Origin of the sequence: Pseudomonas sp. SJZ074 (assembly GCF_007828215.1) — a bacterium.
Lineage (GTDB): Bacteria > Pseudomonadota > Gammaproteobacteria > Pseudomonadales > Pseudomonadaceae > Aquipseudomonas.
The window spans coordinates 1-112431 of sequence record NZ_VIUE01000010.1 but is presented as its reverse complement, the minus strand read 5'-3'; the positions used below and the strand labels follow the sequence as shown (position 1 = coordinate 112431).

Annotated in this window: 114 protein-coding genes, 5 tRNA genes and 3 pseudogenes; 24 read left to right on the top strand and 98 right to left on the bottom strand. The window is 60.3% G+C overall.

Annotation, left to right across the window (positions count from 1 at the left end; genetic code table 11):
• Window positions 1-317 precede the first annotated feature (317 nt).
• On the top strand, window positions 318-596 hold the full coding sequence (locus tag FBX99_RS13545) for a short-chain dehydrogenase (RefSeq protein WP_145131785.1): 279 nt from the start codon (window positions 318-320) through the stop codon (window positions 594-596).
• Between the two features lie 57 nt (window positions 597-653).
• Here FBX99_RS13545 and FBX99_RS28885 read toward each other — a convergent pair whose 3' ends face one another.
• Together FBX99_RS28885 and FBX99_RS13540 are read right to left on the bottom strand one after the other, a co-directional pair.
• Complete coding sequence (locus tag FBX99_RS28885) at window positions 654-827, bottom strand: hypothetical protein (protein ID WP_178111924.1); 174 nt, start codon at window positions 825-827, stop codon at window positions 654-656.
• 159 nt (window positions 828-986) lie between these two features.
• A complete protein-coding gene (locus FBX99_RS13540) occupies window positions 987-2015 on the bottom strand; it encodes a sterol desaturase family protein (RefSeq protein ID WP_144929473.1) in 1029 nt (342 codons plus the stop codon).
• 257 nt (window positions 2016-2272) lie between these two features.
• Here FBX99_RS13540 and FBX99_RS13535 point away from each other — a divergent pair, with 257 nt between their 5' ends.
• Window positions 2273-3091, top strand: a complete 819-nt coding sequence (locus tag FBX99_RS13535; RefSeq protein WP_144929474.1) for a DUF1206 domain-containing protein — start codon at window positions 2273-2275, stop codon at window positions 3089-3091.
• 291 nt (window positions 3092-3382) lie between these two features.
• On the opposite strand, the gene FBX99_RS13530 is transcribed toward FBX99_RS13535, so the two are convergent.
• From FBX99_RS13530 to FBX99_RS13515, 4 genes are all read right to left on the bottom strand, one after another.
• Window positions 3383-4339, bottom strand: coding sequence for a 2-hydroxyacid dehydrogenase (locus FBX99_RS13530; protein ID WP_145131783.1), 957 nt, complete (start codon window positions 4337-4339; stop codon window positions 3383-3385).
• Between the two features lie 31 nt (window positions 4340-4370).
• Window positions 4371-5129: an SDR family oxidoreductase gene (locus FBX99_RS13525; RefSeq protein ID WP_144929476.1), complete on the bottom strand. Its 759-nt coding sequence runs from the start codon at window positions 5127-5129 to the stop codon at window positions 4371-4373.
• A 42-nt stretch (window positions 5130-5171) separates the two neighbouring features.
• On the bottom strand, window positions 5172-5864 hold the full coding sequence (locus FBX99_RS13520) for a fumarylacetoacetate hydrolase family protein (RefSeq protein WP_144929477.1): 693 nt from the start codon (window positions 5862-5864) through the stop codon (window positions 5172-5174).
• Between the two features lie 92 nt (window positions 5865-5956).
• Window positions 5957-7309: an MFS transporter gene (locus tag FBX99_RS13515; RefSeq protein WP_144929478.1), complete on the bottom strand. Its 1353-nt coding sequence runs from the start codon at window positions 7307-7309 to the stop codon at window positions 5957-5959.
• 404 nt (window positions 7310-7713) lie between these two features.
• On the opposite strand from FBX99_RS13515, the gene FBX99_RS13510 reads away from it, so the two are divergent.
• Window positions 7714-8646 (top strand): AraC family transcriptional regulator, encoded by a 933-nt coding sequence (locus tag FBX99_RS13510; protein WP_144929479.1) that lies wholly within the window; start codon window positions 7714-7716, stop codon window positions 8644-8646.
• A gap of 19 nt (window positions 8647-8665) precedes the next feature.
• Here FBX99_RS13510 and FBX99_RS13505 read toward each other — a convergent pair.
• A pseudogene (locus FBX99_RS13505) lies at window positions 8666-8989 on the bottom strand (alpha/beta hydrolase); the annotation flags it as partial.
• A gap of 26 nt (window positions 8990-9015) precedes the next feature.
• On the opposite strand from FBX99_RS13505, the gene FBX99_RS29585 reads away from it, so the two are divergent.
• Window positions 9016-9171: a cupin domain-containing protein gene (locus FBX99_RS29585; protein WP_144929480.1), complete on the top strand. Its 156-nt coding sequence runs from the start codon at window positions 9016-9018 to the stop codon at window positions 9169-9171.
• Between the two features lie 99 nt (window positions 9172-9270).
• Here the strand turns inward: FBX99_RS29585 and FBX99_RS13495 are convergent, their stop codons facing one another.
• The 4 genes from FBX99_RS13495 to FBX99_RS13480 all read right to left on the bottom strand — a co-directional run bounded on the left by FBX99_RS13495 (window position 9271) and on the right by FBX99_RS13480 (window position 11088).
• Window positions 9271-9498 (bottom strand): hypothetical protein, encoded by a 228-nt coding sequence (locus FBX99_RS13495; RefSeq protein ID WP_047699184.1) that lies wholly within the window; start codon window positions 9496-9498, stop codon window positions 9271-9273.
• Between the two features lie 92 nt (window positions 9499-9590).
• Window positions 9591-10091, bottom strand: coding sequence for a nuclear transport factor 2 family protein (locus FBX99_RS13490; RefSeq protein WP_256664055.1), 501 nt, complete (start codon window positions 10089-10091; stop codon window positions 9591-9593).
• A 149-nt stretch (window positions 10092-10240) separates the two neighbouring features.
• Window positions 10241-10717, bottom strand: coding sequence for a hypothetical protein (locus tag FBX99_RS13485; protein WP_145131781.1), 477 nt, complete (start codon window positions 10715-10717; stop codon window positions 10241-10243).
• 281 nt (window positions 10718-10998) lie between these two features.
• A tRNA-Ser gene (locus FBX99_RS13480) sits at window positions 10999-11088 on the bottom strand.
• Between the two features lie 305 nt (window positions 11089-11393).
• On the opposite strand from FBX99_RS13480, the gene FBX99_RS13475 reads away from it, so the two are divergent.
• The 3 genes from FBX99_RS13475 (at window position 11394) to FBX99_RS13465 (ending at window position 14104) form a co-directional block, all read left to right on the top strand.
• Window positions 11394-12083 carry a crotonase/enoyl-CoA hydratase family protein gene (locus FBX99_RS13475; RefSeq protein ID WP_144929482.1) on the top strand — a complete coding sequence of 230 codons (690 nt, stop codon included), beginning with the start codon at window positions 11394-11396 and terminating at the stop codon, window positions 12081-12083.
• Between the two features lie 194 nt (window positions 12084-12277).
• Window positions 12278-13000 carry a 1-acylglycerol-3-phosphate O-acyltransferase gene (locus tag FBX99_RS13470; protein WP_144929483.1) on the top strand — a complete coding sequence of 241 codons (723 nt, stop codon included), beginning with the start codon at window positions 12278-12280 and terminating at the stop codon, window positions 12998-13000.
• A 132-nt stretch (window positions 13001-13132) separates the two neighbouring features.
• Window positions 13133-14104: a magnesium and cobalt transport protein CorA gene (locus FBX99_RS13465; protein ID WP_144929484.1), complete on the top strand. Its 972-nt coding sequence runs from the start codon at window positions 13133-13135 to the stop codon at window positions 14102-14104.
• 55 nt (window positions 14105-14159) lie between these two features.
• Here FBX99_RS13465 and FBX99_RS13460 read toward each other — a convergent pair whose 3' ends face one another.
• The 3 genes from FBX99_RS13460 to FBX99_RS13450 form a co-directional block, all read right to left on the bottom strand.
• Window positions 14160-14876, bottom strand: coding sequence for an amidotransferase (locus FBX99_RS13460; RefSeq protein WP_144929485.1), 717 nt, complete (start codon window positions 14874-14876; stop codon window positions 14160-14162).
• Window positions 14877-14959: 83 nt separating this feature from the next.
• Window positions 14960-17104 (bottom strand): 3-hydroxyacyl-CoA dehydrogenase NAD-binding domain-containing protein, encoded by a 2145-nt coding sequence (locus FBX99_RS13455; RefSeq protein ID WP_144929486.1) that lies wholly within the window; start codon window positions 17102-17104, stop codon window positions 14960-14962.
• A 12-nt stretch (window positions 17105-17116) separates the two neighbouring features.
• A complete protein-coding gene (locus tag FBX99_RS13450; RefSeq protein WP_145131779.1) occupies window positions 17117-18322 on the bottom strand; it encodes an acetyl-CoA C-acetyltransferase in 1206 nt (401 codons plus the stop codon).
• 609 nt (window positions 18323-18931) lie between these two features.
• Between FBX99_RS13450 and FBX99_RS13445 the strand changes: the two genes are divergently transcribed.
• Entirely contained in the window at window positions 18932-19759 is an 828-nt protein-coding gene (locus tag FBX99_RS13445) for a cytochrome c (protein ID WP_178111930.1), read from the top strand.
• A gap of 6 nt (window positions 19760-19765) precedes the next feature.
• On the opposite strand, the pseudogene FBX99_RS29170 reads toward FBX99_RS13445, so the two are convergent.
• From FBX99_RS29170 to FBX99_RS13385, 12 genes and pseudogenes are all read right to left on the bottom strand, one after another.
• Window positions 19766-19867 (bottom strand): annotated as a pseudogene (locus FBX99_RS29170) (transglutaminase domain-containing protein); the annotation flags it as partial.
• A gap of 84 nt (window positions 19868-19951) precedes the next feature.
• Window positions 19952-20293, bottom strand: coding sequence for a ribonuclease E inhibitor RraB (locus FBX99_RS13435; protein ID WP_053150289.1), 342 nt, complete (start codon window positions 20291-20293; stop codon window positions 19952-19954).
• A gap of 202 nt (window positions 20294-20495) precedes the next feature.
• Window positions 20496-20732: a hypothetical protein gene (locus FBX99_RS13430; protein WP_144929489.1), complete on the bottom strand. Its 237-nt coding sequence runs from the start codon at window positions 20730-20732 to the stop codon at window positions 20496-20498.
• Window positions 20733-20879: 147 nt separating this feature from the next.
• Window positions 20880-21488: an START domain-containing protein gene (locus tag FBX99_RS13425; RefSeq protein ID WP_144929490.1), complete on the bottom strand. Its 609-nt coding sequence runs from the start codon at window positions 21486-21488 to the stop codon at window positions 20880-20882.
• Between the two features lie 79 nt (window positions 21489-21567).
• Complete coding sequence (locus FBX99_RS13420; RefSeq protein ID WP_047699159.1) at window positions 21568-21822, bottom strand: YkgJ family cysteine cluster protein; 255 nt, start codon at window positions 21820-21822, stop codon at window positions 21568-21570.
• Window positions 21823-21969: 147 nt separating this feature from the next.
• The gene (locus FBX99_RS13415; RefSeq protein ID WP_145131795.1) at window positions 21970-22455 is read right to left on the bottom strand and encodes a translation initiation factor 2; all 486 of its coding nucleotides are present in this window, start codon (window positions 22453-22455) and stop codon (window positions 21970-21972) included.
• Between the two features lie 72 nt (window positions 22456-22527).
• Complete coding sequence (locus FBX99_RS13410) at window positions 22528-23970, bottom strand: PLP-dependent aminotransferase family protein (protein ID WP_024776873.1); 1443 nt, start codon at window positions 23968-23970, stop codon at window positions 22528-22530.
• A gap of 197 nt (window positions 23971-24167) precedes the next feature.
• Complete coding sequence (locus FBX99_RS13405) at window positions 24168-24977, bottom strand: OmpA family protein (protein ID WP_144929491.1); 810 nt, start codon at window positions 24975-24977, stop codon at window positions 24168-24170.
• On the bottom strand, window positions 24974-25333 hold the full coding sequence (locus tag FBX99_RS13400) for a DUF4398 domain-containing protein (protein ID WP_144929492.1): 360 nt from the start codon (window positions 25331-25333) through the stop codon (window positions 24974-24976). Before FBX99_RS13400 ends, FBX99_RS13405 begins: the two co-directional genes overlap by 4 nt.
• 9 nt (window positions 25334-25342) lie before the next feature.
• A complete protein-coding gene (locus FBX99_RS13395; protein ID WP_144929493.1) occupies window positions 25343-26167 on the bottom strand; it encodes an ABC transporter substrate-binding protein in 825 nt (274 codons plus the stop codon).
• A gap of 138 nt (window positions 26168-26305) precedes the next feature.
• Entirely contained in the window at window positions 26306-27235 is a 930-nt protein-coding gene (locus FBX99_RS13390; protein WP_144929494.1) for an electron transfer flavoprotein subunit alpha/FixB family protein, read from the bottom strand.
• Window positions 27236-27237: 2 nt separating this feature from the next.
• On the bottom strand, window positions 27238-27987 hold the full coding sequence (locus FBX99_RS13385; protein WP_024776877.1) for an electron transfer flavoprotein subunit beta/FixA family protein: 750 nt from the start codon (window positions 27985-27987) through the stop codon (window positions 27238-27240).
• 544 nt (window positions 27988-28531) lie between these two features.
• Here FBX99_RS13385 and FBX99_RS13375 point away from each other — a divergent pair.
• A complete protein-coding gene (locus FBX99_RS13375) occupies window positions 28532-30196 on the top strand; it encodes an electron transfer flavoprotein-ubiquinone oxidoreductase (protein ID WP_144929496.1) in 1665 nt (554 codons plus the stop codon).
• A 179-nt stretch (window positions 30197-30375) separates the two neighbouring features.
• Here the strand turns inward: FBX99_RS13375 and FBX99_RS13370 are convergent, their stop codons facing one another.
• Window positions 30376-31266, bottom strand: a complete 891-nt coding sequence (locus FBX99_RS13370) for an AraC family transcriptional regulator (protein WP_144929497.1) — start codon at window positions 31264-31266, stop codon at window positions 30376-30378.
• Window positions 31267-31445: 179 nt separating this feature from the next.
• On the opposite strand from FBX99_RS13370, the gene FBX99_RS13365 reads away from it, so the two are divergent.
• Window positions 31446-32498 (top strand): NAD(P)-dependent alcohol dehydrogenase, encoded by a 1053-nt coding sequence (locus FBX99_RS13365; protein ID WP_145131776.1) that lies wholly within the window; start codon window positions 31446-31448, stop codon window positions 32496-32498.
• A 22-nt stretch (window positions 32499-32520) separates the two neighbouring features.
• Here FBX99_RS13365 and FBX99_RS13360 read toward each other — a convergent pair whose 3' ends face one another.
• From FBX99_RS13360 to FBX99_RS13340, 5 genes are all read right to left on the bottom strand, one after another.
• Window positions 32521-33324, bottom strand: a complete 804-nt coding sequence (locus FBX99_RS13360) for an IclR family transcriptional regulator (RefSeq protein WP_144929499.1) — start codon at window positions 33322-33324, stop codon at window positions 32521-32523.
• 59 nt (window positions 33325-33383) lie between these two features.
• On the bottom strand, window positions 33384-34694 hold the full coding sequence (locus FBX99_RS13355) for an MFS transporter (RefSeq protein ID WP_144929500.1): 1311 nt from the start codon (window positions 34692-34694) through the stop codon (window positions 33384-33386).
• A gap of 186 nt (window positions 34695-34880) precedes the next feature.
• Window positions 34881-36029, bottom strand: a complete 1149-nt coding sequence (gene dgoD / locus FBX99_RS13350) for a galactonate dehydratase (RefSeq protein ID WP_041020447.1) — start codon at window positions 36027-36029, stop codon at window positions 34881-34883.
• A 48-nt stretch (window positions 36030-36077) separates the two neighbouring features.
• Window positions 36078-36698, bottom strand: a complete 621-nt coding sequence (locus FBX99_RS13345) for a 2-dehydro-3-deoxy-6-phosphogalactonate aldolase (protein WP_144929501.1) — start codon at window positions 36696-36698, stop codon at window positions 36078-36080.
• Between the two features lie 19 nt (window positions 36699-36717).
• Window positions 36718-37701, bottom strand: a complete 984-nt coding sequence (locus tag FBX99_RS13340) for a 2-dehydro-3-deoxygalactonokinase (RefSeq protein ID WP_145131774.1) — start codon at window positions 37699-37701, stop codon at window positions 36718-36720.
• Between the two features lie 188 nt (window positions 37702-37889).
• On the opposite strand from FBX99_RS13340, the gene FBX99_RS13335 reads away from it, so the two are divergent.
• On the top strand, window positions 37890-38522 hold the full coding sequence (locus FBX99_RS13335; RefSeq protein ID WP_144929503.1) for a glutathione S-transferase family protein: 633 nt from the start codon (window positions 37890-37892) through the stop codon (window positions 38520-38522).
• Window positions 38523-38526: 4 nt separating this feature from the next.
• On the opposite strand, the gene FBX99_RS13330 is transcribed toward FBX99_RS13335, so the two are convergent.
• A complete protein-coding gene (locus FBX99_RS13330) occupies window positions 38527-39009 on the bottom strand; it encodes a GNAT family N-acetyltransferase (RefSeq protein ID WP_003179435.1) in 483 nt (160 codons plus the stop codon).
• A gap of 176 nt (window positions 39010-39185) precedes the next feature.
• Here FBX99_RS13330 and FBX99_RS13325 point away from each other — a divergent pair, with 176 nt between their 5' ends.
• Together FBX99_RS13325 and FBX99_RS13320 are read left to right on the top strand one after the other, a co-directional pair.
• The gene (locus FBX99_RS13325) at window positions 39186-39530 is read left to right on the top strand and encodes a hypothetical protein (RefSeq protein WP_144929504.1); all 345 of its coding nucleotides are present in this window, start codon (window positions 39186-39188) and stop codon (window positions 39528-39530) included.
• Between the two features lie 32 nt (window positions 39531-39562).
• Complete coding sequence (locus FBX99_RS13320) at window positions 39563-39943, top strand: Rho termination factor N-terminal domain-containing protein (protein ID WP_144929505.1); 381 nt, start codon at window positions 39563-39565, stop codon at window positions 39941-39943.
• 102 nt (window positions 39944-40045) lie between these two features.
• Here FBX99_RS13320 and araH read toward each other — a convergent pair whose 3' ends face one another.
• The 23 genes from araH to FBX99_RS13205 all read right to left on the bottom strand — a co-directional run bounded on the left by araH (window position 40046) and on the right by FBX99_RS13205 (window position 60409).
• Entirely contained in the window at window positions 40046-41014 is a 969-nt protein-coding gene (gene araH, locus FBX99_RS13315; protein ID WP_144929506.1) for an L-arabinose ABC transporter permease AraH, read from the bottom strand.
• A 10-nt stretch (window positions 41015-41024) separates the two neighbouring features.
• A complete protein-coding gene (gene araG, locus FBX99_RS13310) occupies window positions 41025-42569 on the bottom strand; it encodes an L-arabinose ABC transporter ATP-binding protein AraG (RefSeq protein ID WP_144929507.1) in 1545 nt (514 codons plus the stop codon).
• 68 nt (window positions 42570-42637) lie between these two features.
• Window positions 42638-43642: a substrate-binding domain-containing protein gene (locus FBX99_RS13305; protein ID WP_144929508.1), complete on the bottom strand. Its 1005-nt coding sequence runs from the start codon at window positions 43640-43642 to the stop codon at window positions 42638-42640.
• A 172-nt stretch (window positions 43643-43814) separates the two neighbouring features.
• Entirely contained in the window at window positions 43815-44633 is an 819-nt protein-coding gene (locus tag FBX99_RS13300; RefSeq protein ID WP_144929509.1) for an SDR family oxidoreductase, read from the bottom strand.
• Between the two features lie 236 nt (window positions 44634-44869).
• The gene (locus FBX99_RS13295) at window positions 44870-45745 is read right to left on the bottom strand and encodes an SMP-30/gluconolactonase/LRE family protein (RefSeq protein ID WP_145131772.1); all 876 of its coding nucleotides are present in this window, start codon (window positions 45743-45745) and stop codon (window positions 44870-44872) included.
• Window positions 45742-46488 carry a FadR/GntR family transcriptional regulator gene (locus FBX99_RS13290; RefSeq protein WP_144929511.1) on the bottom strand — a complete coding sequence of 249 codons (747 nt, stop codon included), beginning with the start codon at window positions 46486-46488 and terminating at the stop codon, window positions 45742-45744. Before FBX99_RS13290 ends, FBX99_RS13295 begins: the two co-directional genes overlap by 4 nt.
• Before the next feature lie 175 nt (window positions 46489-46663).
• Window positions 46664-47224 (bottom strand): DUF1285 domain-containing protein, encoded by a 561-nt coding sequence (locus FBX99_RS13285; RefSeq protein WP_144929512.1) that lies wholly within the window; start codon window positions 47222-47224, stop codon window positions 46664-46666.
• Window positions 47225-47239: 15 nt separating this feature from the next.
• On the bottom strand, window positions 47240-47845 hold the full coding sequence (locus FBX99_RS13280; RefSeq protein ID WP_041020461.1) for a DUF4823 domain-containing protein: 606 nt from the start codon (window positions 47843-47845) through the stop codon (window positions 47240-47242).
• Between the two features lie 229 nt (window positions 47846-48074).
• Window positions 48075-49043 carry a GTP 3',8-cyclase MoaA gene (locus FBX99_RS13275; RefSeq protein ID WP_144929513.1) on the bottom strand — a complete coding sequence of 323 codons (969 nt, stop codon included), beginning with the start codon at window positions 49041-49043 and terminating at the stop codon, window positions 48075-48077.
• Window positions 49044-49178: 135 nt separating this feature from the next.
• Window positions 49179-49817, bottom strand: a complete 639-nt coding sequence (locus FBX99_RS13270) for a TetR/AcrR family transcriptional regulator (protein ID WP_144929514.1) — start codon at window positions 49815-49817, stop codon at window positions 49179-49181.
• 383 nt (window positions 49818-50200) lie between these two features.
• Window positions 50201-50995, bottom strand: coding sequence for a TatD family hydrolase (locus tag FBX99_RS13265; RefSeq protein ID WP_145131770.1), 795 nt, complete (start codon window positions 50993-50995; stop codon window positions 50201-50203).
• A gap of 11 nt (window positions 50996-51006) precedes the next feature.
• Complete coding sequence (locus FBX99_RS13260; RefSeq protein WP_144929516.1) at window positions 51007-51363, bottom strand: PilZ domain-containing protein; 357 nt, start codon at window positions 51361-51363, stop codon at window positions 51007-51009.
• Between the two features lie 51 nt (window positions 51364-51414).
• Entirely contained in the window at window positions 51415-52401 is a 987-nt protein-coding gene (locus FBX99_RS13255; protein WP_144929517.1) for a DNA polymerase III subunit delta', read from the bottom strand.
• The gene (gene tmk, locus FBX99_RS13250; protein WP_144929518.1) at window positions 52394-53026 is read right to left on the bottom strand and encodes a dTMP kinase; all 633 of its coding nucleotides are present in this window, start codon (window positions 53024-53026) and stop codon (window positions 52394-52396) included. Before tmk ends, FBX99_RS13255 begins: the two co-directional genes overlap by 8 nt.
• A gap of 19 nt (window positions 53027-53045) precedes the next feature.
• On the bottom strand, window positions 53046-54206 hold the full coding sequence (mltG, locus tag FBX99_RS13245) for an endolytic transglycosylase MltG (protein ID WP_144929519.1): 1161 nt from the start codon (window positions 54204-54206) through the stop codon (window positions 53046-53048).
• Window positions 54207-54209: 3 nt separating this feature from the next.
• Window positions 54210-55025: an aminodeoxychorismate lyase gene (gene pabC, locus FBX99_RS13240; protein ID WP_145131768.1), complete on the bottom strand. Its 816-nt coding sequence runs from the start codon at window positions 55023-55025 to the stop codon at window positions 54210-54212.
• Window positions 55025-56269: a beta-ketoacyl-ACP synthase II gene (gene fabF, locus FBX99_RS13235; RefSeq protein ID WP_047699099.1), complete on the bottom strand. Its 1245-nt coding sequence runs from the start codon at window positions 56267-56269 to the stop codon at window positions 55025-55027. The genes pabC and fabF overlap by 1 nt, the downstream gene beginning before the upstream one ends.
• Before the next feature lie 108 nt (window positions 56270-56377).
• Window positions 56378-56614 carry an acyl carrier protein gene (gene acpP, locus FBX99_RS13230; protein ID WP_047699097.1) on the bottom strand — a complete coding sequence of 79 codons (237 nt, stop codon included), beginning with the start codon at window positions 56612-56614 and terminating at the stop codon, window positions 56378-56380.
• A 190-nt stretch (window positions 56615-56804) separates the two neighbouring features.
• On the bottom strand, window positions 56805-57548 hold the full coding sequence (gene fabG, locus FBX99_RS13225) for a 3-oxoacyl-ACP reductase FabG (RefSeq protein WP_047699095.1): 744 nt from the start codon (window positions 57546-57548) through the stop codon (window positions 56805-56807).
• A gap of 15 nt (window positions 57549-57563) precedes the next feature.
• On the bottom strand, window positions 57564-58502 hold the full coding sequence (fabD, locus tag FBX99_RS13220; protein ID WP_144929521.1) for an ACP S-malonyltransferase: 939 nt from the start codon (window positions 58500-58502) through the stop codon (window positions 57564-57566).
• Between the two features lie 169 nt (window positions 58503-58671).
• Window positions 58672-59682, bottom strand: a complete 1011-nt coding sequence (gene plsX / locus FBX99_RS13215; RefSeq protein ID WP_144929522.1) for a phosphate acyltransferase PlsX — start codon at window positions 59680-59682, stop codon at window positions 58672-58674.
• A 3-nt stretch (window positions 59683-59685) separates the two neighbouring features.
• A complete protein-coding gene (rpmF, locus tag FBX99_RS13210) occupies window positions 59686-59868 on the bottom strand; it encodes a 50S ribosomal protein L32 (RefSeq protein WP_003179396.1) in 183 nt (60 codons plus the stop codon).
• A 13-nt stretch (window positions 59869-59881) separates the two neighbouring features.
• The gene (locus FBX99_RS13205) at window positions 59882-60409 is read right to left on the bottom strand and encodes a YceD family protein (RefSeq protein ID WP_003204262.1); all 528 of its coding nucleotides are present in this window, start codon (window positions 60407-60409) and stop codon (window positions 59882-59884) included.
• 266 nt (window positions 60410-60675) lie between these two features.
• Here FBX99_RS13205 and FBX99_RS13200 point away from each other — a divergent pair, with 266 nt between their 5' ends.
• A complete protein-coding gene (locus FBX99_RS13200) occupies window positions 60676-61254 on the top strand; it encodes a nucleoside triphosphate pyrophosphatase (RefSeq protein WP_144929523.1) in 579 nt (192 codons plus the stop codon).
• A gap of 5 nt (window positions 61255-61259) precedes the next feature.
• On the opposite strand, the gene FBX99_RS13195 is transcribed toward FBX99_RS13200, so the two are convergent.
• The 3 genes from FBX99_RS13195 to rluC are packed head-to-tail and all read right to left on the bottom strand — an operon-like array spanning window position 61260 to window position 63878.
• A complete protein-coding gene (locus FBX99_RS13195) occupies window positions 61260-62249 on the bottom strand; it encodes a S49 family peptidase (RefSeq protein ID WP_145131767.1) in 990 nt (329 codons plus the stop codon).
• Window positions 62250-62269: 20 nt separating this feature from the next.
• Entirely contained in the window at window positions 62270-62932 is a 663-nt protein-coding gene (locus FBX99_RS13190; RefSeq protein ID WP_144929525.1) for an HAD-IA family hydrolase, read from the bottom strand.
• On the bottom strand, window positions 62922-63878 hold the full coding sequence (gene rluC / locus FBX99_RS13185; RefSeq protein ID WP_144929526.1) for a 23S rRNA pseudouridine(955/2504/2580) synthase RluC: 957 nt from the start codon (window positions 63876-63878) through the stop codon (window positions 62922-62924). Before rluC ends, FBX99_RS13190 begins: the two co-directional genes overlap by 11 nt.
• A gap of 698 nt (window positions 63879-64576) precedes the next feature.
• Here rluC and rne point away from each other — a divergent pair.
• Entirely contained in the window at window positions 64577-67765 is a 3189-nt protein-coding gene (gene rne / locus FBX99_RS13180) for a ribonuclease E (protein WP_178111926.1), read from the top strand.
• A gap of 322 nt (window positions 67766-68087) precedes the next feature.
• On the opposite strand, the gene FBX99_RS13175 is transcribed toward rne, so the two are convergent.
• From FBX99_RS13175 to FBX99_RS13120, 12 genes are all read right to left on the bottom strand, one after another.
• Entirely contained in the window at window positions 68088-68687 is a 600-nt protein-coding gene (locus FBX99_RS13175; RefSeq protein WP_145131762.1) for an NTP transferase domain-containing protein, read from the bottom strand.
• Between the two features lie 20 nt (window positions 68688-68707).
• The gene (locus tag FBX99_RS13170) at window positions 68708-69679 is read right to left on the bottom strand and encodes an XdhC family protein (protein ID WP_145131760.1); all 972 of its coding nucleotides are present in this window, start codon (window positions 69677-69679) and stop codon (window positions 68708-68710) included.
• Window positions 69679-71994 carry a xanthine dehydrogenase family protein molybdopterin-binding subunit gene (locus tag FBX99_RS13165; RefSeq protein ID WP_145131758.1) on the bottom strand — a complete coding sequence of 772 codons (2316 nt, stop codon included), beginning with the start codon at window positions 71992-71994 and terminating at the stop codon, window positions 69679-69681. Before FBX99_RS13165 ends, FBX99_RS13170 begins: the two co-directional genes overlap by 1 nt.
• Complete coding sequence (locus FBX99_RS13160; RefSeq protein WP_145131756.1) at window positions 71991-72461, bottom strand: (2Fe-2S)-binding protein; 471 nt, start codon at window positions 72459-72461, stop codon at window positions 71991-71993. The genes FBX99_RS13165 and FBX99_RS13160 overlap by 4 nt, the downstream gene beginning before the upstream one ends.
• Window positions 72462-72723: 262 nt before the next feature.
• Window positions 72724-73743 carry a UDP-N-acetylmuramate dehydrogenase gene (gene murB / locus FBX99_RS13155; RefSeq protein ID WP_144929532.1) on the bottom strand — a complete coding sequence of 340 codons (1020 nt, stop codon included), beginning with the start codon at window positions 73741-73743 and terminating at the stop codon, window positions 72724-72726.
• A complete protein-coding gene (locus FBX99_RS13150) occupies window positions 73740-74204 on the bottom strand; it encodes a low molecular weight protein-tyrosine-phosphatase (protein WP_144929533.1) in 465 nt (154 codons plus the stop codon). The genes murB and FBX99_RS13150 overlap by 4 nt, the downstream gene beginning before the upstream one ends.
• Window positions 74204-74968, bottom strand: coding sequence for a 3-deoxy-manno-octulosonate cytidylyltransferase (gene kdsB / locus FBX99_RS13145; protein ID WP_047699069.1), 765 nt, complete (start codon window positions 74966-74968; stop codon window positions 74204-74206). The genes FBX99_RS13150 and kdsB overlap by 1 nt, the downstream gene beginning before the upstream one ends.
• Window positions 74965-75150, bottom strand: a complete 186-nt coding sequence (locus tag FBX99_RS13140) for a Trm112 family protein (RefSeq protein WP_003179363.1) — start codon at window positions 75148-75150, stop codon at window positions 74965-74967. The genes kdsB and FBX99_RS13140 overlap by 4 nt, the downstream gene beginning before the upstream one ends.
• 23 nt (window positions 75151-75173) lie before the next feature.
• On the bottom strand, window positions 75174-76184 hold the full coding sequence (gene lpxK, locus FBX99_RS13135) for a tetraacyldisaccharide 4'-kinase (protein ID WP_144929534.1): 1011 nt from the start codon (window positions 76182-76184) through the stop codon (window positions 75174-75176).
• Entirely contained in the window at window positions 76184-76612 is a 429-nt protein-coding gene (locus tag FBX99_RS13130; RefSeq protein ID WP_144929535.1) for a biopolymer transporter ExbD, read from the bottom strand. The genes lpxK and FBX99_RS13130 overlap by 1 nt, the downstream gene beginning before the upstream one ends.
• Window positions 76609-77244 carry a MotA/TolQ/ExbB proton channel family protein gene (locus FBX99_RS13125; RefSeq protein WP_053150108.1) on the bottom strand — a complete coding sequence of 212 codons (636 nt, stop codon included), beginning with the start codon at window positions 77242-77244 and terminating at the stop codon, window positions 76609-76611. Before FBX99_RS13125 ends, FBX99_RS13130 begins: the two co-directional genes overlap by 4 nt.
• Before the next feature lie 107 nt (window positions 77245-77351).
• Window positions 77352-79586 (bottom strand): DNA internalization-related competence protein ComEC/Rec2, encoded by a 2235-nt coding sequence (locus FBX99_RS13120; protein WP_144929536.1) that lies wholly within the window; start codon window positions 79584-79586, stop codon window positions 77352-77354.
• 144 nt (window positions 79587-79730) lie between these two features.
• Here FBX99_RS13120 and FBX99_RS13115 point away from each other — a divergent pair, with 144 nt between their 5' ends.
• On the top strand, window positions 79731-80246 hold the full coding sequence (locus FBX99_RS13115) for a DUF2062 domain-containing protein (protein ID WP_144929537.1): 516 nt from the start codon (window positions 79731-79733) through the stop codon (window positions 80244-80246).
• A gap of 148 nt (window positions 80247-80394) precedes the next feature.
• Here FBX99_RS13115 and FBX99_RS13110 read toward each other — a convergent pair whose 3' ends face one another.
• The 3 genes from FBX99_RS13110 to FBX99_RS13100 all read right to left on the bottom strand — a co-directional run bounded on the left by FBX99_RS13110 (window position 80395) and on the right by FBX99_RS13100 (window position 82860).
• Window positions 80395-81174, bottom strand: a complete 780-nt coding sequence (locus FBX99_RS13110; protein WP_047699055.1) for an ABC transporter permease — start codon at window positions 81172-81174, stop codon at window positions 80395-80397.
• Window positions 81171-82103, bottom strand: coding sequence for an ABC transporter ATP-binding protein (locus tag FBX99_RS13105; RefSeq protein WP_144929538.1), 933 nt, complete (start codon window positions 82101-82103; stop codon window positions 81171-81173). Before FBX99_RS13105 ends, FBX99_RS13110 begins: the two co-directional genes overlap by 4 nt.
• Before the next feature lie 133 nt (window positions 82104-82236).
• On the bottom strand, window positions 82237-82860 hold the full coding sequence (locus FBX99_RS13100; protein ID WP_144929539.1) for a glutathione S-transferase family protein: 624 nt from the start codon (window positions 82858-82860) through the stop codon (window positions 82237-82239).
• Window positions 82861-83226: 366 nt separating this feature from the next.
• Between FBX99_RS13100 and FBX99_RS13095 the strand changes: the two genes are divergently transcribed.
• A complete protein-coding gene (locus tag FBX99_RS13095) occupies window positions 83227-85674 on the top strand; it encodes an acyl-CoA dehydrogenase (RefSeq protein ID WP_144929540.1) in 2448 nt (815 codons plus the stop codon).
• A gap of 124 nt (window positions 85675-85798) precedes the next feature.
• Entirely contained in the window at window positions 85799-86206 is a 408-nt protein-coding gene (locus FBX99_RS13090) for a PA2817 family protein (RefSeq protein WP_024776930.1), read from the top strand.
• A 241-nt stretch (window positions 86207-86447) separates the two neighbouring features.
• On the opposite strand, the gene FBX99_RS13085 is transcribed toward FBX99_RS13090, so the two are convergent.
• The 15 genes from FBX99_RS13085 to FBX99_RS13015 all read right to left on the bottom strand — a co-directional run bounded on the left by FBX99_RS13085 (window position 86448) and on the right by FBX99_RS13015 (window position 99448).
• The gene (locus FBX99_RS13085; protein WP_144929541.1) at window positions 86448-86717 is read right to left on the bottom strand and encodes a DUF3613 domain-containing protein; all 270 of its coding nucleotides are present in this window, start codon (window positions 86715-86717) and stop codon (window positions 86448-86450) included.
• A gap of 22 nt (window positions 86718-86739) precedes the next feature.
• Entirely contained in the window at window positions 86740-87453 is a 714-nt protein-coding gene (locus FBX99_RS13080) for a lipopolysaccharide assembly protein LapB (protein WP_145131754.1), read from the bottom strand.
• Window positions 87454-87509: 56 nt separating this feature from the next.
• Complete coding sequence (locus tag FBX99_RS13075; protein ID WP_047699044.1) at window positions 87510-88733, bottom strand: type II and III secretion system protein family protein; 1224 nt, start codon at window positions 88731-88733, stop codon at window positions 87510-87512.
• A 444-nt stretch (window positions 88734-89177) separates the two neighbouring features.
• Window positions 89178-90143, bottom strand: coding sequence for a type II secretion system F family protein (locus tag FBX99_RS13070; protein WP_144929543.1), 966 nt, complete (start codon window positions 90141-90143; stop codon window positions 89178-89180).
• Between the two features lie 27 nt (window positions 90144-90170).
• Window positions 90171-91157: a type II secretion system F family protein gene (locus tag FBX99_RS13065; RefSeq protein ID WP_145131752.1), complete on the bottom strand. Its 987-nt coding sequence runs from the start codon at window positions 91155-91157 to the stop codon at window positions 90171-90173.
• A complete protein-coding gene (locus FBX99_RS13060) occupies window positions 91154-92596 on the bottom strand; it encodes a CpaF family protein (RefSeq protein ID WP_144929545.1) in 1443 nt (480 codons plus the stop codon). Before FBX99_RS13060 ends, FBX99_RS13065 begins: the two co-directional genes overlap by 4 nt.
• A 3-nt stretch (window positions 92597-92599) precedes the next feature.
• Window positions 92600-93820, bottom strand: a complete 1221-nt coding sequence (locus FBX99_RS13055; RefSeq protein ID WP_144929546.1) for an AAA family ATPase — start codon at window positions 93818-93820, stop codon at window positions 92600-92602.
• On the bottom strand, window positions 93814-94308 hold the full coding sequence (locus tag FBX99_RS13050) for a TadE family protein (protein WP_144929565.1): 495 nt from the start codon (window positions 94306-94308) through the stop codon (window positions 93814-93816). The genes FBX99_RS13055 and FBX99_RS13050 overlap by 7 nt, the downstream gene beginning before the upstream one ends.
• Before the next feature lie 8 nt (window positions 94309-94316).
• Entirely contained in the window at window positions 94317-94796 is a 480-nt protein-coding gene (locus FBX99_RS13045) for a TadE/TadG family type IV pilus assembly protein (protein ID WP_144929547.1), read from the bottom strand.
• 8 nt (window positions 94797-94804) lie between these two features.
• Complete coding sequence (locus FBX99_RS13040) at window positions 94805-96124, bottom strand: Tad domain-containing protein (RefSeq protein ID WP_144929566.1); 1320 nt, start codon at window positions 96122-96124, stop codon at window positions 94805-94807.
• Between the two features lie 62 nt (window positions 96125-96186).
• On the bottom strand, window positions 96187-97002 hold the full coding sequence (gene cpaB / locus FBX99_RS13035) for a Flp pilus assembly protein CpaB (protein WP_144929548.1): 816 nt from the start codon (window positions 97000-97002) through the stop codon (window positions 96187-96189).
• A 15-nt stretch (window positions 97003-97017) separates the two neighbouring features.
• Complete coding sequence (locus FBX99_RS13030) at window positions 97018-98346, bottom strand: AAA family ATPase (protein WP_145131749.1); 1329 nt, start codon at window positions 98344-98346, stop codon at window positions 97018-97020.
• 2 nt (window positions 98347-98348) lie between these two features.
• Window positions 98349-98879 (bottom strand): prepilin peptidase, encoded by a 531-nt coding sequence (locus FBX99_RS13025; protein ID WP_144929550.1) that lies wholly within the window; start codon window positions 98877-98879, stop codon window positions 98349-98351.
• 26 nt (window positions 98880-98905) lie between these two features.
• Window positions 98906-99100 (bottom strand): Flp family type IVb pilin, encoded by a 195-nt coding sequence (locus FBX99_RS13020; protein ID WP_144929551.1) that lies wholly within the window; start codon window positions 99098-99100, stop codon window positions 98906-98908.
• A gap of 153 nt (window positions 99101-99253) precedes the next feature.
• Complete coding sequence (locus tag FBX99_RS13015) at window positions 99254-99448, bottom strand: Flp family type IVb pilin (protein ID WP_144929552.1); 195 nt, start codon at window positions 99446-99448, stop codon at window positions 99254-99256.
• A 266-nt stretch (window positions 99449-99714) separates the two neighbouring features.
• On the opposite strand from FBX99_RS13015, the gene FBX99_RS13010 reads away from it, so the two are divergent.
• The gene (locus FBX99_RS13010) at window positions 99715-100584 is read left to right on the top strand and encodes a DNA-binding response regulator (protein ID WP_145131747.1); all 870 of its coding nucleotides are present in this window, start codon (window positions 99715-99717) and stop codon (window positions 100582-100584) included.
• Between the two features lie 35 nt (window positions 100585-100619).
• Here FBX99_RS13010 and FBX99_RS13005 read toward each other — a convergent pair whose 3' ends face one another.
• Window positions 100620-101051 carry an Lrp/AsnC family transcriptional regulator gene (locus FBX99_RS13005; protein WP_144929554.1) on the bottom strand — a complete coding sequence of 144 codons (432 nt, stop codon included), beginning with the start codon at window positions 101049-101051 and terminating at the stop codon, window positions 100620-100622.
• 198 nt (window positions 101052-101249) lie between these two features.
• Between FBX99_RS13005 and FBX99_RS13000 the strand changes: the two genes are divergently transcribed.
• From FBX99_RS13000 to FBX99_RS12985, 4 genes are all read left to right on the top strand, one after another.
• Window positions 101250-101963 (top strand): YitT family protein, encoded by a 714-nt coding sequence (locus tag FBX99_RS13000; RefSeq protein ID WP_144929555.1) that lies wholly within the window; start codon window positions 101250-101252, stop codon window positions 101961-101963.
• 99 nt (window positions 101964-102062) lie between these two features.
• The gene (amrS, locus tag FBX99_RS12995; protein ID WP_144929556.1) at window positions 102063-103547 is read left to right on the top strand and encodes an AmmeMemoRadiSam system radical SAM enzyme; all 1485 of its coding nucleotides are present in this window, start codon (window positions 102063-102065) and stop codon (window positions 103545-103547) included.
• On the top strand, window positions 103544-104689 hold the full coding sequence (locus tag FBX99_RS12990) for a PLP-dependent aspartate aminotransferase family protein (RefSeq protein ID WP_145131745.1): 1146 nt from the start codon (window positions 103544-103546) through the stop codon (window positions 104687-104689). The genes amrS and FBX99_RS12990 overlap by 4 nt, the downstream gene beginning before the upstream one ends.
• Before the next feature lie 59 nt (window positions 104690-104748).
• Complete coding sequence (locus tag FBX99_RS12985) at window positions 104749-106017, top strand: PLP-dependent aminotransferase family protein (protein ID WP_144929558.1); 1269 nt, start codon at window positions 104749-104751, stop codon at window positions 106015-106017.
• A gap of 36 nt (window positions 106018-106053) precedes the next feature.
• Here the strand turns inward: FBX99_RS12985 and FBX99_RS12980 are convergent, their stop codons facing one another.
• From FBX99_RS12980 to FBX99_RS12960, 5 genes are all read right to left on the bottom strand, one after another.
• Window positions 106054-106686 (bottom strand): LysE family translocator, encoded by a 633-nt coding sequence (locus tag FBX99_RS12980; RefSeq protein ID WP_144929559.1) that lies wholly within the window; start codon window positions 106684-106686, stop codon window positions 106054-106056.
• A 263-nt stretch (window positions 106687-106949) separates the two neighbouring features.
• Window positions 106950-107025: transfer RNA gene (locus tag FBX99_RS12975), tRNA-Gly, on the bottom strand.
• Between the two features lie 3 nt (window positions 107026-107028).
• Window positions 107029-107104 (bottom strand) — tRNA-Glu (locus FBX99_RS12970).
• A gap of 105 nt (window positions 107105-107209) precedes the next feature.
• Window positions 107210-107285, bottom strand: a tRNA-Gly gene (locus tag FBX99_RS12965).
• Between the two features lie 2 nt (window positions 107286-107287).
• A tRNA-Glu gene (locus FBX99_RS12960) sits at window positions 107288-107363 on the bottom strand.
• A 356-nt stretch (window positions 107364-107719) separates the two neighbouring features.
• On the opposite strand from FBX99_RS12960, the gene FBX99_RS12955 reads away from it, so the two are divergent.
• Complete coding sequence (locus tag FBX99_RS12955) at window positions 107720-108490, top strand: hypothetical protein (protein WP_144929560.1); 771 nt, start codon at window positions 107720-107722, stop codon at window positions 108488-108490.
• A gap of 184 nt (window positions 108491-108674) precedes the next feature.
• Here FBX99_RS12955 and FBX99_RS29580 read toward each other — a convergent pair whose 3' ends face one another.
• The 3 genes and pseudogenes from FBX99_RS29580 to FBX99_RS12945 form a co-directional block, all read right to left on the bottom strand.
• Window positions 108675-109379, bottom strand: coding sequence for a methyl-accepting chemotaxis protein (locus FBX99_RS29580; protein ID WP_371928346.1), 705 nt, complete (start codon window positions 109377-109379; stop codon window positions 108675-108677).
• A 204-nt stretch (window positions 109380-109583) separates the two neighbouring features.
• Window positions 109584-109760, bottom strand: a pseudogene (locus FBX99_RS29575) (HAMP domain-containing protein); the annotation flags it as partial.
• Between the two features lie 988 nt (window positions 109761-110748).
• Window positions 110749-112146: a PLP-dependent aminotransferase family protein gene (locus FBX99_RS12945; protein WP_144929562.1), complete on the bottom strand. Its 1398-nt coding sequence runs from the start codon at window positions 112144-112146 to the stop codon at window positions 110749-110751.
• Window positions 112147-112431: the final 285 nt, after the last annotated feature.

Below are 112431 nucleotides of genomic sequence, written 5' to 3'. Positions count from 1 at the left end.
TATTGGCAACTTCCTACATAACATTGGGAATCGTCTGCCTAATCAAACCCTTGTGTCATTTTTGCCGCGGCGACTATAGTTTTGGCGTCGTCCAGATGGCGACCGGGTTTGGCGACCCGATTGACACAAGTGCAACGGTGCTTTCTGCTATGGCAGCAGCACCCTTGTGCTCACAGAACTGTCTTTATGGCAGCTGTGCGCGGGAGGCCTTAGGGTCTGCCGGCTCCTTGTGTCTCCGGTTCGCCAACCTGCGTACAGCTGTCACCCTTCGTTTGGCGACGAAGCGTGACAGTTCATTCATGACACAAGGAATTGATATGAACCGCTACATGAGCCTTACCAGCAACGCCGACGACCAACCCTTATACGTCGACACCACCGCCCCGCTCCACGTACTCCTTGACGCAGCAGGCTACCGAATCCGCGCCGTCACCCAGTTCCTGGAAAATATCGCGATGCGTGACGAACGCCCTATCGATCCCTCGACACTTCAGGACCTGGCGCAGCTTTGCTGCATCTCCCTGCGCGATGGCTGTGATGTGATGGACGTGATTGCACGACGCCTGGATGCAGCACCCGCCGGCTCCGCTCTGTAAGGCGTGGACATGCTGGAAACCGAAGCCCCCGACTCGGCTCGAATCAGGGGCTTTCACTTATAACCAGCCAAACCCCTTGGCCATCATCCCGGCCAGTCCCAGTGAGGCCACGATCAAGGCCGCGAACAGAACCCTGAAGTCCAGCCTGGTTTCAGTGCGATGTTCCCGCAGGTCCACGCCCATCCCGTTCAGTTCATGCCGGATATATTCGACATGGGTCTCAAGCTTCACGACACGCGACTCCATTCCCAACCTCCCAAGGATGCGACCTCATTTCAAGGCCTTAAACGTTGAGATTGCACGATAACTCTTCTTGGCTTTGGACGTTTCTGTATGGGAAGTAGGAGGTTTCTTGTTTTCTTGTATCCGCTGAGGCTGCAACGACAGGCGCTATGAATATGGCGTCTGCGTCTTGATGCCTCGCAAGCGTTTCCCCGGCAACTTGCCGGCAATGTCGACAAAGGGCGTGACGATCAGGCTGTACACCGTCAGGTATCGCTGGTGATCCTGTTCCCCAGTGCCAAAGCGCAGAGGTTCGGGCCGGGCGCTGGTGACATAGAGCGTGCCGAACATCCAGTCCCAGAGCGACAGGTTCGTGCCGAAGTTACGGTTGAAGTGACGTGGCGCATCGCTGTGGTGGATCTGGTGCTGGGCGGGGCTGTTCAGCACGTGTTCGAGCACCGGGCCGAATGACAGCCAGACGTGGGTATGGCGCAGATTGGCCGCCAGGCTATTGAAGATGAACACCACGTAGGTCACACCGAACAGCCTATAGTGGCTGATCTCACCGCCGCTCAGGTACCAGAAAGTACCGACGTAGAGGCCAAGGCAGGCGGTAATGCTCAGGGTTCCGACAATCCTCTCCACAAAATGAATCCGGCTCGCCGTCACCGGTACCAGCACCGGTGCTGAATGATGGACTTTGTGAAAAGCCCACAACCAGCGCGAGTGAAACGCCCGGTGCACCCAGTAGTGGGCGAAGTCTTTCACCAGGAACACCCCCAGCCCATAGAGCAAGGCCAGCGATAACCCGTCCCCCAGACGCGGCCGCGCGCCCCAGAGGTTGTTGAAGAATGCCAGGTAGTCTCCGGATCGCAGGATGTACGGATCGACCAGATGAACGATGGGCAATACCAGTGCGAGCTTGAGGATCTTGCGCAGTAGGTAGTACCGGCAATCCAGCCACGCAGAGCGATGAAAATACACCTGACTGCCACCGATGAACTGCCAGAACGAATGAGCGACGGTCAGCCCGTGGTGCTTCCTGAAGCGGAACAAGCCATAAGCCACGCCATAGGAGGCGCAGAGGAACAAAACCCCGAGACGGCCATTGAAGCTGAAAATGCTGTAGAACTGTTCGGTAATGGGTGTGATGACCCACTCGATCAGCCGTTTGTAGATCAGGGAAAACACATCCACGAGAGACCGGCCTCTGCTGAAGAGAGGCCATTGTAGATCAGTCGATTGGGGGATGGCGTTCCAGAACCGACAAGGCTGTTCGGGCCTCGAAGCGTCGACACACCGACTGATGAGGCGAAACGAACCCGCAAGCCACAAAACTCTGTAACGGGCTCCCGCAGCCATCCTCCCATGCCACCGCTACGCAGCCTTTCACTTCGATCGAACGCCTCCCACCTCGACGGGTCTTCTCCTTATCACATCTCCGGAATCAGACCATGTCCGCACAAAAGGGCCTTGTTGTACTCGCTCGGGGCGGTTACGCCGCCCGAGGCATTATCTACTTGATCATCGGCATTTTCGCTTTGCTGGCGGCTCAGGATTCGAGCAAACCCAAGGACAGCCACAAAAGCCTGGAGGCATTGCTGAGCCAGCCATTCGGGCACGTATTGGTCGGGCTGGTGGTGGCAGGCCTGCTCGCCTTCGCCGGCTGGCGCATCCTGCAAGCGACACGAGACGTGGACCATCATGGCAAAGACCTGAAAGGCCTGGTGATACGTGCAGGTCTGCTGGCGGGAGGTGCAGTCAACGGTGCGCTGGCCTTTTTTGCGTTGGGCCTGCTTATCAGCGGCCTTAGAAGCTCCAGCGGCTCAGGCGGTGGACAAACCCGGGACTTGCTGGCCCATCTGCTGTCCTGGGAACACTCCAATGTATTGATCTATCTGGTTGCACTGGTCCCGCTGGGCACCGGCCTCGCTCATATCATCAAGGGCTGGAAGGCTTCGTTCGAGAAGTACTTCGAAGCGGACGAAGACGTGATGCGCTACGTCCGTCCAGTGTCGCGATTCGGTCTCATCGCCCGTGGCGTGGTCTTCATAGAAATCGCCTTCCTGCTGATGATCAGTGGTTCGAGTTACCAGGCCATGGATCCACCGGGAATGAGGGAAGCGCTCGATGCCCTCCAGGACCTGCCCGCCGGCGGTATCGTTCTGATGCTGATGGCCCTGGGACTGATCGCCTTCTCGGTCTACAGCTTTGCCGAAGCGTTCTGGCGCCGGATAAACATGGAGGTGCCTGGCGTTGTCACTGTCCAGTAGATCTGTGCAGTCAAGAGCCGATGAACCTCATCCCCACAACGCCACCTTCCCGGCACTCTGCTGGACCTGACCAGCAGGATTGCGCGGTGTCGCAGAAACACCGTGGGAGCCGGGCTTGCCCGCGATGGCGTCGGCACGGCCAACATCACCGCAAGCTGACCCACCGCTATCGCGAGCAGGCTAGCTCCCACATTGGATTCGAGGTGTACGAGGCATTTGCGTACGCCACCGGGCCTGTGGGAGCGGGCTTGCCCGCGAAGGCGGTGGCACGTTCAAATCTGCGTGACAGCCTTACCCCGTCACACATCCGTGTGGCACTTTCCCGGCAAAACTGTCCACCAGGCTCGCCACCACCATTTCCCCCATTCGTGTGCGGGTCTGCAGGGTTGCGCTGGCGCGATGGGGTTGCAGTACCACCTGCTCGTTGCCAAACAAGGCCTCGGGAACATTCGGCTCATCGACGAACACATCCAGTCCCGCCCCTGCAATGTCGCCGGCGGCCAGCGCCGCCACCAGGTCGGCTTCGTTGACCAGTTTGCCCCGGGCCACGTTGATCAGGTAACCACCCTTGCCCAGGGCGTTCAGTACCTGGGCATCGATGATGGCTTCGGCCTGGTCGGCGGCGGCCGCCAGGATCAAGGCATCACTGGCGCTGGCCAGTTGCTTGAGATCGGCAATGAAAGTGTGAGCCACATCGCTCATGGGTTGCAGGTCTGTGTAGCTGATCGTGCAGCCGAACGCGGCGAGTCGCATTGCCACGGCCCGACCGACGCGCCCCATGCCGACGATGCCGACACGCATGGCGGACACCTGGCGTGCCAGCGGCAACGGCGCCAACGGTGTCGCGCTATGAGGCCATTGGCCCGAGCGCACGTAGCGATCGCCGGTGCACAGGCCACGGCACACCGCAATCAATAGGCCGACGGCCAGATCGGCAACGTCTTCGGTCAGCGCACCGATGGTGGCGGTCACGCGGATCCCGCGATCCCGCGCATAGGCCAGGTCCACCGCATCGGTGCCCACACCGTTGACCGCCACCACTTCGAGGTTGGGTAACTGAGCCATGAGCGCTTGGCTGATGCCGGTATGCCCGCCGGTGATCACACCACGAATATGGGCGCCGTGCTCTTGCAGAAAAGCCGGTTTGTCCGTCTGTTCAAAATAGCGCCTGACTGTAAACAACTCATTGAGCCGGGTGTTGATTTCAGGAATCAGGATCGGACTGAGTTGCAAGACTTCTGGTTTCATGAGGACCTCGTCAAACGAATAGAAAACCGGCTCAACCGCGACCGGCAAAAGGCATGGCCGTGGCCATGACCGTCATATTCAGGACATTGGCCGACAGCGGCAGGCCGGCCATGTAGCGCACGGCGTCGGCCACATGCTTGACGTCCACCATCGGCTCTACCGCGATGGTGCCATTGGCTTGACGCACGCCCTGGGTCATGCGCACCGACATTTCGGTCAGGGCATTGCCGATGTCAAGCTGGCTGCAGGCGATGTTGAATGCCCGACCGTCCAGGGCCAGGGATTTGGTTAGCCCCAACACCGCATGCTTGCTGGCGGTGTAGGCGCTGCTGAACGGCCGCGGGGTATGGGCGGAGATCGAACCGTTATTGATGATGCGCCCGCCCTGCGGCTGTTGCCGGCGCATCAATCCGAAAGCTCCGCGGGCACAAAGAAAAACCCCGTTGAGGTTGGTGTCGATCACGTTGCGCCATTGCTCGAACGTCAACTCATCCAACGGTACGGCCGCAGTGTTGACCCCGGCGTTGTTGAACACCACGTCCAGGCGTCCGAACGTCACGGTGATGGTTGCAAATAGCGCGTCGACACTCGCCTGATCGCGCACATCGGTAGGCACCGCCAGCGCTTCCCGCCCCTCGCTGGCGGCCAGCTCGACCAATGCCTGCAAAGGCTCGGGACGGCGTCCGGCCAAGACCAACGTGTACCCGTCTGCCATCAGGCCCAGGGCCACGGCGCGGCCGATGCCGCTGCCAGCGCCGGTGACCAGAGCCACTTTCAATGGGTTGGACATGCTGTCATTTCCTTTCTCGAATCAGTAGGACAAGTGTCGCGCTCAAGGCCGTTGGCCGACCCGCATTTCCAGTTGGCCGACACCGTCGATGCCGGCGTTGATGATGTCGCCGGGCCGCAGTTCGTCGACGCCTGCCGGGCTGCCAGTCATGATCAGGTCCCCCGCCCTGAGCGCCACCGATTGCGAGATCCGGCTGACCACTTCACTGACCGACCAGATCTGGCTGTCGAGGCTGTCGCGCTGGCGCTCCTGGCCGTTCACGTTCAACCACAAGTCACCTTCGGGATGACCCGCCTTGGAGACCGGTACGATGGCGGTCATCGGCGCGGCGCCGTCGAACACCTTGGCGCCCTCCCACGGCAAACCGTTGCGCTTGGCCAGGCGCTGGACATCACGGCGCGTCAGGTCAAGCCCCACGGCATAGCCCCATACATAAGCCAGCGCCTGCTCTTCGGGAATATTCGCGCCGCCCTCACCGATGGCCACGACCAATTCGATTTCATGGACGAACTCTTCAGTCACCGACGGGAACGGCACTTCACCGACCGCATCCATCACACAGCTGGCCGGTTTCATGAAGAACACCGGCGGCAGGCGGTTCTGCCCCTGGGCATCAGGCCATGGATAATTGCGGCCGACACAAAACACCCGGCCGACGGGAAAACGCTGTGGCATACCGACGACCGGCAGAGTCACTGGCAGGTCTGGAGTAAAGACATACTCGGTCATGTTCATCCTGATAAAAGTCCTGGTAGAGGCGTCAGCGTACGGCGGCAATCCTTGGCAAAGTTGGATAAAAGCCGCCTCGTCTTGGAGAAAAACAGGTTTCAGGCCCGGGTCTTGAGTTCTATGCGATACAGCCGCCCCAGCAGAAACGAATAGGACAACGTACCCACCAGCGCCACGCCGCCAATAAACCAGAAGGCCAAGGCAAACGAGCCGGTCTTGTGGACAATCGCGCCGATCACGATAGGGGTGACGATGCCACCGATGTTGGCGGCCAGGCTGGTAATCCCACCGGTGAGCCCGATGAGTTCCTTGGGTGCTACTTCCGACACCGCGGCCCAGGAGGACGAAGCAATGCCCTGGGCGAAGAAGGCGATGGTCAGGATGGCGATGCAGATGGCATTCGAGTCGGTAAAGTTCACCAGGACGATGGACATGCCCAGCATCGAGCCCACCACCAGCGGCAACTTGCGGGCGAAGGACAAGGAATAGCCACGGCGGATCAGCAGGTCGGAAATGATCCCGGCAAGCAGAATACCCACCGTCGCGCCCACGAACGGCAGCACGGCAAAGATCCCGGCCTTGATCATGGTCAGTTGACGCTCTTCGATCAGGTAGGTCGGGAACCAGGTGAGAAAGAAGTACAGCGCCGAGGTGCTGGCGAACTTGCCGATGCAGATCGCCCAGACCTGCCGATAGCTGAACAGCTCGGCGATCTGCCGCCAGTTGAAGCGGGTGCGCTCCTGACTGCTCTTGACCAGCCCTCCCCCGGCCTCGATGTATTTCAGCTCTTCCTTGCTGACTTTCTTGCAGTTCATCGGGTCGCGGTACAGGTACAGCCAGAGCACACCGAATACGATGCCCAATGCACCGGTACTGTAGAACACATGCCGCCAGTCGTAGGTGGTTGCCAGCCATAGCAGCGCACCGGTAAACAACGCCGTCCCCAGGTATTGGCCGCAGACGTAGATGCTGCTCGCCAGCCCCCGCTCCCGCGCCGGAAACCACACCGTGACCGCCCGGCTGTTGGCCGGAAATGCCGGCGCTTCCATCGCACCGACGGCAAGGCGCAGGCCAAACAGCGAAGCGAATCCCGTGGCAAGCCCCTGGCAGACGGTGACTGTCGACCAGCTGATCAACGACACCCCGTAAGTGAACCGCGAACCGAAGCGGTCGGCGATGAAGCCGGCGGGCACCAATGCGATGGCATAGGTCCAGGCAAAGGCGGAAAAGATCAGGCCCATTTCGATCTTGTCCAGGCCCAGGTCCTTGGCCAGGAAAGGCGCCGCAATCGAGATGTTCACCCGATCGATGTAGTTGATGATCGTCGCAATCAACAGCAACGACAGCATGAACCAACGCCGGCGGGACGGCAGCCGGGCAGACGCGGCGGCATCCACGACGCTGGGTGCCAGCGGCGGCGCGGTGGTCTGGGAGGTGTGGGAATTCGACATGGATGACCCTTCATTATTGTTAGACGAATCGAAATACGTGCCAGCAGCACGCCTTGATCGGCCTTGATAGGCAGCGGCTGCATGGCCGCCAATGTGGTCGTACAACCATGCAAAATCAATTGAGGCGTTAGATCATTTTTTTCCTGATGAGCAGCGGCCGATGAGGCTGTCCAAAAAAAACAGCGCTGTAATTTTTGCGAATGCTTTCTTTAAACTTAAATAACTACATGTTTTAAAAGAAAAATATCCATAACCCGTAGATAACGCTTTTTGGACAAGTCCCCCCTCCCTTTGCTCAGATAAAACTCAGCTCCAAGCAGACGTCATCGTATGACATGTTGAAATTCAGCTGGGTACACCCTCACAATCACGTCGCCCAAGCCGCTGTCGAGGATCCCCAGGCGATGTCATCACCGAGCCAAGTCCCCACCTACTTCATGCAGCAACGCAGCGAACTGACGGACTTCTACATCCGCGACAAGAAGGGTCGGCGCGCCGAAACCAGCCCCCATCGCCACGAGTACTTCCAGATCCAGATCAACCTGGGCGGCGACACCGTGCAGCACATCGGCCATGTCGAACGCCCGTTCCCACGCAACACCCTGGCGTTCATCCTGCCCCATCGCGTGCACGTCATTCCGCACCCGGCGGAGAGCAATTTCATAGTGATCAACTTCTCCCAGACGTTCCTGCTGCCCCATCTGCAGTGCGACCCGATGGACCTGGAAGAAGTCTCGATCCTGCTGGCACCCGAGTTATCGCCGTTCCGTTTCCAGGAGCACCTGGATTTCATTCTGGGACAGGAGGATTTCGCCAAAGTCTGTGGACTGATCGAGCAGATGCGTGTCCTGGACAGGAACCGCCAGTTCGGCACCCGGGAGATCCTCAAGGGGTTGTTGCTGCAACTGATCGGCAGCGTCTGTGCTTTGTATGCCGAGCCGCTCAAGCAGTTGGCCGAAGAGAACGCGGCCGAGATCAGCCGACGCGATGCATTGGGCAGAATGTCCGAATACCTGCGCAGGAACATTGCCGACCCCGACCTCAACCTGATCAAGGTCGCCGCCGCAACCTACCTGTCGCCGACCTACCTGACCCACTGGCTGCGCAAGGAAATCGGCAAGACGTTCACCGAGCTGGTGCTCGAGCGCAGAATGCACGCGGCGCGCAACTACCTGCTCAATGGCACCCGCCCCGTGGGTGAAGTGGCGCGGTTGTGCGGATTCGCCGACGAGGCTTATTTTTCACGGCGCTTCCGCCAGATCCATGGGCTGCCGCCGGGGCAGTTCAGGCGGATGCAGCTGGATCCGGACAGACCGCAGTTGGCGTTGAATACGTGACCTTGCCGAGGGCATCGATTCAGCCCACGGCCCGCTGCTTCTGGGTCACGAGCCACTTGAGCATTTCATCCCAGAGAGGTTCTGCCGACGGCCGGAAATACCCCATGTGGCCGATTGGCTGCTTTTTCGTCTCGGGATGGAGGTCCCGTACCCGAAACGGAACGTTGCGATAACCCTTGATAAACGCGTCCCGCGAGACAGGCGGCGCCCAAGGATCATCCACCGCATTGGCGAATACGCAGGGCGTGCGTACCTGTGCGTAAAGCACGGCGACATCCGTCATGGAAGGATCATCGAAGAAGTAATGGGGATAGACACACCAGCGCCGCCAGTCCTTGTAGACCCGGTCCAACTGGCGCTTCGACAACGATGAAAGCCTTCGTGCTGATCGAAGGCCGCATCGCCATTACCCTAGACACCGGCGAACGCTTCGAGATGAAGGCCGGTGATGCCGTGTCTGTTCCAGCAGGTCACACCGGTGTGTGTGTGAAGTGTTGGAGTTCAGCCGCAAGTTTACGGTGGTGACCAGCGGCAGCGTTGAGTGATAACCCCATTTGGTCTTGCAACGGCTCGTTATTCAACGAGCCGTTTTCATGAGTGTCCCCAGACTGCATTCCACCTGCATCAGCGCAGAATCAACACCGCCGCCACTGCTATCACCAGCACCACACCGAACACCATGCGTGCTATCCACGGCGCAGTCAGCCAGACCCCAGTCACCCCGGCAATCTGCCCGACGTTTTTTTCCGTCAGGCGAAAACTCGGCTCACGAAAGGGGTTCCCGCATTGAGGGCAAGCGTATGCCTTGTCGGAAATACGGGAAGAGCATTCAGGACAATCGATCAGGCTCATTGCGCTACCTCAGGTGAGTTGGACTTCGGCCACTCAACAGACCATTCAGCAGTTACTTTGTTCTGAATCGAGCTTAGCCGATTGGAGCAATGCTAATGGGCAGGCTGCACACGCAACATGAGATCGTTCAGCGTATAGGTATCCAGGAACGCTTTGACCTCAATAACCTCCCCCTCCTTGAACGTCATGTGCCATAGGTAAGTATTGTTATAGGGTTTGCGATCTCGAGCGGTGGCCTCCCCTTTCCAGAGAACAACCACCACATCGCCCTCGGCAATAATGTTCTGGACACGGGGAGAAATGGGTGTCGCCAACCGAGCACTGATAGGGCGTACGGCCTGCTCCATCAACTCCGTCTTGCTGTTGTACACCGCTGAAACCGGACTGGATCCGGCGACGATCCATCTGGCATCAGGCGCCAGCAGATCGAACACCGTGCCTTTACCTTGCTGCCAGTTCGTGAATGCCTCGCGTACCAAATGCGTATTGGTGCGTTGGGTCGATGTTTGCGCAGCCGAAACTGTACCTATCGAAAGCAGCAGGCACAGTGCAACAGCCTGAAGACGCAGCGTCAAACTCATCCATGGGCCCATGATGTTCTCCTGCAGTGGACGGATCTCAGGAGAACCTTAACGGTACGCGCCCGGAAGCTTTTGCTCGAAGCTGCTGCTAACTTGCCTGATGCTGTCTGGCAAACTCGCAGAGATGGGCATGTCCGGGCCGAGTTTCGTTTCGCGACCTATTACTGAACATATTTGGACAAAGTTGCCTTGAGCGCATCAGAGACGAACGCAACCAGAATCGGCTGAGCATTGGCCTGCATGTAGCGACCTATTCCGGCTTGCCGTTTTTTCACTTCCGGCGCGTACTGTGAAGCGCGACCTTGCGAAACGAGCGATGCCAACTCTTCCTCGGAGAAAGATTTCTCATAGGCTCTGGCAAGGCTCTCATCCCACTTGGGCTGGTATCGCGGCAGCAGCGCATTGATTTCGTCGGATAACGCACTGTTCGCACTGGCATTACCGAGCTTATCGGCGATCGTCGCGTAGGTTGTCGTGCTCTTTGCTGTCAACAGTGCAAGGGAGGGGAGTTTCTTGCCCAGCCCAGTTTGGGCAACGAGTGTACGCGCCTCGTCAAGCGAAGCTGCATTAGCGTGCACAGTGGTCGAACACGCGAAGAGTAGTATCAATGCGACAACTGTCGGCGAAATCCTTTTCATGTTGCCATCTCCAATCGGCGAGCAATGGGTTTCAGAGTAGTTTCATCCCTCACGCCATGCCACCGCGGAATCGCCGTACGGTCGGTTTTCTTATCCCAGTAGATAGCAAAAGGCCCCTGATTTTATTGAAAAATCAGGGGCCTTGCCTGCATCGAATGAGGGCGTGGATGGGCACGTCTGGGTTCTGGCTCGCCGACTTGGAAGCGTTCGAACGGGAGGGATTTTTCCTGAAACGCAGATACGAAAAAGCCCTGAATAATCAGGGCTTTTTCGTATGAATGTGGCGGTGAAGGAGAGATTCGAACTCTCGATACAGTTTCCTGTATACACACTTTCCAGGCGTGCTCCTTAAGCCACTCGGACACTTCACCGTGTCTCGGCAAACTGTTCAGTCTGTCGAGGCGCGCTAATGTAGTCGAAAGCCTTTCCGATGGCAAAGCTTTTTTTCAGAATTTTCATGCGGTTAAGGTGTTTCGGGATTTCAAACGCGACGGAACAGGGCAAACCGGCCAATCTCCGGTCGACATCTATGCCGCCTGAAGGATGCAGACACGGCCGCCCGGGCAGGACAGACTGTTTATACGGCCCGGAGCTGACCGGTGAGTCAGTCACGGCGCTTTACCTGATCCGCAACGGTGGGTAACGTTTGCGGCAATTCTTCTACAAGGAATGCGTCATGAGCGACCTGATTGCCTACCATCTCGAAGACGGTATCGCGACCCTGACCTTGAACAACGGCAAGGTCAATGCCATCTCACCGGACGTCATTGCCGCGTTCAACGCTGCATTGGATCAGGCGACGGAGGATCGGGCGATCGTGATCATCACCGGGCAACCGGGGATCTTGTCGGGTGGTTATGATTTGAAAGTGATGACGGCCGGGCCCAAAGAGGCGGTAGGCCTGGTCACTGCCGGTTCGACCCTCGCCCGTCGCCTGTTGTCACACCCCTTCCCCGTCGTTGTCGCTTGCCCAGGCCACGCCGTGGCGAAAGGCGCATTCCTGCTGCTCTCGGCAGACTACCGAATCGGCGTGGACGGGCCATTCAGCATTGGCCTGAATGAAGTGCAGATCGGCATGACCATGCATCACGCCGGCATCGAGCTGGCCCGTGATCGCTTGCGCAAATCCGCGTTTCATCGCTCGGTCATCAATGGCGAGATGTTCAACCCACAGAGCGCCGTAGACGCGGGCTTCCTCGATAAGGTGGTGTCGGCGCAAGAGTTGCAGAATGCGGCGCTGGAAGCGGCGCGCCAACTGCAGAAAATCAACATGAAAGCGCATAAAAATACCAAGCTGAAAGTGCGCAAGGCACTGCTGGAAGCGCTGGACACGGCGATCCTGCTGGATCAGGAATACCAGGGCTAGCCCCTGTTTATCCTGCACTCTTGTGGGAGCGAATCTGCTCGCTCCCACAAAAGCTGAGGCCGCTCTAGCCTGCGGCTCTCCTCCGTTGAACACATGCGCTCGAAGATCGCCCATCTCCTCCCTCTATAGGGACAATTGCCGAAAACAGTGCACATTCGTACACTGCCCCACCTTTTGTTCCGGCGGGCCTGTGGATGTTGTTCGTACTGCGTATGTCGTTGATGGCTCTGCACTTTCTCGTAGCAGGGGTGCTGGGTATGATCCTCGGGGTGTGCCGCCCCTTCAACCCGGACAACAGCCGTTTATGCGCAAGGTTGTATGCGCGGCCCGCCATGTGGATTCTGGGTCTACGGGTCATGGCCGATGTCGATACGCTGCGGGATAAACCCCAGAGTTGCGTGATAATCGCCAACCACCAATCCAATTATGACCTGTTCGTGTTCGGCAACGTGGTGCCCCACCGCACCGTGTGCATCGGCAAGAAGAGCCTGAAGTGGGTACCGCTGTTCGGGCAGTTGTTCTGGCTGGCGGGTAACGTGTTGATCGACCGGAGCAATGCGATCAAGGCGCGCCGCGCCATACAGACCACGACCCATACTCTGCAGCATGAACAAACCTCCATCTGGGTATTCCCGGAAGGCACCCGGAATCTCGGTGGGGATTTGCTGCCGTTCAAGAAAGGCGCCTTTCAGATGGCGATCGACGCCGGGGTGCCGATTGTTCCGGTGTGCGTCAGCCGCTACATCAAGCACATGCACCTGAACCGTTGGCACAGCGGTGACATTCTCATACGGTCACTGCCGGCGATTCCTACGCAAGGGCTGACCCTGGACGACATGCCCCGCCTTATAGCCCAGTGCCGAGAGCAAATGCAGGCGAGCATCGCGGCGATGGACAGTCAAGTGCAGGCGGGCTGAGCACAGCCTCTCCCCACGACGAGCCCTTCTACGGGAGAACTCAGCGGATTTTGCTGACTCTCAAGCAACAAGGCGCGCTAAGCTGCACGGTGCCTGCCACTGCCATTTTCCAATAAGAAGTGAACCACCATCATGGGTAGAGTCGTTGCTGCTGCGGTCTACAGCGCCGGTAAGAAAATCACCAATATCACCCTCGACGAGGGCAGCGCCTGGGCTGCAAAACCAGGGCACTTTGTGTGGATCGGCCTGGAAGAGCCCAGTGTCCAGGAGCTGACCAATCTGCAGCGTCAGTTCAACCTGCACGAACTGGCGATAGAAGATGCCATGGAGAAGCATAGCCGCCCCAAGCTCGAGACCTTCGGCGATGCGCTGTTCATTGTCACGTATTCACCGATACGCAAGGACGGCAAGCTGCAGTTCATCGAAACCCATATTTTCGCCGGCAAGGGCTACATCATCACTGCCCGTAATGGACACTCGGCTTCCTACGCTTATGTCCGACAACGCTGTGAGGCTCGACCACTCCTGCTGGAGCATGGGGAAGATTTCGTACTCTATGCCATCCTCGATTTCGTGATTGAAAACTATCAGCCGATGGGTGAAGCCATTCATAACGAGATCGATGAGCTCGAGCACCACGTGCTGTGCAGTGCCTTGAACGAACGGGACATCCAGAAACTGCACAGCTTGCGTCGGGACGTGCTGCGCCTGCGCCGCTACGCAGCGCCGATGGTGGAAATCAGCGAGGAATTGCAGAAGCTGAACTTTCCTTTCATCGACAAGAACATGCGCCCGTACTTCCGCGATGTGCAGATCCACGTCACACGACAGATGGAAGACCTGACGACCTTGGCGGACATTGCCAGCCAGACCATCGAAGTCGGCGTGCTGCTCGAAGCATCACGCCAGAGCGTGGTGCAGCGCAAGTTCGCGGCATGGGCGGCGATCCTGGCGTTTCCGACGGCGGTAGCCGGGATCTACGGGATGAACTTCCAGGACATGCCGGAGCTGAGTTGGCACTACGGCTATTTCACGGTGCTGGGAGTAATTACCGTGGGATGCACCGCGCTGTGGGCCAGCTTCAAGCGGTCGGGGTGGTTGTAAGCAACTGCAAGCTGAGGATTGCACAACTTGCCGCTTGAAGCTTGCAACTTGCCGCTTACAGCGGCTTGTGAGCGACGAAACGCATCATCCACTCTGCCACGGTCGTGCCGTGATGCTCCTGTTCCAGGCTCGCCACGCCCTGGCTGTAGACCTGCTCGCCAAGGTGTTGCTGGCGCAGGTCAAGCAGCGCCCGGGAGTAATCGTGGATGAATTCGGGATGGCCCTGGAAGCACAGCACCTGATCATTGATGTGGTAGGCGGCATACGGGCAGAAGTCGCTGGAGGCGATGACCGTAGCGTTTTCGGGTAGCTGAGTGACCTGGTCCTGATGGCTGATCAGCAGAGTCAGTTCCTCCATTACCGGGCTCATCCATGGAGCCTTGGCTGCGAGCTTGTAGCGATGCGTGCCGACGCCCCAGCCCTGGGTCGCGCGTTCGGTCTTGCCGCCCAGCAACAGCGCCAGCAACTGGTGGCCGAAGCAAATACCCAACAGCTTGTCGCCACGTTGGTAGCGCTCCAGCAGATACTTCTTGAGGGTTTGAATCCAGGGATCGGTACCAAAGGAATCGGCCTTGCTACCGGTTACCAGGTAGGCGTCGAACACCTCATCATCGCTCGGGTACTGCCCTTCCACGACGTTGTACACGACGAAATCGGCCGCGACCGGCTGTTGTGAGAACAGCCGCTGGAACATCTGCCCGTAACCCTGATATTGATCGACCAGCTCCGGGCGCAGGATATCGGTTTCGAGGATGCAGATGCGTAGGGACATAAAAAATACCTGACACGGTGATGGGAATATTGCACACCCCAGAGCCTGCCTTGAAACACCCCGCAAGGCAAGCCCCCCCGCTGTCAGAACAATGACTGCCTGGCGGCTTTTTCCAGCAACAGGGCCGGGGGCGAGAAACGTTCGCCATATTGCTCGGCCAGGTACTGGGCCCGGGCGATAAAGTCCTGCAGGCCGTACTGGTTGATGAATTGCAACGCACCGCCGGTCCAGGTCGCGAAGCCGATCCCGAAGATCGAGCCAACGTTGGCATCGGCCGTCGACCTGAGCACGCCCTCCTCCACGCAACGCACGGTTTCCAGGGCCTGGATAAACAGCAAGCGATCACGGATGTCCTGGGGCGGAATCTGCCTGTCGACATCCTCGAAAAGGCGTTTGAGCTGCGGCCACAGATGTTTTTGTCCACCGACCGGGTATTCATAGAAACCGGCCCCGGCAGCTTTGCCCGGCCGCTGGTACTCCTTGAGCAACACGTCAATCACGGCGAACGCCGGATGCTCAATCGGCGTTCTCCCTTCTGCTTGAAGGTCCTTGGCGGTTTCGGCACGAATATGACTGATCAGGTTGAGGGAAACTTCGTCGGAAACCGCCAGAGGCCCGGCCGGCATCCCGGCCTTGCGGGCCTCGGTTTCGATCATCGGCGCACTCACCCCTTCACCGAGCATGGCGATGCCCTCATGGATAAAGGTGCCGAAGACACGCGACGTGAAGAAACCGCGGCCGTCATTGACCACAATCGGCGTCTTGTTGAGCTGCAGGACGAAATCGAAACCACGAGCCAAGGTTGCATCGCTGGTGTGAACGCCCCTGACAATTTCCACCAGGGGCATTTTTTCCACCGGACTGAAGAAATGCAGGCCGATGAACTTCGCCGGGTCGGCAATCGCAGCAGCCAGGCCGGTGATAGGCAACGTTGAGGTATTGGAGGCCATCACCGCATCCGGCCCCGCTACCGCATGGGCGGCCGCCGACACCCTGGCTTTCAGGTCACGATCCTCGAACACCGCCTCGATAATCAGATCGCAACCGGACAGCTGCGCATCGTTGTCAGTGGTATGAACCCGCGCCAGCGTGATTTCACGTTGCTGCACGGTGATCTGCCCGCGGGCGACTTGCTTGTCCAGCAGCGCGGCCAAACGGGCCTTGCCCTGCTCCGCGGCGGACAGATCGATATCCTTGAGGACCACCTCGATCTCGGCCAGGGCGCAGACACAGGCAATGCCGGCCCCCATCATGCCAGCCCCGAGCACAGCGACTTTTTTTGTCAGATAAGGCGCATACCCGTGCGGGCGCGAACCTCCGGCCTTGATCTCGTTGAGCTGGAACCAGAAGGTGCCGATCAGGTTCTTGGCGATCTGCCCCGTGGTCAATTCAGTGAAATAGCGGGTCTCGATCAGGTGCGCCGCGTCATAACCCACCTGGGCACCTTCCACCGCGGCACAGAGGATTTTCTCCGGCGCCGGCAAGCAGCCCTGGGTCCGGTTGCGCAGGATCGAAGGGGCAATCGCCAGCGTCTGCATGACACTCGGATCGGACGGCGTCCCCCCGGGAATCCGATAGCCCTTTACGTCCCAAGGCTGAACCGCGTCCGGGTTGGCGAGGATCCAGGCCCGCGCCTTGGCCAGCAGTTCATCACGATCAACCGCCAGCTCATCGATCAACCCGGCCTGCAGCGCTTGTCGAGGGCCAAACCGCTTGCCTTCGAGCAGATACGGCAAGGCCTTTTCCAGACCTAGCAGGCGCACCATCCGCACCACTGCGCCGCCGCCCGGCAACAGGCCCAGGGTGACTTCCGGCAGCCCGATCTGCACCGACGGATGATCCAGCGCCACTCGATGATGGCAAGCCAGGCAGATCTCCCAGCCGCCTCCGAGCGCCGCACCGTTGATGGCGGCGACCACTGGCTTGCCCAGTGTCTCAAGGACGCGCAACTGCGCCTTGAGCCCCAGGATCATCGCGTAGAAAGCCTTGGCCTCGGACTTGCCGACCGCGACCAGCTCATTGAGATCGCCGCCGGCGAAGAACGTCTTTTTGGCCGAGGTGATGATCACGCCAGCGATCGAGTCTCTTTCGGCAACCAGACGGGCAACACAGGCGGCCATGGCCTCACGGTACACAGCATTCATGGTATTGGCGCTCTGGCCAGGCAGGTCCATTGTCAGGACGACGATTCGGTCCTGGCCGGTTTCGTAACGAATGGCAGCGGTCATTGAGCAAGTCCTTCAGAGGCGTTCGATCACAGTGGCAATGCCCATCCCGCCACCCACACACAACGTCGCCAGGCCGTAGCGCAGGCGACGCACCTCCAGCTCATCGAGCAGGGTACCGAGAATGGCGCACCCCGTTGCCCCCAAGGGGTGCCCCATGGCGATGGAGCCACCGTTGACGTTGACCCTGGCAGGGTCGATGGCCATGTCCCTGATGAACTTGAGCACCACCGAGGCGAAGGCTTCGTTGACCTCGAACAGGTCGATGTCCTCCACCCGCAACCCGGCCTTGGCCAAGACTTTGCGGGTGGCCGGCGCCGGACCGGTGAGCATGATGGTCGGATCGGTGCTGGTGACGGCCGTGGCGATGATCCGCGCCCGAGGCTGCAGGCCCAAGGCGCGTCCCTTGGCTTCAGAGCCGATCAGCATCAGCGCCGCGCCATCGACGATCCCGGAACTGTTGCCGGGCGTATGCACATGGTAGATCCGCTCGACATGGCTATAGACCCGCAGCGCCGTGGCATCGAAGCCCATCTGGCCCATGGTTTCGAAACTCGGCTTGAGCCTGCCCAGGCCTTCGAGAGTGGTGTCGACACGGATGAACTCGTCGTGGTCCAGCAGCACGATGCCGTTCTGATCTCGAACCGCTACCAGAGACCTGTTGAAAGAGCCGTCGGCCCGAGCCCGCCCGGCTTTTTTCTGGGAGTTCAGTGCGTAAGTATCAACATCTTCGCGACTGAAGCCTTCCAGTGTGGCGATCAGGTCGGCACCGATGCCTTGGGGAACGAAGTGCCCTTGCAGGTTGGATTGCGGATCCAGCGCCCAGGCGCCGCCGTCGCTGCCCATCGGCACCCGAGACATCGACTCGACACCACCGGCCACCACCAGGTCCTCGAACCCGGAGCGCACTTTCATGGCGGCCAGGTTCACCGCTTCGAGGCCCGAAGCACAGAACCGATTGAGCTGGACACCTGGAACGCTGACATCCCAGCCGGCTATCAGGGCGGCGGTCTTGGCGATGTCGGCCCCCTGTTCGCCTACCGGCGTCACACAACCGAGCACGACGTCATCGACCTGACTGGTGTCCAGGTCCATGCGCTGCTGCAAGGCTTGAAGCAACCCTCCCACCAGGTTCACCGGCTTGACACTGTGCAGGGCGCCATCGGCCTTGCCCTTGCCACGGGGGGTGCGCAAGGCATCGAAAATCAAAGCTTGGGTCATGACATCCTCGAAACCACGACAGATAACGCGATGCTCCTACCATAAGCCCAGCGGCCCCGGATTCAATGACCCGAGCGCTCAAGGGCATTGACGACCACAGTCAGACGAACGGTAGCCTGCTATCGGGTTAACCGATTCAGGAACGCAAGCTGTCTAGCTAAAGGACCGGCAAGAAGGTGGCAATAGGCCTCATAGCTTTTTTATAACGACTTCTTCGAAACTGATACGAATTGGATCTAAGCCAACGCGGCTGCGGCCCCTAATGTAATCCTTGTACAAGAGAGTCGTCGGGTTTTGCCGAGGCGCTTGTCAGACAGGAAGTGCACTGCCAGCCGCCACGGAGTTATGAAGGCTGGCCTCAGGAAATAACAAAAAAGGCGGGTCAGCCATGTTCAAACACTCGAAAGTTCGTCAAGCCGGACTCATTCTCTTCGCCACCACGCTGCTATTGATTCTGCCGAATATTCCCAAGGTGATCGGCTGAGTATTGCGTGCGGGTGCCTGCATCAACCGTGAGCGGTATCGCTATCGATCGTGTCACTAAAAAATGTGACGGGCTCGTTGTTCGAGCGGCGTTGGCTGTGCCAACCTTGGCGCCACTCTCTCGACATGGAAAGCGATCCATTGAAAGCTCTCATCCTGCTCGGGGCGTTGTTGCTCAGCACGCCCCTGTATGCCGCCCAACTGGTACTGGAGCTGGGCGCGACTGCGCGTACCTGGCAAACCGAAGAACTGCTCAAGCATCCTGAAGCGCAAACGATCCAGATACCCGACGACGTTTCCTACAAGAAACCGATGAGCTATCGCGCCGTGCCACTGACGGCGCTGCTGACCGGTGTCCAGCCGGATGATCACCTGCAAGCCGTGGCCCTGGACGGTTTCGCCGCCGAGATGTCCGCGGCGCCATTACTCAACAAGAATGGCGCACGCGCCTGGCTGGCCATCGAAAATCCAGCCGCCCCTTGGCCATCCCTGGGAGAGGGCAAGCCCAGTGCAGGACCGTTCTACCTAGTCTGGACCGATCCTCAAGCGGGTCATATCAGCCCGGAACAATGGCCATATGCGGTAGCGAGCATCAAGCGCATGTCAGCCGTGGCCGAGCGCTTCCCCGCCCTGCTGCCGGCGCCCAGCCTGGCCAAGGATGATCCGATCAACAAGGGCTTCGCGGTGTTCCAGAAGAATTGCCTGGCATGCCATCGGCTCAATGGCGCAGGCGATGCACAGTTTGGCCCGGACCTGAATATTCCCTTCAACCCCACCGAATATTTCTCGGGGGATTTCCTCAAGCGCTATATCCGTGATCCCCAGGGGCTGCGTCACTGGCCCCAAGGCAAGATGCCGGCATTTTCAGCGGCCGTGCTGCCGGACTCAGAGCTGGATCTGTTGGTGGGGTATCTGAAGCATATGGCTGGGCGTAAACAGCCGTTGAGCCAATAAGACCATCCATGTGTGGCGAGGGAGCTTGCTCCCGCTGTACACGTTGCCCGATACATAGCGTGCCGGCACGCCCAGGCTGCGGGCGCAGGCCAGGAATACATGGGTATTACCTGCCTGTGCTCGGCTACAGGCTACATACATGAAAACGGCCAACCCTAAGGTCAGCCGTTGTGTTGTGGCAGGGTATGGACATCAGGCCTGGAGACGCCGGATTTCCTGCTTCACCCCCCAACCTTCGATGACGCCGCCCAAAGGCTCCACCACCGCTTCGAAGTCTTGCTCGAAATCTCCAATGTCATCGTAAGTGGCATACATCACCCGGCTCAGTTCCAATGACCAGGCACCGTCGTCCCGTGCGCTGATCTGTGCATTCAACGACTCACCCCGAAAATGACCCGCTGCCCTGCGCGCCCGCTCCTCGTCCGGGAAAATGGCATAGAACTCGATTGGATGGAATTGTGAGAAGTCGAACCCGCCTTCTTTCATGCGGCGCAGCACACGGGTGCTGATGTCTTCTTGATAGGCTGTGCTCATGAAACGTCCTCCTCAGATCGATGGATAGACTTTCCGTCTTCCCGTGCGGCAACCCGTGGATTGCAAGCGATACGGCATCAAATGACCGTCGGGACACAAGCATGTAGCTGACAAGACCGGACCTTGGCGATCCTTTCGCTGATCTCAATTGCAGAGTAGCTGCAAGTGATGGCCACTGCCAAGCGGGACCAGGCCATGAACTTCATGAAATCGGCTTAATGTTGATGATTTCGATGCTGTGCTGGGATTTGAGATTCTTGACCGTCGGCTCGGCCGTCCGCCCTTCCAGGTCGTTGAGGTCCAACTGGGCGGGCACCGGAAGCAACCTTTCGCGAATCAACTGTGCGGCCTGTTCCATAGTGGGCTCCTGGTCATAGTCGAACTGCTCGGCGATCGCTTCGCCGTGGTCATCAACGAACGTGATTTCCCACTTTTGCATTGCTGTCTCCTCGATCAAATCATGGCCGGGCTTACCTCTATCTCGACATTTCGGGGGGAATAATCGTTCCACCGAATACCTGAATGGCACCCGTGAAAAGACCGCCTCAAGGGCGGTCCCGGGATAGACATCCATCAGGCCTGCCGATTACTTCTCGGCACGCTCCCTCAAGGCTTTCAAGGTGTTGAACGGCGCATCCACCACGAATTTGTTGGCCAGCCAGGACGGTACATCACCACCGGGCTCAGTGTGGACCTGATAGGTCACTTCGATCTGGTCCGCGCCCTTCGGTGTGAATTTCCAGAAACCGTCGACCTGGATTACTCGCACAAACCCCTGCTCTTGCGGGAGGTAGGTCGGCACGCCCTTGAGGTTGCGGGTCAGGCTGCCATCGGCGCCTTCGACGGTGGTGACTTTCAGCACCGAATCCCGGGACGTGACCGGCCACGGTGTATTGAACTGGGTGTAGGTCCAGCTCTGGTTGCCTTCGTGCTTGAGCAGCTTCTGGGTCTTGCACTCATGGATCCAGGCGCAGGCACCCGAGACATCTTCCTGCAAGGCCCGCAACTTCGTCATGGTGGTCTTCATGACGGTCACGCCGCGATAGGCCTTGTACTTGGAGCCGGCCACTTCACTGAGGGAAACCTTGATACCGTCCTGCTCCTTGGCGACCTGCCAGTCTTGCGCCTGAGCAGTTGCGGTTGCCAGAAAAGCGGTCAAGCCACACAACACAGCCATACGATGCAGCGAACCCATAGTTTTTTTCCTTATTGTCGAAGTCCGGTCATTTGAATTTCGTCATTGGGCTTCGCATTCAGCCCTGTCCATTGACCCATTACACCGCCGTGGCCTGCTCCCACCACCCGATCAACCGGATGGCTTCCTCGCTGCTGTTGCCGCAGACCTCGATGTCGGCGGCGAACCCCGAGCACACCGCCGGACGTTCCGGCAGGCCGAAGATCCGGCACAAGTTATCGACCGACAATTGCACACAACGTTCTCCCGCCGGCTTGCCATGGGGCATACCCGGGATCGACGAGCTGATGGAGGGAGCAATGCAGCAGGCACCACAGCCTTCACGGCATTTCATGACGACAACATCCTCATGGGTAACGGCCCAATAACGGAACACAGAGTAACGGCTTAAACACTCGTTTGAAATTACCGTCTGCGTGTTTTTTCGCCCAATGGGAGATGACCGAACAGTCAGCGACGAATTGCCTTCACGCTCGAAGACTTATCGCTTGAATTCAAAATCCAGGGCCGCCCCCTCCACTTCCCGGCGCTCCGAATTACGCAGCGGCAGCTGCATTTCGTTATTCAGCAAACGGCCATTGAGCTGGAACGGGTCCGGCTTCTGCCCGAACATGGACGGTAACAACGGCTCACGCTTGGGTAGCGGTACCGTTCCGGGTGGTTGCAGTTTCTGAACCATGTCATGGGGCAGACTCAGATCCAGGTTGGCTGGCGGGAGTGGAGTCTTGGCAACTTCATGGGCAGATTTGCTCTTGGAAGCAATGGGCGCGCGTTTCTTCTGCGAGGAAGCCATTTTCCCGGCTGGCGCCTTCTTCGCTGCAGGTGGCTTCTGGGACACGCTATTCGATGGTTTTTTCGTGGCGCTGGCGGCCGGTTTTTCTTGCACCGAAGCCGCTACAACACCTGCGGCATGGAAGGCAGTCAGCAGGCCGATCAAAACCCAGGTGGCAGGAGCAATGGCTTTCATAGATACGACAGCACTTACGGCAGAGAAGTACATGCTGGCCTGATAATCCGATGCTGACAAGCCCGTCGATTCCTACAGAAAACCGCTGGCGGTCTCTTGGCACAATTGCGTGGCCAACAGCCCCAACGTCATCAAGGCCCGTTCCGCCTCGCGGTTCCAAGGGATTCCGCAGTTCAGGCGAATGCAGTGGTTGAACTGCTCGGTGTTACTGAAGATCAACCCTGGCGCGATACTGATTCCCTGTTGCAACGCCCGCACGTGCAACTCCTGGGTATTGACCCGCCCCGGCAGGCTGACCCACAGGATGAAGCCGCCGGTGGGGCGACTCATCTGCGTGCCTTCGGGAAAGTACTGCTGCACCGCCAACTGGAAAGCACTGAGATTCTTGCGGTATTCCTGACGGATATAGCGCAGATGGCGGTCGTAGCCGCCATTTTCCAGATAGGCCGCAATGCCCATCTGCGTGACGCTGCACGCTGAATGGGTACTGAACGTCTGCAGCCGCTGGATCTCCTGCTGAAACTTGCCGGCGATCATCCAGCCGATGCGTACACCTGGCGACAATGTCTTGGAAAAACTCGAACAATAAATGACCCGGTCCAGCCGATCATAAGCCTTGAGTGCTTTGGTGCGGCCCTGCTCGAACATCAGCTCGCCGTAGATGTCATCCTCGACAATCTGAATGTCGAAATCCGAAGCCAGGCGCAACAGTTGCTTCTGCCGCTCCTCGGGCATGGTGCCGCCCAGGGGGTTGCTCAGCCGCGTAGTCAGCACCAGCGCCTTGATCGACCATTGGTTGGCCGCCAGTTGCAGGGCCTCCAGGCTCATGCCGGTCACCGGGTCGCTGGGGATCTCGATGACTTTGAGACCCAACAGATCCGCCAGTTGCAGCAAACCGTAGTAAGTCGGCGATTCGGCGGCGATCAGATCCCCAGGCCGGGTCAGTACCCGCAGGGACATTTGCAGCGCATCCACGCAACCGTGGGTAATCACCACCTCGGAAGGGTCCACCACGACACCGGCATCACGCATGCGAATCGCCACCTGGCGACGCAACGGTTCGAAACCCGGGCTGAACATATAGCTGAACGCCCGCGGACTGTGGAAGCGCGTGACCTTGGCCAATTGCTGATGCAGTGCCCGTACAGGCAGGTAATCCACACTCGGCACCGCCGCGCCCAATGGAAATACCCCTTCGCGACGGGACTCGACCAGTACCTGCTGGATGATACTGCTGCGCGTGACCAACCCCGGACGCTCTACCCGGGCGATATCCGGTGTCGGCGCCGTCAGCGCCGGCGTCTGGTGCACGTAATACCCCGATTGCGGCCGGGCACGAATCAGCCCCTGATCCTCAAGGTTGGCGTAGGCCTGTAGCACCGTCGCATGGCTGACGTTGAGCTGCGAACTCATCTTGCGCACCGACGGCACACGTTCGCCGGGCTGATACACACCCCGACGGATGTCTTCGGCCAGTTGCTGAGCAATACGTTGGTAGAGCAAGAGGTTGGTCATGACGCAGCACTCGATTTCGCGGGCATGTTGTTCTTGTAGGAAACGATACCGGAACAGTTTAGAAGTGTACGGGGACAGTTGCCAGATTACTCGACCGTACAGTGCGGTGACAGCCCCAACTGTGCGCGAGTGTATGAGCCACGAGCACAAAAAAACCCGGCGCTCCTCAGAGGCCGGGTTTTCCAGTGACGCAGCCCTTAGCGAGCAGCGCCGAGCTGGCCCTTCTCATCGGAGAACACAATTTCAACCCGACGGTTCTGCGCCCTGCCACGCTCGGTGGCGTTGACGTCCACCGGGAACTCGTCGCCGTAGCCTTCGACCTGGATGCGCTTGTCATCGATCCCCAGATCTATCAGCACATCCGCCACCGCCTGCGCGCGGTCCCGGGACAGCTTGAGGTTCTCCTGCTTGCCGCCAGTGCTATCGGTATAGCCTTCGATGCGCACCACCCGCTTGGGGTTGAGTTGCAGGAACTGCACGATCTTGAGCACGACCCGGTTGGCCGAGTTCTTCAATTCAGCCTCGCCGGTGTCGAACAGCACATCACCGAGGGTCATTACCAGGCCGCGATCGGTCTGGGTGGTGGTCATCTCCATGATCTGCTCTTCCAGCCATTTGCCCTGTTGCTGAACACTGAGCAACTTGGATTCGCGCAACGCCAGTTGCAGGCGCTGGCGCTCCAGTTCGAGCTTCGCCGCACGCTCTTCGTTAAGCACCTGGTTACTGTGCTCCCGGGCGATTTCACTGTAGCGCTGGCTGAGGTAGGCGTAATGCAATACATCCTCGCCGCTGCCCCAGTAGCTGGACAGGCGATCGGCCCGGGCCAGCGACTCGCCAGCGCGAATCACATCCCTGGGCGCTGCGCGCAGGACGTTGGCGTCTTCCTTCACTTTCTGGAAATCGGTACTGGCTTTTTCCAGTGCCGCTTCACTGCGCTGACCCGCGCAGCCGTACAAGCTGGCCAGGCCCGCCAGGATCAAACCGCCAAACACATGGGAGGGCTTCATTGGGCATCCTCCCTCAGTTGTTTACGCAAGCGCTTGATGCGGGTGTCGAGCACGTTCAGTTGCTCCTGGCTCTTGAGGGTCAGCACCTTCGCCTCGGCCAGACGTGCGTCCAGCTCGGCCTGCTCGGCACGCATGCGTGCCTTTTTGTACGACTCATCGATCAGATTGGATTTTGCGCGGGCGAACTTTTCTTCCGCCAGCTTCAATTCAGGTACTTCGTCGGCGTTGGCGCCCACGGCCCGGGCTTGTTCCAAGGCCTGTTCAGTCAGGCGGATCTGTTCATTCGGCGCCGGATCGGCTGCGCAGCCCGCCAGAGCCAGAACGGCCAGGGCAGCGAAAAGAGGTCGAATAGTCACTAATATTCCCTACTGTTTTGGGGCGCCGACAGGTGGCTGCAACTGTGTGTTCCAACGCTCGAGATTGCGCTGCAACACAGCCTCCGTCAGGCCGGACGCGGCCAATTCTGTCATCTTTTGCGCCAGCTGTCCGCGCAACCATGGGTCGTTGCAGGCGGAGTCATGGGAAACCGCGACGTACAGCCCCGGTTTATCCACCGGTTGCGGAGCCGCTTGCAGGTCGTTCGCCATGCCCAGCGTCTGCGCCATTGCCAAGCCCGAGTAGCGCCCGGCGAGAACATATTCCACGTCCCCCAGCAGCAATTTCTGAAAGGCCTGGGTCAGGTTGGAGGTGCGGACCAGGGTCAATTTCTGCTCGGCAAAAAGACCGAATTCCTGGGTCATACGAGCCTTTTCCGACAAGGCACCGGGATGATCGTGCAGGTCCTCGGGCCGATTGATGACCAGTGGAGAATCCTTGCGGGTCCAGACCAGGTAATCGTTCTCCAGCACCGGAGGATGAACATAATCCAGGAAATCGAGCCAGGTGGGCGTCAGCGAAGCATCGGCGAGCAGGTCAATGCGCCCGCTGCGCACTTCCTCCAGCGCCTGGGCGCGCTTGCCGGCATAGAGCACGTCGACCTTGATGCCCAACTCTCCCGCCACTTGGACCAGCAGGTCGGCACTGGCACCGATCAAGTGCTTGGGATCCTGGGGGTCTTGCCAGAGGTAAGGCGGCGCATCAGGGCTGCCGGTGGCAATCAGCCGTTCACACTTGCCGGCGGCGACAGACAGGCCCGGGACACCCGCCAACGCCCACAGCAATGACCAGCCAGCCAAACGGCGAAGATCCATGGCGTTACGCTCCCCTTGAAAATGCAGACAATAAAAAGCCCGGCCTGAACCGTATTGCGGTCATTCAAGGATTCAGGGGCACCTTGAATGAACGGCACTACGGTCAAAGCCGGGCTCTTTATAAGTGAAGAGGCCGGATTAGACCAGCTTCTCCAACTCAGGGACTGCTTCGAACAGGTCCGCTACCAGGCCGTAATCGGCCACCTGGAAGATCGGTGCTTCTTCGTCCTTGTTGATCGCGACGATCACCTTGGAGTCCTTCATACCGGCCAGGTGCTGGATCGCCCCGGAGATACCGACGGCGATGTACAGCTGCGGCGCAACGATCTTGCCGGTCTGGCCGACCTGCATGTCGTTGGGTACGAAACCTGCGTCGACCGCAGCGCGAGAAGCGCCGACGGCAGCGCCCAGCTTGTCGGCCAGGGCGTACAGGTGCTTGAAGTTGTCGCCGTTCTGCATGCCGCGGCCACCGGAAACGACGATCTTGGCAGCGGTCAGCTCAGGACGATCGGACTTGGCCAGTTCTTCGTTGACGAAGCTGGAAATGCCGGCGTCGTGGGCCGCGCTGACGGCTTCGACAGCGGCGGAACCACCTTCGGCAGCAACCGGGTCGAAACCGGTGGCGCGGACGGTGATGACCTTGATCGCAGCGGTCGACTGCACGGTGGCAATGGCGTTACCGGCATAGATCGGACGCTGGAAGGTGTCGGCGCTTTCCACCGAGATGATCTCGGAGATTTGATCGACGTCCAGGGCCGCGGCAACGCGCGGCAGGATGTTCTTGCCGTTGGAAGTAGCGGCAGCCAGGATGTGGCTGTAGCCCTTGCCCAGCTCGGCTACCAATGGCGCAACGTTTTCCGGCAACTGGTGCGCATAGGCGGCGTTATCGGCCGACAGCACTTTTGCCACGCCGGCGATTTTCGCGGCGGCTTCGGCAACGGCGCCAGCGCCCTGCCCGGCTACCAGAACGTGGATATCGCCGCCGATTTTGGCAGCAGCAGCAACGGTGTTCAGCGTGGCCGGGGCCAGCGCATTGTTGTCGTGTTCAGCGATTACCAAGATAGTCATAGTTAGATTACCTTCGCTTCGTTTTTCAGTTTCTCGACCAGTTCAGCCACCGACTTGACCTTGATGCCCGCGCTGCGTGCAGCCGGCGCTTCGACTTTCAGGGTCTTGTTGGTGGAGGCGGTGGAAACGCCCAAAGCGTCAGGAGTCAGCACTTCAAGCGGCTTCTTCTTGGCTTTCATGATGTTTGGCAGGGACGCGTAGCGCGGCTCGTTCAAACGCAGGTCGGTGGTGACGATGGCCGGCAGTTTCAGGGAAACGGTCTGCGCGCCGCCGTCGATTTCGCGGGTCACGGCAACGCTGTCGCCGGACACTTCGACTTTCGACGCAAAGGTGCCCTGACCGTAGCCGCTCAATGCTGCGAGCATCTGGCCGGTCTGGTTGTTATCGCTGTCGATGGCTTGTTTGCCGAGGATCACCAGCTGTGGCTGTTCCTTGTCGACAACGGCCTTGAGCAGCTTGGCCACGGCCAGGGAAGTCAGCTCTTCGGCGGATTCGACGAGGATGGCGCGATCGGCACCCAGCGCCAGCGCCGTGCGCAGTTGCTCCTGGGCGGTGGTCGGGCCGATGGAGACGACGACGATTTCAGTCGCCACGCCTTTTTCTTTCAGGCGTACGGCTTCTTCCACGGCGATTTCGCAGAAAGGGTTCATCGACATCTTGACGTTGGCGAGGTCGACGCCGGAGTTGTCCGCCTTGACGCGAACCTTGACGTTATAGTCGACCACTCGTTTGACAGCTACAAGAACCTTCATGGATTCCTCGTTACTCTCCGGTGAAAAGAAAGTCGCCTAGGCGAACCTGGCGGTTGATGCTCATGGGCGCAAGGGCACCTCTAAAAACGCCGGCATGAACCACACATGACTCTTGCTCACGGAGTGAAGACCTTTCGTCGATGGGGACCGATGAGTCATTCATTATCGCGGCGTGTAAACTGCGCGTCCTAACACGCAGTACGTCACTTTGTGCTGCCTTCGCCCTGTCTTTAGAGGTGCTCTTGAAACCAACAGTCAGCCTACGGCGAGCGCAAAACCGCCCGTATCTTGACCGGAACGCCTATTCCGGTCAATACGGCAAAATGGCCAGTCATAAGCCGCACGTCGGTGATTTATCTGGGCTGCGGCTATTTCAAACAAACGTTTGTATTGGACCCTGAGAGTGGTGTAGATATAATGCGCCCCCAAGAGAGAAGCGTGGGTCATCCATTGTCGCTTTCGTCGTTTTCCCGAAGGAAACAATGGATGCAACGCCCAACCTCCAATTAGAAAAACCGTGAGCCTTGAGAGTAGGAGATAGCCTGTGGAACGCGAATACATGGAATTCGACGTGGTCATCGTCGGTGCCGGCCCCGCTGGCCTGTCTGCCGCCTGCCGCCTGAAGCAGAAGGCCGCCGAAGCCGGTAAGGAAATCAGCGTCTGCGTGGTGGAAAAAGGCTCCGAAGTCGGTGCACACATCCTTTCCGGCGCGGTGTTCGAACCCCGCGCCCTGAATGAACTGTTCCCGGACTGGAAAGAACTCGGCGCACCGTTGAACACGCCAGTCAAGCGCGATGACATTTATGTCCTGAGGAATGCCGACACTGCGAACAAAATCCCTGACTTCTTCGTGCCCAAGACCATGCACAACGAAGGCAACTATATTATTTCCCTCGGCAATCTTTGCCGTTGGCTGGCCCAGCAGGCCGAGAACCTGGGCGTGGAAATCTACCCGGGTTTCGCCGCCCAGGAAGCGCTGTTCGACGAAAACGGCGTGGTTCGCGGGATCATCACCGGCGACCTGGGTGTCGACCGTGAAGGCCACCCGAAGGAAGGCCTCTACACGCCTGGCATGGAACTGCGCGGCAAGTACACGCTGTTCGCCGAAGGCTGCCGTGGTCACATCGGCAAGCAGTTGATCAAGCGTTTCAACCTGGACAGCGATGCCGACGCCCAGCACTACGGCATCGGCCTGAAGGAAATCTGGGAAATCGACCCGGCCAAGCATCAACCTGGCCTGGTGGTGCACACCGCCGGTTGGCCGCTGGACATCATGGGTACCGAGAACACCGGCGGTTCCTTCCTCTATCACCTGGAAAACAACCAAGTGGTCGTAGGTCTGATCGTCGACCTGTCCTACAGCAACACCTACCTGTCGCCATTCGACGAATTCCAGCGCCTCAAGCATCACCCGGTGCTCAAGCAGTACCTGGAAGGTGGCAAGCGCGTCAGCTACGGCGCCCGCGCCATCTGCAAGGGCGGCCTGAACTCCCTGCCGAAAATGGTTTTCAAGGGCGGTGCGCTGATCGGTTGCGACCTCGGCACGCTGAACTTCGCCAAGATCAAAGGCAGTCACACCGCCATGAAATCCGGCATGCTCGCCGCCGATGCCGTGGCTGATCGCCTGTTCGCCGAGTCCGAAGGCGGTGATGAACTGACCGCTTATGTCGACAGCTTCAAGAACAGCTGGCTGTACGAAGAGCTGTTCGCCAGCCGCAACTTCGGCGCAGCGATCCACAAGTACGGCGCTATCGTCGGTGGCGGTTTCAACTGGCTCGACCAGAACATCTTCGGCGGCAAGCTGCCGTTCACCCTGCATGACAACAAGCCCGACTACGCTTGCCTGAAGCTGGCGGCCGATTGCAAGAAGATCGACTACCCGAAACCGGACGGCAAGATCAGCTTCGACAAACTCAGCTCGGTGTTCATCTCCGGTACCAACCATGAAGAAGAACAACCCTGCCACCTGAAGCTGACCGACCCGAGCATCCCCCTCGGCAAGAACCTGCCCTTGTACGACGAACCGGCCCAGCGCTACTGCCCGGCCGGCGTGTATGAGGTGGTGACCAAGGAAGACGGCGAGAAGCGCTTTCAGATCAACGCCCAGAACTGCGTCCACTGCAAGACCTGCGATATCAAGGACCCGGCCCAGAACATCACCTGGGTCTCGCCGGAGGGCGCCGGTGGGCCGACTTACCCGAACATGTAAGCCGATTCGCTGAACATCAAGGCTCCCGCAATGGGGGCCTTTTTGTTGCGTGCGGTTCTAACAACCACCTAAAACCGATGTGGGAGCCTGCTCGCGATAGCGTTTGATCATTCAACATCTACGTCGGCTGACATACCGCTATCGCGAGCAGGCTCGCTCCCACAGGGATTGGCGCTGGATCAGGCAGCGCGCTCCTCCCCTGGGTTGCGCTCGAAGTAGCGCTTGTACTCCCGGCTGAACTGCGACGAGCTCTGGTAACCCACCTGATGTGCGACCTGGGCCACACCCATGCCCTCGCTGAGCAACAGCCGCTGCGCCTTGAGCAGGCGCAATCGCTTGAGATATTGAACCGGCGATAGCAAGGTGCTGCGCTTGAAATGTTCATGAAAGGTCGAGGCACTCATGTTCGCGCAGTTGGCCAGCGTCTCGACGTTCAGCGGTTCGGTGAAGTGCGCGTGCAAATGACACAACGCGGCAGCGATCCGGGCGAACTGCCCATGCTGCTCCACCAACGCCCGCAACACATCGGCCTGGGGCCCGCGCAACGCCGCGAAGAGCAATTCCCGCAACCGCGCCTGGCCCATCACCTGGCATTCCAGTGGATCGTGCAGGCAGTGCAGTAACCGTTCGACACACCCTCGCATGGCGTCATCGAGCACCGCGCTGGTCATGGATTCCGGTGTCTGCGGCGGCAGGTTCCGTCCCGGCGTCAATCCCATGGCCAGCACCAACTCACCCAGCAGCGCCCGATCGATCGCCACGGAAATCCCGAGCAGCGGAGCATCGGGCATGGCGTAGGTTTCGCATTCGAACGGCACCGGCAGCGCCTGGATCAGGTAATGCCCGGCGCCGTACTCCAGCGTGCGCGGTCCCAGGTAAGCCAGTTTGCTGCCCTGGGCAATGATCACCAGGCTTGGCTCGTAGAGCTGCGGGCCACGGGCGATGTCCTGGCTGCATCGCAGCACTTGCACGCCAGGCAGCTGTGTAGGAATAAAGCCGTCACGGGTCGCCAGGGGTTCAATCAGCGAAACCAGCGCCGCGTTGGCATCGAGATAGCGGGTCAGCAACATGGGGAAAACTTCACGGAAAAAGGGATGGAAACATCATCGCAGGTCTGGCGTTCCATAGGATCAATCTACGGCCAAGGTCGGAGGATTAGGCATGACACCCGTAGGAATCGCCATCGCGGGATGCGGCCATGGCTCCCAGAATAGATCGCCTGACTGTTCATTGCTTAGCGAGGTTCTCTATGTACACTGCCATCGGATACGCTGCTCAATCGCCCACCGCGCCCCTCGCCCCCGTGAAGTTCGAGCGGCGCAGCCCACAGGCCGACGACGTGGCAATCGACATTCTTTACTGTGGCGTCTGCCACTCCGATATCCACCAGGCTCGCAACGAATGGGGCATCGCCGTCTACCCGCTGATGCCCGGCCACGAGATCGTAGGCAAGGTTACCGCCGTCGGTGCAAATGTCACCCGCTATAAGATCGGTGACCTGGTAGGCGTTGGCTGCATGGTCGACTCCTGCCGTGAGTGCGAAGCCTGCCATGCCGACCTGGAGCAATACTGCTACCAGGGCATGACCCAGACCTATGCCAGCCCCGATCGTATCAGCGGCGGCCATACCATGGGTGGCTACTCCGACAGCATCGTGGTCAACGAACATTTCGTGCTGCGCATCCCCGCCGCACTCGACCCGGCCAGCGCCGCACCGATTCTCTGCGCCGGCATCACCACCTACTCGCCCCTCAAGCATTATGGCGTGAAGGCCGGTGACAAGGTCGGCGTGCTCGGCATGGGCGGCCTCGGCCACATGGGCATCAAGTTCGCCAAGGCCATGGGCGCGGAAGTCACGCTGTTCACCCGTTCGGCCAGCAAGGCTGAAGAGGCCCGTCGCCAGGGCGCCGACCACGTGATCGTGTCCACCGACCCCGAGCAGATGGCCGCCGCGGCCGGACGCTTCCACTTCCTGCTGGACACCATTCCAGTGCAGCACGACCTGAACCCATACCTCAGCACCCTGCGGTTCGACGGTGTGCACATTCTGGTGGGCCTGGTCGAGCCGATCGATCCACCGGTCCACGCGGCCAATTTGATCATGGGCCGTCGGGTCCTGGCTGGCTCGTTGATTGGCGGGATCGCCGAAACCCAGGAGGTGCTGGATTTCTGCGCCGAGCACAACATCAACTGCGACATTGAAATGCTCGACATCCGCCAGATCAACGAGGCCTACAGCCGCATGATCGCCGGCGACGTCAAGTACCGCTTCGTCATCGACATGGCGACCCTCAAGGCCTGACGCCAGCCACACAGGCCACTAATCAGACCTTGGCGCCCAACTCCGCCGACAGCCGGGCTGTGACCCCTTTAACCAGGGGAATCAGCTCGGCCATTTTTTCCAGCGGCATGTACGGCACGGTGCTGGCGATGCTGATGCCGGCAACGATGCGTTTGCCCGCATCGCGGATCGGCGCCGCCACGCAACGGATCGACGGTTCGTTGTCCTCCAGGTCGAAGGCATAGCCTCCCGCCACATACTCCACCATCCGCTGCTGGAACTGTTCCCAGGATTGCTCCTGGTGCTGGGGCCAGAATTGATTCTTCCCAGCGGCCGGCAGACTGATTTCGTACAACCGCCGCCAATTTTCCTCGGGATCATCGAGCATCAGCGCCTTGCCGATACCGGTACGCGCCAATGGCATGCGATGGCCCACCCGCGAGCGCATTTCCGGGCCATTGCGCCCCGGATTCTTCAGCAGGTACAGAACCTCGTCGCCCTCACGAATCGCCAGGTGCACCGTGTCGCCGGTCAGTGCCGACAGCTCATCCAGATAGGGCCCCGCCAGGCTCACCAGTGGCAGTTCTTCCCGGGCCTGGAAACCCAGTTCGATCAACTTCGGCCCCAGCAGATAGCCCACCTGTGGCACCACGCGCAGATAACGCTCGTCCACCAGGCAACTGGCCAGGCGATGCGTGGTGCTACGGGTCGTGCCGATCAGCCGGGCGATTTCCTTCAGGTCACGGGCGCCGCTGGCAACCGCCTGCACTACACCCAGGCCGCGCAGCAACGTCTGGGTGCCTGTAGGCGCTGCGTCCTTGGTGTTTTTTGGATCGTCTTGCTGCATAGCCGGCCTTTAACAGTGAGCGGAGAACGGGCGGCATTATGGTCGCCCGCCCCGTCGGACTACAACTCGATGCGCTCGACCTTCCCGACCAGCAGGATGTAGGACAGCGCGCCCACCAGTGCCAGCACGGCGATATAGGTGATGGCCGGGGCAAACGAATCGCCGCTGGCGAGGAAACCAATGACAATCGGCGTGGCGATGGCCGCCAGATTGCCGATGAAGTTGAACACCCCACCCGTCAGCCCGAGCAACCGCGCCGGCGCCAGGGTCGACACCAGCGACCAGGTGATCGACGCCAGGCCATTGCCGAAGAACGCCAGCGCCAGGAACGCGATCACCAGTGGCGTCGATTCAACGAAGTTGGCGCCAATGATCGAGGTCGAGATCAGCAACCCGCCAATGATCGGCAGCTTTCGGGCGAACCCGACCGTGGCGCCGCGACGGATCAGCCAGTCGGAAAAGAAACCGGAACACAACACGCCGACGAACGCCGCGAGAAACGGCAACGACGCCAGCAGTCCGGACTTGATGAAGTCCATGCCGCGATATTTCACCAGATAGGTCGGGAACCAGGTCAGGAAAAACCACAGCGTGGAGTTCAGGCAGAACTGGCCCAGGTAGATGCCCCACAGCTTGCGCCGGGTCAGGACGATCCCCAGGTCGGTCCAGCTGAACTTTGCCTTGGCCTTGGCCGCCTCGGCCTGGATATCCACCAAACCGCCGCCCTCGCGAATCAGATCGATTTCAGCGGCGTTGGCGCCTTTGAAATCCCGCGGCTCGCGATACACCGCGTACCAGATCCCCGCCCAAATGATGCCAACCGCACCCGTCACTACGAACACCATGTGCCAGCCGAACCTGTGCTGCAACCAGGCCAGCACCGGCGTCAGGAAAGCCAGGCCAACGAACTGCCCGGAGGTGTAGAAACCAATGGCCGTGGCCCGCTCACGCTCGGGGAACCAAGTAGTGACCACGCGGCTGTTGATAGGATAGGCCGGCGCTTCCAGGGTCCCGACCGCCATGCGCAGCACGAACAAGGCGATGAAGCTGGCGGCGAAACCGAGCATCACCGTGGCCGCCGACCACAACAGCAACGCGACACTGTACAGAATCCGTGGCGGCACGCGGTCCACCAGCCAGCCGCCGGGAATCTGCATGGCCGCATAGGTCCAGCCGAACGCCGAGAAGATCAGCCCGACATGGATGGGGTCGATGCCCAATTCACTGGTCAGCGCGGGCGCGGCAATCGACAGGTTGCTACGGTCCAGGTAGTTGATCACCACGGTGATGAACAGCAGGATCATGATGAAAAAACGCTTGCGGCTGGGCGTCACCAACGACGCTTGCGCGCTCAGGGTGTGCGCTTGCATGTGCGGTGCCTCTTCTTATGTTTATGGAGGAAACTGACGCGTGATCAAGATCTCCTGACCTACGAAGATCAAGCTGTGGGAGCGGGCTTGCTCGCGAAGGCGGTGTGTCAGCCACACATTCATCAGCTGACACTCCCTCTTCGCGAGCAAGCCCGCTCCCACAGGGATTAGCGGAGTGTCAGGCAGTTACCACTCGGCAAAACTGCCATCGGCATGGCGCCAGATCGGATTGCGCCAGCGGTGGCCGACGGCGGCGCGTTCGATGACGTACTCCTCGTTGATCTCGATGCCCAGGCCCGGGCCGTTGGGGATCTTCACGAAGCCTTGGTCGTAGTCGAACACCCGCGCATCCTTGACGTAATCCAGCAGGTCGTTGCTCTCGTTGTAATGGATGCCCAGGCTCTGCTCCTGGATGAACGCGTTGTAGCAAGCCGCATCCAGTTGCAGGCACGCCGCCAGGGCGATCGGGCCCAGCGGGCAGTGCAGCGCCAGCGCCACATCATAGGCCTCGGCCATGTTCGCGATCTTGCGGGTTTCAGTGATGCCACCGGCGTGGGACGCATCCGGCTGGATGATGTCCACATAGCCTTCGCTGAGCACACGCTTGAAATCCCAGCGGGAAAACAGACGCTCGCCCAGGGCAATCGGCGTGCTGGTCAGCGGTGCCAACTCCTTGAGGGCTTCGTAGTTTTCGCTGAGCACCGGCTCTTCGATGAACATCAGTTTGTACGGGTCGAGTTCCTTCATCAGCACCTTGGCCATCGGTTTGTGAACCCGACCATGAAAGTCCACGCCGATGCCGACGTTCGGCCCTACCGCGTCCCGCACCGCTGCCACATTGGCGAGGGCCAGGTCGACTTTTTCGAAGGTGTCGAGAAATTGCAGCTCTTCAGTGCCGTTCATTTTCACTGCCGTGAAGCCCCGTCCTACGGCTTCTTTCGCTGCGCGAGCGGTGTCCGCCGGCCGGTCGCCGCCGATCCAGGAGTAGACACGAATCTTGTCGCGCACCTGGCCGCCTAGCAGGTCGCTGACCGACACGCCCAAGGCCTTGCCCTTGATGTCCCACAGCGCCTGGTCGATACCGGCCAGGGCGCTCATGTGCACGGCGCCACCGCGATAGAAGCCGCCGCGATACAGCACGGTCCAGATGTCTTCAATGTTGCGTGGGTCTTTGCCGATCAGGTAGTCGGACAACTCTTCGACCGCGGCCGCCACCGTATGGGCACGGCCCTCGACCACCGGCTCGCCCCAGCCGGTCACGCCCTCGTCGGTTTCGACCTTGAGGAAGCACCAGCGCGGTGGAACGATAAAGGTGGTCAGTTTGGTGATTTTCATCTTGTTGTCTCTCTTGTCAGATGCAGCGCACGGGCGCTGGAAAAGTCTTCAGTTCAAGGCATTCCATGCGGCCACGTAAGCCTTGGCGCGCACCGCGACTTCGTCAGCCGTCAGGCCCGGCTTGAACAAGCCGGAGCCCAGGCCGAATCCCTTGACGCCCGCCTCGAGGAACACCGCCATATTGTCCGGGGTGATCCCACCCACCGGCACCAGCACGGTCCCGGCCGGCAATACCGCAAGCCAGGCCTTGACCACCGCCGGGCCCATTTGCTCGGCAGGAAACAGCTTCAACACATGGGCGCCTTCGGCCAGCGCGGCAAATGCTTCGGTCGGCGTGGCGACGCCCGGCGAGAGGTAGAGCCCCGCCGCTTTTGCCGCCCGCAACACCTTCGGGTCGCTGTGGGGCATGACGATCACCTGGCCGCCGGCGGCTTTCACCTGCTCCACCTGCTCCGGCGTCAGCACGGTGCCGGCACCGATCAGGCAGTCGGCGGGCAAGGTATTGCGCAGGATGCGGATACTTTCGTACGGCTCGGGGGAATTGAGCGGTACTTCGATGACGCGAAATCCGGCGCTATACAGGACTTCGCCGATGGCTGCCGCCTCTTCGGGACGCAGACCGCGCAGGATCGCGATCAGCCCGTTGTGCGCCAGTGCTTGTGTGAGCATGTCAGACCTCCAGTCAGGTTTAACGCGATGCGCTGGATTCGAGCAGCCCGGCCGCCACGGCCAGTTGCCACAAACCTCGTTCGGTGGCCTGTTCGGCCAGGGTCACCCGGGCAAAGCCGCAGGCGTCGAGGGCCCGTTGATAACGGGCGCAGAGCTGGGAATTGCCAATCAACACCACCGTCGGCAAATGCACGCTGTTGCGCCGATGCCGTTGTGCGGCGGCCAGTGCCGTCAGCTCATGGCCGATCAACACACCAGAGAGATAGTCGGCTTGGGCGCTGGCGCCGAGCTCACCGGTCAACCCCAGGCTGCGAGCGCTGAACATGGTGGACAGTGGGCCAACCTGTCCGTCCGTCGACAGCGCCACCTGCACACCCCGTTCGAAGGCCACGCCGTCGAACGCGGCACCGCGCTGTTGGGTACGGCCGAGAATGCTGTGGTCGCTGAGCACGGCGAAGATTTCGCCGGTCATGAAGGTGTCGAAATGCACGATGCAGCCGTCGGCCACTTCCACCCACTTCGAGTGACTGCCGGGCAAGCCGATCAGCACCGCTTCGTTCGGCAAGCTGTGCAAGGCGCCGAGTACCTGGGTTTCTTCGCCGCGCATGACATTGGGTAACCGCGAGCGCTGGATCACCCCTGGCACGATATGCACATCGACACCGCGAAGGCTTCGAACGGTTTGTAGGGAATGTCCGAGATTGGCGACGTTCGCCGGTGTATCGCAGTAAGGCGCTTCGCACCAACCCTGGGCGCTGCCGACCATGCCGCAGGCAATGACGGGCAGGCCCGGCTGCGCGTCCAGCCAATCACCGCAGGCCTCGTCGAACGCCAGCTCGAAGCCGTCGGTACATTCCCGACCAGCCACGGTCCGCGGCCCAGAGGGCAATTGCATGATCCCCGACGACAGCGAGCGCTGTTCGAGCACCTCGCCTCCCGCGGCGAGTTTGTAAGCCCGTAGTGAGGTAGTCCCCCAATCGAGCGCGATCAATTGCGCCTGCATCCGCTTCACCTGTTCTGTTTTTTGGCAGTGAGTGGCACGGACTATAAACCTGAGCGCAGTTAAATCTCAATATATAAATATCACTCCCACATATTGGGACATTTACAAAGACTTCCGAAACCATCGCCATCCACCCACGACCCTGCTACGTTTCCTGTCCGGACGTCTTAACTCTCAAGGACAACGACATGGCACAACTGCTGAAAATCCTCGGCCGCACTTCCTCGATCAACGTCAGAAAAGTGCTGTGGACTTGCCGGGAACTGGACATTTCCTACGAACGCGAAGACTGGGGCATCGGCTTCCATTCAACCCGGGATCCAGCGTTCCTGGCGCTTAACCCCAATGCCCAGGTACCGGTGATCATCGATGAGAACGGTGTGCTCTGGGAGTCGAACACCATCTGCCGTTACCTGGTGGGCAAGCATGAACGCAGTGACCTGCTTGCCGTCGAACCTGCCGCACGGGCCCGGATCGAACAATGGATGGATTGGCAGGCGACAGAACTCAACCCGTCATGGGGCTATGCGTTTCACGCGCTGGTGCGCAAGAATCCGGATATGCAGGACCCCCAATCCATCGCCGCCGGCATCAAAGGCTGGAACGAAAAGATGGGGTTGCTGGAGCTGCAATTGAATCGCACCGGCGCCTACGTTGCGGGTGCGGATTTCTCTCTGGCGGACGTGCTCATCGGCCTGTCCGTGCACCGCTGGCGCCAGACGCCCATGGAACGGCCGGACTACCCAGCCGTGGCGGCGTACTGCAAGCGCCTGGAACAGCGGCCCGGATTTGCCGAATGGGCCTGCGCCGAACACGTCTGAGCCATCAGTTGCCTTGGGCGAAATCCCGTAGCACCTTGCCGTCCATCCGGTAGCGCACCCATTCTTCCTGGGGTTGCGCACCGAGGGATTTGTAGAACTCGATCGCCGGCGTGTTCCAGTCCAGGACGCTCCATTCGAAACGACCGCAATCGTTGTCGCAGGCGACCTTGGCCAGATGGCGCAACAACGTCTTGCCCGCTCCGCCGCCACGCTGTTCGGGCGTGATGTACAGGTCTTCGAGGTACAGGCAGTTGCTGCCCAACCAAGTGGAGTAGCTGAAGAAAAACACGGCGAAACCAATCGGTACGCCATCGCGAAGGCAGATCAGCCCATGGGCGGTCGCGCCTTCGCTGAACAGGCTGCGCTCGATGTCGGCCACACTGGCGATGACTTCGTGACGGGCCTTTTCGTAGTCGGCCAGCTCGGTGATGAAGGCAAGGATTTGAGGCGCATCGCTGGGTTGCGCAGGACGGATCTCGATCGACATGAACGGGCCTTGTAGCCAATTGAAAGCGCCATACTAAGCCGCTACGCGGCGCTCGTCACATTTCAATCCACATGATGACTGCTCCTGCGAAAGCACCATTCGTCGCAAACAAGGCACCAACCCCGATCCAGCGCGGCCCAAGATCAGGCAAGCATCTGAAAAATGGAGGCGACACCATGATCACTTCAAGGCTGACTGCGTTCACACTTGCTGCACTGCTGTCTTCCGTGGCCTTCGCGGCGTCCACCTCGGGTACCGGGCCGACCGACCCGGTGGAGGCACCCAATTCGCCGGCTACCCAGGGCATGCCCAAGTTGAACACCGACGGCACCGGCGGCGGCGCCTTGAACAATGGCCAGCCACCCGCCACTGGCACCGATCCCCGCGTGCAGGGTAATGATATGGGTCGTCAGGGTGGCATGAATACACCCGACTCCACAGCACCCGATAACGCCGGTACCGGCGTGGGCTCGAAAACCACCACCGGTGGTTCGGGCTCCGAAGGTGGCGCCAGCCAGTAGCCCCTGCTCACACACTTCAGGAGGAACTTCCCATGCCTCGTGGAAGCAAAGACAAATACACCGCCGAGCAAAAGCGCAAAGCCGAGCACATCGAAAAAAGCTACGAGAAGAAAGGCCTGTCCGAGGAGACGGCCGAAGCACGGGCTTGGGCGACGGTGAACAAACAGTCCGGCGGCGGCGAACGTTCCGGCGGTTCGGGGAAACATAAACCGGCCGCGGAAAAGAAAACCGACCGCAAGGAATCGGCCCGCCGTGCAGCCAAGACCCGGCAAGGTCATCCGCGCAGCAGCAAGGCTTCCCATGAAACCCAGACGGTCGACAGCCTGATGAAAGAAGCCCGGGCTAAAAACATTCCCGGGCGTTCGAAGATGCGCAAGCAGGAGTTGATCGAGGCGTTGCGCAAGGCAGCTTGATTGGCGGCGATCCGACGAAAGCGGTGGGTCAGCCAACAAAGATGTCGAATGTACCGCCGCTTTCGCGGGCAAGCCCGCTCCCACATTGATTCACGGCAGAACTCAGCGCTGTTTCATCCGGTCGATGACCACCGCCAGCAGCAGGATCGAACCGCGGATGACGTATTGGTAGAAGGTGTCGATGTTCTTCAGGTTCATCGCATTCTCGATGATCGCCAGAATCAGCACCCCGGCAATCACATGACGGATCATGCCGATCCCACCGCTCAACGAGACCCCACCCAGCACGCAGGCCGAGATCACTGTCAGTTCGAAGCCCTGGCCGATCATCGGTTGGCCGGAGGTCATGCGCGAGGCCAGGATCACCCCCGCCAACGCACCGATCACGCCATGCACGGCGAAGATGATGATCTTGGTGCGATCGACGTTCACCCCCGCCAGCAACGCGGCTTCCTGGTTACCACCGATGGCCATGGTGTTGCGCCCATAGGTGGTGTAGTTCAACAACCAACCAAAAAACAAAAAGCAGACGACAGTGATCAGGATCGGCACCGGCACACCGAACAACTGGCCGTTGCCGTACACGAAGAACGACTCCTGGGACACGCCCACCGCCTTGCCGTTGGCGAAGATGTAGGCCAGGCCGCGAACGATCTGCATGGTCGCCAGCGTGGTGATCAACGCATTGACCCGCAGCTTGGCAATCACGATGCCGTTGATCAGACCAACGATCAGCCCCATCACCAGCGCCGCGCTGACACCCAGGAACACGCTGTTGGTATCACGCATCACCACCGCCGCGACCACGCCGGCGCAGGCGATCACCGAGCCGACCGACAGGTCGAAATGCCCGGACGCCAGGCAATACAACATGGTGCAAGCCGCGATGCCGGTGGTTGAAATCGCCAGGCCCAGGCCTCGCATGTTCAATGGCGAGAGGAAGTTATCGATCAGCAGCGTGCAGAGCACGAAGATGCCGATGGCCGCCAGCAGCATGACCCAATCGTCGAGGAATCGACGCATGTCCAGGGGTTTGCGTGCCGTTGGCAGTGCATTGTTTTGAATGGTCATGATTTACCTCTCAGTTCGCCGCGTCGGCAACGCGTTGGCGTGGCAGCGCCAGTTGCAGCAGGTTGGATTCGTTGGCCTCGGCACGCGGCAGCTCGCCGCGCATGGCCCCTTCGCACAGCACCAGGATCCGGTCGGAAATGCCCATCACTTCCATCAGGTCGCTGGACACCACAATCACCGCGATGCCCTCGGCCGCCAGGTTGTGGATGATCTGGTAGATCTCAGCCTTGGCACCGATGTCGATGCCGCGGGTCGGCTCATCCAGCAACAGGACTTTCATCGGCATCGATAGCCAGCGACCGAGGATCGCCTTCTGCTGGTTGCCCCCGGACAGAAACATGATTTTCTGCCCAGCCGTCGGCGTCTTCACTTTCAACGCCTTGATCTGCTTGTCGGCGTTGCCTTTTTCCCAATCGCCGCGCAACAGGCAGCCGAGGGTGGAATGGGCACTGCGGGCACTGATGTTGATGTTCTCGCCGACGCTGCCCAGTGGGATGATGCCTTCTTTCTTGCGGTCTTCCGGGCAAAGCAGTACACCGGCGGCGATGGCATCCCGAGGCGAACGCAGTTTCAGCGCCTCACCATGCAGGACCATGCTGCCTTCGGTCTGGCGTTCCAGGCCGCTGAGCAATCGCAGCAACTCGGTACGTCCGGCCCCCACCAGCCCGAACAACCCGAGGATTTCACCTTTGTGCACCTGGAAACTCACCGGCTCACGCAGCCCCGGGCCGAGCAGGCGATCGACCTTAAGCGCCACTTCACCGCGCTCGCGGGCACGGTAATCGTAGATGTCCTGGATATCGCGACCGACCATGCAGGTGACCAACTGATCGTGGGTCAACTCGCTCATGTTTTCGAAGGTGCGCACGTAGCGGCCGTCCTTGAACACCGTCACCGCGTCGCAGATGCGGAACACCTCTTCCATACGGTGACTCACATACAGCACCACTTTGCCCTCGTCCCGCAGGCGGGCGATGATCGCCATCAAGCGATCGATTTCCCGTGCAGAAAGGCTGCTGGTGGGTTCATCGAAAGCGATCACATGGGCGCCTCGGGACAAGGCCTTGGCGATTTCCACCAGTTGACGCTGGCCGAGGGACAAGCGACCGACTTTTTCCTGGGGATCGATTTCGTCGGCCAGGCCCTTGAGCAGCGCCAGCGCCTGCTGGCGCAACACGCCACGATTGACCAGGCCGAAACGGGCCGGCAGGTGGCCCAGGAACAGATTTTCAGCCACCGTCATTTCCGGCACCAGGTGCAGCTCCTGGTGAATCACCGCCACGCCGCTGGCAATGCTGTCGGCCGTGCATTTGAAAGCCATCACCTGCTCGCCGATCTGCAGCTCGCCGCTGCTCGGAATGTAGGCCCCACCCAGAATCTTCAGCAACGTGGACTTGCCCGCGCCGTTTTCCCCCATCAAGGCATGAACCTGGCCTGGATGGGCAACAAAACTGATATTGGCCAACGCCTGTACGCCAGGAAAGACCTTGCCGATTCCGTTGAACCGCAAGCTGGTGCCGGTGTTGTGTTGTTGTGTCGCTGTTTGCGCTTGCATAACCACCTCGAACTCACAGAGATCAAGCGGCCCCAAGACACCAGGGCCGCTTTTGAATCAACCGGCCGTCAATTCCACAGGCCGATCTTTTCCAGCTCCTGCTTGAAGTTCTCCCGAGTGATCAGCGTCACTTCGTCCATCGCGGTGTACTTCGGTGGTTCCTTGCCGGTGGTGACCCACTCGAACATCATCTCGGCAGTCTTGTAACCTTCGATGTGCGGGCTAGGCAGCATCGAACCGAAGAAACCACTATGAGGTTTCTTCAGCTCGCCGATGGCGTCGGTGCCGTTGATGCCGATCCCGATCACATTGTCCGCCTTGAAGCCGGCGCTTTCAGTCGCACGCACGCCACCCAGCACGGTGTTGTCGTTCATGCCGCCGATGATCAGGTTCTTCGCGCCGCTGGGCAGTTTCACCAGGGCGGAGTTGGTGGAGTCCATGCTCCCCGGTACGTCGAGGGTCTTGAGCGCCGTGGTGAGAATGTGATCATCCGGCATACCGGCTTTCTTCAGGGCGTCCATCGAACCGTCGGTGCGTTTCTTGCCGGTGTCCAACTCGTTGAAGGTGTTGATCACAGCGTAGGTGTCTTTCCAGTCCCAGCCACGCTTCTTGGCTTCCGCGGCCATGGCGGCACCCTGCTTCTGGCCCACTTCGAACGCGGCCATGCCGAGGTACGGCACGTCTTCCATGAACTTGCCACTGGCATCGACGAAACGGTCATCGACAGCGATGACTTTCATGTCGTTGAGCTTGGCCTTGGCCATGATGGCAGGGCCCAGGGACACGTCCGGCGGGCAGATCACGAAGCCTTTGGCGCCGTTGGCCGCGAGGCTATCGATAGCCGAGAGGGTCTTCTCGCCATCGGGCACGGCGATCTTGATGACTTTGAAACCCTTGTCCTTGCCCGCTTTTTCAGCGAACGCCCATTCGGTCTGGAACCAGGGCTCCTCGGCCTGCTTGACCAGAAAACCGATCTTCACTTCTTCAGCCGCCAGCAAGGTACTGCTGAGACCAACCGCGGCAACTGCCAGGGCAACGCGGCACAGGGAACGGATCCCACGACGATGATTCATAGTTGACTCCTTGTTTTTTTTATTGAAAGCCAAACGTCCAGGGTCTGCTCCACCATCGGTGGCAAAGCGCAGGCTGGGCGGTCACAGCAAGTTGCTACAGCATAGATCCAAATAGTCATATCGTATGATGATTGAATTACAGGCAAAGTTTCAGACTGCAATCCCGGAATGTTCAGTCGTGGTACATGACCGAACGTCCACCATCAATGGTGATGCATGAAGCGTTGATGAAAGGTGCTTCATCACTGGCCAGGAACACGGCCGTCATTGCCACTTCGATCGGTTGCCCGATGCGCCGTGGCGGGTGCAGATCCAGCGCACGCTGGCGTTCGGCATGAGGATCGGCGAAGCCGTTCCAGTAGTCGACGTTCAGTTGGGTTTCGATATAGCCCGGTGCGATGGCGTTGACGCGTATGCCCTTGGGGGCGTATTCGATGCCCAGGGCACGAGTCAGGCCAAGCAAGCCATGCTTGGCCACCGGGTAAGGGAAACAGCCGGGAATGATGTGGGACGAATGGGTCGAAGCAATGTTGATGATGCTGCCCACGCCCTGCTCGATCATCTGCGGCAGCACAGCCTTGCAGCCGTACCAGGCACCGTCCAGATCAATGGCGAAGCAACGGCGCCAGTCTTCTTCGGTCATTTCCAAGGGATCGCGAAACACATTGACGCCGGCGCAGTTCACCAATACATCGATGCGGCCGTGCAATTCTACCGCACGGCGGGCCATGGCCTGCAGGTCCTGCGGGTTCGACACATCGGCTCGCAGCGCTTGCACGTCCACCCCGCGTTCACGCCAGGAAGCGGCAACCTGTTCGACCTTACTGGCCTGGATGTCGCTGATCACCAGTCGCGCCTGTTGTGCAGCGAACGCGGCGACGATGGCCTCGCCGATGCCTTGGGCGGCGCCAGTCAGCAGCACCACTTTGTTCTTCAGCCGCTCGCCCCTCGGTGGCTCGGGCACTGGCGGCAAGGAAAGCGCCTCAGCCATGGCTCAGGACTCCCCTGCCCAGAGCCACGACAAAAACCGGGCATCCAGGAATGACCGGCCGAAGGCACTGGGAGGACAGTGGGTCACGTACGTCGCCGGGGCGTACGGGAATGGATCGTTGCATCGCTTCACCTGTTTTGTTTTTTTAGTGTGAATGCATGTTGCTGATGGAGCCGACTATAAACCCGGCCCGCCAACAATCTCAATATATATATTTACATCCCATATTATGGGATTTAACCCGCAAACCGCGTACAGCTCACACCCGGCACATCGACCCGCATGGACAGCACCGCGCCATCCAGCGGATGCGCCAACGGACTGGCCGCGCTGGTGATGTACAGGGTCCTGAGATCCTCTCCCCCGAACACGCAACTGGTGGGGCGACTGACCGGCAACTCGATCACCCGGTCGACCTGGCCATCAGGACTGATTCGCAGCAGGCAACTGCCATCCCAACGGGCGTTCCAGACATAGCCGCGGGCGTCCATCGCCGATCCGTCCGGCCCGCCACGCGAATGAGGGCCGAACCAGACTTCGGCGGGCGCCAGGCTGCCGTCGGGATGAATGAAATGCCGGTACAACGTGCCATCGAGGCTTTCACCGAAATACACCGTGGTACCGTCAGGGCTCCACAACAACGTGTTGGGAATGCCCCGCCCGCGCAGCAACGGCATGACCCGGCCATCGGCGCCCACGCGAAACAGCCCCCCCGAGCGGTGTTCCAGGGGCAGGTCCTCACCGTTTTCACCGATGTTGTTCTGCATGGTCCCGAGCCAGAGCTGGCCCAGGCCATCGCAACGGGCTTCGTTGGCACGGTTGCCGGGTTGGGGATCGGCCATGCACAGCAGCGTCAGACGGGGCTCCAGGCCCGGCGAATCCAGATCCAGCCGGTAGACACCGCTGCTCAGTGTCACCAGCGCATCCCCCCTCTGCGTCGGGATGAAGGCGGACACATGCTCGGGCATCTGCCAGATCTGCACATTGGCACCGATCAACCGCAGGGCCTGTTTGCCGGCGATGTCGACCCAATACAGCGCTTGGGTCGGCGCGTCCCAGAAGGGCCCCTCACCCAGTTTCGCCCGGTGCTCCGTTACCGCCTTCCACATCATTGAAACCTCCCGTTTCCGGCTTGCCCGGCAGTGTCTGTACGACCGGCCATCATGTCAGGGTAGAAGCGCTTGATGGCCAGGTCAGCGTTGTCGATCAGGGTCATGCAGGCCCAGACGCCCCGTGTCGCGTCACGGGACGCGATGGCTTCAGCGATGTCCTTGTGGATGGGCAAGGTACGGCGCAGCTCATCCGGATCGGCGGCCGATACCTCGAACGACACCGCCAGCAACGCCCCCAGGGCCGGGACCATTTGTTCTATGAATTGATTGTGGCTGGCGGCGAGGATGCACTCGTGGAAAAACTGGTCAGCCCGGTTGTAGTCGGCGCCGCTGTCCACCGCCCGCTCCAGCGCATGGTAGGCCAGGCGGATCGCCTGTACCTGCTCGACCGTCGCCCGCTCGCAGGCCCAGCGCACCGCCATGGGCTCGATGGTACGACGCAGGTCCAACAGGTCATCGACAAAGTTCTCTGGCAAACCGCTGCGTGACAGCCAGCCGACCACTTGTGGGTCGAACAGATTCCAACGCCGTACCGGCAACACCCGCGTCCCCACCTTCGGTCCGACCTCAAGCATGCCTTTGGCCACCAGGGTCTTGATCGCCTCGCGAATCACCGTGCGACTGACCCCCAACTGCTCCCCCAGGTCTGCCTCGACCTTGATGGTCTGTCCAGGTTTGACCTGGCCGGCGGCGATCCAACCGCCGAGCCAATCGACGGTCGATGCGTGAAAACTGCTGGACATGAAAACCCCGCGGGCCACTCTTATTGGTGGCTCACGCTAATCATCATATGATTGGCTGTCAATTGGAATCTTGCACAAACAATGTGGGAGCGGGCTTGCTCGCGAAGACGGTGGGTCAGTCAAATCAATGTTTGCTGATCTACCGCCTTCGCGAGCAAGCCCTCTCCCACAGGATTTACGGTTCCAGGCCTATCGGAAAAAACTCGCCCCCACTCCACACCCCCAGCCACCGCTGCCCGTCAATCTCACGGCTCACCGCCAGCTCCACCAACTGGTAGAACACATTTCGGTGAATCAGGGCTTCGAGGTTGCTGCGCACATGCACGTAGGGCGCCGGCTCCTGGGTGTGGGGATCGATCACCACCCGTAGCGGATGGTCGGGGCCGGCCTCGGTGGTTTCATCGACGTGAGTGGTGAAGCGCAATAACTGCCCTTCGCCATGGCCCTCGACCTCCAGGGTCACGGCCACGAACGGCGCATCGTCGACCTGGATGCCGACTTTTTCCACGGGGGTAATCAGGAAATAATCATCGCCGTCGCGGCGGATGATGGTGGAGAACAGCTTGACCATCGGCTTGCGTCCGATGGGCGTGCCCAAGTAGTACCAGGTGCCATCGCGGGCGATGCGCATGTCGATGTTGCCGCAGAAGTCGGGGTTCCATAAGTGGACCGGCGGCAGGCCTTTGGTCTTGGGGATCTGCCCCAGCAGGTCATTGGCTTTTTGCGGTCCGCTCATGGTGACTCCTTGTATTTACTCGTCGCTCATCCCCAGCAGGCTGCGGGCATATTCACGCAACGGCGTGGCGATGAGGTCTTGTGGCTGCTTGTCGTGCAACGTCAGTAAACCGCCACGACTCTTGATACGTGCAGTATCAATCAAATACTGGGTGCTGGTCTCGATCAACATGATCTGGATGACGCTGGTATCGACCCCCAGGCGATCCACGGCTTCTTCGTCCAGCCATTCGTCAGAATTGCCGATGCGGTTGTCAGCCTTGGCGAACCGGGTGTACAGCAAGTAATGAGCCCCCGCGGCACGGGCTTCGCCCATGGCCTGGTCCAGCCCTTCGGGAACACGGGCACGACGGACCATCGGGAAATATTCGATGAATCCGTTGAAGGCTTCTTCGGCCACGACATTGGGACGCGGGTAGGCGCCGCCCGGCGGTGCGAACGCGCCCTGGGCAATGTAGATGAACGAATCGGGCTGAATACGCAGGTTGTTCACACGGCGACTGTCGCTGTGATCCAGCAGACCGGCGTCGCTCATGTGATAACGAACGCCTTCTCCCATGTCGCTGACATTCATACAACCAGCCAGCGCCAAAACGGCCAGCAGCAAAACCAGGCTACGCATCCTACCCTCCAGAAACCGGTGTCGGAAAACCGGCGAATGGCCGTTGAATGCAGCTTTTGCGCCAGCTCAATGAATGGGGGTTTATTAACAGCTGGTGGCGAGGGGATTTAACGAAACGTCGCACCGCCCCGTTGGGGTGCGAAGCAGCCCCTCGAAGATGGTGCAGGTATGACTATCTTGGGGCCGCTACGCGACCCAGCGGGGATAAATCCCCTCGCCACAGAGAGGATCAGCCGCCGATGATCTTCATGATGGTCGCGCCGCCGGAAAACGCTACCTCTTGCTTGTCCCCCAAGGCCTTGACCAACAACCGCTGAAGGGCCGGCAGCGCCTCGTGACGGGGCTTGTCCAGCAGGTCGCCGATGAAGTGACGGTTGCTCGAGGAAAGGCAACCATGCAACCAGCCTGTGGAAGACAACCGCAACCGCGAGCAAGTACGGCAGAAAGGCACGCTTTCGTTGGCGATCACACCGAAATAACCCATTCCAGGGATCTCATAGCGCACCGCCGTCGCATCCACCGGCGCGTCGGCTTGCAGGTATTCGTACTGGTCGCCGATCAGGCTCAACAGTTGTTGCAAACTGACAAACTGCTGCAAGAACGCATTGGAATCCCGGGCCAGGTGCCCCATGCGCATCAATTCGATGAAGCGCAACTCATAGCCACGTGCCAGGCAATATTCCAGCAATGGCATGACCTGATCCAGATTCTGTCCGCGCAACGGCACCATATTGACCTTGATCTTCATGCCCGCCGCGTGGGCCTGGTCCATACCGTCGAGCACGGTTGCCAGATCGCCGCCACGGGCGATGCTGCGAAACGCGGCAGGGTCCAGGGTGTCGAGGGAAACGTTGATGCGGCGGATGCCTGCGTCCACCAGCAAAGGCAGCTTCTTCGCCAGCAACTGGCCGTTGGTGGTCAGACTGATGTCCTCCAGGCCCATTTGCCCCACCGCCGCCATGAAGCGTTCGAGCTTGGGACTGACCAGCGGCTCACCGCCGGTGATGCGCAGTCGTTCGATGCCGGCCGCTTCGATCAGGTAGGCCACGCCTCGCGCCATCGCTTCGGCCGACAGCTCATCCTGCGCCGCCACCAGGCGCTTGCCGTCGGGCACGCAATAGGTGCAGGCGTAATTGCAGGCGGAAGTCAGGCTGATCCGCAGATTGCGGAAACGCCTGCCCTGACGGTCAACGATCATGGATGACTCCGGCGAAAGAAAAATCGGCCCACGAAACTTGACCTAGAATTCAGGTTTTCGCAAGACCCAAGCCTGAGTATATTACTGGGGCACTGCGCCATGTAAGCGGACATGGCGCAATCAGACAGGTGAATGTCAGTTGTTCGTAACGTCTGTATCACGCTTGCGCTTGTTGCCCATGCGCACACCGATGTCCATCAGGAACTGGAAGAAACCTTCCTGATCCTCCAGCACGTTGCTCCAGAACGGCGAGTGGTACAACGCCACCGCACCATGCACCAACGCCCAGGCAGCGCAATAGTGAAAGTAAGGCGGTACGTCTTCGAGCTTGCCTTCGCTGATCCGGCCCTTGATCAGCAACGTCAGGCGCTCGAAGTTCGAAGCGCGGATCTTGTGAAGCTCCTCGACCATCTCCGGTACCTGGTTGCCCTTGACCACCTTCTCTTCCAGGCGGTCGAACAAGCGGTAGCGCTGGGGATCGCGCATGCGGAATTCGAAGTAGGCCCGGGACAGCGCCTCCTTGTCCTTGTCCACATCCGCCGAATGCAGCAATTCGTTCAAATCGCGCTCGTAATCGAGCATCAGGCGCAGGTAGATCTCCGCCTTGGATTTGAAGTGCTTATAGATCGTGCCTTTGCCGATACCCACGGCATCCGCAATCATCTCGACGGTAACGCTGTCTTCGCCCTGGTCGAGGAACAACTTGAGAGCGGTGTCGAGAATTTCCTGCTCGCGGCGGCGAAACTCACGGACCTTACGAGGTTCTTTGTGCATAAGAAAAAGGTCTGAAGGTCAAAATTCGAAGCCGGGTATTATGCCTAACTTACGCAAAAATGCACGGATCATCCGTTCCCGGCGGTAGTTCTTCCCAAAATCGTACAACATTGGCTCACTGCGGCTTACGCCATCGCGTCGTCCCGGCAACCGGTGACGACAGTGAGAACCTATCCGAAGCGAGCGTATTCCAAATTTGTTTAAAAACCGCCCCGGGCAAACTGGACGCGCGGGTTTCCTGATCAATACTTGAACTGTCGGCGCGACATCTCCCCCAAGTGACGCGCCGATAAAGGTACCAAAGGACTGCGTGCCTTTGTTTTACTCCTAATGGTCTTAACCCGGATTCCCCCCCCAGAACCCGGGTTTTTTTTGTTCGGAATTCAAGCCTGTAGCGACCGGACATGAGCCAGGGGGAACAACCGCTTGAAGTTCTCGGTCGTCTGGTCAGCAAACCGCTCGTAGGATTCGCCCCGCAGCATAGCCAGGAACTCCGCCACTTCCCGTACATATTGCGGAAGATTCGGCTTGCCGCGATACGGGATCGGCGCCAGGTACGGCGAGTCGGTTTCCACCAGCAACCGGTCGGCCGGCACCCTGCTGGCAACGTCGCGCAGGGCATCGGCATTGCGGAACGTGACGATCCCGGACAGGGAAATGTAATAGCCCATGTCCAGCGCCGCCTTGGCCATGTCCCAGTCTTCGGTAAAACAGTGCAACACACCGGCCTGGGGCAGCGCGGCGTCGCGCAGCAAGGCCAGGGTGTCGGCTCGGGCGCCCCGGGTGTGGATGATCACCGGCTTGCCGGTCTGCTTCGCGGCTTCCATGTGCAGGCGGAATGAAGCCTGCTGCACCTCGGCGGCTTCCGGCTCGTAGTGATAATCCAGGCCGGTTTCACCGATGGCGACAACTCGCGGATGGTCGAGCTCGCGCAACAGCCAGTCCAGGGCCGGCGTGGCATCGGGTTGGACATCCAGTGGATGGACGCCGACCGAACAATCGACGTCTTCATAACGCTCGGCCAGGACCTTGACGTCGGCGGCGTTGTCGGCGCTGACACCGATGCACAGGAAGTGTCCGACGCCCCGCTGGCGGGCGGCATCCAGCGCTGCATCCAGGGAACCGCCATGGGCGGCCAGGTCGAGACGATCGAGGTGACAATGGGAATCTACAAGCATAAAGGCTCGGGCTACATCGTATGGGTGGGACGGTCGGACTTCAGGGTTCCGGCCAGGTGGGTTTCGATCTGATTGCGGGCCGAGCTGTCGCCGTCATTGAACTGCACGCCGACGCCAGCCGCGCGGTTGCCCTGAGCGCCTTTGGGGGTCATCCAGATCACCTTGCCGGCGACCGGGATCTTCTCCGGTTCCTCCATCAAGCTCAACAGCATGAACACCTCATCTCCCAGCCGATAATGTTTGTTGGTGGGGATGAACAGGCCGCCATTCTTGATAAAAGGCATATAGGCGGCATAAAGCACCGACTTGTCCTTGATGGCCAGGGACAGGATGCCGTTGCGCGGTCCGGGACTGACAGGTTCGTTCATGCTGATCTCCGCTGCGAATTGAACAGAGTCTAGGAGCCTTGGCGACGTCTGTCAGTTACGCCCGGGCAAGCTCGCCCACTGCACCAACAGCGCTTCGAGCAACAACACCCGGTTGAGGTTCGCCTTGCCCAGCACCTTCTGACGTTGGGCAAGCAACCAGTCCTGAATGTTCAAGATTTTGTCCTGGCTGCTTTTTTGCGCCAGGTACTGAATCACCTTGCGCATGTCCGCCAGCCCCAAGCCCGCCTCATCTTCGGTGAGCTGATAGCGCAGGATCAGGCTCGACCAGTCGCAGAACCAATCAAACAGCAACAGCAACGGGATGGCGTTCCAGCCCTCGGCCAATTGCGTGGGCGATTGCTGCTGCTTGAGCAGCTTCTTCACCCCGTCCACCACCAGCGCCCGCTGCTCGCGCACACCCTGGGCCTGAAGATTGACGGCCGCCAGGGGCGAACCGGCGGCGAGGGTCAGCAATTCGGCACGCTCGTCATCGGTGCTGTCGGGCAAGGCCTGGGCCAGCCATTGCAAACTCATCGCCTCGCTCGGCAACGGGCAGGCCTGTTGCACGCAACGGCTCTTGATGGTCGGCAGCAAGCGGCTCGGCTGATGACTGACCAGCAAGAGTACCGTATCGCCGGAAGGCTCCTCGAGGCTCTTGAGCAAGGCGTTGGCGGCATTGATGTTCATCGACTCGACCGGCTCGATCAGCACCACCTTGCGTCCGCCCAGTTGCGAGGTCTGGACGACGAAGCTGACCAGGTCACGGACCTGATCCACCTTGATCGCCTTGTCCGCCTCCTCCGGCTCCAGCACGTAATTATCCGGATGGCTGCCAGCCTTGAGCAGCAGGCAGGACTTGCACTCGCCACAGGCGTTCGAGGGCCCCGGACGCTGGCACAGCAAGCTGGCCATCAGGCGTTCGGCCAGCGCTCGCTTGCCGATCCCGACCGGGCCATGCAGCAGGTACGCGTGAGCATGCTGGGCACGGCCGGCCAGTTGTTGCCAGAGACCGTCCTGCCAGGGATAGGCTTCAGCCACGGACACGCTCCAGCAAACCTGGCAACAGGCCGTCCAGCGATTGCTGGACCTGCGTCAACGGCAGAGCAGCATCGATCAACAGGTAACGCGCCGGATCGGCCTTGGCACGGTTCAGGAAGGCGTTGCGCACCGCATTGAAGAATGTCTCGCCTTCAAGCTCAAAACGATCCAGCCGACCACGGGCGCTGGCACGGGCCAGACCGATTTCCACCGGCAGGTCGAACACCAGCGTCAGGTCCGGGCGCAGGTCACCCTGGACAAAGGTTTCCAGCGCCGCGATGCGTTCCAGGGACAAACCCCGGCCGCCGCCTTGATAGGCGTAGGTAGAATCGGTAAAGCGATCGCAAAGTACCACTGCGCCACGGGCCAAGGCCGGACGAATCACCTCCGCCAGGTGTTGTGCCCGGGCGGCGAACACCAGCAACAGTTCGGTGTCGGGGCTCATCACTTCTTCAGCCGGCGCCAGCAGCACCTCGCGGATCCGCTCCGCCAGCGGCGTACCGCCCGGCTCGCGAGTCAGCACCACTTCAATCCCCGATGCCCGAAGGCGTTCGGCCAGGAATTCGCGGTTGGTGCTCTTGCCGGCGCCCTCCGGGCCCTCCAGCGTTATAAACAAGCCAGTCACGGGCAGTCCTTAATCAGAGTCATTGCGGGCTCGGGAGCTCGTCAGCATTCGGTTCGGGAGCGGGCTTCTCGGGTTGCACCTGGGGCAGGGCTTCGGGAGCCGTATCGGGCGAGGCAGCGGGAATCGGCGCCGAGTCGTCCAGCGTAGCCGGAGCCGGGCTGGAGCGATAGTCGGCGCGACGCTTGAGCTGGTATTCGCGCACTGCGTTGTTGTGCTCATCCAGGTTGTCGGAAAACACGTGGCTGCCATCCCCGCGCGCAACAAAGTACAGGCTGTTGCCCGAAGCCGGGTTCAACGCGGCGTGAATCGCCTCGCGCCCCACCATCGCAATCGGCGTCGGCGGTAGCCCAGGGACCATGTAGGTGTTGTAGGGATTCTCTTCTTTCAAATGGGCGCGGGTGAGTTTGCCGGTGTAGCGTTCACCCAGGCCGTAGATCACCGTGGGGTCGGTCTGCAACAGCATGCCCATGCGCAGGCGACGCACGAACACACCGGCGATCTGACTGCGTTCCTGCGGTACACCGGTTTCCTTTTCCACCAGGGAGGCCATGATCAGCGCCTGGTAGGGCTGGGTGTAAGGCACATCGGCAGCACGCTCGGCCCATTCCTTGGCCAGCACGTCTTCAAGCCGACCATAGGCCTTGTTCAGCAGATCGACGTCAGACGTCCCGCGCACGAAGCGATAGGTATCCGGGAAAAACCGTCCTTCGGGGAATACACCGGAATGGCCCAGCCGATCCATCACCTCGCTGTCGCTGAGGCCAGTGAGGGTCTGCTGGAGTTTTTCATCCTTGGCCAGCGCCGCACGGACCTGGCGGAAATTCCAGCCTTCCACCAGCGTCACGCTGTACTGCACCACCTCGCCGCGTTTCCATACGCCGATCAGGTTTTCCATGGTCATGCCCGGCACCATCCGGTACTCACCGGAATGCAGGGGCTGGCCGGCGAGATTGAAGCGCCAATACACTCTCAGCCAGAACGCGTCCCTGATCAGGCCGTCGGCCTCGAGGCGATAGAGGGTCTTGGTCGGAGTGGTCCCGTTGGGAATCTCCAGCAGTTCTTCCTGGGTGATGTTCAACGGCTGTTGCAATGCCGAATGAATTTTCCAGGCCGAAGCGCCCCACAGCAGCCCTGCCAGAACCAGGCCGGTTTCCAGCAACAGCAAGAATTTACGTCTCACGAATCAAACATCCAATAACGCGCGGGCAAGGGTCTGCAGTTTACGGGTGAGCGGCCCGGCCGACCAGCGCATCGAACCGCATGCGCGTACCGGCCACACGCCATACACGCTGTTGCAGACAAAGACCTCATCGGCCTGCTGCAGCTGCTCGAGGCGGATATCGGTCACTTGCGTGGCGATGCCCTGTGACTCGGCCTGAAACAATAATTCGGCACGCATCACGCCAGCCACGCCGCACCGGCTCAGGTCAGCCGTTATCAACACGTCATCGCGCACGATAAACAGGTTGCTGAAGACCCCTTCGATCACCCGCCCGGACGTATCCAGCATCAGGCCTTCGGCGTGCTCCGAATCGCTCCACTCGGCGCGAGCCATGACCTGTTCAAGACGATTGAGGTGTTTGAGGCCCGCCAGCAACGGCTGCTCGGACAAGCGAGTGGCACAAGGAAACAGGGCAACGCCCTGCTCGGCATGGGCAGCAGGGTAGGCAGCCGGCGGATTCCCTTGCAGGATGCGCCGCACCCGAGCCGAGGGGGCGGCGGCGTAACCGCGCAAGCTGTCGCCACGGGTCACGATCAGCTTCAGCACGCCGTCACCCAGGCGTTGCGCGTAGGCGTTCAGTTCCGCGCGCAATGCGCCGTTGTCGAGATTGAGCGCCAACTGCTGGCAACCCAGCTCGAGCCGCCGCAGATGACGTTCCAGCAACACCGGTTCGCCATTGCGCACGGCGATGGTTTCGAACAACCCATCGCCATAGGCCAGGCCGCGATCCTTCAGTGACAGAACGTCAGCCGGCTGACCGTCGACCCAGCTTTCCATCAACCGGCAAACCGGCGGAACACCAGCGAGCCGTTGGTGCCGCCAAAGCCGAAGGAGTTGGACAGCACCACATCGATGTCCATGCCCCGGGCGGTGTGCGGAACGAAGTCCAGGTCGCAACCTTCGTCCGGCTCGTCGAGGTTGATGGTCGGCGGCGCAACCTGGCTGTTGATCGCCAGCACGCTGAAGATCGCTTCCACCGCGCCCGCGGCGCCCAGCAGGTGACCGGTCATCGACTTGGTCGAGCTGACAGCCAGTTTGTAGGCATGTTCGCCGAACACGGTCTTGATCGCCTGGGCTTCGGCGAGGTCGCCGGCCGGGGTCGAAGTGCCATGGGCGTTGATGTATTGCACTTGCTCGCTGTTGACCTTGGCGTCACGCAGGGCATTGGCGATGCAGCGGGCAGCACCGGCGCCATCGGCCGGCGGTGAAGTCATGTGATACGCATCACCGCTGGTACCAAAGCCAACCAGTTCGGCATAGATGGTCGCGCCACGTGCCTTGGCATGCTCCAGCTCCTCGAGTACCAGCGCACCGGCACCGTCGGACAGCACGAAGCCATCGCGCCCCTTGTCCCAAGGCCGGCTGGCACGGGTCGGCTCGTCGTTGCGGGTCGACAGGGCACGGGAAGCCCCAAAGCCGCCCATACCGAGGCCACACGCCGCCATCTCGGCGCCGCCGGCGATCATCACGTCGGCTTCGTCGTACATGATGTTGCGCGCCGCCATGCCGATGCAGTGGGTACCCGTGGTACATGCCGTGGCAATGGCGTAGTTGGGTCCCTGTGCCCCCAGGTGGATGGACAGGAAACCGGAAATCATATTGATGATCGAGCCCGGCACGAAGAATGGAGAAATCCGTCGCGGTCCCGAATCGTGCAGCGTGCGGCTGGTTTCTTCGATATTGGTCAAGCCGCCAATACCCGATCCCATGGCCACGCCGATGCGTTCACGGTTGGCATCGGTGACTTCCAGGCCGGCGTTACGCACCGCCTGAAAACCAGCAGCCAAGCCGTACTGGATGAACAGGTCGAGCTTGCGGGCTTCCTTGACCGACAGATATTCCTCGACATTGAAGCCCTTTACCGAGCCGCCAAAACGGGTGGAATAGGCAGAAAGGTCGGTGTGTTCGATCAGACCAATGCCACTACGGCCAGCCAGAATGCCCTGCCAACTGCTCGGCACATCCGTGCCCAGTGGCGACAACATACCCATACCGGTGACTACGACGCGTCTACGCGACACAGCACTCTCCTTTTTCTAATGACGACTTTTCATCAGACCTAAAGAAAAAACCGCACGCCGTGACGGCAGTGCGGTTTTTCCATGACAGCAAGCAACGACTGGAAACAATCAGCCTTGGTGCTTGTTTACGTAGTCGATAGCCAGCTGAACAGTAGTGATTTTTTCAGCTTCTTCGTCAGGGATTTCGGTCTCGAATTCCTCTTCCAGAGCCATCACCAGCTCAACGGTGTCAAGGGAGTCGGCACCCAGGTCTTCAACGAAAGATGCTTCATTCTTGACTTCATCTTCCTTAACGCCCAGTTGCTCGGCAACGATTTTCTTGACGCGCTCTTCGATGGTGCTCATACCTTGTTTTCACTCCTAATGGACAATTCAGGCAACTGGCCGGTGGGTAAGTGTATAGAAAGGCTTTTCGATTTTTCAACCGAAAGCTTTCCCTTCGAACCCTGACGGCCCGCTGTCTATAAATAAGTTGCAGCTTTATAACGGATTTTAGACAGCTCGTATGACATTTTTTTGAAGCAATCCGTCACATTTAACTCATGTACATCCCGCCGTTCACCGGGATTGTAGCCCCAGTCACGTATGCCGCAGCGTCGGATGCAAGAAAAGCGACCACGGACGCGATCTCTTCAGCCTGCCCCAGGCGCCCCAGCGGAATTTGTGTCAACAAGGCCTCACGCTGTGCTTCCGGCAATTCGCGGGTCATGTCGGTGTCGATGAAACCCGGTGCGACCGAGTTTACCGTAATCGAGCGCGAACCCACTTCACGCGCCAGTGCACGGCTGAAACCTTCCAGACCGGCCTTGGCCGCAGCATAGTTTACTTGGCCGGCGTTGCCCATGGCACCCACAACCGAACCGATGCTGATGATCCGGCCCCAACGGGCCTTGGTCATGCCGCGCAGGACGCCCTTGGACAGCCGGTACAGACTGTTCAGGTTGGTGTCGACCACGTCGAACCATTCATCATCTTTCATGCGCATCATGAGGTTATCACGAGTGATACCGGCATTATTGACCAGGATAGCCGGGACACCGAACTGCTCCTGGATGCTGGCCAATACCGCCGCAACGGACTCGTCGCTGGTGACGTTCAGCTCAAGACCCGTGCCTTGAATACCGTTTTCCTTCAGGGTCGCGGCGATACGCTCGGCGCCCGAAGCGGAAGTCGCGGTGCCGACAACGATGGCGCCTTGACGGCCCAGTTCCAGGGCAATGGCCTGGCCGATGCCGCGGCTTGCACCGGTCACCAGTGCAACTTTACCTTGCAGACTCATGCAAGCTTCTCCTGTTCAGGCCTGCGCTGCACGGGCGGCAGCGAAAGCGTCTGGGGTGTTGAGGTTGGAAGTCGACACGCCTTCGGCGCAGCGTTTGTTCAGACCGGCCAGCACCTTGCCAGGGCCACACTCGACCAGCTCGGTCGCGCCCTTGGCCGCCAGGGTCTGCACTGATTCGACCCAGCGAACCGGCTTGTAGAGCTGTTCCAGCAGGTCGCGCTTGAGGGTCCCGAGGTCCGGCGCCACATCGGCGCTGACGTTCTGCACTACGGGAATCTGCGGTGCCTGCCAGTCAATGGCGGCAATGGACTCGGCGAAGCGCTCGGCGGCAGGACGCATCAACTCACAGTGCGACGGTACGCTGACCGGCAACGGCATGGCGCGCTTGGCACCACGGGCCTTGCAGCCTTCGATGGCACGCTCGACTGCCGCCTTGGCGCCGGCGATCACGACCTGGCCCGGGGAGTTGAAGTTCACTGCACTGACCACTTCACCCTGGGCCGCCTCGGCACAGGCTGCCAGCACGTCGGCATCGTCCAGGCCAAGGATCGCGGCCATGCCGCCCTGCCCGGCCGGAACAGCCTCCTGCATTAACTGGCCACGACGCTCCACCAGTTTCACCGCGTCGCCCAGGCTCAGGCTGCCCGCAGCCACGAGGGCACTGTATTCCCCCAGGCTATGACCGGCAACGAAGGCCGGGCGCGCGCCACCTTCTGCCAGCCACAGGCGCCAGAGGGCGACCGAGGCGGTCAGGATGGCCGGTTGGGTTTTATCGGTTTGATTGAGCTGCTCTTCGGGCCCTTGCTGGGTCAATGCCCACAAGTCATAGCCGAGTGCATCGGACGCTTCTTTGAATGTTTCGAGGATCAGCGGGTATTGCGCGCCCAGTTCGGCCAGCATGCCGAGGGACTGCGAGCCCTGTCCTGGAAAGACGAATGCGAGGGAAGCAGACATGAAAACAAAGCCCCTAATGATCTTGTTGTCAAAAATTGACGCCCCTTGGGGACGCTAGGCTTTGTACGAAAAGTGCCTGCGCGACTTTTCGTACCAACCCTAGGAAACTGACAGTTGGATGGCGGGTTGAACCGACCGGTCACATTTAAGCATTGTCGGACGAAAACGCCTAAGTTAACAAATCTTCGAGGCGACCATGGAGGCGCTCGGGCAGGTTTTCCTGGATTTCGATCACGGCCCGGTTGATAGCGCTTTGAAAGCCCTGCACACCGGCCGAACCATGACTCTTGATCACAATACCCTGCAGCCCGAGAAAACTGGCCCCGTTATGCCGTGCCGGCGCCAGGTCCGCCTGCAGGCGACGCATCAAGGGTAACGCCAGGGCCCCCACCATCCTCGAAGCCAGGCTCTGCCGGAACAGGCGCTCGATCCGCTCGCCGATCATGGTTGCCAGGCCTTCGCTGGACTTGAGCAGGATGTTGCCGACGAAGCCGTCACACACCACCACGTCCGCCTCGCCCCGGTACACACCGTCGCCCTCGACAAAACCGATGTAGTTGATTCCCCTGGCGCCCTGCAACAACGTGGCAGCCAGCTTGACCTGCTGATTACCCTTGATATCTTCGGTTCCGATGTTCAGCAGCGCCACGCGAGGGCGCGCGATACCGAGGGTTTCAGCCGCCACCGAGCCCATCACCGCAAATTGCAGCAGGTGCTCGGCGCTGCAATCGACATTGGCCCCCAGGTCCAGCAACTGGCAAAAACCCGTTCGGGTCGGGATTGCCGCGACCATCGCAGGCCGGTCGATGCCCGGCAGGGTCTTGAGCACGTAGCGCGACAGCGCCATCAGCGCCCCGGTATTCCCGGCACTGACGCAGGCCTGGACCTTGTCGTCGCGCAGCAGCTCAAGGGCCACCCGCATCGACGCATCAGGCTTGCTGCGCAAGGCCTGGGCCGGCTTTTCATCCATGGTGATGACTTCGGACGCCGGGGTAATCGTCAGGCGCGCGCGATCCGCAGCCGTCTGGCCGCTGAGCATTTCTTCAAGAAGAGAGGGTTGACCGACGAGGGTCAGGTGCAGCGAGGGTGTTGCATTCAGGCAAGCAAGGCTGGCCTGAACAATGCTGCGGGGACCGAAGTCCCCGCCCATTGCGTCAATTGCAATGACTTGAGCGGACAAGGATTACTCGTCAGCGCCCTTGTCGATCACTTTACGACCACGGTATACGCCTTCTGGCGATACGTGGTGACGCAGGTGAACTTCACCGGTGGTTTTTTCTACAGACAGGGTGCTAGCCTCGAGAGCGTCGTGCGAACGGCGCATGTCACGGGCAGAGCGGGATTTTTTGTTCTGCTGAACAGCCATAATTGATTAACTCCTAAACGTTTGGGTCACGCTTTAACTGCGCCAATACACTGAACGGGTTGGACCGCGTTACCTCGTCCTCGCTCGGTTCGGGCTCATCTGCTCCCGCCGGCTGCTGGCATTCTTCCGGATGATGAGCAGGCACAATGGGCAAGGCGAGCAGAAGCTCCTCCTCGATCAGTGACTGCAGATCCAATGGATCTTCGCCCAGTTCCAGCACGTCATAACCTTTCGGCAACGACTGGGTATTCGCACCCTCCTTCACCACGGCGTAACTGCATTCGCTGTGGATCGGCAGGGTGACCAGCTCAAGACAACGCTGGCAAACCATTTTGACTTCAGTGTCGATAAAGCTGTGGATCACCACAGATTTACGTTCATCTCGTTCAAAAACGAATTTGGCCTGGACCGTACCGACATCATCGGAAAGCGGGTCGCAGAGTCTCTTCAAATCGGCCAGCAGCAGCTCACCTTGAAGGGTGGTGCCGCGATCAGCCAATTTGCGCGGGTCAACGTGAGGTGGAATCGGGTCATTCAACATAGGCGCAGCATTATAGGGATGCACCCGCCCATGTCAAAGGAAATTCAGCCCTGCCCGTCACTTGCACGCCTCGCTAGCGTCCTGTCTCGGAAATACGTTCTCTTTTGGCGAGTGGCTTGGGTGTTCGGCCAAGGCGCCGCGACGAGTCATGGCAGGGCTCTGGCGAGCAGTGGCAACGCCGCCGGGCACCCAAGACGCCGCCAAAAATGAACAGCTTATTTCCGAGACAGGACGCTAGAATTCGCCCCTGACTTTTGGAGATGCCCATGCTGCCTTTATTACTTGCCTCCAGCTCGGTCTACCGGCGGGAATTGCTCGCCCGCCTGGGGCTACCATTCGTCTGCCGCTCGCCGGCTATCGACGAAAGCCATCGACCCGGCGAGCCTGCCCGGACCCTGGTAGAACGCCTGGCCCGGGAAAAAGCCCTGGCCCTGGCCGACAGCCATCCGGCCCACCTGATCATCGGCTCGGACCAGGTGGCCGTGCTCGGCCAGCGCATCCTGGGCAAACCTCATACATTCGAAAATGCCCGGGAACAACTGCTGGCCGCCAGCGGAGCCCAGATCACGTTCCTGACCGGCCTGGCGCTGCTCAACAGCCAGACCGGCGCCTGCCAGGTCGATTGCGTACCTTTTACCGTCAACATGCGCACGCTCGACCCGGAACGGGTCGAGCGCTACCTGCGGATCGAACAGCCTTATGACTGCGCTGGCAGCTTCAAGGCCGAAGGCCTGGGGGTGAGCCTGTTCCAGAGCACCGAAGGCCCCGACGCCACCAGCCTGATCGGCCTGCCCTTGATCCGCCTCGTGGATATGTTGCTGGCGGAGGGCGTGCAAATACCCTGAGCGGGTTAGCGCAATGCCGGGCCCTGGAACCCCATCCACATCGCCAGGCGCTCAGCGATGCTCGCCCCCAGCTTCTTCGAGAACCGGTCGAGCGGCGACTCTTCGACGGTGAAGTCCACCAACTCCTTCTCGCCGATCACATCCCGCGCCACCGAACTGGCACTGCCCAAGCCATCGATCAAGCCCAGGGACAAGGCCTGCTCTCCGGACCAGACCAGACCGGAGAACAGTTCCGGATGGTCCTTGTCCTTGAGCCGGTCACCCCGGCCCTTCTTGACGCTGGCGATGAACTGCTTGTGGGTCGTATCGAGCACACCCTGCCAGAAAGCGATTTCTTCCGGCTTCTGCGGCTGGAAAGGATCGAGGAACGACTTATGCTCACCGGCGGTGTAGACCCGACGCTCGATACCGAGCTTGTCCAAGGTCTCGACGAAGCCATAACCGGCCGCGGTCACGCCAATGGACCCTACCAGGCTGGCCTTGTCGGCATAAATCTGATCCGCCGCGCTGGCAATATAATAGGCACCGGAGGCACCAAGGTCGGCAATCACCGCATAGACCTTGATATCCGGATGCGCCGCGCGCAGGCGAACGATCTCGTCATAGACGTAGCCCGCCTGCACCGGGCTGCCGCCCGGACTGTTGATGCGCAGCACCACCCCTTTGACTTTCGAATCCTCGAACGCGGCCCGCAGGCTACCGATAATATTGTCTGCGCTCGCCGCCTCCTTGTCCGCGATCATGCCCTCGATATCGATCACCGCCGTGTAGGCCGAACCGGTACCGGGATTCTTCTTCATATCAATCGCCTGGATGATGACCCCCAGCCCGACGAAAAGATAAATAAAGACCAGGCACTTGAAGAAGATTCCCCAGCGACGCGCACGACGCTGCTCCTCCACTCCGGCCATCAAGGTCTTTTCCAGCAACTTCCAGCTCTTGTCGTCACCGTTGTCAGCGCTTGCCTTGGCCGGTGCCTTCCATTCATCGGTCATACTTGCATCCTTCAACAAAATTAATCGGTGTGCCGGCTCAGCCAAGCGTGCAATTCAGGAAAATGGTCGATCGCCAGTCGCGGCTCGAATGCCTTCAGGGCCTCGATTGTCTGCGCGCCGTAGCTGACAGCTACCGAGCCCATGCCGGCATTACGGGCCATTTGCAGATCGAACGACGAGTCCCCCACCATCAGTGCCTGCTCCGGGCGCACCTCGCAATGCGCCAGGATCTGCTCGAGCATCAGCGGGTGCGGCTTGCTGGCGGTCTCATCGGCGGCGCGGGTGATATCGAAATAATCATCCCAACCATGAGCCTTCAGCACCCGATCCAGTCCGCGACGGGCCTTCCCGGTAGCAACAGCCAGGTGATAGCCCTCCGCCCGCAACGTCCCGAGCGTATCGGCCACGCCCTCGAACAACGGCGACGGCTCAGCCTCCAGCGCAATGTAGTGGTCGGCGTAATGCTGGCGAAAAACCACCAGCGCCTCGTCATCGATCTCTGGATACAGGCTGCGAATCGCCTCCGGCAATCCGAGACCGATGATGCCTTTTACCGCGAAGTCATCGCGCCTGGCAAAACCCGTACGATCGGACGCGACATGCATCGACTCCACGATCCGACCAATTGAATCGGCCAGGGTGCCGTCCCAATCGAAGATCAGGAGCTTATAGTCAGGGTGCACTCAATCGCTCCACAGTCTTGGCCCACATGGCGTCCACGGGTGCCTGCAACTTCAGTTCACCTCCATCGGGCAGCGGAACCGTGAGCATATAGGCATGCAGAAACAGGCGTTTTCCGCCCAGATCCCGGATCTCCCGAGTGAAATCGTCGTCCCCGTATTTGGGGTCACCGGCGATGCAATGGCCGGCATGCAAGGTATGGACACGAATCTGGTGGGTACGACCGGTCACCGGCTTGGCCTCGACCATGGTGGCGAAGTCGCCGAAGCGGCGCAGCACCTTGAACACGGTGAGCGCATCCTTGCCTTCGTCGTTGACTTCGACCATGCGCTCGCCGGAACGCAGGTTGCTCTTGAGCAACGGCGCGCGGACCTGCTTGATGGACGTTGCCCAATGCCCCCGCACCAGCGCCATATAGCGCTTGTCGACGCCATCACCGCGCAATTGCTCGTGCAGATGGCGCAACATGCTGCGCTTCTTGGCGATCATCAGCAGGCCGGAGGTGTCACGGTCCAGGCGGTGGACCAGTTCCAGCTCCTTGGCATCCGGACGCAACTGACGAAAGGCTTCGATCACGCCGAAATCCAGGCCGCTGCCGCCATGAACCGCAATGCCTGCGGGCTTGTTGATCACAATCAGCGCTTTGTCTTCGTAGATGATCGACTCTTCCAGGCGCTGCAGCAGCCCCTGGGCAACCGGCACCGGCTCATCGCGCTCGGGCACGCGAACCGGCGGCACACGCACGATATCGCCCGCCTGGAGCTTGTACTCCGGCTTGATCCGGCCTTTGTTCACCCGCACCTCGCCCTTGCGCAAAATGCGATAAATCAAGGTCTTGGGCACGCCCTTGAGCCGGGCGAGAAGGAAGTTATCGATTCGTTGGCCGGCATATTCCGGCGAGACCTCGAGCAGTTGAACGCTCGGGGTCGAAGGGGCAGTAGTCGTCATGGCGGCGATGATAACAATTTTTTATGGAATTGAAGCACTTAATCATTGCTGCTATAGTCGCGAACGCCGCCAAAAGTGGCTGGACAGCGGACCAGCGGTCAAAAACCGGCCCTGACCAACGCAATTCACGAGGACGAGAGGCCGTCCTACGGGGCTTTTGCCACGATTCGGTGAGTTAGCAGGTGTAACGAGCGCAGGTGACATGAGGCCTGAAATACGCCGCAAAGCAGAGTTTTCACTCGCCCTTGCGTGCCACATTCACGGCCAGTTCACAAAGTGCAGTCAGTTGCGAACGACCCCGGGCGAGAGCTTCGGAAACAACGCCTAATTTAGCCATGATGCGTGACCTCCCCTTTCCGGAGCTCACGGTAAATGCCAACCCGCTGCGGATTCTGCGCGCGGCAGCACCCGAATTATCAGGGATACGTGTAGGGTGGAGATGTACAACCGTCGGACTGTGTAGCACTAGGCTTGTTTCAGACGCTTCATCTCGTCCACAGACGCCGGTTGATTCCTCCTCCTGACTGAGTGCTTGAGTACCAGCAAGCAGGACGCGTCCGTCGCGACTTCGCCATCATTGGGCCGAACTCGCTGGACACTGGAGTGGTCAGCCACTTCCATGACGCACCTGACACCGACCGTGAGAAGTCGTGTGTGCCGAACGCCGTTTCCGGCAGCCCGGAAACCGACGGTACTACATGAAAAGAATGCTGATTAACGCAACTCAACCCGAAGAGTTGCGTGTTGCACTGGTAGACGGCCAGCGCCTCTACGACCTGGATATCGAATCCGGTGCACGCGAGCAGAAGAAGGCCAACATCTATAAAGGCCGGATTACTCGCATCGAACCAAGCCTTGAGGCTGCCTTTGTCGATTTCGGCTCCGAGCGCCACGGCTTCCTGCCCCTCAAAGAAATCTCCCGCGAATACTTCAAGAAAGCCCCTGAAGGCCGCGTCAACATCAAGGACGTCCTGAGCGAAGGCCAGGAAGTCATCGTCCAGGTCGAAAAGGAAGAACGTGGCAACAAGGGCGCCGCCCTGACCACCTTCATCAGCCTGGCCGGCCGTTACCTGGTCCTGATGCCGAACAACCCGCGTGCCGGCGGCATCTCCCGCCGCATCGAAGGCGAAGAGCGCAACGAACTGCGCGAAGCCCTCAACGGCCTGGTTGCCCCGGCCGACATGGGCCTGATCGTGCGCACTGCCGGCCTTGGCCGCAGCAGCGAAGAAATGCAGTGGGACCTCGACTACCTGCTGCAGCTCTGGACGGCCATCAAGGAAGCCTCGCTGGATCGTTCCGCGCCGTTCCTGATCTACCAGGAAAGCAACGTCATCATCCGCGCCATTCGCGATTACCTGCGCCAGGACATCGGCGAAGTGCTGATCGACAGCGTCGAAGCCCAGGACGAAGCCCTGACCTTCATTCGCCAGGTGATGCCGCAGTACGCCAGCAAGATCAAGCTCTACGAAGACAGCGTTCCGCTGTTCAACCGCTTCCAGATCGAAAGCCAGATCGAGACCGCCTTCCAGCGCGTCGTCGAACTGCCGTCCGGCGGCTCCATCGTCATCGACCCGACCGAAGCCCTGGTGTCCATCGACATCAACTCGGCGCGCGCCACCAAAGGCAGCGACATCGAAGAAACCGCTCTGCAGACCAACCTTGAAGCGGCCGAGGAAATCGCCCGTCAGTTGCGCCTGCGCGACATCGGCGGCCTGATCGTCATCGACTTCATCGACATGACCCCGGCCAAGAACCAGCGCGCCGTGGAAGAAAAGGTCCGTGAGTGCCTGGAAGCCGACCGCGCCCGCGTACAGGTCGGTCGCATCTCGCGCTTCGGCCTGCTGGAAATGTCCCGTCAGCGCCTGCGTCCATCCCTGGGCGAAAGCAGCGGCATCGTCTGCCCACGCTGCAACGGCACCGGCATCATCCGTGACGTCGAGTCGCTGTCCCTGGCGATCCTGCGCCTGATCGAAGAAGAAGCCCTGAAAGACCGCACCGCCGAAGTCCGCGCCCAGGTGCCGATCCCGGTGGCGGCGTTCCTGCTCAACGAGAAACGCAACTCGATCACCAAGATCGAACTGCGCACCCGCGCTCGCATCGTGATCCTGCCGAACGATCACCTCGAGACGCCGCACTTCGAAGTCCAGCGCCTGCGCGACGACAGCCCGGAAGCCCACAACAACCAGTCCAGCTACGAGATCGCCGCTGCCGCTGCCGAAGTGGAAGAAATCCAGCCGGCTGCCGCCACCCGTACCCTGGTTCGCCAGGAAGCCGCCGTGAAGACCGCCCCGGCCCGCGCCAATGCTCCGGTTCCGACCGAAGTCGTGGCACCGGCACCCGCTCCGGTCGCCGCGCCTGAGCCAAGCCTGTTCAAGGGCCTGGTGAAGTCGCTGGTCAGCCTGTTCGCGACCAAGGAAGAGCCTGCCGCACCGGCCGTGGTCGCCAAGCCTGCCACCACCGAGCGTCCTGCCCGCAACGAAGAACGCCGCAACGGTCGCCAGCAGACCCGCAACCGCAACGGTCGTCGTGACGAAGAGCGCAAGCCACGCGAAGAACGTGCGCCGCGTGAAGAGCGCGCACCACGTGAGCCGCGTGAAGAGCGCCAACCTCGCGAAGCCCGCGAGGAAGTGTCGACCGTAGCCCGCGAAGAGCGCGCACCACGTCCACCGCGTGAAGAGCGTCAACCGCGCGCCCCGCGTGAAGAACGCAAGCCTCGTGGCGAACGTGAAGAGCGTGTTCGCGAATTGCGTGAGCCCCTGGATGCCGCCCCGGCCGCTGCCGCCACCGCTGAAGAGCGTCCGGCCCGCCAGCCTCGCGAAGAGCGCGCCCCGCGCCCTCCGCGTGAAGAGCGTCAACCACGCGCCGAGCAGGCCGCCGCCACCAGCGAAGAAGAAGTGCTGAACGCCGAGGAGCAACTGCAGGAAGACGGCCAGGACAACGCCGAAGGCGATCGTCCACGCCGCCGCTCCCGTGGCCAGCGTCGTCGCAGCAACCGTCGTGAGCGCCAGCGTGATGCCAACGGTAATGTGATCGAAGGCTCGGAAGAGTCCGAATCCACCGAAGCTCCAAGCGCAGCAGACCTGGCCGCCGGCCTGGCCGTGACTGCGGCCGTTGCCAGCAGCACCATCAGCGCTCCAGCCGAAGCCCAGGCCAATGAACAGGCCGAACGCGCGACCGCTGCGGTGGAAGATGCGCCGGTTGAAAAGCCAGTGGTTGAAGCCACTACCCCGGTAGAAGCGACTGCTTCGCCAGAAGTGGAAGTTGCACCGACGCGTGAAGCCCAGCCTGAAGCCGAAGCTGCCGTCGAGCCTGCACCGGTCGTCGAACAGCCGGTGGCCGCAAAACCTGCCGTTGAAACGCCTGTTGAAACGGGCACCGAGGAAAAGGCACCGGCACCTGTGCGTGAAGAGCAGACCGCGTTCAACTGGAACCCGGAACCTGCCGCACCGGCACCGGTGGTCGAGCCAGAGCCGACGCCAGAGCCCGTCAAGGCAGCCGAACCTGCGATGATCGAGCCAGCGCCAGTGGTCGAAGCACCCGTGGTTGCCGAAGCACCAGCTCCCGTCGAGGAGCCTGCACCCGTCAGCGCCTTGACCGCGAATGGCCGCGCTCCAAACGATCCACGTGAAGTGCGCCGTCGCAAGCGTGAAGCCGAGCGCCTGCAGAAGGAAGCCGAAGAGGCTGCCGCCCAGGCGTCCGCTGCCGCACCGACCCCAGCAGTGGAAGTGGTCGAGGCAGCCCCTGCCCCGGTCGCTGAAACGGCTTCGGAGCCAACTCCGGTTGAATCGGCCCCGGTGATCGACGAACCTCAACCGTTCGCCGAAGAAATCACACCGCGTCACACTGAAGCCCTGGAAAAAGAGCACGAGCCTAAACCTCACGCCTGATTCCATCGCTCAATAAAAAGCCCCGCCTGGTGATGCCAGGCGGGGCTTTTTATTTTGGCTCAAATGTGAGATCACCATCGCGAGCAGGCTCGCTCCCACAAGGGATCTGCGTCGATATTCACCTTGGAACACTGTGGGAGCGGGCTTGCTCGCGAACGCGGTGATTCAGCTTGCACTGATGTTGAAAGTGCCTCCGTTTTCGCGAGCAAGCCCGCTCCCACAGGGGATTTTTCGGCAATCACAAATTCTCACCCACCGCAGAACCTGTGGGAGCGAGCCGGCTCCGGGCGGCGTTCCGACGATAGCGGTGGTCCAGTCACCATCAATGTTGTTGCTGGAAACTCAAAGCCTCAGGCACATCCACATCCCAAACCACCCCGGGATCGTCCACGGCGATCTCGACCACTCGTGCTCCGGCAAAAAGCACCTTGGCGCCTTGATCACCGCTAAGCGCCATCAATTTCGGGCCAAAGACACGGCCAAAGCCCACGGGATGGCCGTATTCACCCGCAAGGACTGGCACACAGATGCCGTTCTCACGAATCCCGGCGGCCACCTGTTCATAGCTCGACGGCAGGATGAACGGCATGTCGCCCAGCACGATCAACCATCCATAGAGGTCCGGACAGGCCTGGACACCGGCGGCAATGCTGTCACCCAGGCCCGGCGAATCCAACTCCACGACATCGCAGCCGTAGGCTTGGGCCATGCGTATGACCTGAGGCCGTTCGCTGCTCGTCACCAACACGCGCTTTTCCAGCGATGCAGGCAGATTCACCAGCACCTGCTCGATCACCGAACGAACAGCGCCGTCGCGTCCCGTGCAGTCGGCCAGCAACTTATCCTTGTCAGGACCTGCAACCTGCCGGAAACGACTGCCCGATCCAGCGGCGAGAATGATCACGCCAATCGATTCGCCCATGTGCCCTCCTCGTCCACGAGTTACAACGGCTTCTTCTGCCGCAGCTCAACGCCGTTCTTGATGGCCACGATCTCGGCCAGCAGCGACAAGGCGATCTCCGCTGGAGTGTGGCTGCCGATGTGCAGGCCGATAGGACCGTGCAGCCGCTCGATGGCCTCTGCTGACAAGCCTAGCTGAAGCAGATTGTCCCGGCGCTTCTGGCTGTTGACCCGCGATCCCAGGGCCCCCACATAAAAAGCCGGGGAATCCAGGGCGGTCAGCAAGGCCATGTCGTCCAGGCGCGGATCATGGGTCAGGGCAACGATTGCCGTGCGCTCGTCGGTCTGGATATTCAACACCGCCTCATCGGGCATCCCCGAGACGAAGCGGCCGTGCCGTTCTTCCCAACCGTAGACGAACTCCTTGCGCGGATCGCAGATCAGCACTTCGAAGTCCAGCAACCGGGCCATTTCCGCCACATAGCGTGACAACTGCCCGGCACCGATCAGCAGCAGTCGCCAGCGCGGCCCGTAGATGGCGCGCAGGGTCCGGCTGTCGAAAACCAACACGTCGCTCTTGCTGGCGGGCGTCAACGCCACATGGCCGGTGGCGATGTTCAACTCACGGGCGACAATCTGATGGGCTTCGCAACGCTCCAACAGGTCGGCCACCCATTGTGGGTCACCGACCCGCTCTTCCGTCAGGCGCAAGGTACCGCCACAGGGCAAGCCGAAGCGCGCTGCCTCCTCGCGGGTGACACCGTAGGTGATCATCCGCACCGGCGGCCCGTCCGCCGGAATCCGGCCATCATGCAGCCGGGCGATCAGGTCATCCTCGACACAACCGCCCGACACCGAACCGATCACCACGCCGTCTTCGCGCAAGGCGAGCATCGCCCCCGGAGGTCTCGGCGCGGTGCCCCACGTCTGGACCACCGTGAACAACACCACGCGCTGCCCGGCGCGGCGCCATTGCAGCACGCTACGCAGGACGTTCAGGTCAACGCTGTCCATCAGGCCTTGGCCTGCTGCCAGCCCTGCAACTGGTAGCGTACCGGCAGGTTGCGGATGCGTTGGCCGGTGGCTGCGAAAATGGCGTTGCACAGCGCCGGCGCAATCGGCGGCACCCCTGGCTCGCCGACACCGCCCAACGGCACCTCGCCCGGCGGCGTGACCAGGTGTACCGCCACTTCCTTGGGCGCCAGGGACATGCGTGCCACTTCGTACATGTGGAAGTTGTCCTGCTGGACCTTACCATCCTTGAAGCTGATCTCCCCCACCATCGCATTACCCAGGCCCATGACGCAGGCGCCTTCGAACTGAGAGCGGATGCGCTCGGGGTTGATCTGCGGACCGCAGTCGACGGCAATGTTGGCCTTGTGCACGATCACCGTACCGTCCTCCTTGACCTCCACCTCGATGGCGGCCGCCACGTAGGTAACGAAGCTGTAATGCACCGCCAGCCCGAGGCCACGGCCCTTCGGCAGCTTCTGCCCCCAGCCGGCCGCCTTGGCAGCGGTTTCCAGCACGGTACGGATCCGCGCCGTATCGATGGGATAGCGCTCGGGGGATTCACCGTAGTTCCACTCTTCATTCAAGGTACGCGGGTCGATCTTACGATCCGGGCCGAGCAACTTGAGGTGGTATTGCAGCGGATCCTGACCGGCCTTGTGGGCCAGTTCGTCGATAAAGCTCTGGATGGCAAAACCGTGGGGGATGTTCGACACCGAGCGGTACCAACCCACCCGAGTGTGGGCCACCGCTTCCGGGTTCTCCAGGCGCAGATTGGGAATGGCGTAGGCCATGTTGGTCACGCCCATGCCCACTTCGAACGGTGCTTCATGAACCATATTCGGCGCGAACAGCGCGGTGATACTCGGGGCCACGGTGCGATGCAGCCAGCCGGACGGCATCCCGTCCCGGTTCAAGCCGGCCTTGAGGTATTCGGCCGAAACGGTGTGGAAATACGAGTGATGAATGTCATCCTCGCGGGTCCATTGCACCCGGATTGCCTGGCCCGCAAACTCCTTGGCCAGCACCGCGGCCTCGACGACGAAGTCAGGCTTGGATTTGCGGCCAAAGCCGCCACCCAGCAGCGTAATATTGATCGTGACCTTTTCGAACGGGATGCCCAACCGTTCGGCGACGCGCTCACGGGTCACCTGTGGCGCCTGGCTCGGTGCCCAGGCTTCGCACTGGCCATCCTTGAACCGGGCAATGGCCACCATCGGTTCCATCGGCGACTGGGATAGGTGTGGCAGGTAATACGAGGCTTCCAGGGACGAATCGGCCTTCGCCAGGGCATCATCGAGGTCGCCAGTGCTGCGCAGGACTTTCCCGGGCTTGAGGGCCGCGGCCTCGAGCTCCTTGCGATAAGCGACCGAGTCATACCCCGCATTCGGGCCGTCGTCCCACTCGATTTTCAGCGCATCGCGCCCCTTGATTGCAGCCCAGGTGTTCTTCGCCACCACCGCCACGCCACCCAGGGGCTGGAACTCCGAAGGCAACGGACGCCCTTCTATCTGCACCACCTTGACCACGCCCGGTACTTTCAGCGCGGCGCTGTCGTCCACGCTCCTGACCTTGCCCCCGTAGACCGGCGGACGCGCCACGACGGCGTAGAGCATGCCGTCGAAATGTACATCGGCACCGAACACGGCACGACCGTTGACGACGTCGGCACCGTCGATGGCCCGGCTCGCTTCCTTGCCGATGTAGCGAAACTCGGCGGGTTGCTTGAGGCGCAAGCTGTCACGGGCCGGCACCGGCAAGGCGCTGGCAGCAGCAGCCAATGCACCGTAACCCAGTTTCCGACCGGAAGGCTGGTGCACCACGTTGTGCAACTGGGCATGGCACTCACCCACCGGGACGTTCCATTGGGCCGCGGCGGCCTGCTCCAACATGGTCCGCGCTGCGGCGCCGCAACGGCGCATCGGTTCGTACCAGTGGCGCATGCTGCGCGAACCGTCGGTGTCCTGGTTGCCGAAACGCGCCTCATCGGCAGGTGCCTGCTGCACCTTCACCAATGCCCAGTCGGCGTCGAGTTCATCGGCTACGACCATACTGAGGCTGGTGCGCACACCCTGGCCCATTTCCGAACGGTTGCAGATCACCGTCACGCTGCCGTCGGCGGCAATGCTCACGTACACCTTCGGGTCGTCGACCGCGCCATGGGGCATGCCCTCGGCACCGAATTTCTTTTCCTCGGCAAAAGCATCCGGCAGACCCCAGCTGGCGGCCAGCACCAGCACGCCGGTGGCGCTCGCGCCCTTGAGGAAGCCACGTCGACTGAGATTGCTCAGCACGAAATCATTGGGCAGACGGCTCATGCCTTGGCCTCCTTCAGGTGGGTGGACGCCTGGCGGATCGCAGTCTTGATCCGGTCATACGTGCCACAACGGCAGATATTGCCGACCATGGCTTCCTCGATCTGCTCATCGCTCGGGTTGGGGTTGTTCTTGAGCAATGCAGTGGCGGACATGATCTGCCCGCCCTGGCAGTAGCCGCATTGGGCTACGGCGGTATCGAGCCAGGCCTTTTGCACGACCTGACCCACCGGGTCGGCATGCAGCCCGTCGATGGTACTGACGTTCTGCCCCTGCACCGAGCCGATCGGCGTGATGCAACTGCGCGCCGGGGCGCCGTCGATGTGGATGGTGCACGCGCCGCACAGGCCCATGCCGCAGCCGAATTTGGTGCCGTTGTACCCAGCGACATCGCGGATAGCCCACAGCAGCGGCATGTCCTCGATCACATCCAGTTGATGGTCTTGTCCATTGAGTTTCAGGGTAATCATGGGCACGCCCGCATAGTTATCGAGTTATGGGGTCGAGCAATCTGCCGCTTGGAGAACGGTTCGGTGTCGCAGACTGGCTCAGGCTGATAGGGCTCTCTTATGTAGACACAGGCGTCTGCATCGGGCCTTGCGCGATGCGATGGTCGCATCGTCAGCAGATTAAATTAACCCAGGTTCAAGCAAAACGCCCTGCACAATCCTGCACAAATGATGCTTGTGCGAGGTTCGTGCAGGGCGTTCCCGGTTCATGATGAACCTTGGCTCAGTAGCGGTTGGGCTCCATTTCCAGATCAACCTGGAAACGTTCGGCAATATCTTTCTGGATGCGCTGGGCCAGGTCCAGCAGTTGCAGGCCAGTAGCCTCGCCATAGTTGACCAGCACCAGCGCCTGCAACTTATGCACCCCAGCATCGCCCTCACGAAAGCCCTTCCAGCCAGCACGCTCGATCAACCAGCCCGCGGCGATTTTCATCTGGCCCTCGGGTTGTGGATAAGCCACCAGGTCGGGGTATTGCAGCTTGAGTTGCGCGACATGCGTGGCCGGCACCAGCGGATTCTTGAAGAAGCTGCCGGCATTGCCCAGCACGGCCGGGTCCGGCAACTTTTCGCTGCGGATGCTGCAAATGGCCCGGCTGACATCGATGGGCGTCGGTTGGTCGATGCCCTGTTCGGTCAACCGTTGACGGACCGGGCCATATTCCAGATGCAGGTGGGCGGCGCGGCTGAGGGCGAAGCGCACCCGTAGGATCAACCAACGACCCGGCTGCTGCTTGAACAGACTATCACGGTAGGCAAAACGGCATTCTTCGAGGGTGAAATCCCGCAACTCGCCGGTATGGCGATCCAGGGCGGTGAGCCCGGCAAAGACGTCCTTTATTTCCACGCCATAGGCGCCGATGTTCTGCATCGGCGCGGCGCCTACCGTACCGGGGATCAGGCTGAGGTTCTCCAGCCCCGCCCAGCCTTGCGCCAACGTGTGCTGGACGAAAGGATGCCAAGGCTCTCCGGCCTCGGCCTCGATCACTACCCGTTCCCCCTCATCGCTCAGCAGGCGGACCCCGCGACTGACCATGCGCAGCACCAGGGCATCGATGTCGCCAGTGAGCAGCAGGTTGCTGCCACCACCGATCACCAGCAGCGGCACCCCATGCCCGGCGGCGTAGGCCAGCGCCTCGCGCACCTGTGCATCCTCGTGGGCCTCGGCGAACAACCTGGCCCTGACGTCCACGCCGAAACTGTTGAAAGGCTTGAGGCTGACGCCGGCCTGTACCTGCAAGCTCATAGCCGTCCCTTCAATTCGATCACCAGGCGATCCGTGGCGCATTCGATCAGGTCCAGGACCTGTTCGAAACCCTGCTCGCCGTCATAGTACGGGTCCGGCACGTCATCGACGCCGGCCTCGTAGCGGCGCAGGAACAAGTCCAGTTCAGCCCGGCCGTTGGCTGGCTGCAGAGCCTTGAGATTGCGCAGGTTGCTGCTGTCCATCGCCAGGATCAGGTCATAGGCGGCGAAATCGGCGCGGCTGACCTGCCGGGCACGCTGGGCCGACAAATCATAGCCGCGCCGCAAGGCAGCGGCCTGGCTGCGCTGATCCGGCGGCTTGCCCACGTGCCAGTCACCGGTACCGGCGGAGGCCACTTCTACCTGCCCGAACAGCCCGGCCTCGCGCAGTTTGTGCCGCAGGATGCCTTCGGCGGTGGGCGAGCGGCAGATGTTGCCGAGGCAGACGAACAGAACCCGCATCAGGCCTCCAGCAGGCGACGGACGCGCTCAAGGTCTTCGACCGTGTCGACACCGGTTGGCGGTGCAATCAACGCATCGGCCACATGGATCCGCACACCGTGCCAGAGCGCGCGCAGCTGCTCCAGGGCCTCGGTGTTTTCCAACCAGCACGGGCCCCAGGCGACGAAGTCCTGGAGAAACCCCGCGCGGTAGGCATAGATGCCGATGTGGCGACGGTACGGCACGCCTTCGGGCATGACGTCACGGGTTTGAGCGAACGCATCTCGCGCCCAGGGCAACGTAGCGCGACTGAAGGTCAGCGCCAGGCCATTCAGATCGCTGATCACCTTGACCACGTTCGGGTTGAACAGCGTCTGCACATCCTTGATCGGCTCGGCCAGCGTCGCCATGCGCGCTTCGGGATGGGCCGCCAGGTTGGCCGCCACCTGGTCGATCACGCTGGGCGGGATCAGTGGCTCGTCGCCCTGTACGTTGACCACGATGGCGTCGGGTTCCAGGCCCAGTTTCGCGGCGACTTCCGCCAGGCGATCAGTACCGGAATTGTGGTCTTCGCGGGTCATGACCACCTCGGCGCCAAAGCCCTCGCAGGCCTCGACGATGCGCAGGTCGTCCGTCGCCACCACCACACGCTGGGCGCTGCTCTTGCAGGCCTGTTCCCATACGTGCTGGATCATCGGCTTGCCGGCGATCGACAACAGCGGTTTACCGGGCAAGCGCGTCGAAGCGAAGCGCGACGGGATCACAACGGTGAAGGCGACGCTCATTTATCCAGGCGCTCATCGGTGGTCAGGGTCCGGGCTTCGCTTTCGAGCATCACCGGGATGCCATCACGGATCGGGTACGCCAGGCCGGCGCCCTTGCTGATCAGCTCGGTCTTGTCGGCGCTGAGCTTGAGCGGGCCTTTGCAAACCGGGCAGGCCAGGATGTCGAGCAGTTTGGTGTCCATGGAATTTCCCCTGGATAAGGTTCTTAAGGTAATAGCCGATCCGGCAACAGGCGCATCAACTGCGTATCGAACCAGGCCTCGAAGGCCGGTGAAGGCGCGGCGTCCACCGCCAGGTACCACCAGTCGGGCGCGGCGAAGGCACGGCATTTGACCGCGTCCTTTTCCGTCATGACCACCGGCAATGGCGGTGTGAAATTCAAGGCCTCGACGCTGTATTCGGCATGGTCGGCGAACCCGTGCGGTACAGGCCGCCAGTGTAGCGTTTCGAGGGCCTTGAAGAAACGTTGCGGATTGCCGATACCGGCCACGGCGTGCAAGGCCTGGCCGGGCGGGAAATGGTCGAGCGGGCGTCGTTCGCCACTGGCCAGATTCACCAGGGCGGTGGGCCGCAGCTCGAAGGCGAAGCCGTCTTCATGGTCGGCACTGGCGCCGTTGTACAGCACCGCATCCACCGACTGCAGGCGCTCGACCGGTTCGCGCAACGGACCGGCAGGCAGGCAACGCCGATTGCCCAGGCCGCGGGCATTGTCGATCAACACCAGCTCAAGGTCGCGCGCCAGCCGGTAATGCTGCATGCCATCATCGGACAGGATCAGGTCCAGCGGTTCCGATGCCAGCAGCGCCTGGACCGCGCGGCTGCGGTCCGGGTCGATCATCAGCGGCACGCCGGTGCGCTGCACGATCAGCAACGGCTCGTCGCCGGCGATCCCGGCGCCCTGGTCGGCCTCGACTCGCCACGGCAGCTGCGGCGGCTTGGCACCATAGCCGCGGCTGACCACGCCAACCCGCAGGCCAGAGCGCTGGCAGTGCTGGATCATCCACAGGATCATCGGCGTCTTGCCGGTGCCGCCCACGGTGATGTTACCCACCACCACCAGCGGCACGGGCGGCTGATAGATATCGCCCTCGCCTGCCAGGAAACGCTGGCGCTTGCCGACCACCACGCGTCGGTACAGCCACTCCAGTGGCCGCAACAACGCCAGGGCCGGATGACCGTCATACCACGCGGCGAGCAATCGATCGGACATGGCCATCAGGGTGCGGGCGCCGCCTCGACCGTGGTCATGCGCAGATGGCTGAAGCCGAGCTTGCCGGCGGCGTCCATGGCAGTGATGACCGATTGATGGGGGGTCTTGCCATCGGCGCTGATGGACAGCGGCAGGTTGGTGTCGCCGCCGGACTCTTTCTGCAACGCCTCGATCAGGGTCGCCAGGTCGCTCTTGGGTAAGAGCTGGTTGTTCACCGAAATCGACCCTTGCGCGTTGATGGTGATTTCCAGACTCTTCAACTGCTGGTCTTCGGCTGGCGAACCGCTGACCGCCTGTGGCAATTCCACCTTGAGCTGGGTTTCCCGGGTGAAAGTGGTGGTCACAACGAAAAACAGCAGCAGGATGAACACCACGTCGATCAACGATGCGAGGTTGATCTCGATGTTTTCCCGTGGTTTGCGGCGGAATTTCACTTCTTGCTCCCGGCCAGGTCCACGTCACGATCACCCTGCACCACCTCGACCAACTTGATCGCTTCCTGCTCCATGCCCACCACCAGCTCATCGACGCGGCGCTGCAGGAACCGGTGGAAGAACACCGACGGAATTCCGACCATCAGGCCAGCGGCGGTGGTGATCAGGGCCTTGGAGATACCACCGGCCAGCACCGAGGCATTGGTGCTCATGCCGGACCCGGTAAAGGCGCTGAAAATATCGATCATGCCCAGCACCGTACCCAGCAGGCCCAGCAGCGGGGCCATGGCGGCGATGGTGCCGAGGGCGTTGATGTAGCGCTCCAGCTCATGAATGACCCGTGCCGCGGCCTCTTCGATACACTCTTTCATGATTTCGCGACCATGTTTGGAGTTCGCCAGGCCAGCCGCCAGGATTTCACCCAACGGCGAACTGGCCCGAAGCTCCTTGAGCTTGTCCTTGTTCAGTTGCTTGTCCTTGATCCAGACCCAGACCTGCCCGAGCAAATGCTCCGGCGTCACGCGGCTGGCCCGCAGGGTCCACAGGCGTTCGGCAACGATACCCAGTGCCGCGATGGAACTCAGAATGATCGGCAACATCATCCAGCCGCCGGATTTGACCAATTCCCACACAGTGACTGCCCCCTCGAAAAAGTGCGCCACTTTATCATAGAGACTCGCCATGGAGGCCCCGCCCCGCCGATAACTGCGCCTGGAAGCGACCTGGGTCAATGTCCGGCTCATGGCCCCGCAGGCGGCGGATCGCGCCAGTATCGCCGGCGGCGGGCCTGGGAGTCCGGCACCTCGAAGGCCCCTAGTTGCAGACGAATGGCGCCTTGTTCGGCACTGTCGTAGATGGCCATGCCCAACCGTCGATACCGGGCCATCACCTGGGGATGGGGATGGCCGAACGTGTTGCCTTGACCTCGGGAAATCAAAATCGAATGCGGCTCGAGGCGCGACAGCAATGCCATGGACGATGAACTGCGACTGCCATGATGGGGCGCGGCCAGCCACTGGGTCGGCACTGCCAGCGGGCCATTGAGCAAGGCACGTTCGGCATGGACGTCGATATCGCCGGTCAACAGCAACCGCTCGCCGTTGGCTTCGACCAGCAGCACACAGGATTTCTGGTTGCTTTCAAGAGCCGATGACCATTGCCACACTTCGAAGCGGACGCCGTCCCACTCCCACTGTTCGCCGCTGTCGCAAGCCTCGGCTTCAAGGACGACAGGCAGCGCGGCCGGATCGCCGCTGATCACCCGCAGCGTTGCCAGCCCGTTGCGCACGGCCTGGGCGCCACCGGCGTGATCGGCATCGGCATGGCTGAGCAGCATCAGGTCCAGCTTCCGTACACCCAACTTGCGCAAGGTCGGCAGCACGACACGCTCGCCCACATCGGCATCGCCAAAACGAGGCCCTGCGTCATAGAGCAGGCTGTGACGACGGGTGCGCACCAGCACTGCCAGTCCCTGGCCCACATCCAGTTGCCAGACCTCCGCTCGCCCTGGCGGCACTTCTTCCTGTGGCGCAAACACCATCAGCAGCAACATCGGCCAACCCAGCACACGCAGCGGTACGCCCTTTGGCAGTAACAGCACGACAGCGCCAAGCGCGGCGATGCACCACGCCCACAGAGGGATCGGGACGGGGACCCAGGCCGGTATTCGCCCGGCCACCAGCGCAAGGCCCTTGAACAGCAGATCGAGCAAGCCCCCGGCAATCCATAGCAGCGCTTCGCCGATGAGCGGTACCGGCAGCAACACCGTGCCGAGCAATGCCGACGGCAATACCAGCAGGCTGATCCAGGGCACCGCCAACAGGTTCACCAGCGGCCCGCTGAGACTCACCGGCAGGCCCAATATCAGCAACAACGGGCATAGCCCGACCGCCACCAGCCACTGGGCGCGGGTCCAGGTTTGCCACCAGCGCCAGGGCCCCAGACGCCCGCCGAACGTGAACATCAGTACCGCGACCGCGGCAAATGACAACCAGAACCCCGGTCGCAGGCTGGCCAAGGGATCGAACAACAGCACCCCATCGAAGGCCAGCAACCACGCCCGCCAGGAGTCGGGATGCTTGAAGCGCAAGCGCCACAACAGCACCAGGCCGATCATCGCACAGGCCCGCCGCACCGGCACTTCGAACCCGGCGAGCAAACCGTAGCCCAGGGCCGCGATGAAGGCCAAGGCACAGGCCCAAGGTAACCACGGCAGACGTCTCGGCCACAGGCCATAACGCGCCGCACCGGCCACCAGCAGGTACATAAGGCCTGCAAGCAGGCCGATGTGCTGACCGGAAATCACCAGCAAATGGACAGTGCCGGTGTCCTGCAATACCTGCCAGTCTTCACGGCTCAACCCGCCACCATCGCCCAGGACCAATGCCATCAGCGCCCCGGAGCGGCCTTGGGCATCGACCTGTGCCAGCGCTTGGCGCACCCCGTCGCGCCAAGCGCCCCGGGCCGATTGCAAGCGCCGGCCATCCTTGACCGTACCGGTAGCGCCAGTGCCCCGGCTCAACAACCAGGCTTGATGGTCGAAACCGTGTGGGTTCAACAGCCCGGCAGGCCGCTTGAGCTTCACCGCCAGCCGCCACCGCTCGCCACTGCTCACCGGTGGCCCGCCGAACCAGGCCAGGCGCATTGACGTCGGCAGGCGGGTGCGTCGCGATCGGGCCTCGACCAGATCGAAGCGCACCACGCCTTCACTGTATTGCGGCAAACCGATGACCCGTCCTTCAACCCAGCGGGTTTCACCATCCAGTGCGGCCGGTAGGCGTTCGTCCAATGCTGTTTGCGCCGACAGGCAGGCCCAGGCCAACCCCAACAGGAAAAAACCCAGCGGATACGCTCGAAACGGCAGCACCATCAGCGCCAGGATCGGCATCGCCGCGACCAGCCACAACGGCGGCAACGCCGGAAAGAAAACCGGGGCCACCAGCCCCAGTGCAAGCGCGACCAACCCTGTGCGCATAACCCGTCCTTGAGAGTCCTTTCTCCAGGCTTAGCCGGTCTGCGGCACCGTGCGCGTTATCAATTGTCACAAACTCTGAATCTGCCGGTCTTAGAATCCGGACATACTTGCCGCTTCATTGCTTTGAACCGACCGAGAAGCCTTATGCCCCGGCGCCTATTCAAACGTTACATGCCTGACCCAGCTAGCATTCGGGAACACAAATCCTTACGCTTTCTCGGCACCCTGCTGCATGACCCCAACCTCTGGCACCTCAATCGTCACTCCGTGGCCAGGGCCATGGCGGTCGGCCTGTTCGCGGCTTTTCTCCCCATTCCCTTGCAGATGCTCCTGGCGGCAGCATTGGCCGTTGCAGTGCGGGGCAACATTCCGATTGCGGTAAGCCTGGTCTGGCTGACCAACCCCATCACCATGCCCGCGGTATTCTTCTGCACCTACCAGACCGGCGCCTGGCTGATGGACGTGCCTGCCCGGACGCTGCCGGACGAACTGACCTGGGCGTGGATCACCGAACAACTGTCCACCTTGTGGCAGCCGTTCCTGCTGGGGTCGGTGGTGACCGGCTTGGTGCTTGGCGCCCTGGCCTACTTCGTCACCATGAGTTATTGGCGCTGGTGGGTGGCCCGGCAATGGCACCGGCGCAAGAAAAGCCGGATGTGAGATACGAAAAGGCTCCATTTCAGGGGCCCGTTTTTTGGGTGCTTGTCCTGGCCCCTTCGCGGGCAAGCCCGCTCCCACAGGAACAGGAGTCGTGTACAAATTCTCTGTGGGAGCGGGCTTGCTCGCGAAGAAGGCGACGCGCTCTCGCTTATGTACGCATGCCACGCCCACTGACCAGCAACCGGGCGCAACCGATATACAGCACCACGGTCGCCACCAGCATGAAAGTGATCGCAACGCTGATGCGGATATCCGATACCCCGAGGATGCCGAAGCGGAAGGCGTTGACCATGTGCAACACCGGGTTGGCCAGGGACACGGTCTGCCAGAACGGTGGCAACAGGGAAATGGAATAGAACACCCCGCCCAGGTAAGTCAGCGGCGTGAGCACGAACGTGGGGATGATGGAAATGTCATCGAAGTTGCGCGCAAACACGGCGTTGATGAATCCCAGCAATGAAAAGATCGTCGCCGTGAGCACCACCACCAGTACCGTCACGCCCAGGTGATGCACCTGCAGATGGGTAAAGAACAGCGACAGCAAGGTCACGATCAGGCCCACCGCCAGGCCGCGCAACACGCCGCCCAGGGTGTAGCCGATCAGGATCGTATGGGGCGAAACCGGCGACACCATCAACTCTTCGATCGAGCGCTGGAACTTGCTGCCGAAGAAGCTCGACACCACGTTGCCGTAGGAGTTGGTGATCACCGACATCATGATCAGCCCCGGCACGATGTAGTCCATGTACGTGAAACCGCCCATGTCGCCGATCTGCCGACCGATCAGGTTGCCGAAGATCACGAAGTACAAAACCATGGTGATGGCCGGCGGCAGCAGGGTCTGCGGCCAGATCCGCGTGAAGCGCCGGACTTCACGGTAAACGATGGTATTGAGGGCGATGAGGTTGGGTCGTAGTTCGGAACTCATACCGCCACCTTTGCCAGGTTTTTTTCCACCAGGGACACGAACAGCTCCTCAAGGCGATTGGTTTTGTTGCGCAGGCTCTGCACTTCGATGTTCTGCAGGGCCAGTTGAGTGAACAACCCGGTGATGCCGACGCTTTTATCCACCTGGACTTCCAGGGTGCGATGATCCACCAGTCGGGCCGGATAGCCGATCAATTGGGGGGCGGCCTTCAGGTCGCCCTTCAGATCCAGCAGGAACGTCTCCACGTGCAGTTGGCTGAGCAATTGCCGCATGCTGGTGTTCTCGACGATGGTGCCGTGGTCGATGATGCCGATGTTGCGGCACAGCTGTTCGGCCTCTTCCAGGTAATGGGTGGTGAGGATGATGGTGATGCCTTTCTGGTTCAGCTCGGTCAGGAAGGTCCACATCGATCGACGCAACTCGATGTCCACGCCTGCGGTCGGTTCGTCGAGGATCAGCAGGCGCGGCTCATGCACCAGCGCACGGGCAATCATCAGTCGGCGCTTCATGCCGCCGGACAATGAACGGGACGGCACGTCACGCTTGTCCCACAACCCCAACTGGGTCAGGTACTGCTCGGCTCGCTCGTTGGCGATCTTCGGCGGGATGCCGTAGTAACCCGCCTGGGTCACGACGATGTCGAAAGTCTTTTCGAACTGGTTGAAATTGAACTCCTGGGGCACCACGCCGATGCAGCGCTTGAGCGCCGCGGGCTCGCGGTCCAGGTCATGGCCGAAGACATTCACCGTGCCACTGGTCTTGTTCACCAGGGTGGAAAGAATGCCGATGGTGGTGGATTTGCCGGCACCGTTGGGACCGAGCAAGGCGAAAAAATCACCTTCGGCGACGTCCAGATCGATACCACTCAGGGCCTGGAAACCGTTGCCGTAGGTTTTGGTTAGCTGCCGGATGGACAGAGCGGAACTCATATCGGATCTACGCACCAAGAAGAGAGGAAAGGAATACATGAGGGCGCGCGGCGAGCAATACAACCATGGCGCACGAAGGCCATGGTGCTTGGCGCCGCTGCACAAGTACAGTCACGCGTGTCGATAGTAAGTATTAAGTCAACGCGGTCATGACGGCCTTGCGGTAAGCCGGACGCTGCTGCAACCGCCGGTACCAGGCTTCGAGATGAGGCTGCGCCACCCGCTCGATGGGCATTTCGAGCCAGGCATAGATGAAACTGCCCAACGGAATGTCGCCCATGCCGATTTCCTCACCCGAGAGATAGGGCCGCTCACTCAAGGCCTCGTCTGCCATTGCCAGCAAGCCCTCGCATTCCTTGATCGCCGCCCGGATGGCGGGCCAGTCCTGTTGCTCGGCTGGCGTGCGCAGCACGCCCCAGAACACGGTGCGGAACGGCCCGGCAAAGGACGACGTGGTCCAGTCCATCCATTTGTCAGCCGTGGCCCGCGCCTGGAGATCGGTCGGGTACCAGGCTGAACCGGGTGCATGACGAGCCAGCAGATAACGCACGATAGCGTTGGATTCCCACAGCACGAAACCGTCGTCTTCGATCATTGGGACACGGCCGTTGGGGTTCTTCGCCCGATACTCCGGCGTGTCCACCACCCCGAATGCGCCGCCCGCATCGATGGCCTCGAAGGCCAGCCCCAGCTCTTCGGCGCACCACAGTGCCTTGCGGACATTCGATGAATTCTTCCGGCCCCAGATCTTCAGCATCACGGTTCCCCTCAGTGGATAAATGCCGCAGCAGCATACGCCGGATCAGTCGCGACTCAAATTGTCACCACGATCCAGAGCCTAACTTTTCCCTGTGGCGAGGGGATTTATCCCCTTGCCACAGTTTTTGCGTTTCGCCCTGGTCATCTCACGTCTCAAACCTATCTGCGGCTAATGCCATTTCAGCCAAACAATGGCGCTTTCTCACTTTTGCAACGAACCATTTCCCACGCTTGTTGCCAACCAGACTGGCGCAATGCATCCGGGGTTTCCCACGAAATCAATCACATCGCGCCGACCGCCGCTTTTACAGATGCCGTCTAAGCTCTGTGGGTCGGTTTTGCCCTGGTTCACGGAGGACTACCTATGCTGTTGTTGTGGATACTGGTTCTGGTCGTCGGGATAGCCTGGTTGGCGCATCGGCGCATCGCCCCGCTGCCCGCGCTGGGTATCATCGCGGTGTACCTGCTGGCGATGGGCATATTCAGCCATGCGCCGGGCGCGCTGATGCTGATCCTCTGGGTCGTGCTCGCCGCCATCGCGGCGCCTTTGCTGCTGCCGGACCTGCGCCGCCGATATTTCAGCGCGCCGATGTTCGACTGGTTCCAGAAGACCCTGCCGCCCATGTCGGAGACCGAACGCGATGCCATCGACGCCGGTACGGTGTGGTGGGATGGCGAGCTGTTCAGCGGCCGTCCGGATTGGGACCAATTGCTGGCCTATCCCAAGGTGCAACTGACCGAGGAAGAACAGGCATTCCTCGACGGTCCCACCGAAGCGCTCTGCGCCATGGTCAGCGATTGGCAGATCGGCCAGGCCATGGACCTGCCGCCCGAAGCCTGGGCACACATCAAGGAGCACGGCTTCTTCGCACTGATCATTCCAAAGGAATACGGAGGCAAGGGTTTCTCCGCCTACGCCCACTCCCAGGTAGCGATGAAACTGGCCACCCGCAGCGGCGACCTGGCCTCCACGGTGATGGTCCCCAACTCCCTCGGCCCGGCGGAGCTGCTGTTGCACTACGGTACGGAGGAACAGCGCGACCATTACCTGCCGCGGCTGGCCCGTGGCGACGATATTCCGTGCTTCGCCCTGACCGGTCCCCTGGCCGGCTCCGACGCCGGGGCCATGCCCGACACTGGCATCATCTGCAAAGGTGACTGGCAAGGCCAGGAAACCCTGGGCCTGCGCCTGAACTGGGAGAAGCGCTACATCACCCTGGGCCCCGTGGCCACCCTCCTCGGCCTGGCCTTCAAGGCCTATGATCCCGATCACCTGCTGGGGGACGAAGAAGACCTGGGCATCAGCCTCGCGTTGATTCCCACCGATACTCCCGGCGTTCATATAGGCCGGCGTCACCTGCCCCTCGGCGCGGCGTTCATGAACGGGCCGAACTGGGGCAAGGATGTGTTCATCCCGCTGGACTTCCTCATCGGCGGCCAGCCCATGCTTGGCAAGGGCTGGATGATGCTGATGAACTGCCTGTCGGTGGGCCGTTCGATTTCCCTGCCGGCCGTGGGCACCGGCGCGGCGAAGTTCACCAGCCTGGTGACCGGCCAGTACGCCCAGGTGCGCGAACAGTTCAACGTGCCGTTGTCCGCCTTCGAAGGCATCCAGGAAGCCATGGCGCGTATCGGTGGCAATGCCTGGATGATGGATGCCGCCCGCATGCTGACCGCCAACGCGGTGGACCTGGGGGAAAAGCCCTCGGTGCTGTCGGCAATCCTCAAGTACCACCTGACCGAACGCGGTCGCGAGTGCATAGGCCACGCCATGGATGTGCATGGCGGCAAAGGCATCATCATGGGCCCGAACAACTACCTGGGGCGCAGCTGGCAAGGCGCGCCGATCTTCATCACCGTGGAAGGCGCGAACATCCTGTCGCGCAACCTGATGATCTTCGGCCAGGGGGCGATCCGCTGCCATCCGTTCGTGCTCAAGGAAATGGCCTTGGCGAGCCGTGAAGACAAGGATCAGGCGCTGGTGGAGTTCGACGGCTTGTTGCTCAAGCACATCGGCTTCGCCATCAGCAACGCCGCCAGCACCCTGGTACTGAACCTGGGCCTGGGGCATTTCGACCGGGCTCCCGGCAACACCCTGAGCCAGGGGTATTTCCGCGCGCTCAATCGACAGGCAGCGGCCTTTGCCCTGTTGGCAGACCTGAGCATGATGCTGCTGGGCGGTGAGCTCAAGCGTCGAGAACGCCTGTCGGCGCGCCTGGGCGATGTGTTGAGCAACCTTTACCTGGCCTCGGCGGCGCTCAAGCGCTATCACGACCTGGATTCGCCGGACCACATGACGCCACTGTTCACTTGGGCGATGGAGGAGAGTCTCGGCCAGTCGGAGCGTGCACTGGACGAACTGCTGGCCAATTTCCCGAACCGGCTGCTCGGTGGCCTGCTGCGCTGTGTGGTGTTCCCCTTCGGCCGTCGCCACAAGGGGCCAAGCGACAGGCTGGACGCAGAAGTGGCGGCAGTGATCGGCCGGGCCAAGGGCGACCCGACCCTCGAGGAATTGCTGCAGGGCTGCTATCGCCCGCTCTCGGTCGACGATCCGGTCGGCGCCCTGCAACATGCCGCCAACCTGCTGACGGCCGCCCAGCCGTTGCAGAAGAAGTTGCACGCGGCGCTCAAGCATGGTCAGCTCAAGGCGGTTCCCGGCGAGCACCTTATCGACGCGGCCCTCGAAGCCGGTGTGCTGCAGGCCGGCGAAGCCCAGACCCTGCATGCCGCCGAAGCTGCGCGGCGCAAGGTGATCGACGTTGACGACTTCGACAAAGAGGCTCTGACGCTCGCCGAGGGCAAGGTTCGTTGATTTAAGGCGAGGAGATTTTTCCCCTCGCCACAAAGGACTGGCCCCACGCTGACCCACGGCGATGTAAAAACCGGCGCAGGGGCTTTATACTCCCGCGCCCGTTTTGCTCTTGAGGACTTATCTCGTGTCCAATGTCGTTGCCGATCACCTTGTCTTGCTCGACCACTTGCGCAGCATCCTGGTCGCCGTAGGTGAGGCCGAACAGGTTCCCGAAGAAAGCCATGCGCTGTTCCTGGAGCGCTTCGATGAATTGCGCGCGCAACTGCCCGTCGACCCCATCGAAAGCCAGTATTTGGGCCAGGACCTCCTCTGCCAGGTAATCGTCCGTTATCCACAGATCGCCCACCTGGTGCCGCGTGACCTGCTGTGGTATTTCGGGGGCGATTGCCTGCACTACATGCCCGACGAGGAAATCGACCTGTACCAGGCCCTCGAAGAACGTCGTTTCGAAGCCGAACAGAACGACGAACCTTTCGACTGGAACCAGGAAAAGCAATTGCTGGCGATGTCTGACCAGGACAGCAAGCACTGATTGCGATCAGTCATGCAAAGGCCCGCACGGTTAACCCTGCGGGCTTTTTTCTTGGTCGGAATCTGACGATCCTGGGCAAGCAAAATACTGTGGGAGCGAGCCTGCTCGCGATAGCGGAGCGTCTGTCACGCAAGTGTTGAATGTGCCAATGCCATCGCGAGCAAGCTCGCTTCGTGGTGGCGTAAAAAATCGTCCGAACGCAGCAACGCCTTCGGACGATCCTTTTGGTTTTCTGCTGGACTCATTTGCTGCTGCCGATTTCTCCTCCCGAATCCTGGTCAAAGAACTCCGGAATCGGATAGTTGAAACTATTGAGCCAGCGCTGCATGGCCATTTCACGCTCGGCGGCGGAGACGGTTTGCAGATTGGTGGATGCAACCACGCCGCGAATCTGCAACTGCATCCAGCTCTCGGTGCCTTGTTGCGCGGTCGAAGAGGGCCCCGGCTCGATTGCCCAGGCGAAGGTGGACAGGCATGCGATGCAGACGATCAACAGCTGTTTCGTTTTCATCTCTTGAACTCCTCGTAACGCTCTACTTGGCCGCGCCGGATGAAGCATCGACAACCTCATTCGAACGGTCTGCCTGTGTCGTTCCCGTCTTGGTGGCTGCCCCTCTGATCTTCTCTGCGCGGGCCTGGGCATCGGCCACTTGTGCGGGGCTCAGCCTGGCCATGTTCGCGAGTTCGGCAGCTTGCTTCCAGCTGTCCTGGTAGATCAGCAACGTCACCATGTTGAGGGCGGCCAGGGAGTCCGCTTGCCTGAGTTCCATGGCGGTCATGAACTCGAAACGCGCTTCAGGTATCCGGCGTTGATTGAGGTAGACGACGCCCAGGTCATTGCGGATTTTTCCTTCGGTCGGGGCCATTTTCGCTGCGCGCTCAAGGTGTTCGGTGGCGCTGTCATTATCATTCCTGGCAGCGGCCAACTGGCCGAGGCCATGCTCCCCATCGGCGGCCAGGCAGGTTCCGAGCAGGCTCTTATACAACGGTTCGGCTTCGTTACGGCCCATCAGGCGCAGTACCCGGGCCTTGCGCAGGCGGACCTGGACGAGGTCTTCCGGCAGACCTTCGAGGTTCGCCAGGCTGGCATACAGACGCCCGTCATTGGCCATGTCATCCGCCAGGTTCAGGGCCAGTTCCTGATCGGAACTGGGCCTGGCGCAACTGGACGGCCGGGAAGCGACTACGCCGTTACTGGCACAGCCGGCGAGTATCAACGTCGCCGTTATCGCGATCACTGCTTTCATGGAATGTCCTCCGATACCAGGCTGAACCCCCACCCCCTCGCACATCAGGCGCCGGCTCATTGAGAAAGCCCGCTGCGGTTGTCGAACTCACCGTGTTCGAGGAAGTACATGCGATAGAAATTCGGGTCATAGTTGCGCAGCTGTTCACCCGGCAAGGTCGGCAGTTGCGCGTCGGCGGCCAGCGGTTGGACCAGGTGCGGCGTGACGATCATTAACAGTTCCCGTTCTTCACGGTCGATGGAGTGGTTACGGAAGAAGGCGCCGAGAATCGGGATGTCGCCCAGGCCGGGAAATTTGTTCACCTGGGAGGCGTTGCGCGTGCTGATCAGGCCGCTGATGACGAAACTTTCGCCGTCGGCCAGGGCAATGCTGGTATCGGTACGGCGCACGGTGAGCGCCGGAACCAGCGTGCCGGCAATGTTCACGGCATTGGTGAAGTCCAGCTCGCTGACTTCCGGAGCGACCTTCAATGCGATTCGGCTTTTGCCGATGACCGTCGGTGTCAGGGTCAGGCGGATACCGAACTCCTTGTACTCGATAGACACGTTGTCGCTGCCGGCACTGGGCACCGGAATCGGTACCTCGCCGCCGGCCAGGAAGCTCGCGCTCTGCCCACTGAGGGCAACCAGGCTCGGCCGCGCCAGGGTATAGGCAAAGCCGCTGCCTTCCAGCGCGTTAATCATCAGCAAGGTTTGCCCGGTGGCGAAGGACAGGTTGAACATGTCGTTATTGACTGGCAACGAAGGCCGGACCACGCCCCCGATGGTGGGCAGGGTCCTCGGCGAGCCGAACTGGAAGTTGCCGCGGCTGCCGAAGATCGAAGTCGAGGCCTCCTTGAGTTTGGTCCGGCTGACTTCAACGAAACGGATGTCGGTCTGTACCTGGGCGAGCAGCATCGGATCTTCGGACGGCACGCTCGCAGCAGTGGTCAGCGCCTCGGTGGCCCGGCCCTTGACGAAGATCATGCTCTGGCGGGGCATCTTCGAACACGCCGTCCAGACCATCAGGCTGGTAGCGCCCGGTGCTATGCCGGTGAGAATGAAGGCGTCGCTGCCACTGGGCTGCACGTCGGCGATTTTCGGGTCGCCCACTGCCAGTTTTGTCACTGGGGCCAGGATGCGCAATTCGTTCTGGAGCCCCTGGCCAACCTCGAAGGTCGCCGGCAGACTGTCCAGTTGCGAACAATTGCTGGCTGCGGCGTGTGCCGCATCCAGGCCGAGGCCCATCAGGAACAGGCCATGGATAAAGTGTTTTAACGCGGGCGCGGTACGATAGCTCATAGAATGCTCCTCGACAGAACAGGCCGTCCTTGGACGTGACCAGTTGCCTCGGATCATTTATGGGGTCCGGGCTACCCCTGTCTTATCACCCGGAATCAACCCGGGTTATCGAACGGTGACTGATACAAACAGTTCGCGTGGGAGGCGATTTACTGGCCACCTTGCTCACTTCTGATTGACGGTAGTTCACCTATGGCAAAGCGCCACGCCGAAAATAAAAAAAACGTCTGAAAAGTGGCGGAGGTGAAAGCCATGTCAAAATCAGCGTCAATAAACTGTCTTTTACACGATTGAAGTCTTTGTAGGAGCGGGTTTGCTTGCGCAAGCGATCCGTCACGCGACTCTGCATTGGCCGATGGTCAGCTTTCGCGAGCAAGCCCGCACACAGAGGACTTGTGTACACCCAATGCAGTCAGGCCGGCTATAAAGGTCTCCCTCACACAGCTACATATTCCCAAACGCCCTGAACACCCCAATCATGGCCGGCCCAATCGCAACCAGGAAAAAACTCGGCCACAAACAGAAGATCAGCGGAAAAATCAGTTTGGTACCGATCTTCGCCCCCATTTCCTCGGCCGCCTGGGTACGCCTATCGCGGAATTCGTCGGCATAGATACGCAAGGTATCGGCCACGCTGGTGCCGAAGCGGATGCTCTGCGCCAACAGGCTGACCAGCCCCTGGATGTCCTCCAGGCCGGTGCGCATGGCCAGTTGCCGGAGCGCCTCGGTACTGGTGATGCCTGCACGGATCTGCGCATTCACCAGTGCCAATTCCTCGGCCAGTTCAACCTGGCTCACTGCCATTTCCTCGGCCACCCGTTCGATAGTCGTGGGCAGGGCCAGGCCCGACTCGACGCACACCACCATCAGGTCCAGCGCATCCGGGAATGCGGCGCGCAACCGGGTCTGGCGCGCCTGCTTGCGCTTGCCGACATACAGCGCCGGCAGCAGCCAGCCGATGCCCACCATCATGGTCACCCCCAGCAGACCGATGATCACGGACACCTTGATCAGCGGCAGCAGCAAGAGCGCCAGGCCGAGCATCAACAGCGGCAGCATCAGGCGCACGGCCCAGTACATCTGCACCGCCGACGCCGAGCGGTAACCGGCGTGGGTCAGCAGGGTCTGGGTAGCGGACGTCTGGGCCGGGTCTGCCGAAGCGAAGCGCTGGCCGATCCGTTCGAGCAGCAGCTGCAGGTTCCCGGGCGCTTCATGCCCCGCCGCGCTGCCCGAATAGCCGCGCTTGATCAGCGCCAGGCGCCGTTGGACCGGGTCCTGCAACCCCAACATCAGCAACAGCAACGCCACTACGGTCAGCACCGTACTGAGACCAATCGCCGTGACGAACAACAGACGAGCCAACTCTTCGTTCCCGGTAAACCGACTGAGTAACCCGAGCAGAAAATCCATGACTGATACCCCGCGGCAAGACAGCGTTCAAACCTGGATCCGGATGATCTTCCGTATCCAGAAAATCCCGATCAACATGGCGCAGAAGGCACCGATGATCAGTTTGTGGCCTATGGGATCGTTGATCAGCACAGGCATGTAACTGGGGCTCGTGAGCACGATGGCAATCGCCAGCACGAAAGGAATCGCCACCAGCACCCAGGCCGACATGCGCCCTTCCGCCGAGAGGGTCCTGATTTTGCGCTGGAACCGAAAGCGCCCGCGGATCAACCGACTCAAACGCTCCAGCACCTCGGTCAGGTTGCCGCCGGTTTCGCGGTGGATGAGGATCGAGGTCACCAGCATCATCACCGTCATGCTGGGCATGCGCTCCAGCAGGCCGAGCATGGCCCGACGCACATCGTTGCCATAGTTGATGTCGGCGAAGGTCAGGCCGAACTCCTGGGCCACCGGTCCCTTGTGCTCATCGGCTACCAACCGCAGGGTTTCGTTGAACGGGTGACCGGCGCGCAGGGCCCGGCACATGGCGTCCAGCGCATCCGGCAGACCTTCCTCGAACGCCGCGAAACGCTTGCTGCGGTCACGCAGGATTTTCAGCACCGGCAGCCAGAACAGCGCAAAGCCCGCCAGCAGTGCCAGCCACCAGAGCGGCGAAACCATCAGCACCAAGGCAGCGGCCGCCACGCCCAGGACCAGACCGAGCACCATCACCCGATAGGCGCGGTACTCATGGCCAGCCTGCTCAATCAGTTGCGTCAGGTTGGCCATGAACGGCAACTGCTCGAGCCGGGCCTCCAGGGGTGACAGGCGCGTCAGGTATTTCTGCCGCAGTACGGTTTGCATATTGGGCAGATGGTTGGCCCTCTCCAGTACATGCAGGCGCCCACGGATGCGCTTGCGCATCTTGCCGGCCTCGCCGAACACCGGCACCACCACGCCCTGGGACAGGAGGAACACCGCGATGAACACCATGCCCAGGAAAATCAGGATGAATTCGGCAGGAATATTGTTCATGACGTCCGGGCCTCCATCCACTCAGGGCGGAACAGGGTCAGCGGCAACTCGATGCCGCGCTTGGCCAGTACATCGCGAAAGGCCGGGATCATGCCGCTGGGTCGATACTCACCCAACACCTCGCCATGCTCGCCGATACCCTGGCGTGCAAAGCAGAAGATTTCGGTCATGGTGATGACCTCCCCTTCCATACCGTTGATCTCCTGGATGCTTACCACCCGTCGCTTGCCATCTTCTTGACGCTCCAGTTGGATCACTACATCGATGGCCGAGGCAATTTGTTGACGCATGGCCTTGATCGGAAACGTCGCGCCAGTCATCGACACCATGTTCTCGATTCGCCCCAATGCATCCCGTGCGGTGTTGGCATGGATGGTGGTCAAGGAACCATCGTGACCGGTGTTCATGGCTGTGAGCATGTCCAGCGCCTCGGCACCGCGCACCTCGCCAATGACAATCCGGTCCGGACGCATCCGCAGGCTGTTGCGCACCAGTTCCCGCTGGCTCACCTCGCCGCGCCCTTCAATGTTCGAAGGCCGGGTTTCCAGGCGCACCACGTGGGGTTGCTGCAGTTGCAGTTCGGCCGAATCCTCGATGGTGACGATGCGTTCGTTGTGCGGGATGAAACTGGACAGCACATTGAGCATGGTGGTCTTGCCGCTGCCGGTGCCGCCGGAAATCAGCACGTTCAGGCGCCCGCGCACGATGGCCTTGAGCAACAGGGCAATGGCCGGGGTCATGGTGCCCACCTGGATCAGGCTGTCGGTGTTGAGCAGGTCCACCGCGAAGCGCCGGATCGACATGCTCGGACCGTCAATGGCCAGCGGCGGGATGATCGCGTTGACCCGCGAACCATCCTTGAGCCGGGCGTCCACCAACGGTGAGGACTCATCGATGCGCCGCCCCAGGCTGGAGACGATGCGGTCGATGATGTTCAACAGGTGCTGGTCATCACGAAAGCGCACATCGGTGCGTTGCAGCTTGCCGAAGCGCTCGACATAGACCGAGGCGAACCCGTTGACCAGGATGTCGGACACGCTGTGGTCGGCCAGCAACGGCTCCAGCGGACCGAGGCCCAGCACCTCGTCGGTGATCTGCTTGATGATCAACTGACGACTGGCGGTGCTCACCGGTGCCGAATGCTCGTCGAGCAGGCGCTGGCAGATATCGCGAATCTGCCGCGAGGCCTCGACCTGTTCGAGGGCGTCGAGCAAGGACAGGTCCATGACCTTGAGCAACTGCTGGTAGATCCTTTCCCGCCACTCGGCCTCCACCGGCGTGACCTGGCTACGGGTTTCGTAGAGCACGTCCGGGACGGCCTGTTCCCAGGCCATCAGTGCCTCTGTCGAGTCCGGCTGGCCGTCGCCGTGCAGGGGGGCCACTGAGGCGCCGGGTTTACCGGACTGTTTGCGCAAGCGGTTGCGAAAATCGCTGATCATGGGTCATCCCCCGAAAAAACGGTTGAAGGCGCGTTTGAACAGGCCTTTGTCTGTGCTCATCTGGTGACCGACCAGGTCTTCGGTCAAATCGCGCAGGGCGACGGTGATGGCCGCCCTCGGCGCGTGCAGCCCCAACGGCACGCCAGTGTTCTGACTCTGGCTGACCAGGTTGAAGTCATTGGGTAATCTGGACAGGTTCGCGCAGCGCAAGGCCTCGCCGATGTCCTTGAGGCTGATTGCGGCCGCCTTGTCATAGCGGTTGACCACGATCTGCAACTGCTCGCCGCGCACACCCAGATCCTCGCGCAGGATCCGCACCAGGGCACTGGCATCGCGCAGGTGGCTGACGCTCTGTTGCACCACCACGTACACCCGGTCCACCTGCTCCAGCACGGAGCCGGTGAGATGATCGATCTGTCGTGGCAAGTCCACCACCACCCAGTCGTAGCTGGCGCGGGCCAGTTGCAGGAGCGTGTCGAGCTGTTCCGGTTGGGCGTCCTGGGGCAGGCACAATTCGCCAGCTCGACCGCCCAGCACGTGCAGGGTCGGGCTGAAGTGGCTACAAAAACCGCGCAGGGCGATGCTGTCCAGGTCGTCGATCTGCTGCAGCACTTCCAGATGGCTGTGGGACTGCGCCACGTCGAGGTAATGGGTCACGCTGCCGAACTGCAGATCCATGTCCAGCAACAGGGTATTCCCCGCCCGGGCACTCAGTTGTTGGGCCAGGTTGCAGGCCACCAGGGTCCCGCCGGAGCCGCCCTTGGCGCCGATCACGGCGACCAGCTTGCCCTCGGCGCCGCTGCCCAGGCGAACCTCGGCCACCAGGCGATTCAACGCTGCGACCAATTCGGGCTCGGCAATGGGCTCGGGCAGCACGTCACGGGCACCGGCCTGCATGGCCAGGCGCATGGCTTCCTGATCGCCCAACAGGCCGCACACCAGCATCGGTGGACGCTCATGGGCCGGACGCTGCAGCAACGCCGCCAGCTCTTCGCGCCATAAGTGGCTGACCCGCAACAGCAGCAGGTCGGGCATGCGCTCCAGGCCGTAAAGAGGATCGACATGCCCATTACTCACCAGCCGCGTACTGACTTCCAGGCAGGGCATGCGCTGGCAGACGCATTGCAAATCGCGCAGGGACGCCGCGTCGCGGCTGCTGATCAGCAGTCGCAACCCGGCTTTGCCGGTGGCGGTGGGGACTGGGGTTTCTCTGGTGTTCAGCATGGTGTGATCTCCCCGGAATCGGAATGACGCCCAAGGCTTTCGCGTGGCAAGGTTGCCCTGAAGGCGGGCAAGGTAATGGGTACGCCCAAGCCGGGAATGAACAGGTTGAACACATAGCCCTGCACACTCAGCTGAACATAACGGACGGCCCGGAAGCCGTTGACACTGACCGTGTCGGAGGGGTTCGCCACCACGGCGCCGTTGACGTCCAGGTAAGTCAGCGCCAGGTTCGTGGTGGCCAGGCTGCTGATCAGTTGGCTGGTGCCGGCGTCGGTCGCGGCGTTGAAGATGGCCCGGCGCAACACCACCGGATCGCTGATGTTGCACACCGCCGCCAGGCGCGCACCGCGCCGCGCGGCTTCATCCAGGGCGTTGGCGGTGAAGTACAACCGGCCCATCTCCACCACGCCGAACAGCAGGATGAACACCAACAGGCCGACGAAGGAAAACTCAACGATGTAGGTGCCGCGCATGGACTTCTGGTTCATCGGTTTCATCACAGCGCCCTCATCACAGTGGTTGCGACCAGCGGGATGCCCAACGGCATGGCGGCGCCGAAAAAGCCCGGCAGCGACCCGGTGCAATTACCCGCGCCGATCACCGGGCAGAACGTGTAGGTGATGGTGACGCGGACATGGGTGGTGCCCACCGCAGCGACTGCCACGTTGGCCGTGGTCAACCCGGACACTACGGCGCTGCCGACCTGGGCGGGCACGCCATACACCGCGACGTTTTTCGTCTGGGTCAACAAGGTGTTACTCAGGGCGATGCCGCCCAATGTAGAGTTCCAGGCCTGGCCGGCGACGAATCGATCGGCGTCACGGCTGGCCTGCAACAGCACGTTGTACTGGTAGAGCATGCGACCGAACTCACCGAAGGCCAGCAACAGCATCAGCACCAGGGGCAGCACCAGGGTGAACTCCACCAGCGCCACGCCTTGCTGGGCCTGCGGGTGTTTGAATTGAACAAGTCCCATGACGCCTCCTACGAGTCAGTGCTCGGATTGCCACTGCCGTTGAGGTAGGTTTTATAGAGCTGGATGATCTGCGGGCCGGCATCGCTGGACGGCGTGGGGCCCGGTACGCCATCGCCCTCACATTCCTGGACGAACTGGCCGAAGACCAGGGAATCCGTACCGCCACCATTCACCGGTTGCACGACGAAATAGCAGCCGAATCCCAACACGGGAATCGAGGTTGAACCGCCCTGCTTGCCGGTGCAGTTGCCGATCACGATTTTGAGCATCCGCCGTTCGAACACGCCATTGCTTTCACAACCGCTGCCGCTTCCGCCGACACAGGCGGCGACCTGGGTCCGCCAGTCGTTGTAATCCTTGATCGCCTCGCCGTCCGCCGAGAGATCGCCGTTGCTCGAGGTGACGACTTTTCCTTTGTACTTCGCCTTAGCGAGTGCATCGTCGTAAGTCATCGCCGGGGTACTCGACGAGGTCACCAGGTCCGGTGGGTAATCGGAGGAGCTGACCGGACCGTTGTAGATCCCGAAGCGGGTGTTCAAGCCCTGGGAAGTCGGGCCGGCCTTGTTGCCGGGTGCGGTCTGGACGTTATCACCAACATTGCGGCAGACTGACCCGCCGCCGGCCAGGTCTTCCCGAACCGCACTGCCGCCGGAGCCGAAATCGAGCAGTTGAAAGTTGCCAGGCCCGATGGGCGATGTATTGCCCGCCGCCGTCTTCAAGACCTGCAGGTCACCAAAGTGGTACCCCCAGAAATTGCCGGCCGCCGGGTTGTATTGGGCGGGGTCACCGCACACCATCAAGGGTGCCAGATCGCAAGGCGAGGTCGGGCTGGGACCGGCAGTGGCAATCGCCGCCACCCGTTTATTACCCAGACCGGCGCTGCCCATGGTCTGGACGAAACTCCAGAAAAACCCGTTCAGTTGATAACTCGATACCGACACCCGCACGTACTTGGCATCGGCAGGGCCGGGGTAAGAGAACGGGCCATAGACGCTGCTGGCCAGCTCGACCACGGCAAACGCCCCCGGATTGCCGGCGACGGCGGTGGCCAGTTCGGTGTTGCCCAAGGCCTGGGCGTTCTTGTTCAGCGTGTCCAGGGCTGCCACGCGGGTCGTGCTGGCCATGTTGAGGCCACCGGTGACCTGGCTCAGGGTCTTGGCCCCGCTCAAGGCTGCGGCATCCACCGCGTTCTGCAAACGCGTCTTGTTGAGCAGCATGTGGCCGCCATCCAGGGCCAACGCTGCCATCATGGAGATCGCCACCAAGGCAATCACCATCAATACACTCACTGCCCCTCCCTGGCGCCGTCCGATATCGGAATTCATCATCACGCCCTCGTCGACTGCATTGAGGATCGCCATCGCCTGGGAACCAGGCTGGTTCACGCCGCTCAGCGAAGGTTGATCACCTTGCTTTCAATGCCACGGATCACCGTCACCTCTGCGCTGTCCTGCGCCTTGACGACGCGTTGCACGATGGGCCGTGGTACCGGAGCGGCGGCTACCGCCATGACCGGTGGCGCTGGCGGTGCGACAGCCACGGCTTTCTTCTCCAGGTTCAGGGGGTTGCGCAAGGCCAGTTGCAGCTTGCCTTCGGTTTGCGCGGTGACCAGCGCCTCCGCTTCGACCGCCGTCATCTCCAGCGTCACGGCCCGCACCACCACCGGTTGGGTCTTGTCGGTGCCCGCGGTCTGGTCTACCGCCAGTACCCGCAGGTTTTCCAGGATCGTCCGGGACGTGGCGCTGTTACTGCCGGCACTGGTGGTCTTGGTCGCGAGCACATCGACCCGGTTACCCGGCAACAGGAACCCGCCGACGCCGACGACATCGTCGACCCGTACCGAGACGGCACGCTTGTCGGGCGCGATCAGCGAGGCCAGGGTGCTGCCCCCCAGGTGTTCGCTCAGACGCGCACCGCGCACGATATCGCCGCGCAGGATGTCGAACGTGGCGATCTTGCCCACGGCCTTTTCACTGGCGTCGAAGGCATCGTCCGGAATCGTATCCATCGGCATGCGTACGGTCGTGACCTGCTGGGCCTCGACCATTTGCCCGAAGGGGATTTCCACAGTGGCGACCACCACACTGCGCAGATGATCATCGGGGGTCGCATTGAGTCGCGCACTCAACCAGGAGTCGGCCATCCATGCAGCGCCAAGGCCCATTACCAGGGAAACGCCAATCAGCGGAAGCGTACGAGAGCTCATGTCGGTATCTCCGAATCAAAGAAAGTCGAGCTGAACGAAGTAGTTGTGCCAGGCCCATTCCAGCTCTTGCGGCATCAGGGGTCCGGAACCGCCCAGGTAGCGCTGGCGGTCGAGCGCCATGTTCAACAGGTCGCGGGGATGGCAAGGCACCAGGGGCATGCCCTCGCCGGCATACAACCGCTGCAATACATAACGCACCAACAGCGGGTCGTAAGGGACACCCAGGCGCTCGCATTCCTGGCGCCAGATGCGTTCGTATTCGTCGGGCTTGAGGTAACCGAACTGGACCTTGTAGCCAATGCGCCGCAGGAACGCCTCGTCGGCCAGCTCCAACGGATTGAGGTTGGTGGAGAACACCAGGACGAGGTCGAACGGCAGTTCGCAATGCCGGCCACCGCCCAGGTTGATGAAGTCGCGCTTCTCTTCCATGGGCACGATCCAGCGATTGAGCAACTCGGCCGGGGCCATGCGCTGGCGGCCCATGTCGTCAATGATGAACAGGCCATTGCTGGCCTTGAGTTGCAAGGCGGCCTGGTATTGACGGGTGAACGGATCGTAGCGGACGTCCAGCTGCTCCATGCTCAGCTCGCCACCGGTGATGACGATGGGGCGTTTGCAGCACAGCAGCCGGCGGTCGATGCCTTCGTTGAGCATCAGGTTGTTCGGTTGGCTGTTGTCATCCAGGCGCTGATGCACCTGTGGGTCGTAGATCTCGATCACCGACTCGTTGATGACAATGGCGTGGGGCACCCAGATGGCCTCGGCAAACAGGCGGATCAACCGGCTGCTGACGTAGGTCTTGCCGGTGCCCGCCGGGCCATAAATCATGATCGCCCGCCCGGAGTTCAGGGCCACGCCCAACTGGTCGAGCATGCCTTGGCTCAGCACCACGCCCGACAGGGCCCGCTGCATGTCGTTGGCGGTGATGCGGCCATGGTGGATGGTCTGGATCTTGATCAGGGAACGATAGGTGCTCACCGGGAACGGCGCCGCACCGATATAACCACTGCGGGCCAGGGCGTCCCGGGCAGAACTGCGGCCGCGTTCGGTCAGGCCATAACGCAGGGCCTGCACACTGGCCTGACCGATCTGGCCGAGCACCTCGACACGGCCATCCTTGCGCAAGAACGCCAGGACTTCCTCCAGCACCGCGCCGGTCAGCGCCAGCCGTTCGACCAGCCGCGGCATGTCCAGCACACCGGCGTCATGCAGGTGCTTGCACACCAGTTCGCCAAGGAAACTGTCGGTCAGGCCGGTGTCGCGAATCGTGCAAGGCTGGGGCGCCAGGCGTTGTACCGCCTCCCGCTCACTGGGATAGGCATCACTATCGTTGATGACGTGCATGACTAGACTCCCCAGCCGCCGGCAACCAGTTGCCAATAGACGCTGTTCAATGTGCCGATCAGGATCGCAATCGAATAAGGAAAGGGTTTGCCGGCCACTTCGTCCGAAGTAGGCGCCAGGTAGGACTGGGCCCGAACGATCAGCCAGTAACGCCCGAGGGTTTGCAGCAGTTGTCCGCGGGCCAGGACAATCAGAAATCCGCACACGCCGCCGGCGATCAGGCTGAACAGTGCGGCCCACAATGCGTAGTGGAACGGCAGGAAGCTGCCGACCATGGTCATCAGCTTGACGTCACCGGCCGCCATCCCACCCACCGCGTACATCGGCAGGAACAGCCCGAAGCAAATCAGCATGCCCAGCAGGCTGTCGCCCAAGCCACTGATCCCGCCCGTGTAGACCTGACCGGCCAGCCCCAGGGCGAGCCCCAGAAGGACCAGTGAGTTGGGGATACGGTGGCGGAGCAGATCGCTTACCACCGCCACACCCAACAGTCCCAGCAGTACTAATGTCGATACCAGCAATTCCATGGACATGGCGCGTCTCCCGGTTGCAGTTATCGTTAGCAGGCAACGTTGCTGTTGACGACCTGGCAGAGCGCCCGGATCTTGGTATCCACCGCACCGCCCAAGAGGACGAATGCCGCTGCCACCAACACCGTGATCAAGCCACCCGCCACCGCGTATTCCACGATGGTCAAGCCTTCTTCATCTTTGGCGAACCGGCGGATCGAAGTTCTGATTGTGTGCAGAGTCATTTTATTTACCTCACATTCGGAAGTAATACGGCCATGAACTTAGTTGTGGGGACAGCGCCAAGTCCATTTGAAATATTCGTTGTACTCACTGCAAAAGAGTCGCAAGCGTGATTCCGTGAAAGTTGCCGTGTCCCCTATCGCAAAGCGTTGAGATCAGCAGGCAACGTTGCCGTTGACGGCCTGGCACAGCGCACGGATCTTGGTATTCACGGCACCGCCCAGCAGAACAAAGGCAGCGGCCACCAATACGGTGATCAACCCACCGGCCACGGCGTATTCCACAATGGTCAGGCCATCTTCATCTTTGGCGAACTTCCGTACCGAAGCCTTGATAGTTTGAAGAGTCATTTCGCGCACCTCATCGGGGTTGTTTTTCAAGGGCAGGACATTGCGAACTGCCTGATGCAACCCTAGTCAGGAGGCCGGCGTAGCCGTTAGGAGGATTTTGCACATCGCTAGGATTATTTTGCGCAAGGTCGTCCGCTGGGGCCGTGGGAGCCGTTGCGATGGAATGGCGATAAAAATGTGATTTTTGATAAGAATTTATTCGGCGCGGTAATAGCACATTGACGATACTTCCGGCTAAAGGGCAGGAAGAACCACTGAGTAGGCACATGACGTCGAATCTGACCGGAAAGCCAAGGTTGTTGTGGTTCGATCTGACTCACGATCGGTCCACGAAGGAACTCGCCATCCAGTTCGAGCAAGCCTGCCATTGCACGCTGGCCAACAACACCATGCTGCCGGGTGGAGAGCAGGTCGACATGATCTGCATTCACTTCGACCGACCGGACACTCCGGGCCTGAGGCGTTTGCTGGAGATCAAACGGACCGTGCCGACCATCCCCATCACCATGTTCACCGTGCAGCACTCCGAAGAGCTGGCGGTCTGGGCCATGCGCTCCAATGTCTGGGAATACATGGTCCTGCCCCTTTCAGCCACCGAAAGAAAGCGCTACCTGACAGCGGTGGTGCAATTATGCGAGTTGCGACGCAATATCGGCGGCCGGGGCAAGACGTCGTTGATCGACCACTCCCCCTCCCTGCCGGACAGCATCCGCCTGACCTCCGGCCACCAGAAACACCAGGCCCTCAACCACATCCTGTTGTACATCGACCAGCACTTTCGCGAAAGCATCGATCAGCGTGACCTGGCCAAGCGTTGCGGCATGACCACGTTTCGCTTCAGCCGCCTGTTCAAGGAAGCCAACGGGCTGGGCTTTACCGACTACGTCCTGAACAAGCGCATGAGTTTTGCCAAGGAACTGCTCGATAACAGCGAAATGCCCATCACCAGCATCGGCTATGAAGCCGGCTTCAAGGATCCGTCCTACTTCGCTCGCGCTTTCAAACAATACGCCAGTTGCACGCCCAGCGAATACCGCCTGGCGCGGCACGTGCGCACAACGGTCGTCACGCCATCGGTGCCGGAGGAAGCGAGCACGGCAACGCTTGAGAGCCTGGTACACAGCTTGGAGGGGTGATGAGCATCTTGATACGGAGACTGGCGTTCAGGCTTTCAAGGGGCGAGCTTTCTTCTCTCGATAGGGACTGACAAGACAATGCTGGTGCGCGTCTCTCCGTACGCGTTGATATTGGCAATGATCGCCTCGATTTCAGCCATCGATTTGGCATAGATCCTGATCAGGTAGGAATCGTTACCTGTGATATGCAGGCACTCAACGACTTCGGGAATGTCCTGGAGCGTCGCTATCAATTTGGCTTTCGCCGGCTTGAGAGTGGTGATGCCGACGACAGCAGAGATGCCGTACCCCAACTTGGCGGGGTCTAACTGGGCGCTATAGCCCTTGATGACCCCAGAGTCTTCCAGTTTGCGTAACCTGTCAGTGGTGGCAGGAATAGAAAGACCCGCGTGCTTGGAAAGTTCCGTGATGGAAATGCGGCCACAGTCCTGTACCTTCCCCAGGATTTTTATGTCTATACGGTCCATGTTCGTTTCTCTTGGTAAGAACTGTAAAATTTAATGAAAAGCCCGCGTTTTTCATTAAAAAAATCATGCACCAAAATAAAGCAGAGTGCTAGCCTATTTCTTGCCTGAAAAGCCTGAAAAGAATCCGGGCATCAATAGCCCTCCTCGTTAACATGACGCACTGCATAATAAAATATTCTCTCCAGGGATGGTGTTCGTATGGAAGATGAGAAAATAAAGTGTGGAAAAAAGTCTCATCCGTTGGCCCAGCATGTTGGAACGCAAGTCCTAGATCTGGGTAATTTCAAAAGGGATCAGCTGCTGATGTACCTGATGGGCGTCTGCCTCTTTTCGGTGGGCGCCAAGTGCTTCATTATCAGCCAACTGGGAACCGATCCTTTAGATGTCCTGATCATTTCGATAGATAAGCTACTTGCCTTCGGAATGGGCGCATGCTCGGCCATTGTCTCCTTGTTCTTTCTAATATGGTGGATGCTCTGGAATAAAAAATACCCTCCGATCAGCCCATTCATCACCACCACGCTGACAGGCCTGCTGATTGACTTATGGTCGGTGCTGGGAATGGGCGAGTACTTGATTGCCAGACTCAATGAGTACACGTTACTGGCGCTGGGACTGATCCTGTGTGCCTACTCGTCTGCGTTGATCATTATGAGCGGTATCGGCATCAGAATCATGGATCTGGTGGTATTGACCATGGTTTCCAAATGGGGCTGGTCATTCACCAAGGCCAAAATGATCATTGAAATTGGCATCTTTTCAAGTGGCTGGTTGCTGGGAGGTCCTTTTGGCCTGGGAACAATTGCCTTCTTGTTGGTCATCGGCCCACTTATTCAACCGTTCATGAACATGAATACCCGGCGTTTCTCACTCAAGAACCACGGGTTGATACGCGCCTCGTCCGTTTACTGATTACAACAAAATGACTGCCACTTATGGCGGCTGGATCGTTTCGCCTCAATTTTTTGACCGATGATGTTGTTGGCAACTTTCGCAATGAGGAAATGAGAGATGGACACTACAAAAAATAAGAACTGGACCTTGGAAAGCACCCCGGCAAAACTGGAAGAACTACTTCCTGGGGGGGCTGTAAAGTGTCATCTTTCACCGCGCAACTGTGTCATCCAGGAGGGCAAGTTAGGTTTTTGCAAGGTTCGCGGAAATCGAGGCGGCCGACTGGTTACATTGAATTACGGAAAAGGCGTTCACAGCACTGAAGAGACGATCGAAACCGAGGCGGTCTTCCACTTTGCCCCCGGCGAGCGAATCCTTTCCCTGGGCAACATTGGTTGCATGCTCAACTGCGGTTACTGCCATAACTGGAAAACCTCGCAAGCCAAGTATGTCACCGACAAGGATGTGTATTACTACACCCCGGAGCAGGTCGTGGAAACCGCGCTCAAGCACGGGATACGCGTCCTCTCCTGGACGTATAACGATCCTGTGGTATGGCATGAATTCATCCTCGACACGGCAAAACTGGCCAAGGAAGCAGGCCTGATCAACCTGTATAAATCAGCCTTTTTCATCAGTGAAGAAGCCATTGATGAATTGTTGCCGGTCATTGATATTTTCTCGATTTCGCTCAAATCGATTTCCCCCGAATACTATCGGAAAGTCACCACGGGCTGGGTTGAGCCGGTCCTGGCAGGTATCAAGAAAGTCTACGACGCCGGAAAATATGTTGAAGTCAGCACCTTGATGGTGACCGACATCAGCGACGATGAAGACACGGCCAGAAAAATCAGCCAATGGGTATTGGATGAACTGGGTCCGAACGTGCCCCTGCACTTCGTGAGATTCCACCCCGATTACAAAATGAGCAATAGCGTTCGAACGCCGGTAGACAGGCTACTGAAGGCTCGGGATGTCGCCCGGAGCATGGGCGTCGAGCATGTCTACCTGGGGAATGTGAATGATGTCGAAGGTACCAATACCAGTTGCAATAACTGTAACGCCCTGCTCGTTACCCGCTACGGCCTGAACGCCGAAATCATCGGCCTGGACAGTAAAGGCTGCTGCTCCCGGTGCGGCCATGATGCGCATTTCAAATTGCTGGGCGAATGCAAAGCCAGTACGCCGGTCGGGATGCAAGAGGATGCGCTGTCTGCTTACGAGAAGCGAAAATTCGAGTGGCACGGAGATATCGTATCGCTGCACGCTCAGGTGCTGAATACCGAAGACTTCGAACAGACCGTCTACCTGCGCCGCAACTATACCGACGGGCGCAACAGCGATTGGAAATCACTGACATTGCGCCCGCATGAAAGCTATCGATTCATTATCGCCAAGGCCCGAATCGATGAGTCGGGGCCTGAGGTCTGGCTACCCGACGGAGTGAATTCAAACCTTCATGAAGTATTCGACAGGGCTCACTTCCCAACCGAGTCGATCGAAGAGATTGGTATTTCGCAAAACGACATTACGCCGACCATTGGCTATGAGGGCAAGCAGAACATGTACGAACAGGTCATCAGAATGGTGACCCAGGCATGAACGTATCCACCGAAATACTTCATATCAAAGTCGATGACCGAGAGGCTTACCCCTCGGTCACACCGATTTATCAATGCAGCGCCTTCAGTGCTGACTCGGCATTCTTCTATTCGAGAAAGGCCAACCCCAATGTGACTGAGTTGGAACAAGTGGTCGCGTCCCTGGAAGGGAGCGAATACGCATTGGCCTACAGCACCGGGATGAGCGCCATCTACATGGTGTTGGAACTGTTGAAACCGGGCGGGTCACTGGTTATCAACAAATACATCTATGGCTGCTCCTACAAGCTGTTCCAGCGATACGCTGCACGTATCGGCGCACAGTTGACGATCCTGGATCTCACTACAGAGACTGGGTTGAAGGCGCTGCCATCCAACGTCGACATGGTCATTTTTGAAACACCGACCAATCCTTTCCTGAAAGACATTGATATTCATGGGGTCAGCAAAGCAGTCAAACAAATCAATCCAGACGCCCTGGTGATTGTCGACAACACGTGGGCCACGCCGATCTACCAGAAGCCGCTGAACTTTGGCGCCGATATCTCACTGTACAGTGCGACGAAATACTTCTCCGGGCATAGCGATGTCATGGGGGGACTGGTGCTCGTCAACGACCAGGCGATCTATAACCGCCTGCTCGAAGGTCGCTTTTATTCAGGTTCGATATTGACCCCCAATAGCGCATGGTTGCTTCGTCGAAGCATGCAGACGTTCACCCTGCGCATGGAGAAACACAGCCATACGACCTTGAGCATGCTCAACTACCTGCGAGAACTGCCATTTATCGAGCATGTCTATTACCCACGCATCGATGGCACGCAGCTGACGGGTTATGGCGGCATTGTGTTTGTCGATATACGGCCCGACCTGGTGCCCTTTTACAAAACCTTCACCAGCGCCCTCAAATGGTTTGGCACCGGCACGGGAATGGCCTGCGTGACCTCGATGGTCGCGCAGCCGTTCAGTGGTAGCCATGCCTCGATGACGGAACAGGAAAAAGCGGACATGGGCATTGGAAAGGGCCTGGTTCGATTGTGCTTTGGCCTGGAAGACCTCGAGGATCTGAAAGAGGACTTGCTGCAAGCATTCGAAGCCATGGAAAACAAGGCTGACCAGGCAAGCTCACTCAATCCTGCGTAGCGGTAGTCATGAGCAACGGGCGCCCAAAACGCTCGTTGCTTTTTTATGGAGAAGCGAGCGTGCCCAACGCAGTCGAAAATACGCTATTCGAACACCCTGTCCTCAATGTTATCCATCTTCTGAATACGATTGCCCAGGAAAACCCAGCGGCTATATCACTGGCCTCCGGGCGACCTGACGACGAGTATTGCGATCCCGCGCTCATCGACAAGGGCTTGGCCCGCTATCGACAACATGTCGCCAGTACCGAACTCTCACTGGCAACCCTGCTTTGCCAATATGGAAAAACCTCCGGGATCATCAATGAAATAGTCGCCGACTACCTATACATAGATGAAGCGATAAAAATTTCCAGTCCCGAAAATATCGTGGTGTGCATGGGCTTCCAGGAAGCTTGCACCTTGACGCTCTTATCGCTCTTTGAGGGAGGCGGTATTTTACTGGTGCCAGATCCGGTGTTTTCCGGGATCACAGGTATCGCAAAACTGCTGGGCATAAAAATGCTCCCCGTTCCAATGGCGACCTTTCTCAATCCAGCCGCCCTGCGCAAGTTGGTTGAAGATCTTGAATCCAAAGGGGAAAAAATACGGGCACTGTATGCGATTCCAGACTTTAGCAATCCTACTGCCGACAGCCTGTCCTATCCCGCCAGACAGGCAATGCTCCGCTTAGCCAATGAACTGAATTTCTTCATCCTGGAAGACACTGCATACCGCTACTTCCGATACGAGGGAGATGAGATTGCGTCGATGAGATCGATGGACAGCCGCCGAGTATTCCTGCTCGGCTCGTTTTCCAAATCGATTTTCCCGGGCTTGCGCATGGGCTATGTAGTTGCTCCGGAAGGCGCAGGAGTCATGCCTTTCAGCACGAGGTTATGCAAGGCCAAAAGTTTGATCACGGTCAATACCCCAGCCCTGTGCCAGGCAATCGTTGGCGGTTTACTGATCGAAAACAATTACTCGCTGAAGGACCTGAACCAACCCAGAGTATTGTCTTATACGCAGAAGAGGAACCACATGCTTGAATGCCTTGAGCGCGCATTTCCATCCGAAGGCGATTCCCAACGAACCGTCAGCTGGAATCATCCCGTGGGTGGCTTCTTTATCAATGTGCACCTGCCTTTTGTCTTCGGACAGGCTGAAATGAACGAGTGTGCCAGGCACTTCAAGGTCATTGTATTCCCCACCTCCTTGTTCTCATTGACGAACGAAGGGGTCAATCAGGTCAGGTTGTCGTTCAGTAATGCGACAGCCACACAAACCACACAGGCGATAGGTCGTTTCAAAGCCTACGTTGAGTCCAAAGTGGGTAAAGTCCCCTTTTGACTTCGAAGGGGACCGATTCACCGAAGGGGAAACTTCTCAGGCTCCCGTGGCCAGCATGACGCCGGTTGCCACTTGGTACGCCCCTAGCAGACTGATGGTTGCCCCGGAGAAGTAATTGATCAATTTAATCTTCGACTGGGCGATCCTGGCCTTGAAAATGGAGGAGAAGCCGCTCAATCCCAGCCACCAGACGGCCGAGCCCAGAAATATGCCGGTCACCATGGGCAGCACTGAGTGCTGACTGCCCTGTTCGCTGGTCATGCCATCGCTCAGTGCGGCAAAAATCGCAATAAACGACAAAATGGTCATGGGGTTCGACAAAGTCAGGAACAGCGTGGTCGAGTAAGCCTTGAACATGTTGGCGCGCTCGCCCCCCATGGCGGTCGCATTGCTGTTAGATCGTATAGTCTGATAACCAATGTAGGCGAGGAACAGTCCTCCCAGAATACATAACCAGGGCTTGAAACTGATGAGCGTCGCGATGATCGCGGTGATACCCAACGCACCTATGAACCCATAGATCGAATCGGCGGTAGCCGCTCCCAACCCTGTCGCAAAACCGGCTCTCCAGCCAAGCATGAGACTCCTTTGTATGCACAACAACCCGATGGGCCCCACAGGGGCCGCAATGCAAAGCCCAATGACCATCGATTTAACGAAAATCAACATAGATACACCTCCAGAATGGCTACTGGAAGGTTAGGAGAACGGCATTTTTTAAGAAATTAATTATTAATTTTCACACATGCTTTTCCGTTAATTTTGCATGTATTTCGCCAAACCTTCCGTCATTATTAAGGCAATAAGGCCCACGCCCTAAAAAACATGCAAATAGTTCGTTTAAAGCACCTGGGGCGGTCCAGCGCTGATTGAAATGGTTTTTTTCACAGGCATAAAAAAACGCCGCTCGATGAGCGGCGTTTTTTTGAATTTGGAGCGGGAAACGAGACTCGAACTCGCGACCCCGACCTTGGCAAGGTCGTGCTCTACCAACTGAGCTATTCCCGCAAATGGCGTCCCCTAGGGGACTCGAACCCCTGTTACCGCCGTGAAAGGGCGGTGTCCTAGGCCACTAGACGAAGGGGACACGCTGCCCGGAACACATGGTGTGTGTCCCAGTGCCCAGCACCGAACCCGAAGGTATCGTTTCTGGTTTCACTCAATCCTGCCCGAAAGCAAGATTGTTTAAAATTGGAGCGGGAAACGAGACTCGAACTCGCGACCCCGACCTTGGCAAGGTCGTGCTCTACCAACTGAGCTATTCCCGCATTGGCGTCCCCTAGGGGACTCGAACCCCTGTTACCGCCGTGAAAGGGCGGTGTCCTAGGCCACTAGACGAAGGGGACACACGTACAACATTCACTGCTTATGGCGCTTGGCTGAGTGCTTTACGCTGTAAGTGGCGCGCATTCTATGGATGGATTGAGGGGTCGTCAACCCCCAGATATAAATTTATTTAAATCAATGACTTCGACCGGTTTGAGGAGCAATTCGCAGATTTTGCCCGTCCAGTCTCTGACGCCTATATTCTGTCGCCCGCCAAGACGTTATAGTCGCGCCGGGCAAATAGTGGCAATGTGCATCTACGCTACTGTGCCTCTGGCCAGCAACACGCCCGTCTAATCTCGTCGTTCGGGCCTATGCGCTTAAAAGCCTAGCCACTACACTGATGTATGCGAACCCTATTAAAGAGGTCTTACCGGTGACACCACTCATGATCACCCTGCTTGTCGTAGCCGGGATCGCACTGTTGATCGCCATTGGCTACATGAACCATGTGGCGGAAAACAGCAAGCTGGAAAAGGCCCGCACCAAGGTTGAACTCAATGACCGCCTGCGTCGTTGCGGCGAGCTCACCGAGACCTTCCCCGGCCAGTTCATGACCCCGGCCCTGAAGCTGCTGATCACCCGTCTTGAAATCAATGTCTGCCAGCGCTTGCTGGGCATGGAGAAGACCAATGCCGCGGTGAAGGCACGCCTGGATGAATTGAACACCCTGGCGGCCCAGGGCGAATCGATCCCGGTGAACAATCCCCCGGCACCGATCCAGACCGAAGCCAAGGCCAAGGACGTGCGGTTCCTGCTCGAGGCCTTGCACGGCCAGATCACCCGCGCCGCCCAGGACGGGTTTCTGCCGCCGAACGAAGCCAAGCGCTGGATCCGCGAAGTACGGCACATCCTGGTGCTGCTGCACATCGAGTTCTTCAACAACCTCGGCCAACAGGCCTTGCAGCAGGAACAACCGGGGCAAGCTCGCCTGGCATTCGAGCGCGGCGTGCAATACCTGCGCAAGCAGCAGGAACCACAGGTCTATGCCGAACAACTGGCTTACCTCGAAAAACTCCTGGCCCGCGTCAATGCCATGGTCCTGGCCAGTACCAAGGCGGCCGAAGGTGAAGTCAACCAGTTGACCGAAGGTTTGAAGGAAGACGAAATGAACGATGAATGGAAGAAGAAGAAAGTCTACGACTGAACCTTATTGTGGCGAGGGGATTTAGCGAAACGTCGCACCGCCCCGCTGGGCTGCGAAGCAGCCCTACGTTATTAACTGACACACCGAATGTTCAGGTTTTTGGGCCGCTTCGCAGCCCAGCACAGGGCGGTGCGAGGTTTCGATAAATCCCCTCGCCACAGGTTATGGTCTCAAGCTGCCTACGTTACAACCTGAAATGCCCAACCATCCCCTTCAGCTCTACGCCCAACTGCGCCAGTTCAACGCTGGACGCGGCGTTGCCTTGCATCGCCAGAGAGGATTGATCGGCACTGGCGCGAATATTGGTGACGCTGCGGTTGATTTCTTCGGCCACCGAGCTTTGCTGTTCGGCTGCCGCGGCGATCTGCTGGTTCATCTGCTGGATCAACGATACGGCTGCCGCGATGCTGCCCAAGGCACTTTCAGTCTGTAGGGCATCGCTGACCGCCATCTTCACCAGCTCTCCACTGCTCTGGATCTGCTGCACGGAAGTCTGGGCGGCGGAACGCAAGGCACTCACCAACCGCTCGATTTCCTCGGTGGATTGTTGTGTGCGCTTGGCCAGGGCCCGCACTTCATCGGCCACCACCGCAAAGCCCCTGCCCTGCTCACCGGCGCGAGCCGCCTCGATGGCAGCATTGAGCGCCAGCAGGTTGGTTTGCTCGGCGACACTCTTGATCACGCTCAATACCGTGCCGATGTTCTGGATCTCGGCGCTGAGGCTTTCGATACTGGAACTGGCCGACGTGGCCGAGTCCGCCAACTGCTCGATACGCGCCATACTCTGGCGCACCACCTGCTGGCCACTTTCGACTTTGTCGTCGGCGGTCTGCGCCGCCTGGGCCGCTTCCTCGGCATTGCGCGCCACATCGTGCACGGTAGCGGTCATCTGGTTCATGGCCGTGGCAACCTGTTCGGTTTCCTCTTTCTGGCTGCTGACTTCCAGATTGGTCTGTTCGGTCACGGCCGACAATGACTGAGCGGAACTGGCCAGCTGCTCGATACCGGACTGCAACCCACTGACGATATTGCTCAGCCCGGCCCCCATCTGCTGCATGGCCAGCATCAACTGCCCGATTTCATCCCGGCGCGTCACTTCGACCGTTGCACTCAAGTCCCCTCCGGCAATTTGCTGGGCGACACGGATGACGCTGCGCAATGGCGCCACGATCAGTCGGGTGATGACCCAGGCCGCAATCAACCCTACCAGCAACGCCAGGGCCGACGAACCGACGATCAACAACGAATTCTTTTTCAACTCGGCCTGCATGGCCTGATCTTCGGCCGCATAGGCCTGGTCAACCCGATCCACTACCTGGGCAGCCCGTTCACGCAACTGCCCGGAGATGACCTTCTCCTGGGCCAGCAGGCCGGTATATTCGGCAAGTTTCTCGTTGAACCCGGCGATGTGCCCAGCCACTTCGTTGATGACGGTCTGGTAGCCCGGGTCTTTGATCGCGGTCTTGAGCACTTCGGCCTGCTTCATCGCCTGCTCGGCCTGTTCGATCTGGCCCTGCCCGGCTTCTTCACTGCCTTTGCGGGTCTGATCGAGGCGCACCCGCGCCTCATTCATGGCCACCAGCATCAACCGCGACACCTCGCTGACCTGGTTGGCTTGTTCGACGAATTCGGCGCCCTCCTTGCCCTGGGTGTCTTTCAACGTGTAGGTGCCATCATCCGCCAACCCCGCCCGCAACACATCCAGGTTATTCGCGACGCTGGACACCGACCAACTGGCCATCTCCAGCGCCAGGTCCTTGCTCTGGCTCAATCCGACGAACTCGTCGAACGCCTTGCGATACGCCACCAGGGCCTGTTCCACATCGTTCATCACCGGCACATTGGCAGCCGACTGTGCCTTGAACTCGTTTGCCTTGGCGATCAAGCTGTCGACGCCCTGGTGCAGGGCATCGACCGTCTTGGGATCGGAGCGCAGTGCATAGTCCTGTTCGAGCAGCCGGATCTTGAGCAGCTCGCTACTGAACGATGACATCTGCTTCAAGCCATCGAAGCGTTGGCTAATGGTTTGCAAGGACCAGACGCCGATGGCTGCCACGACTGCCGTGAGCAGTAGCACCATGACAAACCCGATCCCCAGCTTCTTTGCCATACCCAGGTTGGCAAAACGTCTTTGCACGGCCGAAATCATTGCGCTCAGTCCTCTGCCAGTGTGTGTAATCGCAGATTCGCAACGAGACGCCCCATCGCACAAGATGCTGACGTCGGAATAATGGCAAAAAGCTACGGCTCCGTCGTTTTCAGAACACTTGAGGTCGATCCAGACCCGTGGCCCGGAAGAACGCCAACGCCCGGGAGTCCCGGGCATAGGCCACGTTGATCCGTAGCCAGTCACTGTCGACACCCGAAGGGCTGAACGCTGTACGCGAAGACAGCAGCACGCCGAACCGCTTGGCCAGGCGCTGTAATCCAGCGTAGTCGCACATGGGCGGACGTGCCCAGATGAACAGCCCACCGGCCGGTTTGCCGAAGACGGTCCAGTCGGCGTCCTCCAGTACCTGGAGCACCGCAGCCATTTCGGTAGCCAGGCGTTGCCGCTGGCGCTGGATCAGCTTGCGGTAGGCGCCGTTGGCCAACAGGCCGGCGACAACCGACTCGCAGAACCGCGAACCGCCCATGCTGGTGATCGCCTTGACCTTGCTCAAGCGCTCGATGATCGCAGCCCCGGCCACCACGAAACCGACCCGCAGGGAGCTGCTCAGGGTTTTCGAGAAACTGCCCACATAAAGCACATCGGCATCCAGCGCTGCCAAGCGGGTCCGTGTTGTGCTCTGGAAGTCGGCATAGACGTCGTCCTCAATCACCAGCACCGAATGCTTGCGGGTCAACTGCAGCAGCCGCTGGGCCACGGCCGGCGCCAGGCAGCTGCCGGTGGGGTTGTGACACGCGCTGTTAATGAACAAGGCGCTGGGCCGGTGGGTCGCCAACAACGTTTGCAACGCGTCGACATCCGGGCCCCGTGGGGTCCTGGGCAACTCGATCATGTCGATCCCATGGAGCCTGAGCAGCTCGAACAGCCCCGAATAACCGGGGCTTTCCACCACGACGCAACAGCCCGGCCGCAGCAGCGTCCGCACGATCAGGTCCAGGCCATGGGTCGCCCCTGTCGTGGTCAGGATGAGGTTTTCATCCACATTGATATTGAGCTGCTTCAAACGCCTGGACAGTTGCTCGCGCAAGGCGGGCAACCCCAGCGGCGTGCTGTAATTGAACAGCCCCGCCATGTCGGTGCGCGAGACCTGGCGGATCGCATAGGCCAGGTCATCGCTTTCGCGCCAACGTTCAGGCAATCCGCCACTGCCCAACTTCAATTCCCACTGTCCATTGTCGGTTGAATCGGCCCGGGGACATTGCACCTCATCCGACACGCCTCTGCCGGAAAGTCCGGGTCTGATCGAAGAAGGTGATGCGACGAAAAAACCCGAGCCATGGCGGGAGGCCAATATCCCTTGGGCAACCAGGCGTTCACACGCTTCATTGACGCTGGACTGGCTGAGCAGATTTTCCCGCGCCAATTGGCGAATGGAAGGTAGACGGGTCCCCGGTTGCACCCCAGCCTGTCGAATCCAGCCGGCCAGCGCATCGACAATTTGCTGCACGACAGGCACCAGGGCCTGCCGGTCGATTCTCAACTCCATGAGTAACCAAGCTCCTAAGCGATTGTTTTATTTCCAGAAACAGTCGGTTTTCCGATGGCAGTTAAGCACAGGGTGCCGCCGGACGATGTACGACAACGTCGTCAAAAGGGCCGATTCTCACGCCTTGAAACACATTGACGGGCCGATCCAGGGAATTTCCAGCAGCCCAAGAAAAAGCCCGCGACAGGCGCGTAATGCTGTTCACTTAAGCATTTGAGTCCAAGCCGGGCTTTCTAGAAAATCCGATACCAGTCCTCTGGTATCGGATTTTTTATGCCCATTCAG

Excerpts from the sequence above, each read along its gene's own strand:
- FBX99_RS13545 (WP_145131785.1), top strand. The coding sequence starts at position 318 with ATGAACCGCTACATGAGCCTTACCAGCAACGCCGACGACCAACCCTTA.
- FBX99_RS13535 (WP_144929474.1), top strand. The coding sequence starts at position 2,273 with ATGTCCGCACAAAAGGGCCTTGTTGTACTCGCTCGGGGCGGTTACGCC.
- FBX99_RS13530 (WP_145131783.1), bottom strand. The coding sequence starts at position 4,339 with ATGAAACCAGAAGTCTTGCAACTCAGTCCGATCCTGATTCCTGAAATC.
- FBX99_RS13525 (WP_144929476.1), bottom strand. The coding sequence starts at position 5,129 with ATGTCCAACCCATTGAAAGTGGCTCTGGTCACCGGCGCTGGCAGCGGC.
- FBX99_RS13520 (WP_144929477.1), bottom strand. The coding sequence starts at position 5,864 with ATGAACATGACCGAGTATGTCTTTACTCCAGACCTGCCAGTGACTCTG.
- FBX99_RS13515 (WP_144929478.1), bottom strand. The coding sequence starts at position 7,309 with ATGTCGAATTCCCACACCTCCCAGACCACCGCGCCGCCGCTGGCACCC.
- FBX99_RS13510 (WP_144929479.1), top strand. The coding sequence starts at position 7,714 with ATGTCATCACCGAGCCAAGTCCCCACCTACTTCATGCAGCAACGCAGC.
- FBX99_RS29585 (WP_144929480.1), top strand. The coding sequence starts at position 9,016 with ATGAAAGCCTTCGTGCTGATCGAAGGCCGCATCGCCATTACCCTAGAC.
- FBX99_RS13495 (WP_047699184.1), bottom strand. The coding sequence starts at position 9,498 with ATGAGCCTGATCGATTGTCCTGAATGCTCTTCCCGTATTTCCGACAAG.
- FBX99_RS13490 (WP_256664055.1), bottom strand. The coding sequence starts at position 10,091 with ATGGGCCCATGGATGAGTTTGACGCTGCGTCTTCAGGCTGTTGCACTG.
- FBX99_RS13485 (WP_145131781.1), bottom strand. The coding sequence starts at position 10,717 with ATGAAAAGGATTTCGCCGACAGTTGTCGCATTGATACTACTCTTCGCG.
- FBX99_RS13475 (WP_144929482.1), top strand. The coding sequence starts at position 11,394 with ATGAGCGACCTGATTGCCTACCATCTCGAAGACGGTATCGCGACCCTG.
- FBX99_RS13470 (WP_144929483.1), top strand. The coding sequence starts at position 12,278 with ATGTTGTTCGTACTGCGTATGTCGTTGATGGCTCTGCACTTTCTCGTA.
- FBX99_RS13465 (WP_144929484.1), top strand. The coding sequence starts at position 13,133 with ATGGGTAGAGTCGTTGCTGCTGCGGTCTACAGCGCCGGTAAGAAAATC.
- FBX99_RS13460 (WP_144929485.1), bottom strand. The coding sequence starts at position 14,876 with ATGTCCCTACGCATCTGCATCCTCGAAACCGATATCCTGCGCCCGGAG.
- FBX99_RS13455 (WP_144929486.1), bottom strand. The coding sequence starts at position 17,104 with ATGACCGCTGCCATTCGTTACGAAACCGGCCAGGACCGAATCGTCGTC.
- FBX99_RS13450 (WP_145131779.1), bottom strand. The coding sequence starts at position 18,322 with ATGACCCAAGCTTTGATTTTCGATGCCTTGCGCACCCCCCGTGGCAAG.
- FBX99_RS13445 (WP_178111930.1), top strand. The coding sequence starts at position 18,932 with ATGGAAAGCGATCCATTGAAAGCTCTCATCCTGCTCGGGGCGTTGTTG.
- FBX99_RS13435 (WP_053150289.1), bottom strand. The coding sequence starts at position 20,293 with ATGAGCACAGCCTATCAAGAAGACATCAGCACCCGTGTGCTGCGCCGC.
- FBX99_RS13430 (WP_144929489.1), bottom strand. The coding sequence starts at position 20,732 with ATGCAAAAGTGGGAAATCACGTTCGTTGATGACCACGGCGAAGCGATC.
- FBX99_RS13425 (WP_144929490.1), bottom strand. The coding sequence starts at position 21,488 with ATGGGTTCGCTGCATCGTATGGCTGTGTTGTGTGGCTTGACCGCTTTT.
- FBX99_RS13420 (WP_047699159.1), bottom strand. The coding sequence starts at position 21,822 with ATGAAATGCCGTGAAGGCTGTGGTGCCTGCTGCATTGCTCCCTCCATC.
- FBX99_RS13415 (WP_145131795.1), bottom strand. The coding sequence starts at position 22,455 with ATGAAAGCCATTGCTCCTGCCACCTGGGTTTTGATCGGCCTGCTGACT.
- FBX99_RS13410 (WP_024776873.1), bottom strand. The coding sequence starts at position 23,970 with ATGACCAACCTCTTGCTCTACCAACGTATTGCTCAGCAACTGGCCGAA.
- FBX99_RS13405 (WP_144929491.1), bottom strand. The coding sequence starts at position 24,977 with ATGAAGCCCTCCCATGTGTTTGGCGGTTTGATCCTGGCGGGCCTGGCC.
- FBX99_RS13395 (WP_144929493.1), bottom strand. The coding sequence starts at position 26,167 with ATGGATCTTCGCCGTTTGGCTGGCTGGTCATTGCTGTGGGCGTTGGCG.
- FBX99_RS13390 (WP_144929494.1), bottom strand. The coding sequence starts at position 27,235 with ATGACTATCTTGGTAATCGCTGAACACGACAACAATGCGCTGGCCCCG.
- FBX99_RS13385 (WP_024776877.1), bottom strand. The coding sequence starts at position 27,987 with ATGAAGGTTCTTGTAGCTGTCAAACGAGTGGTCGACTATAACGTCAAG.
- FBX99_RS13370 (WP_144929497.1), bottom strand. The coding sequence starts at position 31,266 with ATGTTGCTGACCCGCTATCTCGATGCCAACGCGGCGCTGGTTTCGCTG.
- FBX99_RS13365 (WP_145131776.1), top strand. The coding sequence starts at position 31,446 with ATGTACACTGCCATCGGATACGCTGCTCAATCGCCCACCGCGCCCCTC.
- FBX99_RS13360 (WP_144929499.1), bottom strand. The coding sequence starts at position 33,324 with ATGCAGCAAGACGATCCAAAAAACACCAAGGACGCAGCGCCTACAGGC.
- FBX99_RS13355 (WP_144929500.1), bottom strand. The coding sequence starts at position 34,694 with ATGCAAGCGCACACCCTGAGCGCGCAAGCGTCGTTGGTGACGCCCAGC.
- dgoD (WP_041020447.1), bottom strand. The coding sequence starts at position 36,029 with ATGAAAATCACCAAACTGACCACCTTTATCGTTCCACCGCGCTGGTGC.
- FBX99_RS13345 (WP_144929501.1), bottom strand. The coding sequence starts at position 36,698 with ATGCTCACACAAGCACTGGCGCACAACGGGCTGATCGCGATCCTGCGC.
- FBX99_RS13340 (WP_145131774.1), bottom strand. The coding sequence starts at position 37,701 with ATGCAGGCGCAATTGATCGCGCTCGATTGGGGGACTACCTCACTACGG.
- FBX99_RS13335 (WP_144929503.1), top strand. The coding sequence starts at position 37,890 with ATGGCACAACTGCTGAAAATCCTCGGCCGCACTTCCTCGATCAACGTC.
- FBX99_RS13330 (WP_003179435.1), bottom strand. The coding sequence starts at position 39,009 with ATGTCGATCGAGATCCGTCCTGCGCAACCCAGCGATGCGCCTCAAATC.
- FBX99_RS13325 (WP_144929504.1), top strand. The coding sequence starts at position 39,186 with ATGATCACTTCAAGGCTGACTGCGTTCACACTTGCTGCACTGCTGTCT.
- FBX99_RS13320 (WP_144929505.1), top strand. The coding sequence starts at position 39,563 with ATGCCTCGTGGAAGCAAAGACAAATACACCGCCGAGCAAAAGCGCAAA.
- araH (WP_144929506.1), bottom strand. The coding sequence starts at position 41,014 with ATGACCATTCAAAACAATGCACTGCCAACGGCACGCAAACCCCTGGAC.
- araG (WP_144929507.1), bottom strand. The coding sequence starts at position 42,569 with ATGCAAGCGCAAACAGCGACACAACAACACAACACCGGCACCAGCTTG.
- FBX99_RS13305 (WP_144929508.1), bottom strand. The coding sequence starts at position 43,642 with ATGAATCATCGTCGTGGGATCCGTTCCCTGTGCCGCGTTGCCCTGGCA.
- FBX99_RS13300 (WP_144929509.1), bottom strand. The coding sequence starts at position 44,633 with ATGGCTGAGGCGCTTTCCTTGCCGCCAGTGCCCGAGCCACCGAGGGGC.
- FBX99_RS13295 (WP_145131772.1), bottom strand. The coding sequence starts at position 45,745 with ATGATGTGGAAGGCGGTAACGGAGCACCGGGCGAAACTGGGTGAGGGG.
- FBX99_RS13290 (WP_144929511.1), bottom strand. The coding sequence starts at position 46,488 with ATGTCCAGCAGTTTTCACGCATCGACCGTCGATTGGCTCGGCGGTTGG.
- FBX99_RS13285 (WP_144929512.1), bottom strand. The coding sequence starts at position 47,224 with ATGAGCGGACCGCAAAAAGCCAATGACCTGCTGGGGCAGATCCCCAAG.
- FBX99_RS13280 (WP_041020461.1), bottom strand. The coding sequence starts at position 47,845 with ATGCGTAGCCTGGTTTTGCTGCTGGCCGTTTTGGCGCTGGCTGGTTGT.
- FBX99_RS13275 (WP_144929513.1), bottom strand. The coding sequence starts at position 49,043 with ATGATCGTTGACCGTCAGGGCAGGCGTTTCCGCAATCTGCGGATCAGC.
- FBX99_RS13270 (WP_144929514.1), bottom strand. The coding sequence starts at position 49,817 with ATGCACAAAGAACCTCGTAAGGTCCGTGAGTTTCGCCGCCGCGAGCAG.
- FBX99_RS13265 (WP_145131770.1), bottom strand. The coding sequence starts at position 50,995 with ATGCTTGTAGATTCCCATTGTCACCTCGATCGTCTCGACCTGGCCGCC.
- FBX99_RS13260 (WP_144929516.1), bottom strand. The coding sequence starts at position 51,363 with ATGAACGAACCTGTCAGTCCCGGACCGCGCAACGGCATCCTGTCCCTG.
- pabC (WP_145131768.1), bottom strand. The coding sequence starts at position 55,025 with ATGGAAAGCTGGGTCGACGGTCAGCCGGCTGACGTTCTGTCACTGAAG.
- acpP (WP_047699097.1), bottom strand. The coding sequence starts at position 56,614 with ATGAGCACCATCGAAGAGCGCGTCAAGAAAATCGTTGCCGAGCAACTG.
- fabG (WP_047699095.1), bottom strand. The coding sequence starts at position 57,548 with ATGAGTCTGCAAGGTAAAGTTGCACTGGTGACCGGTGCAAGCCGCGGC.
- fabD (WP_144929521.1), bottom strand. The coding sequence starts at position 58,502 with ATGTCTGCTTCCCTCGCATTCGTCTTTCCAGGACAGGGCTCGCAGTCC.
- rpmF (WP_003179396.1), bottom strand. The coding sequence starts at position 59,868 with ATGGCTGTTCAGCAGAACAAAAAATCCCGCTCTGCCCGTGACATGCGC.
- FBX99_RS13205 (WP_003204262.1), bottom strand. The coding sequence starts at position 60,409 with ATGTTGAATGACCCGATTCCACCTCACGTTGACCCGCGCAAATTGGCT.
- FBX99_RS13200 (WP_144929523.1), top strand. The coding sequence starts at position 60,676 with ATGCTGCCTTTATTACTTGCCTCCAGCTCGGTCTACCGGCGGGAATTG.
- FBX99_RS13195 (WP_145131767.1), bottom strand. The coding sequence starts at position 62,249 with ATGACCGATGAATGGAAGGCACCGGCCAAGGCAAGCGCTGACAACGGT.
- rluC (WP_144929526.1), bottom strand. The coding sequence starts at position 63,878 with ATGACGACTACTGCCCCTTCGACCCCGAGCGTTCAACTGCTCGAGGTC.
- rne (WP_178111926.1), top strand. The coding sequence starts at position 64,577 with ATGAAAAGAATGCTGATTAACGCAACTCAACCCGAAGAGTTGCGTGTT.
- FBX99_RS13175 (WP_145131762.1), bottom strand. The coding sequence starts at position 68,687 with ATGGGCGAATCGATTGGCGTGATCATTCTCGCCGCTGGATCGGGCAGT.
- FBX99_RS13170 (WP_145131760.1), bottom strand. The coding sequence starts at position 69,679 with ATGGACAGCGTTGACCTGAACGTCCTGCGTAGCGTGCTGCAATGGCGC.
- FBX99_RS13165 (WP_145131758.1), bottom strand. The coding sequence starts at position 71,994 with ATGAGCCGTCTGCCCAATGATTTCGTGCTGAGCAATCTCAGTCGACGT.
- FBX99_RS13160 (WP_145131756.1), bottom strand. The coding sequence starts at position 72,461 with ATGATTACCCTGAAACTCAATGGACAAGACCATCAACTGGATGTGATC.
- murB (WP_144929532.1), bottom strand. The coding sequence starts at position 73,743 with ATGAGCTTGCAGGTACAGGCCGGCGTCAGCCTCAAGCCTTTCAACAGT.
- FBX99_RS13150 (WP_144929533.1), bottom strand. The coding sequence starts at position 74,204 with ATGCGGGTTCTGTTCGTCTGCCTCGGCAACATCTGCCGCTCGCCCACC.
- kdsB (WP_047699069.1), bottom strand. The coding sequence starts at position 74,968 with ATGAGCGTCGCCTTCACCGTTGTGATCCCGTCGCGCTTCGCTTCGACG.
- FBX99_RS13140 (WP_003179363.1), bottom strand. The coding sequence starts at position 75,150 with ATGGACACCAAACTGCTCGACATCCTGGCCTGCCCGGTTTGCAAAGGC.
- lpxK (WP_144929534.1), bottom strand. The coding sequence starts at position 76,184 with ATGGCCATGTCCGATCGATTGCTCGCCGCGTGGTATGACGGTCATCCG.
- FBX99_RS13120 (WP_144929536.1), bottom strand. The coding sequence starts at position 79,586 with ATGCGCACAGGGTTGGTCGCGCTTGCACTGGGGCTGGTGGCCCCGGTT.
- FBX99_RS13115 (WP_144929537.1), top strand. The coding sequence starts at position 79,731 with ATGCCCCGGCGCCTATTCAAACGTTACATGCCTGACCCAGCTAGCATT.
- FBX99_RS13110 (WP_047699055.1), bottom strand. The coding sequence starts at position 81,174 with ATGAGTTCCGAACTACGACCCAACCTCATCGCCCTCAATACCATCGTT.
- FBX99_RS13105 (WP_144929538.1), bottom strand. The coding sequence starts at position 82,103 with ATGAGTTCCGCTCTGTCCATCCGGCAGCTAACCAAAACCTACGGCAAC.
- FBX99_RS13100 (WP_144929539.1), bottom strand. The coding sequence starts at position 82,860 with ATGCTGAAGATCTGGGGCCGGAAGAATTCATCGAATGTCCGCAAGGCA.
- FBX99_RS13095 (WP_144929540.1), top strand. The coding sequence starts at position 83,227 with ATGCTGTTGTTGTGGATACTGGTTCTGGTCGTCGGGATAGCCTGGTTG.
- FBX99_RS13085 (WP_144929541.1), bottom strand. The coding sequence starts at position 86,717 with ATGAAAACGAAACAGCTGTTGATCGTCTGCATCGCATGCCTGTCCACC.
- FBX99_RS13080 (WP_145131754.1), bottom strand. The coding sequence starts at position 87,453 with ATGAAAGCAGTGATCGCGATAACGGCGACGTTGATACTCGCCGGCTGT.
- FBX99_RS13075 (WP_047699044.1), bottom strand. The coding sequence starts at position 88,733 with ATGAGCTATCGTACCGCGCCCGCGTTAAAACACTTTATCCATGGCCTG.
- FBX99_RS13070 (WP_144929543.1), bottom strand. The coding sequence starts at position 90,143 with ATGGATTTTCTGCTCGGGTTACTCAGTCGGTTTACCGGGAACGAAGAG.
- FBX99_RS13065 (WP_145131752.1), bottom strand. The coding sequence starts at position 91,157 with ATGAACAATATTCCTGCCGAATTCATCCTGATTTTCCTGGGCATGGTG.
- FBX99_RS13060 (WP_144929545.1), bottom strand. The coding sequence starts at position 92,596 with ATGATCAGCGATTTTCGCAACCGCTTGCGCAAACAGTCCGGTAAACCC.
- FBX99_RS13055 (WP_144929546.1), bottom strand. The coding sequence starts at position 93,820 with ATGCTGAACACCAGAGAAACCCCAGTCCCCACCGCCACCGGCAAAGCC.
- FBX99_RS13050 (WP_144929565.1), bottom strand. The coding sequence starts at position 94,308 with ATGAACCAGAAGTCCATGCGCGGCACCTACATCGTTGAGTTTTCCTTC.
- FBX99_RS13045 (WP_144929547.1), bottom strand. The coding sequence starts at position 94,796 with ATGGGACTTGTTCAATTCAAACACCCGCAGGCCCAGCAAGGCGTGGCG.
- FBX99_RS13040 (WP_144929566.1), bottom strand. The coding sequence starts at position 96,124 with ATGATGAATTCCGATATCGGACGGCGCCAGGGAGGGGCAGTGAGTGTA.
- cpaB (WP_144929548.1), bottom strand. The coding sequence starts at position 97,002 with ATGAGCTCTCGTACGCTTCCGCTGATTGGCGTTTCCCTGGTAATGGGC.
- FBX99_RS13030 (WP_145131749.1), bottom strand. The coding sequence starts at position 98,346 with ATGCACGTCATCAACGATAGTGATGCCTATCCCAGTGAGCGGGAGGCG.
- FBX99_RS13025 (WP_144929550.1), bottom strand. The coding sequence starts at position 98,879 with ATGTCCATGGAATTGCTGGTATCGACATTAGTACTGCTGGGACTGTTG.
- FBX99_RS13020 (WP_144929551.1), bottom strand. The coding sequence starts at position 99,100 with ATGACTCTGCACACAATCAGAACTTCGATCCGCCGGTTCGCCAAAGAT.
- FBX99_RS13015 (WP_144929552.1), bottom strand. The coding sequence starts at position 99,448 with ATGACTCTTCAAACTATCAAGGCTTCGGTACGGAAGTTCGCCAAAGAT.
- FBX99_RS13010 (WP_145131747.1), top strand. The coding sequence starts at position 99,715 with ATGACGTCGAATCTGACCGGAAAGCCAAGGTTGTTGTGGTTCGATCTG.
- FBX99_RS13005 (WP_144929554.1), bottom strand. The coding sequence starts at position 101,051 with ATGGACCGTATAGACATAAAAATCCTGGGGAAGGTACAGGACTGTGGC.
- FBX99_RS13000 (WP_144929555.1), top strand. The coding sequence starts at position 101,250 with ATGGAAGATGAGAAAATAAAGTGTGGAAAAAAGTCTCATCCGTTGGCC.
- amrS (WP_144929556.1), top strand. The coding sequence starts at position 102,063 with ATGGACACTACAAAAAATAAGAACTGGACCTTGGAAAGCACCCCGGCA.
- FBX99_RS12990 (WP_145131745.1), top strand. The coding sequence starts at position 103,544 with ATGAACGTATCCACCGAAATACTTCATATCAAAGTCGATGACCGAGAG.
- FBX99_RS12980 (WP_144929559.1), bottom strand. The coding sequence starts at position 106,686 with ATGTTGATTTTCGTTAAATCGATGGTCATTGGGCTTTGCATTGCGGCC.
- FBX99_RS29580 (WP_371928346.1), bottom strand. The coding sequence starts at position 109,379 with ATGACCGCTACCGTGCACGATGTGGCGCGCAATGCCGAGGAAGCGGCC.
- FBX99_RS12945 (WP_144929562.1), bottom strand. The coding sequence starts at position 112,146 with ATGGAGTTGAGAATCGACCGGCAGGCCCTGGTGCCTGTCGTGCAGCAA.